General features: G+C 40.7%; 86 protein-coding genes and 1 pseudogene (1 of these 87 only partly in view). 47 read left to right on the forward strand and 40 right to left on the reverse strand.

The window, feature by feature from the left end; translation table 11 throughout:
* Positions 1 to 1,436, forward strand: the 3' portion of a protein-coding gene (locus J8Z24_RS20865; RefSeq protein WP_252095778.1) for an ATP-binding protein. Its footprint begins 616 nt before the window's first position; only the last 1,436 of its 2,052 coding nucleotides appear in the window; its start codon lies off the left edge, out of view; it ends in the stop codon at positions 1,434 to 1,436.
* 46 nt (positions 1,437 to 1,482) lie between these two features.
* Here the strand turns inward: J8Z24_RS20865 and J8Z24_RS20870 are convergent, their stop codons facing one another.
* A complete protein-coding gene (locus J8Z24_RS20870) occupies positions 1,483 to 4,026 on the reverse strand; it encodes a TonB-dependent receptor plug domain-containing protein (RefSeq protein WP_176032603.1) in 2,544 nt (847 codons plus the stop codon).
* Between the two features lie 326 nt (positions 4,027 to 4,352).
* Between J8Z24_RS20870 and J8Z24_RS20875 the strand changes: the two genes are divergently transcribed.
* Entirely contained in the window at positions 4,353 to 4,838 is a 486-nt protein-coding gene (locus J8Z24_RS20875; RefSeq protein ID WP_128730445.1) for a hypothetical protein, read from the forward strand.
* A gap of 72 nt (positions 4,839 to 4,910) precedes the next feature.
* Here the strand turns inward: J8Z24_RS20875 and J8Z24_RS20880 are convergent, their stop codons facing one another.
* The 6 genes from J8Z24_RS20880 to J8Z24_RS20905 all read right to left on the reverse strand — a co-directional run bounded on the left by J8Z24_RS20880 (position 4,911) and on the right by J8Z24_RS20905 (position 13,057).
* A complete protein-coding gene (locus J8Z24_RS20880) occupies positions 4,911 to 6,389 on the reverse strand; it encodes a DNA recombination protein RmuC (RefSeq protein ID WP_252095779.1) in 1,479 nt (492 codons plus the stop codon).
* 62 nt (positions 6,390 to 6,451) lie between these two features.
* Complete coding sequence (locus J8Z24_RS20885; RefSeq protein WP_147389151.1) at positions 6,452 to 7,138, reverse strand: response regulator; 687 nt, start codon at positions 7,136 to 7,138, stop codon at positions 6,452 to 6,454.
* Between the two features lie 5 nt (positions 7,139 to 7,143).
* The gene (locus J8Z24_RS20890; RefSeq protein WP_125251280.1) at positions 7,144 to 7,347 is read right to left on the reverse strand and encodes a hypothetical protein; all 204 of its coding nucleotides are present in this window, start codon (positions 7,345 to 7,347) and stop codon (positions 7,144 to 7,146) included.
* A 239-nt stretch (positions 7,348 to 7,586) separates the two neighbouring features.
* Complete coding sequence (locus J8Z24_RS20895; protein ID WP_252095780.1) at positions 7,587 to 10,679, reverse strand: DEAD/DEAH box helicase; 3,093 nt, start codon at positions 10,677 to 10,679, stop codon at positions 7,587 to 7,589.
* A 164-nt stretch (positions 10,680 to 10,843) separates the two neighbouring features.
* Complete coding sequence (locus J8Z24_RS20900) at positions 10,844 to 11,809, reverse strand: ParB N-terminal domain-containing protein (RefSeq protein ID WP_128730448.1); 966 nt, start codon at positions 11,807 to 11,809, stop codon at positions 10,844 to 10,846.
* Between the two features lie 15 nt (positions 11,810 to 11,824).
* Complete coding sequence (locus tag J8Z24_RS20905; protein ID WP_128730449.1) at positions 11,825 to 13,057, reverse strand: AAA family ATPase; 1,233 nt, start codon at positions 13,055 to 13,057, stop codon at positions 11,825 to 11,827.
* A 702-nt stretch (positions 13,058 to 13,759) separates the two neighbouring features.
* On the opposite strand from J8Z24_RS20905, the gene J8Z24_RS20910 reads away from it, so the two are divergent.
* On the forward strand, positions 13,760 to 14,974 hold the full coding sequence (locus J8Z24_RS20910) for a replication protein A (protein ID WP_125251284.1): 1,215 nt from the start codon (positions 13,760 to 13,762) through the stop codon (positions 14,972 to 14,974).
* 833 nt (positions 14,975 to 15,807) lie between these two features.
* Here the strand turns inward: J8Z24_RS20910 and J8Z24_RS20915 are convergent.
* On the reverse strand, positions 15,808 to 16,674 hold the full coding sequence (locus tag J8Z24_RS20915) for a DNA replication terminus site-binding protein (RefSeq protein WP_252095781.1): 867 nt from the start codon (positions 16,672 to 16,674) through the stop codon (positions 15,808 to 15,810).
* A gap of 1,672 nt (positions 16,675 to 18,346) precedes the next feature.
* On the opposite strand from J8Z24_RS20915, the gene J8Z24_RS20920 reads away from it, so the two are divergent.
* Positions 18,347 to 19,702, forward strand: coding sequence for a class II 3-deoxy-7-phosphoheptulonate synthase (locus J8Z24_RS20920; protein ID WP_125251286.1), 1,356 nt, complete (start codon positions 18,347 to 18,349; stop codon positions 19,700 to 19,702).
* Between the two features lie 38 nt (positions 19,703 to 19,740).
* On the opposite strand, the gene ppsR is transcribed toward J8Z24_RS20920, so the two are convergent.
* Complete coding sequence (ppsR, locus tag J8Z24_RS20925) at positions 19,741 to 20,550, reverse strand: posphoenolpyruvate synthetase regulatory kinase/phosphorylase PpsR (protein WP_128732017.1); 810 nt, start codon at positions 20,548 to 20,550, stop codon at positions 19,741 to 19,743.
* A gap of 143 nt (positions 20,551 to 20,693) precedes the next feature.
* On the opposite strand from ppsR, the gene ppsA reads away from it, so the two are divergent.
* Together ppsA and ydiJ are read left to right on the forward strand one after the other, a co-directional pair.
* Positions 20,694 to 23,069 (forward strand): phosphoenolpyruvate synthase, encoded by a 2,376-nt coding sequence (ppsA, locus tag J8Z24_RS20930; protein WP_252095782.1) that lies wholly within the window; start codon positions 20,694 to 20,696, stop codon positions 23,067 to 23,069.
* A gap of 332 nt (positions 23,070 to 23,401) precedes the next feature.
* The gene (gene ydiJ / locus J8Z24_RS20935) at positions 23,402 to 26,440 is read left to right on the forward strand and encodes a D-2-hydroxyglutarate dehydrogenase YdiJ (protein WP_252095783.1); all 3,039 of its coding nucleotides are present in this window, start codon (positions 23,402 to 23,404) and stop codon (positions 26,438 to 26,440) included.
* Positions 26,441 to 27,102: 662 nt separating this feature from the next.
* On the opposite strand, the gene nosR is transcribed toward ydiJ, so the two are convergent.
* The gene (gene nosR / locus J8Z24_RS20940) at positions 27,103 to 28,428 is read right to left on the reverse strand and encodes a response regulator c-di-GMP phosphodiesterase, NosR family (RefSeq protein WP_147389566.1); all 1,326 of its coding nucleotides are present in this window, start codon (positions 28,426 to 28,428) and stop codon (positions 27,103 to 27,105) included.
* Between the two features lie 407 nt (positions 28,429 to 28,835).
* Here nosR and J8Z24_RS20945 point away from each other — a divergent pair, with 407 nt between their 5' ends.
* The 6 genes from J8Z24_RS20945 to J8Z24_RS20970 all read left to right on the forward strand — a co-directional run bounded on the left by J8Z24_RS20945 (position 28,836) and on the right by J8Z24_RS20970 (position 39,959).
* Positions 28,836 to 31,952, forward strand: a complete 3,117-nt coding sequence (locus J8Z24_RS20945) for a glycosyl hydrolase family 18 protein (protein ID WP_252095784.1) — start codon at positions 28,836 to 28,838, stop codon at positions 31,950 to 31,952.
* Between the two features lie 49 nt (positions 31,953 to 32,001).
* Positions 32,002 to 33,429, forward strand: coding sequence for a lytic polysaccharide monooxygenase (locus J8Z24_RS20950; RefSeq protein WP_252095785.1), 1,428 nt, complete (start codon positions 32,002 to 32,004; stop codon positions 33,427 to 33,429).
* 46 nt (positions 33,430 to 33,475) lie between these two features.
* On the forward strand, positions 33,476 to 35,938 hold the full coding sequence (locus J8Z24_RS20955) for a glycosyl hydrolase family 18 protein (RefSeq protein WP_252095786.1): 2,463 nt from the start codon (positions 33,476 to 33,478) through the stop codon (positions 35,936 to 35,938).
* Positions 35,939 to 36,141: 203 nt separating this feature from the next.
* Complete coding sequence (locus J8Z24_RS20960) at positions 36,142 to 36,867, forward strand: substrate-binding periplasmic protein (RefSeq protein ID WP_128731029.1); 726 nt, start codon at positions 36,142 to 36,144, stop codon at positions 36,865 to 36,867.
* Positions 36,864 to 38,795 carry a RecQ family ATP-dependent DNA helicase gene (locus J8Z24_RS20965; protein WP_252095787.1) on the forward strand — a complete coding sequence of 644 codons (1,932 nt, stop codon included), beginning with the start codon at positions 36,864 to 36,866 and terminating at the stop codon, positions 38,793 to 38,795. Before J8Z24_RS20960 ends, J8Z24_RS20965 begins: the two co-directional genes overlap by 4 nt.
* Positions 38,796 to 39,959 (forward strand): anhydro-N-acetylmuramic acid kinase, encoded by a 1,164-nt coding sequence (locus J8Z24_RS20970; protein WP_252095788.1) that lies wholly within the window; start codon positions 38,796 to 38,798, stop codon positions 39,957 to 39,959. It begins immediately after the preceding gene.
* 109 nt (positions 39,960 to 40,068) lie between these two features.
* On the opposite strand, the gene J8Z24_RS20975 is transcribed toward J8Z24_RS20970, so the two are convergent.
* Positions 40,069 to 40,551 (reverse strand): hypothetical protein, encoded by a 483-nt coding sequence (locus J8Z24_RS20975; RefSeq protein ID WP_147389560.1) that lies wholly within the window; start codon positions 40,549 to 40,551, stop codon positions 40,069 to 40,071.
* A gap of 226 nt (positions 40,552 to 40,777) precedes the next feature.
* Complete coding sequence (locus tag J8Z24_RS20980) at positions 40,778 to 41,917, reverse strand: Na/Pi symporter (protein ID WP_147389559.1); 1,140 nt, start codon at positions 41,915 to 41,917, stop codon at positions 40,778 to 40,780.
* Positions 41,918 to 42,206: 289 nt separating this feature from the next.
* Between J8Z24_RS20980 and J8Z24_RS20985 the strand changes: the two genes are divergently transcribed.
* The 23 genes and pseudogenes from J8Z24_RS20985 (at position 42,207) to J8Z24_RS21085 (ending at position 69,946) form a co-directional block, all read left to right on the forward strand.
* Positions 42,207 to 44,153 (forward strand): sensor histidine kinase, encoded by a 1,947-nt coding sequence (locus J8Z24_RS20985; protein ID WP_252095789.1) that lies wholly within the window; start codon positions 42,207 to 42,209, stop codon positions 44,151 to 44,153.
* Positions 44,154 to 44,713: 560 nt separating this feature from the next.
* The gene (locus J8Z24_RS20990; protein ID WP_252095790.1) at positions 44,714 to 45,211 is read left to right on the forward strand and encodes a YcgN family cysteine cluster protein; all 498 of its coding nucleotides are present in this window, start codon (positions 44,714 to 44,716) and stop codon (positions 45,209 to 45,211) included.
* 687 nt (positions 45,212 to 45,898) lie between these two features.
* Positions 45,899 to 46,129: a hypothetical protein gene (locus J8Z24_RS20995; protein WP_252094775.1), complete on the forward strand. Its 231-nt coding sequence runs from the start codon at positions 45,899 to 45,901 to the stop codon at positions 46,127 to 46,129.
* 143 nt (positions 46,130 to 46,272) lie between these two features.
* Entirely contained in the window at positions 46,273 to 46,677 is a 405-nt protein-coding gene (locus J8Z24_RS21000) for a leucine-rich repeat domain-containing protein (RefSeq protein WP_176032305.1), read from the forward strand.
* 264 nt (positions 46,678 to 46,941) lie between these two features.
* On the forward strand, positions 46,942 to 47,913 hold the full coding sequence (locus tag J8Z24_RS21005) for a transposase (protein WP_252095791.1): 972 nt from the start codon (positions 46,942 to 46,944) through the stop codon (positions 47,911 to 47,913).
* 680 nt (positions 47,914 to 48,593) lie between these two features.
* Positions 48,594 to 48,812, forward strand: a pseudogene (locus tag J8Z24_RS21965) (IS91 family transposase); the annotation flags it as partial.
* Positions 48,813 to 49,148: 336 nt separating this feature from the next.
* Complete coding sequence (locus J8Z24_RS21010) at positions 49,149 to 49,880, forward strand: aspartate/glutamate racemase family protein (protein WP_176032303.1); 732 nt, start codon at positions 49,149 to 49,151, stop codon at positions 49,878 to 49,880.
* 112 nt (positions 49,881 to 49,992) lie between these two features.
* Positions 49,993 to 50,457 carry a nuclear transport factor 2 family protein gene (locus J8Z24_RS21015; protein WP_128731023.1) on the forward strand — a complete coding sequence of 155 codons (465 nt, stop codon included), beginning with the start codon at positions 49,993 to 49,995 and terminating at the stop codon, positions 50,455 to 50,457.
* 113 nt (positions 50,458 to 50,570) lie between these two features.
* A complete protein-coding gene (locus J8Z24_RS21020) occupies positions 50,571 to 50,858 on the forward strand; it encodes a hypothetical protein (RefSeq protein ID WP_128730763.1) in 288 nt (95 codons plus the stop codon).
* Positions 50,859 to 50,903: 45 nt separating this feature from the next.
* Positions 50,904 to 52,031 carry a serine hydrolase domain-containing protein gene (locus J8Z24_RS21025; RefSeq protein WP_176032302.1) on the forward strand — a complete coding sequence of 376 codons (1,128 nt, stop codon included), beginning with the start codon at positions 50,904 to 50,906 and terminating at the stop codon, positions 52,029 to 52,031.
* 332 nt (positions 52,032 to 52,363) lie between these two features.
* Positions 52,364 to 52,486 (forward strand): hypothetical protein, encoded by a 123-nt coding sequence (locus J8Z24_RS21890; protein ID WP_286037151.1) that lies wholly within the window; start codon positions 52,364 to 52,366, stop codon positions 52,484 to 52,486.
* Positions 52,487 to 52,666: 180 nt separating this feature from the next.
* A complete protein-coding gene (locus J8Z24_RS21030; protein WP_176032301.1) occupies positions 52,667 to 53,941 on the forward strand; it encodes a sugar MFS transporter in 1,275 nt (424 codons plus the stop codon).
* A gap of 352 nt (positions 53,942 to 54,293) precedes the next feature.
* Positions 54,294 to 56,183: a methyl-accepting chemotaxis protein gene (locus J8Z24_RS21035; RefSeq protein ID WP_252095792.1), complete on the forward strand. Its 1,890-nt coding sequence runs from the start codon at positions 54,294 to 54,296 to the stop codon at positions 56,181 to 56,183.
* 248 nt (positions 56,184 to 56,431) lie between these two features.
* A complete protein-coding gene (locus J8Z24_RS21040; protein ID WP_125252894.1) occupies positions 56,432 to 57,181 on the forward strand; it encodes a DUF3450 domain-containing protein in 750 nt (249 codons plus the stop codon).
* A 14-nt stretch (positions 57,182 to 57,195) separates the two neighbouring features.
* Entirely contained in the window at positions 57,196 to 58,563 is a 1,368-nt protein-coding gene (locus tag J8Z24_RS21045; RefSeq protein ID WP_252095793.1) for a MotA/TolQ/ExbB proton channel family protein, read from the forward strand.
* Between the two features lie 2 nt (positions 58,564 to 58,565).
* Complete coding sequence (locus J8Z24_RS21050; protein WP_125252896.1) at positions 58,566 to 59,093, forward strand: MotA/TolQ/ExbB proton channel family protein; 528 nt, start codon at positions 58,566 to 58,568, stop codon at positions 59,091 to 59,093.
* Positions 59,094 to 59,115: 22 nt separating this feature from the next.
* Positions 59,116 to 59,526, forward strand: coding sequence for an ExbD/TolR family protein (locus J8Z24_RS21055; RefSeq protein WP_010378708.1), 411 nt, complete (start codon positions 59,116 to 59,118; stop codon positions 59,524 to 59,526).
* A gap of 9 nt (positions 59,527 to 59,535) precedes the next feature.
* Positions 59,536 to 60,141, forward strand: coding sequence for an energy transducer TonB (locus tag J8Z24_RS21060; protein ID WP_125252897.1), 606 nt, complete (start codon positions 59,536 to 59,538; stop codon positions 60,139 to 60,141).
* Between the two features lie 21 nt (positions 60,142 to 60,162).
* Positions 60,163 to 61,473 carry a tetratricopeptide repeat protein gene (locus J8Z24_RS21065; RefSeq protein WP_252095794.1) on the forward strand — a complete coding sequence of 437 codons (1,311 nt, stop codon included), beginning with the start codon at positions 60,163 to 60,165 and terminating at the stop codon, positions 61,471 to 61,473.
* A gap of 190 nt (positions 61,474 to 61,663) precedes the next feature.
* A complete protein-coding gene (locus J8Z24_RS21070; protein ID WP_252095795.1) occupies positions 61,664 to 63,322 on the forward strand; it encodes a beta-helix domain-containing protein in 1,659 nt (552 codons plus the stop codon).
* A 77-nt stretch (positions 63,323 to 63,399) separates the two neighbouring features.
* Positions 63,400 to 66,087 carry a TonB-dependent receptor domain-containing protein gene (locus tag J8Z24_RS21075; RefSeq protein WP_125252900.1) on the forward strand — a complete coding sequence of 896 codons (2,688 nt, stop codon included), beginning with the start codon at positions 63,400 to 63,402 and terminating at the stop codon, positions 66,085 to 66,087.
* A 448-nt stretch (positions 66,088 to 66,535) separates the two neighbouring features.
* Positions 66,536 to 67,651 (forward strand): aspartate-semialdehyde dehydrogenase, encoded by a 1,116-nt coding sequence (gene asd / locus J8Z24_RS21080; RefSeq protein WP_147389544.1) that lies wholly within the window; start codon positions 66,536 to 66,538, stop codon positions 67,649 to 67,651.
* 306 nt (positions 67,652 to 67,957) lie between these two features.
* On the forward strand, positions 67,958 to 69,946 hold the full coding sequence (locus tag J8Z24_RS21085; protein WP_252095796.1) for a methyl-accepting chemotaxis protein: 1,989 nt from the start codon (positions 67,958 to 67,960) through the stop codon (positions 69,944 to 69,946).
* Between the two features lie 22 nt (positions 69,947 to 69,968).
* Here J8Z24_RS21085 and J8Z24_RS21090 read toward each other — a convergent pair whose 3' ends face one another.
* The 3 genes from J8Z24_RS21090 to J8Z24_RS21100 all read right to left on the reverse strand — a co-directional run bounded on the left by J8Z24_RS21090 (position 69,969) and on the right by J8Z24_RS21100 (position 72,799).
* Positions 69,969 to 70,469: a DUF4240 domain-containing protein gene (locus tag J8Z24_RS21090; protein WP_252095797.1), complete on the reverse strand. Its 501-nt coding sequence runs from the start codon at positions 70,467 to 70,469 to the stop codon at positions 69,969 to 69,971.
* Positions 70,470 to 70,580: 111 nt separating this feature from the next.
* Positions 70,581 to 71,078 (reverse strand): acetolactate synthase small subunit, encoded by a 498-nt coding sequence (ilvN, locus tag J8Z24_RS21095; protein ID WP_252095798.1) that lies wholly within the window; start codon positions 71,076 to 71,078, stop codon positions 70,581 to 70,583.
* On the reverse strand, positions 71,078 to 72,799 hold the full coding sequence (locus J8Z24_RS21100; RefSeq protein ID WP_147389821.1) for an acetolactate synthase 3 large subunit: 1,722 nt from the start codon (positions 72,797 to 72,799) through the stop codon (positions 71,078 to 71,080). Before J8Z24_RS21100 ends, ilvN begins: the two co-directional genes overlap by 1 nt.
* Before the next feature lie 368 nt (positions 72,800 to 73,167).
* On the opposite strand from J8Z24_RS21100, the gene J8Z24_RS21105 reads away from it, so the two are divergent.
* Complete coding sequence (locus tag J8Z24_RS21105) at positions 73,168 to 76,149, forward strand: immune inhibitor A domain-containing protein (protein WP_147389823.1); 2,982 nt, start codon at positions 73,168 to 73,170, stop codon at positions 76,147 to 76,149.
* A 121-nt stretch (positions 76,150 to 76,270) separates the two neighbouring features.
* Here J8Z24_RS21105 and J8Z24_RS21110 read toward each other — a convergent pair whose 3' ends face one another.
* The 6 genes from J8Z24_RS21110 to J8Z24_RS21135 all read right to left on the reverse strand — a co-directional run bounded on the left by J8Z24_RS21110 (position 76,271) and on the right by J8Z24_RS21135 (position 83,892).
* The gene (locus tag J8Z24_RS21110) at positions 76,271 to 77,278 is read right to left on the reverse strand and encodes an isocitrate dehydrogenase (protein ID WP_128731546.1); all 1,008 of its coding nucleotides are present in this window, start codon (positions 77,276 to 77,278) and stop codon (positions 76,271 to 76,273) included.
* Between the two features lie 196 nt (positions 77,279 to 77,474).
* Entirely contained in the window at positions 77,475 to 79,166 is a 1,692-nt protein-coding gene (locus J8Z24_RS21115; RefSeq protein WP_252095799.1) for a hypothetical protein, read from the reverse strand.
* Between the two features lie 5 nt (positions 79,167 to 79,171).
* On the reverse strand, positions 79,172 to 79,555 hold the full coding sequence (locus tag J8Z24_RS21120) for a DUF3192 domain-containing protein (protein ID WP_125252909.1): 384 nt from the start codon (positions 79,553 to 79,555) through the stop codon (positions 79,172 to 79,174).
* A gap of 580 nt (positions 79,556 to 80,135) precedes the next feature.
* Positions 80,136 to 80,906 carry a flap endonuclease Xni gene (gene xni / locus J8Z24_RS21125; RefSeq protein ID WP_128731544.1) on the reverse strand — a complete coding sequence of 257 codons (771 nt, stop codon included), beginning with the start codon at positions 80,904 to 80,906 and terminating at the stop codon, positions 80,136 to 80,138.
* 5 nt (positions 80,907 to 80,911) lie between these two features.
* Positions 80,912 to 82,255 (reverse strand): nucleotide 5'-monophosphate nucleosidase PpnN, encoded by a 1,344-nt coding sequence (gene ppnN / locus J8Z24_RS21130; protein ID WP_147389828.1) that lies wholly within the window; start codon positions 82,253 to 82,255, stop codon positions 80,912 to 80,914.
* A 104-nt stretch (positions 82,256 to 82,359) separates the two neighbouring features.
* Positions 82,360 to 83,892 carry a GGDEF domain-containing protein gene (locus J8Z24_RS21135; protein WP_125252912.1) on the reverse strand — a complete coding sequence of 511 codons (1,533 nt, stop codon included), beginning with the start codon at positions 83,890 to 83,892 and terminating at the stop codon, positions 82,360 to 82,362.
* A gap of 176 nt (positions 83,893 to 84,068) precedes the next feature.
* Between J8Z24_RS21135 and J8Z24_RS21140 the strand changes: the two genes are divergently transcribed.
* Entirely contained in the window at positions 84,069 to 85,847 is a 1,779-nt protein-coding gene (locus J8Z24_RS21140) for a M61 family metallopeptidase (RefSeq protein ID WP_176032293.1), read from the forward strand.
* 72 nt (positions 85,848 to 85,919) lie between these two features.
* Here the strand turns inward: J8Z24_RS21140 and J8Z24_RS21145 are convergent, their stop codons facing one another.
* The 12 genes from J8Z24_RS21145 to hisG all read right to left on the reverse strand — a co-directional run bounded on the left by J8Z24_RS21145 (position 85,920) and on the right by hisG (position 95,658).
* Positions 85,920 to 86,468, reverse strand: a complete 549-nt coding sequence (locus tag J8Z24_RS21145) for a YkvA family protein (RefSeq protein ID WP_147389832.1) — start codon at positions 86,466 to 86,468, stop codon at positions 85,920 to 85,922.
* A 184-nt stretch (positions 86,469 to 86,652) separates the two neighbouring features.
* A complete protein-coding gene (locus J8Z24_RS21150; protein WP_176032292.1) occupies positions 86,653 to 87,414 on the reverse strand; it encodes a glycosyltransferase family 25 protein in 762 nt (253 codons plus the stop codon).
* Between the two features lie 182 nt (positions 87,415 to 87,596).
* Positions 87,597 to 88,097: a hypothetical protein gene (locus J8Z24_RS21155; protein WP_176032291.1), complete on the reverse strand. Its 501-nt coding sequence runs from the start codon at positions 88,095 to 88,097 to the stop codon at positions 87,597 to 87,599.
* An 88-nt stretch (positions 88,098 to 88,185) separates the two neighbouring features.
* Complete coding sequence (locus J8Z24_RS21160) at positions 88,186 to 88,461, reverse strand: hypothetical protein (protein ID WP_176032290.1); 276 nt, start codon at positions 88,459 to 88,461, stop codon at positions 88,186 to 88,188.
* A gap of 183 nt (positions 88,462 to 88,644) precedes the next feature.
* Positions 88,645 to 89,256 (reverse strand): bifunctional phosphoribosyl-AMP cyclohydrolase/phosphoribosyl-ATP diphosphatase HisIE, encoded by a 612-nt coding sequence (hisIE, locus tag J8Z24_RS21165; protein ID WP_147389840.1) that lies wholly within the window; start codon positions 89,254 to 89,256, stop codon positions 88,645 to 88,647.
* Positions 89,253 to 90,026: an imidazole glycerol phosphate synthase subunit HisF gene (gene hisF / locus J8Z24_RS21170; RefSeq protein ID WP_147389842.1), complete on the reverse strand. Its 774-nt coding sequence runs from the start codon at positions 90,024 to 90,026 to the stop codon at positions 89,253 to 89,255. The genes hisIE and hisF overlap by 4 nt, the downstream gene beginning before the upstream one ends.
* Positions 90,008 to 90,742, reverse strand: a complete 735-nt coding sequence (locus tag J8Z24_RS21175; protein WP_176032289.1) for a 1-(5-phosphoribosyl)-5-[(5-phosphoribosylamino)methylideneamino] imidazole-4-carboxamide isomerase — start codon at positions 90,740 to 90,742, stop codon at positions 90,008 to 90,010. The genes hisF and J8Z24_RS21175 overlap by 19 nt, the downstream gene beginning before the upstream one ends.
* A gap of 11 nt (positions 90,743 to 90,753) precedes the next feature.
* A complete protein-coding gene (gene hisH, locus J8Z24_RS21180) occupies positions 90,754 to 91,344 on the reverse strand; it encodes an imidazole glycerol phosphate synthase subunit HisH (protein WP_176032288.1) in 591 nt (196 codons plus the stop codon).
* On the reverse strand, positions 91,341 to 92,402 hold the full coding sequence (gene hisB / locus J8Z24_RS21185) for a bifunctional histidinol-phosphatase/imidazoleglycerol-phosphate dehydratase HisB (protein ID WP_176032287.1): 1,062 nt from the start codon (positions 92,400 to 92,402) through the stop codon (positions 91,341 to 91,343). The genes hisH and hisB overlap by 4 nt, the downstream gene beginning before the upstream one ends.
* On the reverse strand, positions 92,399 to 93,466 hold the full coding sequence (hisC, locus tag J8Z24_RS21190) for a histidinol-phosphate transaminase (protein ID WP_252095800.1): 1,068 nt from the start codon (positions 93,464 to 93,466) through the stop codon (positions 92,399 to 92,401). Before hisC ends, hisB begins: the two co-directional genes overlap by 4 nt.
* Positions 93,459 to 94,754: a histidinol dehydrogenase gene (gene hisD / locus J8Z24_RS21195; RefSeq protein ID WP_252095801.1), complete on the reverse strand. Its 1,296-nt coding sequence runs from the start codon at positions 94,752 to 94,754 to the stop codon at positions 93,459 to 93,461. Before hisD ends, hisC begins: the two co-directional genes overlap by 8 nt.
* Positions 94,755 to 94,758: 4 nt before the next feature.
* Positions 94,759 to 95,658: an ATP phosphoribosyltransferase gene (gene hisG / locus J8Z24_RS21200; RefSeq protein ID WP_252095802.1), complete on the reverse strand. Its 900-nt coding sequence runs from the start codon at positions 95,656 to 95,658 to the stop codon at positions 94,759 to 94,761.
* A 336-nt stretch (positions 95,659 to 95,994) separates the two neighbouring features.
* Here hisG and J8Z24_RS21205 point away from each other — a divergent pair, with 336 nt between their 5' ends.
* The 5 genes from J8Z24_RS21205 to J8Z24_RS21225 all read left to right on the forward strand — a co-directional run bounded on the left by J8Z24_RS21205 (position 95,995) and on the right by J8Z24_RS21225 (position 100,828).
* Complete coding sequence (locus J8Z24_RS21205; RefSeq protein WP_252095803.1) at positions 95,995 to 96,240, forward strand: hypothetical protein; 246 nt, start codon at positions 95,995 to 95,997, stop codon at positions 96,238 to 96,240.
* A gap of 388 nt (positions 96,241 to 96,628) precedes the next feature.
* Complete coding sequence (locus J8Z24_RS21210; protein ID WP_102058090.1) at positions 96,629 to 97,180, forward strand: inclusion body family protein; 552 nt, start codon at positions 96,629 to 96,631, stop codon at positions 97,178 to 97,180.
* A 709-nt stretch (positions 97,181 to 97,889) separates the two neighbouring features.
* A complete protein-coding gene (gene yoaA / locus J8Z24_RS21215) occupies positions 97,890 to 99,812 on the forward strand; it encodes a DNA repair helicase YoaA (RefSeq protein WP_176032282.1) in 1,923 nt (640 codons plus the stop codon).
* On the forward strand, positions 99,802 to 100,488 hold the full coding sequence (gene tsaB / locus J8Z24_RS21220) for a tRNA (adenosine(37)-N6)-threonylcarbamoyltransferase complex dimerization subunit type 1 TsaB (RefSeq protein ID WP_176032281.1): 687 nt from the start codon (positions 99,802 to 99,804) through the stop codon (positions 100,486 to 100,488). The genes yoaA and tsaB overlap by 11 nt, the downstream gene beginning before the upstream one ends.
* A gap of 43 nt (positions 100,489 to 100,531) precedes the next feature.
* Complete coding sequence (locus J8Z24_RS21225) at positions 100,532 to 100,828, forward strand: hypothetical protein (protein ID WP_176032280.1); 297 nt, start codon at positions 100,532 to 100,534, stop codon at positions 100,826 to 100,828.
* Between the two features lie 142 nt (positions 100,829 to 100,970).
* Here the strand turns inward: J8Z24_RS21225 and J8Z24_RS21230 are convergent, their stop codons facing one another.
* Positions 100,971 to 102,263: an alkaline phosphatase gene (locus J8Z24_RS21230; RefSeq protein ID WP_176032279.1), complete on the reverse strand. Its 1,293-nt coding sequence runs from the start codon at positions 102,261 to 102,263 to the stop codon at positions 100,971 to 100,973.
* A 174-nt stretch (positions 102,264 to 102,437) separates the two neighbouring features.
* On the opposite strand from J8Z24_RS21230, the gene J8Z24_RS21235 reads away from it, so the two are divergent.
* The 3 genes from J8Z24_RS21235 to rnd all read left to right on the forward strand — a co-directional run bounded on the left by J8Z24_RS21235 (position 102,438) and on the right by rnd (position 106,396).
* Positions 102,438 to 103,292: an alpha/beta fold hydrolase gene (locus J8Z24_RS21235; RefSeq protein WP_176032278.1), complete on the forward strand. Its 855-nt coding sequence runs from the start codon at positions 102,438 to 102,440 to the stop codon at positions 103,290 to 103,292.
* A 245-nt stretch (positions 103,293 to 103,537) separates the two neighbouring features.
* Positions 103,538 to 105,190 (forward strand): long-chain-fatty-acid--CoA ligase FadD, encoded by a 1,653-nt coding sequence (fadD, locus tag J8Z24_RS21240; protein ID WP_176032277.1) that lies wholly within the window; start codon positions 103,538 to 103,540, stop codon positions 105,188 to 105,190.
* A gap of 78 nt (positions 105,191 to 105,268) precedes the next feature.
* Positions 105,269 to 106,396: a ribonuclease D gene (gene rnd, locus J8Z24_RS21245; RefSeq protein WP_252095804.1), complete on the forward strand. Its 1,128-nt coding sequence runs from the start codon at positions 105,269 to 105,271 to the stop codon at positions 106,394 to 106,396.
* A 195-nt stretch (positions 106,397 to 106,591) separates the two neighbouring features.
* Here the strand turns inward: rnd and minE are convergent, their stop codons facing one another.
* From minE to minC, 3 genes are read right to left on the reverse strand one after another with little or no spacing between them, the layout of a single operon-like run.
* A complete protein-coding gene (minE, locus tag J8Z24_RS21250) occupies positions 106,592 to 106,852 on the reverse strand; it encodes a cell division topological specificity factor MinE (protein WP_128731523.1) in 261 nt (86 codons plus the stop codon).
* 1 nt (position 106,853) lies between these two features.
* Positions 106,854 to 107,663 (reverse strand): septum site-determining protein MinD, encoded by an 810-nt coding sequence (gene minD / locus J8Z24_RS21255; RefSeq protein WP_128731522.1) that lies wholly within the window; start codon positions 107,661 to 107,663, stop codon positions 106,854 to 106,856.
* Positions 107,664 to 107,668: 5 nt separating this feature from the next.
* Positions 107,669 to 108,373, reverse strand: a complete 705-nt coding sequence (minC, locus tag J8Z24_RS21260; protein WP_252095805.1) for a septum site-determining protein MinC — start codon at positions 108,371 to 108,373, stop codon at positions 107,669 to 107,671.
* Between the two features lie 135 nt (positions 108,374 to 108,508).
* On the opposite strand from minC, the gene J8Z24_RS21265 reads away from it, so the two are divergent.
* Positions 108,509 to 108,790, forward strand: a complete 282-nt coding sequence (locus J8Z24_RS21265) for a YcgL domain-containing protein (protein WP_125252937.1) — start codon at positions 108,509 to 108,511, stop codon at positions 108,788 to 108,790.
* Complete coding sequence (locus J8Z24_RS21270) at positions 108,787 to 109,803, forward strand: lytic murein transglycosylase (protein ID WP_176032275.1); 1,017 nt, start codon at positions 108,787 to 108,789, stop codon at positions 109,801 to 109,803. Before J8Z24_RS21265 ends, J8Z24_RS21270 begins: the two co-directional genes overlap by 4 nt.
* A gap of 77 nt (positions 109,804 to 109,880) precedes the next feature.
* On the opposite strand, the gene J8Z24_RS21275 is transcribed toward J8Z24_RS21270, so the two are convergent.
* The 3 genes from J8Z24_RS21275 to J8Z24_RS21285 are packed head-to-tail and all read right to left on the reverse strand — an operon-like array spanning position 109,881 to position 112,780.
* Positions 109,881 to 110,879 (reverse strand): cytochrome d ubiquinol oxidase subunit II, encoded by a 999-nt coding sequence (locus J8Z24_RS21275; RefSeq protein ID WP_176032274.1) that lies wholly within the window; start codon positions 110,877 to 110,879, stop codon positions 109,881 to 109,883.
* Entirely contained in the window at positions 110,872 to 112,218 is a 1,347-nt protein-coding gene (locus J8Z24_RS21280; protein ID WP_125252940.1) for a cytochrome ubiquinol oxidase subunit I, read from the reverse strand. The genes J8Z24_RS21275 and J8Z24_RS21280 overlap by 8 nt, the downstream gene beginning before the upstream one ends.
* A 16-nt stretch (positions 112,219 to 112,234) precedes the next feature.
* Positions 112,235 to 112,780 (reverse strand): GbsR/MarR family transcriptional regulator, encoded by a 546-nt coding sequence (locus J8Z24_RS21285; protein WP_125252941.1) that lies wholly within the window; start codon positions 112,778 to 112,780, stop codon positions 112,235 to 112,237.
* Positions 112,781 to 112,906: the final 126 nt, after the last annotated feature.

The raw sequence follows: 112,906 nt of genomic DNA on the forward strand, positions 1-112,906 counted from the left end.
ATAAAGCATCCAAGGAGCTACGTAATGTTGCTGGTACAGCACTGCGGTTAGGGGAATTAAAATTCAAAAACAGTAAAGCTGATGAGGCACTACTTCAAATTAACGAGGCCATCGAACTTTTACGCCAATTAGATGCTCGGGTGTCGCTCAGTCGCGCACATCGAACCGCGGCATTGATTTATATTACTAAATCTGAGCTAGACAGTGCATTAACAGAGGCACTATCTGCGATTGAATATGCAACACAAACGAGTTCCACGTTACAACAATTTTATGCCTTTCTTACAGAGCTTGAAGTCAGACTTGCAAGAGCTGAACTGAAAGAAGCAAAAACATTACTGCCCACACTCGATAAATTAATAAAAATTGAAGCAACTGAAGTACTGCAAGAAAAATATCACCATTTAAAAGCACAAGCCTTAGCACTTGACGGCAACTTTGCGGATGCGTACCAATTTATGTATTCAGCTGCAGAGCTGCAATCGAACATCCATGCTGACTACTTACAAAAACAGGTAAGTACTTACAAAGCTAGTATTGATGCCTTAATCCAATCTCAGGAACTTGAAAAAGCTCAGGCCAAGCAGGCTATAACAGAAATTAACCTTAAAAATGCTAAGCTTTCTACACAAATGTGGTTAGTCACTGCTATCGCCGTTTTTTTAATGGGGACTTTCTTTATCGGCTTTTTTATAGCAAAACATAGAAGTGCAACTTTGAAAGCCAAAATGTATCAATCAAACATTGCACAAAAAGACAAAATGCTGGCTGATATTTCTCATGAGCTTCGTACGCCTTTAAGTGTACTAAAACTTCACATTGAAGCCATGGAGCATAACCTGATAGATGACAGCACCATCGCTTATGCAAAAATAAACAATAAGATAAATCAACTTAACGACCTGATATCTAATGTCTACCAGCTTTCCCAAGCAGATCATAATGCTTTAGTGATCCACCCTCAGCTTTACGATGCCAAAACTGTAATACAAAGCTATGTGTATGATGTTGAGAGGTTAGTAACTAGTAATAAGTTGCAATTTATTGCTGACATTCACGTTGACGATATGGATATTCATATCGATAAGCCAAAGCTAGACCGAGTGATTGATAACCTAGCAAAAAATGCCTGTTTATATACAGATGTCCCTGGCAAAGTGCGCTTTAAAGCTGTGGTTAATAAATTTGGATTCTTCTTACAAGTTGATGATAGCTCACCTGGGGTACTGGAGCGCGAGCAAAACAAATTATTTGAACGCCTGTACCGTGTTGAAGCTTCAAGAAGCCGGGCAACAGGGGGATCAGGGCTAGGTCTTTCTATTTGTAAAAGCATAGTAGAGGCAATGAATGGAACAATTAGGCTTAAGTCAGGAAAGTTCGGTGGTCTGTGTATCCAAATAAACCTTCCCCATGCGGTAGATAGCAATTATAAATAAAAAAAGGCCAAGCGTTTGCTTGGCCATTGATTACTTCAAATCATATTTAAAAGCGATAGCTAATATTGCCATATACGAAACGGCCATCAGTGTTGTATGCCGAGAACGCTGAGTAAGGGAAGATTTGGTTAAATGTTGTAAAACCAATATTACTCACCGTATCTTGAGGATACTGGTCAAACAGGTTGTTCGCGCCGACGGCGAATTTCCAGTTGTCACCTAAATTATAGGCCACTTCCAAATCTGTAATCCATTTGGCATCTAATACTTCATCACCTGTAACCGAGCTTGAAGAATCAGTTGTTTCACCATAACGTGTTGCGCGTAGGGTTGTTTGCCAATCACCAAACTGCCAAATTGCTGCTAAGTTCCATTTATCTTTTGGTGTACCATCTTCAAATCGAGCTATTTCACGACGAGCAAAATATTCATAGCTGTCACCTAAGGCTTCTAGCTCTGCTGGGTTCGCTTTGACATCCGTTACTTCGGTATCGTTAATATTGACCGCAGCACTTAATCTCAAATCACCAAAGTCAGAGAGGTCAAAGCTGTACGTCGCAACGATATCAACACCTTGAGTGCGAGAGTCGATGGCATTTGTGAAGTACCTGACACTTTGTGTGTTAAGCTCGCCTGCTTGGCGTAAAATATCAATAACCTCAGGACCATTTAGATTCTCAGAGAGTACAATGCGGTCATCAATATCAATTCGATACGCATCTACCGTGAATGAGAACGCATCAAGTGTGTACACAAAACCCACCGTAGCATTCACTGACTCTTCAGCTTCTAGCTCGCGAGCACCTAGTGCTTTAGCAGCAGGCGTATCAACCGGAAAATGTCCAACTTCACTCGGTACGCCATTTTCAAATACGGTTGCTACTGATTTATATGATGTTTGAGCTAATGAAGGTGCTCTGAAACCGGTACTTATCGCACCACGTAACGATAGGTTGTCTGAAACCACATAGCGCGATGCAAGTTTGCTAGTAAAGGTGCTGCCAAAGTCGCTATAATCCTCGAAACGACCAGCCAAGACGATATTCCAGTCTTGTGTTAGATACGTATCGAACTCTGCAAATAAAGCGATATTGTGGCGAGATTCATCTACCGCACTTGCCGGTGAAAACCCGGCCAGTACTTGCGCACCACCAGCGGCCACAGGATTACCTTCGGCATCAAGCACCGTTAGATAAGACGCCTCGTCACCAACTTCAATTTCGTAATTTTCACGGCGATATTCAGCACCAACGGTGAAAAAAACATCGTCTGGTAAACCCAAATCCAATGCTGTTTTCGCGTCCGCATTCACTAACCACTGTGAATAAATCAACGCGCCATTATTAAATTCAGTTGGACTGGTTACGCCCATTGAGGTGTTTAGGCTGTTTACAACTCCCAAACCAAAGTCATTCACGCCATAGTTGCTGCTAATATCATAGTCCCAATCACCGCGAGTTCCTTTTACGCCAATAGCGAATGAGTAATCATCAACATCACTGACAATTTGTGGTAAGAAACCGTCTGGATAAACCGCAGTTAGATTACGGCTGTCTTTTGCACGGCGATAAAACCCACCAGAGTTACCTTCTCGTGTTGAGTAACTACCAAATGAATAAAGCTCTGTATCAGTATCTAAGTTGTAGCCAGCATTGAAAAAGAGCGCAAAGTCTTCCACTTCAGCTTTACCAAAACGATGATTGTAGCGGTCAAAAGTAAACTCTCGAGCGTCCAATTGACCGTTGTCGTCACGAGCATATTGTTCTCTTGGATCAAAGCCCGAACGATTCGTTGGCTTTTTGTCTCTATATTCGGCTGAAAGATTAATAAAGCCATCATTGCCTAGCGCAAAACCAATATTAGCACCAATGGTTGTGGTGCCGCCGTCATTGCGTTTGCGGTCATCACCTAATACAAAATCTAAATCGCCCGAAGCATCTGTACGGGTGGCTAATAAGTCAGGAACACCTGCCATCTGGGTATCGTGTTCACCATAGGTAACGCTTATACTACCGCCTTCTTCTGCATCTTTAAGTACGATGTTAATCACTCCCGCAATTGCATCTGAGCCGTACTGTGCAGCAGCACCATCACGTAAGACCTCAACACGTTTGATTGCGGCAGCAGGAATGGTATTCAAATCCACAGCTGTTGAGCCACGACCAACTGTACCATTTAAATTCAATAATGCACCTGCGTGGCGGCGTTTACCATTTACAAGTACTAAAGTATGGTCTGGTGCTAACCCGCGAAGCACAGCAGGACGTGCGTGATCAGTACCATCCGCGAGTGTTGAATTAGGAAAGTTAAAACTTGGCACCAGCGTCGTGAGTACCTGGCTTAGCTCCAGCTGACCTGTACTTTGCATATCATCTAGCGAAATGACATCGACCGGAACGGTACTTTCAGCCACACTGCGCAGACTTCTTCTGGTACCTGTGATCTCTATAACTTCAACACTGTCTTTAGCTTCAGTGTTATTACTTTCTGCCTGTGCGTGAATTGAAATAGTTGAAAGAAGCGCGGCACCGACAGCCAACGAGATTGGCTTGCGAACAGCGCTGTCTAGCTTGTTATTAATAAATTGCATAGTTTGTCCCGTGAATATGTTGAACGCAGAGTCAGTGAAAGACCGACTAGTACTTAATTTAGTCAATAGTGGAGTAAATCAAGACTGAATACGAATACCATCCGATTTACGATTAAAATGTTGGCACTTACTTATTCGATACCAACCTAAAATTAAGTAACTCTCGTAAGAAAAGACGCGAATTTTAAAATTATTCTTTCACCCACAATAAAGAATTTTTCGATCTATCTTATACCCTCAATTGGCACTGGTCTGATGTTTATTCACTCCATCTTTACTCCATATTACAACGCTTAAATATCAGCATATGAAAACGGAGAGAAACGATGACACAACGGACGCTTAAACATGCTGACTGGCTGAAAATTGTCGAGTCTAGAGCTAAACAGCAGCAACAACAGAGTAAGCCAAAGACCAAGCTGTCGCCTATGGTGATTTTGACTTTTTTGCTCGCGATGACAATTTCATTGCTGAGTGCGTGGGCACTTTTGAAAGATACAGCTACTCCCGCTAACTTAGTGCTGAGTGAAGAATCAGAAAAACGCCTCAATCGCTACTTTACTAAGCAATACATGGTAGGCAGTTGGCAATTTTCGCATATGAAAATAAGTAAAGACGATATAAACGTGTTCATTCGCATTCCCTCAGAATTGGCATTAACGGGGCAGGCGCTAAAAGGCTACATAGAACAATCTCTGTGCCCACCAGCGACGAATAATATCTGGCGTGATGTAAATCAGTTTACGCTATACATGCACTTATACTCAGGCTCACCGCGTCATAGTGATTACGCAAAGTGCAGCGCCCCGTAACTTAGTCCGATTAAAACAAAAGGCCCAGTATGTGGCCTTTTTTTGGAGTTTATACTCATTGGTATTAGATCATTACGAGCTTTTAGAAGAGAGAGAAGGGGATTTAGGCTCGAGCTCCAGTTTCGCTTTTTCCTCTAGATCTGCTGGCAGCTCTTTAACTACCGCAACACCAAGCTCTTTAAACTCAGCGGCCTGTTTGATTAAGTTTCCTTTGCCCATATACAACTGGGAAAATGCCCTTTCATAGCTTTCTTTCGCTTTATCAAGTTGCTTGCCCACATTCTCCATACTATGCAAGAAGTTATTTAACTTGTTATAAAACTTCTCTGCTCGTAGTGCCAGCTCTCTCGTATGCTTACTTTGATCTTCAAAACGCCATAGTTGCTTCACGATATTGAGACTCGTCAATAAAGTCGTTGGCGTCGCAACCAAAACATTATGTTGTAGCGCGTCTTGATAAAGGGTTGGTTTATGCTTTACCGCTTCAACAAATGCCGATTCAATCGGAATAAACATAATAACCACTTCCGGAGAATTGAGACCAGGGAGGCGCTCATAGGATTTACTTCCAAGTTCTTTTATACGCGCTGTAATAGCTTCGCTATGCGCTACGATAGCCTGATTGGCCTCACTGTCAGTTGTTGAATTAATATAACGCGTATAGGCGTTTAACGATGTCTTCGCATCGATGACTAAATGTCGAGATTGCGGCAGATAAACCACCACATCAGGGCGAAACTTTCCTTCATCTGTATTAAAATTAACTTCTCGCTGATAGTCATAACCGGGTCTTAAACCAGCACTATCGAGCACATTTTCAAGCATCAATTCGCCCCAATTACCTTGTGCTTTTTTCTGTCCCTGTAGCGCAGTAGTTAAGCGTTCAGCCTGCTCTGTCATCACTCGATTATTAGCTTGTAGATGGAGTAATTCAGTTTTCAAAGAAGCCCGCTGTTTCAGCTCTTCGCTATGGATTGCCTCCATCTTATCCCTAAAGCCTTTTAACTCCCCTTGGACAGGTTGCAGCAATTGTTGGATTTTTTCTTTACTTTGATGGCTAAAGCGCGCTGTCTTTTCATCAAAGATCTGGTTGGCAAGGTTATGAAACTCTTCTTTTAACTGTACTTTGGCTTGTTCAAGTTGCGCTAGTTGCTGCTCAAAATGGTGTTGCTTTTGCTCTAATAAGGTTTGTAAATTCGCCATTTCAATTTCAAGCCCATGAGCATGGGCTTGAATTTCTTCTTTGGCGTCGAGCTCACGCTGCCAAAGCTGTTGATACTCAGTAGCTTGACGTTGACGTTCGTTAAGGCGGGCTTGCATTTGCTGTACTTGGCCATGACTTTGTAGCTGCTGTTCACGGAGCTCCTGAACTACCTGTTCAGCTTGAACGATTTGAGTACGCAAGGCATGTTCTGTTGCTTGTTGAGTATGCAGCTGACTTTTTAATGTACTGCGGATCACCCATACAATAGGAAGGAGGGTAGCTGCACCGCCTGCAAACAGTGCCAAACTATACCATGCAGGCGTTGTTGAAAGCATTGACCAAAGCATATTGAAATCTCATCAGTTGTTCTGCTTTGATAATACCTTAGATATAAATTTCAATCACTTAGTCATTCAGTGATCTGTTGGCCATTATAACGGTACCCGGCGCCATAAACCGATTCAACAATTTTAGGGGAATGCTCTAATTCTTTGATTTTTTTTCTAATATTTTTAATATGACTGTCAATAACTCTATCTGAAATATCAAAATTATCTGGCTGAATATGGTCAAGAATTTGTTGTCTTGAGAAGACACGATTAGGCGCATCGTACAACAAAGCAAATACATCAAACTCAACTTTAGTGAGCCCCAAAGTACAACCGCTCAACTTTACACTCAATTCATCACGGTTAACTTCTATCGGCTTTTGGTAGGAATGCGTGTTCACGCAACGACGTAAGATAGCTTTTATTCTCATCACTAATTCAGCTGCGCTAAATGGTTTACAAACATAATCGTCTGCACCAACCTCTAGTCCTTGTAAACGATCAGCTTCTGTGACTTTTGCTGTTAACATAACAATAGGAACTTCGGAGAATGTCCTAATTTGCCGCATACATTCCACACCATCTTGGTTTGGTAGCATGATATCCATTAAAATCGCATCCGGTTGATTTTCGCGTACCCAAGATACCACTTCTGCGCCATCAGCAATATGGAACATCTTAAATCCTGACGCTCTAAAGAACAGTAATACTTGTTCTGCAATATCTTGATCGTCTTCAACGAGTAAGATGTTTGGAGGTGTAGACATAGGGTTTATTTACTCTTTGCTTTTAAACTTTTCAATTGCTGTCGGACTTGACGCTTCAAAGTATCCGACAGTGTGTCATCGAATAACAACATTGTCAGTATACTAGACAAATCCTCTGAACTCGCCACTTCATTTAACAGATCATAATCCGTTTGTGATTGTGTCTCAATAAAGTTTAAGTGTGTAATCGTCGCATCGTAGCAAAGCATAGCATTATCCTAATTGGTCTATGGCGTTTCTCCGTTATGAATATTAAAGCGCGACATTATGGAACAAAAATGGAGTGTGATGATGTTTTTTTCATCAGAAAAAGAAAAGCCAGCTTAGTTAAGCTGGCTTATTACAATCAGTAACAAAGGGGGAAATCAACATACGCCTATTACACCAACATGTTCGCAATAAGCATAATCATAGACCTACGAGGTTTTCATTTAGTTCAATTTTATTTTTAACTTTTTATCAATGCGAGCATTTGTGACTCATCAAATTGGCTCAGGTTAACTCCAGAGTCTGCAAACAAAGCGTCAACTAGCGCCTGTTTGTCTCTTTGCATCTTAAATACCTTTTCTTCGATGGAATTAGCCATAATTAATTTGTAAACAAAGACCGGCTTGTCTTGGCCAATACGATACGCGCGATCAGTAGCTTGATTTTCAACAGCTGGATTCCACCAAGGATCAAAGTGGATCACGGTATCAGCTTGAGTAAGATTCAAGCCTGTCCCACCGGCTTTAAGGCTTATTAAAAAGATGCTGCACTTACCTGAAGTAAATGCTTCTATTGCCTTATCTCTTTGTCTGGTTTGACCGGTTAACATTGTATACTTCAGCTGTTGTTGTTGGCACAGCTCCGCAATGAGATCAAGCACACTGGTGAACTGACTAAAGATGATGATCTTACGACCTTCACTTAATAGTGTCGGCAGGTGCTGTGCAAGCCATTCAAACTTTGCACTGCTATGCTCTGCCAAATCCTTATCCACGAGTTGAGGGTGACAGCAGATCTGACGCAGCTTAAGCAGTGCATCAAGAAACGCCAACTTACTCCTTTCAACGCCATGCTCTTGGAATAAGTTCTGTAATTTACTCTCTACTTGATGCTGCACACCTTGATACAGCCTATGCTGCGACTCTGAGAACTCTAACTCTTTAATAAGTTCTGTTTTATTAGGTAGCTCTTTTACTACTTCTGACTTTGTTCTTCTTAGAATGAACGGTGCAATTAAAGATCTCAGTTCGCTCGCACGAGCACGATCTTGCTCTTTCTCGATAGGGATCTGAAAGTGTTGTTTAAACTGTTGTTTGGTCCCCAATACATCCGGCATTACAAAGTCCAGTAACGACTTTAGCTCAAGTAAATTGTTTTCAATCGGTGTGCCACTCAAACAGAGTTTGAAACGCGCAGAAAGTCCCTTCACGCATTTGGAAATTTGTGCAGTTTCATTTTTGATATACTGCGCTTCATCTAACACGATAGAGTCGAAATCCAACACTTTGTAATAAGCAACATCTCGTTTTAACAATGGATAAGTGGTCAGTATAAAACGAGCACCCGATAAGTTAGTTAGTGCTTCCTCTCTGTTAGCACCATGAATAATCGTCAAGGGTAGGTGAGGAGCAAAGCGCTTAAATTCATCTCTCCAATTTCCAACTAAGCTAGTAGGGCAGACAATTAAACTTGGTTGTGTCACGAGGGTGTTATGTTGCGCAATAAAGTATGCTATTACTTGTAACGTCTTACCAAGACCCATATCGTCAGCGAGAATACCACCTAGTTGATGACGATTTAGGAACTTAAGCCAATTAACTCCCTGAGCCTGATAATCGCGTAAAGTAAAGCACTGTCCTTCACTAGCCGGAATAACTTCATTTTGTTCAATCGGCTTTTCTAATTCCGCTAAATATTCAAGTAGCTTTTGATCGCTTGACTTGGTTTCAATATGCGCCAGCTCAAATAGCTTTTTAGCGTACGAAAGTGGGAACTTAAACTGAGAGCTGGATAGGTAATAACTAAAGCGAGATTTTAATGTCAGCAATTCATCAAATACGCTGCGACTGATTGCATAAAACTGCTCTCCGATCTCCACATAACGATACTCATGGGCTAAATTGTTTAGCTCGTGAACCGGGTGTTTATCCCAGTTTAAAGTAATAGGTTTATCATCCAGCATCACTTTACCCAAAACATGGTGTTGTTTGTCACGTTTAAGAGATAAGATCACTTTCGGAGTAACAACATGACCATTGCCTGGCAGCTCATCCACAACCCAACGTTTACCTTGCAGGTAAGGTCTAACTTCTTTGTTGAACCAATGTATTTCGATACCGTCATCTGTAGGCAGCAAAAAGTCTTCGCCTTCGTGTACAAAGCCCAGTCCTGTAAGCACTTGTTCAAGACGCGATAATTGTTTTTTCGACCCACCTTTTCCTAGTGGCTCAATGGTAAACCTAATTTTGTTTGCACGCTCTGATTTGATCAGTTTGGCGACTGTTGATTGCGGGTTTACGAGTTGAGAAAAACCAGATGGCGGTGCAATAATATCGTCAGTAAAAATATCTTGAAAGCGCGACATCACTTGCTCAAGTTTTTCACCTGTGATCGGTGGCATCGTATGGAGATGGGCAATTTCAGATGCGGTTAATTCAGATTCAATCCTACCAATGAGTAGATTTTCAGTATCCAAATAAACTGGTGGCTCGGTTTTAACTAATCGCCAATGCTCAACACCAGCTAAACGGCTCTTTAGCTGATATTCGTCATTCTCTTGATGCCAATAAAAGTCTAATGTTTGCTTGTGACCCAACTCCAATGGCTGACGATGATTACGATAAAAACAGCGATGTGTATGTATAAGCTGAGTCAGAGCATTAAAGCCCCACGCACCAAACAACTCAAAGTGGCCAGGCGTATTTTGGGAGCGGATCCAACTGAATAAGCGAAAATCACTTTCTAATAATCCGGCGGGAGCAACTTGGCTGTTGAGTTGTTGCTCTGTCAGTGCACGGCCAAGAGGATACAGACCATCTGGACGGTTTGGTGATACTTTAGGGCTTACTAATACTTCATTTGCCCGAGGCTCTAATACAAACAACAACACATTATCAGCGTCAGCTTTATCTGTTTGCTGTAGCTGCGCTAATTCATTAAACCAATCGTTAACTAAAAAAGCTTCGCCAAATCCACCGGAGTGTTCGATTTTTAGTTTCAGCAATACAGCTGCGATATGTCGACACTTAGGATTATTAGAACAAGAGCAATTTGCTTCGACAGAGACAGCACCCTGCTCCTGATTGATTTTGATATGCTGGGTAAACGTATTACCGTAATTGCCCAATACTTGCGCATCAATCTGAGCGAAGTTATCACTATGCTGCAAAAAGCAAACCTGTTCATCTTTAAGATATTCCTTTGCTTTTGCTAACAAGCCGGAATTAAAATATTGACGAAGAAATCGCTCAGATAGCGGAAACTGACTCGCTTGCTCCTGCTTGATTTCTTCAAATAAGGCGAAAAGTTGCTCTTTAGATAACTGCGAAGACATTAAATGCACGTCAAAATCAAAGTAAAAAGCCAGTATATGAAATTAGTGATATGAGCTAAAGAGCCAAATGCGAGAAAATAGGTAAAAAACGACTGGTTGGAGGTCAAGTGACCATAAAAAGCACCGAGTTGAAGTAAATTTGTCCAACTCGGTATCGGTAACGTTTAATTGTAGCTACTCAGTAGTTTTTGTAATTGTTCCAAACGTTTATCGGTAAGAACACGATTATCAATTTTTACGGTAACATCGCCGCTTTTTAAGTTACGCTGGATCCTAATATAATCGCTTTCGAGCATAGATTCGACTCTAGCCGAATCGCTATTGCCAAATGTTGTCAAAAATTTAGTTATCTGTAGTGCTCTTTTTTCATCTGACATTTCATCGGTCATAAACTCTTGGTTTGATAATCCTGCCAATTGTTCAGCGAAAAACTGAGGCTGTTCTTGCTTCGCTGCAATCAATTTTTTTGCCGCCTCTCTGCCTAAATGGTTTGCGGTTGGATAATACTTTAGTACTTCTACTGGAATGCTTTCAAATGCCTTTAGTGCGTCAGCTACAGCGGTATGAGAAACTCCCTCAATTGCTGCTATTTCTCGATAAGATCCTTTTTTACCTTGTTGGATCAAAGCATGCTTAGTATCGCTATATGCTTTACCCAACTCCCATAAACTAGGCGCAATATACTGATCAGAAGAAACCGCCAGTGTTTTAGCATCTTCCTCGTTAAAATCTTTGGAACTCAGAACAACGTAATCAGCTTCAGCTAATAAACAGGCCTTGCGGCGTCTTGACCCTGATAATACGTGTAACTTGCCATCGTGCCTCCAGCATAGAGCTGGATGCAAATTACGCTTGTCTTTTTTGATTGCAGGTAAGATATCAGCAACTGCTTTTTCGCTTAACAAAGATTGCTCGCGGCGATTTTGTCCAAATACTGTTGTTTTATTCTCAATATCTGAAAATGGAATGATCTCACAGGTCAATACAATCGTGCGATTAGGATCGCTTGGAGCTGGCATTGTAACCACATCACCTACTTTTGCCTGATCCAATAGATCGTCCAAACTACTACCCTCAACAGCGGTTGCAAAAGGGTCTATTCTTGTGTCATTTTTGCGTTTTCTAGCCATTTGTAGATACCTTTTTTATTCTGCTAGCGAAGATTGTGTTGAAGGCCAATTTGAGCGAATAAGCATTTCAAGTTCATCGACTACGTCTTTGATATTTTCTTGTGCTTTAAGTAAAGACTCTCTACTTGCAAGGCTATCAGAAGTCTTTTGATCGAATATCGTATTAAACGACGAGGAGCTTGCGGTGATAGCGGAACTATGGTTGATCGGGTAACTCATTACTTGCCTACCAAATGCACTACGCACATCCTTAACAATATCCCGCTGTGAATGGTTTCCTTTTACGTAATTCGTTACCAAAAATTGCATAAAATCCCACCCCTCGTGACCTAATGCTGCAACAGTGTGATAAATTTCACCGAGGCGTTTTAGATATTTATTGTTTGCATCGAAGTCAACCGCTTCTGGATGAACAGGGATCAACATTGAAGTAGAAGCCATCAGTGCATTGTAGAACATGAAATTAAGTGATGGTGCAGTATCTACAAGAATTATGTCAAACTCGTCTTGTACAGGCTCTATAACCTTTTCTTTGAGCTTATGATAGTGTCTTGTTGATTCATAGCTTGAGCTTTCTTTCAATTCAGTAGCGGTTTCATGTTCAAAGTAAAAGTCATCCATACCTGATGGTAGTACTCTAATATTTGGTATGTGGGTTGTCTGAAATGCACTTGAAACTAGATCTTCCCATGTTTCACCTTCATCTAAATCAATACAATCTCTCATTAAATCACCGACTGTGATCGGCTCATGATCGTTTGATGGAAAAAAGCTGGACGAAGATCCTTGAGGATCGAGATCGATGATCCCTATGCGATAGCGTTTAATATTTGTAGTGGCTAAGGCTGCTGCAATATTTACCAAACTCGTTGTTTTTCCACATCCACCCTTTAAGCTATTAATCACGATAACTTGAAGTTTGTCTTTTTCTTTACGTTGGTCTGCACTTACACCTAATACTTCGGCCATAGCGAAGATATTTGATAATGTATAAGCATAATGACCGTTAGCACCTTTCTTAATGTTTATATTGTCAAAGTCACCTTGGTCATGACGTCGTTTGAGTGTTCTGTTATTGACACCTAAAAGATCAGCAGCTGCTTTTTGCGTATAAGTTCGAAGTTCTTTTTCTTCGGTTTTTAAATGAGCGCGATAGTGTTGTATCCGACCAGCAAGAGATTGTTCGGCGACTTCAGCTGTTGCTTTTAACAGTCTGTACGTTGAGAGCGCATTGTTATTTATAGACATACACATTATCCTTCATTTGATGCTAATAATTATAATGTCCATTCAATTTGCTGTAAACACAAAAAAACAAAGACATTTGTAATTTATGTTTACATCTAAGAATAAATAAGAAAGGTTAGATATGGCTAAATATATAGGTATTAAAGGCTAATGTTTAAATTTTAGTATGTATCTATATGTTTTATATGAATTTTATTGTTTTTTTTAGATCACAATATTACTTGGTTAAGATCAGATCTCTTACAACTAACAGATCTGATTTTTACTAACTAGTATTTTATTTTTATAGTTACTCACATCTTACCCACAGGTATATGCTATTTTTTTATTAATGAGATCAATTTTTTACTAAGAAAAATCAGTTGGTTATTCACAGTAGCGGTAAGATCCGATCGTAAAATGTAAGTATAGATCTGATCTCTTCTAAGTAGAGATCAGATCTATACTAATTTAGGTTGTAGTTTTCCACAGGGGCGTGGTGTAGTGGGTCAAAATCAGCAAAAAACTAGATTATTGAGAGGGTTTTTATGGGCTTTTAAGTGCTAGCTTAGTAAAATGTTGATCTGAAAATTGAACCAGTTAGTAAAAAAATGATCCAAACAAAAAAAATGACCTCAGATCACTTTTATACTAACTTTAATCATTAACTTTTCCTGCTGAATATGTTGTTATTAGACGTCATGAAAATTTGGAAGTAAAACAATGAGCCGGAAGGTGAACATCTCTGTTGACAATTTGCCCGATTCACTTCGTGGACAGATCCATGGTGTAGAAAGTGCTATCGATAATGAAAGTTTGGCATTGTTCACTGATAATAAAGATGTTCGGGTATCAATAGAGCATGCAGCTCATGGTTTGAGAGCCTACTCAAATACCTTTAATCATTATGACTTATGGGGTCGTTTTGTTCGCTCTGGTCATAAAAAACTACCATTAGAAGAAGCGCCAAAAAAAACGATCGTTACTAGAAAAATTTCAGAGAAAGTTGATGGGATTTTGTATGAGGGTGAGATAAAAATTACGCCTGCTGTTGTGAGTACGAAAAAAGATGGCGATGACGAGGAGTTTTTGGTCTGGCCTTCTGATCGTGAAGAAAAAGTTGAGCGTGCACTTATTCGTCTTGCTTCAAAAGGGAAAATAGTAAAGATTAATTTTAAGTCCGGTATTCAATATGCTGTTATCTTTTCTATGAATGAACTAGCCCAAGAACTCAAGGCTGTTGGACAGTCGATGCCGTACCCTCAAATTAAGGAGTCACTAGAAGCACTTCAAGGTTCAAAACTTTCTTTTAAATACACCGCAACAGATACTAAGAATCCAAGTATTGATGATTCTTTCTACGAATCGAACATGAACTTTTTGTCTTCACTTCATTTTAGTGGCAAAAAAGGACAGGGTGGAAACATAAAATGTGTAGCTTGTCTTAATGCTTTTGTACACAACATGATTGATAATCTGGAGTATAAAGGTTATTACTTTAATAGTGCGCAAGAGTTAAAACGCGGTTTATCGCGTTGGATGATGTTGCGTCTCTATCACCTTTGGCGATATGCAGCTCCTGGTAAAACATATCATTTTCGTTTGATTTCAATCATGGAAAAGTATGGCTCTATCTATTCTGATGATGAAATTACAGAAAATAAACTAAAAGCCCTACGTCGTGATATGACTACAACAATGAAGGATTTGATCGAAAAAGGGGCTATATCTGAGTACAACATTTCAAATGTTAAAGATGAAAAGTCTGGAAAAATCATCGATTATGTTTATGAAATGCACCCTTCAGCACAATTTTGTGATGAAATTTTAGCGCTTAACAAACACCACAAGCGCATTGAGATTCAGGGTGGTAAGCGTATCGTTGAAAATGCAGAAGTAATAGATGAAGATACATTAGAAGAAATAGTGAAAAAGTAATGTCATACAAAGTGGTATTTGTTCGAAGAATGCCATATAAACATTTAATAAACGCCTCTGCTGATCTCTGTTTTCCAACGGCTACACGATAGAAAACTTTTAACTAATCATATTTAATTAACAGGAATCTGCTTCAAAATAATAGTATTTGGAACAAATAAAAAATCTGAAGAATAGTAGATTCGTTATTCTTCAGATTTTCCCTGAATTTAGTTTTTAAAACTTAAAGTGCGGTTAGCTGTATCCACTATTATTGTTCAGATACAAGTGCTAGTTGGGACGATGTTAATAAATTGCCATCTAAAAAATAACAAACTAGCTTCTCTTATATTTTATCTGCTGTTACGCATTTCGAGCATAAATATTGAAATAAAATTTGCTTCAAGCGCTATAAATTGGTTGCTCACTCATCAAACTTCTTTTTTACTACTAATGCCAATTAGACTTAATACTTACACAATTTGAAAGAATAAATCTGACGCTAACAGCGTTAAAAATTTCTTATTTAGAACAACTAAATAAGAAATTTTGCCTTGCCTATATGGATGTAGGTGCCTTAGCGATAGCAGGAGGCGATAGCGGAGTTATCGACAAGATTATCTCGCCTAAAAATAGACCACTTAATTAAGAAAATTGATCTAAACTTTCATCAACTTGATGTCTAACGCGATTATTATTTTAGTAGATTCAACTTATACTTTGATGATACAAATCTAGGCTGTTAAAGAACACATCATACTAAATGGAGTTATTGCCGCATTCCTGTTATGTTAAATTAGCTGAAAGTTTTGATCATGAAACTTATTCCGCGCATAATCACACATAAATACTGATTAATCACAGCGTTCTAGGTAGATTCTATCAACAAGAAAATTATACTCTCGCTTTCTAGGGTGGTCATCTTTTTCAATAAAATTGGAGAGTTCTCCAATTTTAGTATCAGGGTGTGGGTTTAATAAAATAAAAGGCAGTGCAGCACTGACATGATAACGGTTCGATGCGGTATAACGGACATTTACTTCAGGTGTTACTCGAGTAGGTCTTCTTATTCTTAGCTTTGCACTTTCAGAAAGGCTCGATACACGGTATTTTTCTTGTTCAACTAATTGTTTCCACTTTTCTTGATCTATCATTCTCGGATTAGAATAAATAGAGGAGCGATTAAGCATTTCCAAAGCGGCATCTTTTGTTAGCACTCTAGTCGCATGCTTTTTCATCCAGGTAAAGCGAACAGAAAAAGGCGGCTCTGATTCACAATGAATCTTTCGATAGGCTGCAAGAGTTATTAAATCAGGTACGGCATTATGCACAGCCTCGAACCGCGCATCGTTGTTAGAAATTTCCAAAATCGTATTTTTAAAATTTTCTTTTGCTAAATTAACTTCTGCGACTCTTGATTTTATTGTGTCTCTCGGATCGTTGACAAGTAAAAGACCGGGAAAGCGTTGTAGTAACTTGCCACTCTCACGACCACTTAAAAAAATATCACGGAACGAGTTTATACATTTCTTTTTCGCATCTTCACCGTCTAACTTTAAAATAGGAATCTGCTTAGGTGCGATTTCCTCATCTTGTTTTTTTACTGCTGGTAATTCATAAAAATTAGCTTTGATAATTTCGCTATGCTGTAATTCATGACATAACTGATCAATATGACGTATTAATACATCGAATGTAGAACGGATATTAAATTTATTCATGTATGATGTGTTCTTTTTGAAGTTAGCATTATTATATCAGATCATCAACTATGTAGTATAGCTGTTTGACTATAAGGGTAATTTTGGACTGTACTAGTGATGTATGAAAGATGATTTTCTCATATGATGTGTTCTTGCGTTTACCTTTGGTTGTCGTTTCGCAGCTCTGGAGAATATTGACTCTAAATAAAGTATGATGTGTTCCTTTCATTCCTCGCGATAATATCTCTTTTTACGAAGTAAAGTCAATTCTAATGTAACAACGCTAAATGTATGTTACCGAAAGACCTAGATTGATATTCTTTATGATAATAAGGACAGTAAGGGAATTGTCTTTTAGCGACTAAATGAATTTTTCACAGAAAAGAAGTAGGGTAGCGATCGCTATTGTTTATTTGATAACTCTGAGAAGGTAGAATTATACATTGTCATCAATAAAATATGCTAAACCTGAACGCAAGCAGGTTATGAATAAATCGGGTTATTAATAATTTTTCCTACGTTTTTAGGCCCAAAGTGCTAGAAGATGCAGAATATGTTGTATGATAACAAGATTCGATTTTTCAATGGCGAATGTGAGATTGGTTTTAACTTTTGACTTACTGGAAGATCGAGAAGTAATCCTTGATGGCATTATTGCTATGATTCTTTTTTCTCAAAAAAGTTTTACCAGCTCCAATATCATGTCTTTTACTTATAAGTGACCTAAGAAAGCTTATCAATTCTATGCGATAGGTATAGAAGCCTCAAAAATTAAACGTAATCTGTCTTACATTTCAACTGGGTTGACAATTGACTCAAGTTGATGATTGTAAATCTGTCTGAATAGATGATTGCTTTAGTTAGTGGATCTGACATTTAACCGTTTTACTTATCGGTACTGGTATGTCTAGTGTTTATTGGTAAAACCATGCTGCTGTAGAGATTAGACTAAAAAACCTATCATTCAAAATAATCCCGAAAGAACGTTATAAGATAAAAAATAGAGTTAATACTGCTGTGGCACATTTTAAAATGTTGCTTTCATCTTAATAATTGAATTTTTAAGCTGCGTAGGTAAAGGTGCGCTTTGAAAGGTATCAATCAAGTGGTAACTTTGTTTGCTTGTTTTAAGATTTGCTTAGAGACTTTTTCATAACTAGGCTCAAGCTAAGATTTGATAATTTAGATTATGCTTAGTTATAGCTAGAAATTATACAAACTCAATCTTTCAATAATATTGTAAAAGTAGGTGGAGAAAACTTTTAGAAGTTATCGTATCTAATTTATCAATCAAAAATACCTAAAACGAACTAAAAGCATATTTCATAGTTTGATCTAGTGCGAACAGAATTAAGTTAAATACTTTATCGTCAATCTTAGATTAAAAGTCTTATTTAACATAATAACCCCTTCGTTTGAGAAGACGTATCACTCTAAACTTTAATCAAATGAACAATTGATAGACTCTGCTCAAAGAGACGGTGTCTGTAAATAAACACAATATTAAAAAGGTTTATCTTTTGTGCTTGGATAATTTTTATAAATTTTGCGACAGGTGTTGATTATAGCAAAACGTTATTAAGTATGATGTGTTCTTTGTTTTATTAAAATCTATATTTCCCTTGATGAAAATTAGCCGTTAGGGTACTGTTCTAGTGTGTTTACACATATTGGAATGAGGAATTTTAAAATGGCCAATTGGAGCCCAAATAGCTGGAGAGATAAGCCCATCTTACAGCAACCAGAATACCCGGATTCAACCAAATTGAGTGCGGTCGAGAGTGAACTCAATTCAGCACCGCCGTTAGTCTTCGCTGAAGAAACACGTAGTCTATACAAAAGCCTAGCGGATGTATGTGAAGGAAAAGCTTTCATATTACAGGGTGGAGATTGTGCTGAATCTTTTTCTGACTTTAGTGCTGCAAATATTCGCGATACATTCAAAACCCTACTTCAGATGGCTGTGGTTTTAACGTATGGTGGTAAGTGTCCTGTTGTCAAAATAGCAAGAATGGCTGGCCAATACGCAAAGCCACGTTCGGCTGATTTTGAGACTATAGATGGTGTTTCTTTACCTTCTTACCGTGGTGATATCGTAAATAGCTTCGAGTTTACAGAAGATGCTCGTATCCCTGATCCAGATAGGTTGATGAAAGCATATCATCAATCAGCGGCGACACTCAATTTGCTCAGAGCCTTTGCACAGGGTGGTCTTGCCGACCTGCATCAAGTAAACCGCTGGAACATGAGTTTTGTCGCTGCGAATCCTCTAAAAGATAAATTTCAACAACTAGCAGAGCGTATTCAAGAGGCGCTCGAATTTATGGAAGTCTGTGGTATCGATTCCACTGTAGCGCCGAGCCTTAAAGAAACGCCGCTTTATACTTCACATGAAGCGCTATTACTAGGTTATGAAGAAGCGTTAACTAGACGTGACCATCTTTCAGGCGACTGGTATGACTGTTCAGCTCATTTCGTTTGGATTGGAGAGCGAACGCGACAATTGGATCATGCTCATATCGAGTTTTTCCGGGGCATCAAAAATCCAATAGGTGTTAAGGTTGGCCCAGGAATGCAAGAAGATGAATTAATTCAGCTTGTAGACGCCCTCAACCCAGACAACATACCGGGTCGTTTAACGCTGATCACTCGTATGGGAGCAGATGTACTTCCGGAAAAATTACCTAAACTGGTACGTCGAATTCAACAAGAAGGTCGCAAAGTTATTTGGACATCCGATCCCATGCATGGAAACACTGAAAAATCGACGACAGGATATAAAACACGTAGTTTTAATAATATCCTTAGAGAAATCAGTCAGTTTTTTGCGGTTCACAAATCTGAAGGCAGTTACCCTGGTGGTGTGCACTTAGAAATGACAGGACAGCACGTGACTGAGTGTGTTGGTGGTGCGTACGGTCTTTCGGATGAAGACTTGTCACAGCGATACAGAACTCAATGTGACCCACGCTTAAATGCAGATCAAGTCTTAGAACTTGGATTTTTAGTCGCAGACTTACTTAAAGACGCAAGAAAAGCAAGATAAGAATTTGTGTTTCAAAAGGCCGCACACGCGGCCTTCTTTTAGTATTTTCTGCGTTTCAAGCCTGTTTCAGAAATTATCTTGGCTGATATTTCTTCAACGGAATATCGCGTGCTATTCAAATAGGGGGTTTTATTGCGCTTAAATAACATCTCAACTTCCTTCACCTCAATACGACATTGCCTTATAGACGCATACTTTGAGTTTGCCATCCTCTCCTGTCTGATAGCAGCTAATCTCTCAGGCTCAATAGTTAAGCCAAAAAGTTTCTTTTTATAATTATCTAAACATTTTGGTAGCTTACCGCTCTCCAGATCTTCTTCTGTCATCGGATAATTCGCAGCTTTAATTCCATACTGTAGTGCTAAATATAAGCTGGTTGGCGTTTTACCACTACGACTAACACCGACTAAAATAATGTCAGCTTCATCGTAATTTTTAATATTTGCACCGTCATCATTTGCTAAAGCGTAGTTAACAGCATCAATTCTAAAGTCATAAGTAGACTCGTGAATACTATGCGTACGGTGTATTCTCGGCACAGGGCAAACTTTTAGTTCTTCACCTACAAGTTCACCCGAATACGATAAAAAGTCATAACAAACACCCTTAGATGAAAGAATAACTTCAGATAGCTCAGGGTTAACAAAAGTAAAGAACACTAATGGTTTTTCTCCTGAAGCTTCAGCTACAGAGTCGATCAAGCTTCTAATTTCATTAGCTTTTTCTATTGTTTCGACGAAAGGAATTGTCTGGTGATTAAACTCAACAGGAAACATAGAAAGCGTAGCATGACCGAACACTTCAGAAGTTATCGCTGTGCCATCGGAAATATAAAATGCAGTTCTCATTTTGATATTATTCATTTAGAAATTGTTTAAAATAAGCCAACGCGGTTTACGAAGGCAGCCATACCGTTGTAGAATGCCTGTGACCTAGTGGAAAGGTCAATTAATCTCTCACATTTAATACAATTTGTTTTGGAGACAGTTCCGTGCAAGACTACGTTCTCTGGTATCAAGAGTTAGGTATGCAGGATGTACCTCGAGTTGGTGGTAAAAACGCTTCTCTAGGTGAAATGATATCTAACCTTGCTAACGCTGGTGTACAAGTACCTGGTGGATTCGCAACAACTGCTGATGCGTTCAATGAATTTCTTGAGCAATCTGGGCTCAATGAAAAAATCCACTCAATCCTAGATACTCTCGATGTTGATGATGTCAACGAATTAGCCAAAGTCGGCGCCCAAATAAGACAATGGGTTATCGATACACCATTCCAACCAGAATTAGATAAAGCAATCCGTGAGGCTTACAGCCAATTACACGGTGATGCAAGCCAAGATGTCTCCTTTGCTGTTCGTTCTTCAGCAACAGCAGAAGATATGCCAGACGCTTCTTTCGCTGGCCAACAAGAAACTTTCCTAAACGTTCGCGGCATTGACGCCGTGATGATCGCTATAAAACACGTATTTGCTTCGCTATTTAATGACCGTGCCATTTCTTATCGTGTACACCAAGGCTATGACCACAGAGGCGTCGCGCTTTCAGCCGGCATTCAACGCATGGTACGTTCTGACAAAGCCTCTTCTGGTGTAATGTTCTCAATCGATACTGAATCAGGTTTTGAAGACGTTGTTTTCGTTACTTCTAGTTATGGTTTAGGAGAGATGGTAGTTCAGGGCGCAGTAAACCCTGATGAATTTTATGTTCATAAGCAAACGCTTGCTAAAGCAAAACCAGCTGTTCTTAAGAGAAATATTGGCTCGAAAGCAATCCAAATGATTTATTCAAGTGATGAATCTCATGGTAAGCAAGTTGAGATTGTTGATGTAGACTCAGCACTATCTAACCAATTCTCGATTACCGACGCAGAAGTAGAAGAACTTGCCAAGCAAGCTGTTATCATCGAAAAACACTATGGTCGTCCAATGGATATCGAGTGGGCAAAAGATGGTAACGACGGTAAGCTATACATCGTACAGGCCCGTCCAGAAACCGTTCGTTCAAACGAAGATGCGAACGTAATGGAACGCTTCCAGTTAAAATCAAAATCAGAAATTATTGTTGAAGGTCGAGCAATCGGTCATAAGATTGGCTCGGGCGTCGTTAAAGTTTTGACTTCTATTGACGAAATGGATTCAGTAAAGCAAGGTGACGTACTTGTAACTGACATGACAGATCCTGACTGGGAACCTATCATGAAGCGCGCCTCTGCTATCGTAACAAATCGTGGTGGTCGAACTTGCCATGCAGCAATTATCGCTCGAGAGCTTGGGATCCCAGCTGTAGTCGGATGTGGTAATGCAACTGATTTGATTACTAATGGCGACACCGTAACTGTCTCATGTGCCGAAGGTGACACAGGTTATATCTACAAAGGCGAGCTTGAGTTTGATGTTATTTCTTCTCGCATCGATTCAATGCCTGACATCCCAATGAAGATTATGATGAATGTGGGTAATCCAGATCGCGCATTCGATTTTGCTAAGTTACCGCACGCAGGTATCGGCCTTGCTCGTCTTGAGTTTATTATCAACCGTATGATCGGTATTCATCCTAAAGCACTACTTCATTTTGACAAGCAAGATGCAGAGCTACAGGCTGAAATTAAAGAGCTTATCGCAGGTTATGAGTCACCAGTAGAGTTTTATATCAGCAAGTTAGTTGAAGGTATAGCAACACTTGGCGCTTCATTTGCACCTGAACGAGTTATTGTTCGTATGTCTGACTTCAAGTCAAACGAATATGCAAACCTAGTTGGCGGTCAACAGTATGAGCCGGAAGAAGAAAACCCAATGATCGGTTTCCGCGGTGCATCTCGATATATTTCTGAAGACTTTAGGGAATGTTTCGCTCTTGAGTGTGAAGCGATTAAACGTGTTCGTAACGACATGGATCTAACCAACGTCGAAATCATGATCCCGTTCGTTCGTACTCTAGAAGAAGCAGCCCAAGTGATTGAAATTCTTGAAGCTCATGGCTTAAAACGTGGCGAGAACGGGCTAAAAGTCATCATGATGTGTGAACTTCCATCAAACTGCCTGCTAGCAGAAGAGTTTTTAGAATACTTTGATGGTTTCTCTATAGGTTCAAATGATTTAACTCAGTTAACTCTCGGTCTTGACCGTGACTCTGGTCTTATCGCACACCTTTTTGATGAGCGAAATCCAGCGATCAAGAAACTGCTTTCAATGGCTATTCAAACCGCTAAGGCAAAAGGCAAGTATGTAGGTATTTGTGGTCAAGGCCCATCGGATCATGAAGATTTTGCTGCTTGGCTGGTTGAAGAAGGAATTGATTCTGTTTCACTAAACCCAGATACAGTGCTTGAGACTTGGTTATATTTAGCTGAAAAGTTCACTAAATAACATACCATTAGCCCCAGTTTATTGAACTGGGGCTTTATGCTTAAGCAACTTTTTGCTGCATTTTAACGACCACTTCGCTATCTGTTATTCTCAGCAAATTACTATATTAGCCACTTTTCCAATCAAGTCTTATCGATGTAGATACGAGTAAAAATCATAAAAGTGAACAAACTAATTTATTAATAACTTTCATGTTACTTTCTCCCTATCAACAAAACTGTACAATAGTATCTAAAATAAACTATTTTCATTTTTAGCAAACCCAAAAATTCTCAAGTTGTTCATGGAACCTTCGTGATACAATCAATGCAAAGCAAGTAAAATATACCGTCATGATCGAAAATATTAGTCAGCAGGATTCTGCAAGTGAGCTCATAAGCCAGTACCACAAAAAACTCAGTGAATCAGGGTTTTCTGGGGACATAGATAATAGCTATGCCACACGCTTAGTAACGTCAACTGATAATAGTATTTATCAGCAAGTACCTCAGGCCGTCATTTTTCCAAAGTCAAATAGAGATGTACAAGTTGCTTTAGAACTTGCGCAACAGGATCCTTTTCTTTCTCTTACTTTTGGTCCCCGCGGAGGTGGTACAGGTACTAATGGTCAATCATTAACTCCAGGTATAGTAATTGATCTCTCAAGGTATATGAGAGAAATATTAGAAATTAACGAAAAAGAAGGGTGGGTCAGAGTCCAGGCAGGGGTTATCAAAGATCAACTCAATGATTTTCTGAAACCTTATGGCTTCTTCTTTTCACCCGACCTATCAACAAGTAATAGGGCAACTATTGGTGGTATGATCAATACCGATGCGTCAGGTCAAGGCTCTCTCGTTTACGGTAAAACCAGCGATCATATTTTAGGCTTAAAGACTTATCTCATTGACGGTACTGAGCTCAACACTTCAAAGCTTCCAATTGAAAAAGCGGAACTTTTAGCTCAGCAAAATTCAAGAACATCTGATATTTATGCTCATGTAATTGAAGCATGCCGCTCCAATCGCACTCTCATACTTGAAAAGTTTCCAAGGTTAAATCGATTCTTGACAGGTTATGATCTTGAAAATGTCTTTGACGAATCTTTATCTACGTTTGATTTATCAAGAATCGTTGCAGGTTCAGAAGGATCCTTGGCGATAGTAACAGAAGCTAAACTAAATCTAACCAAGATCCAGCCATACAAAACATTAATAAATATAAAATATGATTCTTTTGAATCCGCACTTAGAAATAGCCCATTTTTAGTATCAGCAAATGCCACTTCAGTTGAAACTGTGGATAGTAAAGTACTAGGGTTAGCAAGAGAAGATATTATTTGGCATTCAGTATCGGACTTAATTACAGATGTACCTGGCTATGATATGCAAGGTTTGAACATGGTTGAGTTCAATGGTGAGTCAACACAAGAGATCAATTCGAAGGTAGAGAATCTTTGCAATAGGTTAGATACATTAATTGCAAACAAAGAAGCTGGAGTCATTGGATATCAGTTAATAGATAGCAAAGAAGATATTCTAAAGATCTACGCAATGCGTAAAAAGTCTGTTGGTTTATTAGGTAATGTTAAAGGAAAGCGTAAACCAATCGCGTTTGCTGAAGATACCGCGGTTCCGCCTGAAAATCTTGCTGATTTCATAATGGAATTCCGAGATTTGCTAGATAGCTATAAATTAGATTACGGCATGTTTGGTCATGTAGACGCGGGGGTTCTTCACGTTCGTCCAGCACTTGATATGTTTGACCCAGAGCAAGAACAGCTACTTAGGTCAATTTCTGACAAAGTTGTTGCACTTACTGCAAAATATCGCGGCTTAATGTGGGGTGAACATGGTAAAGGTTATCGTAGTGAGTATGGCCCAGAGTTTTTTGGTGAGCAGCTTTTTAGCGAGCTTAGAAAAATAAAATCTTTATTCGATAAAAACAATCGCCTGAACCCAGGAAAAATATGTACACCTATTGATTCGAACGACCAATTGGTATCGGTTGACGGGCAGAAAAGAACATGGCTTGATCGAGAGATACCAGTACAAGTACAAACAAGTTATGAGCCCCCACTCAGTTGTAATGGTAACGGCCTTTGCTTCAACTATGATGAAAACTCCCCCATGTGTCCATCATATAAGGTGACTAAAGATAGACGTCATTCACCAAAAGGAAGAGCTGGTCTTTTTAAAGAATGGTTACGATTACAAAGTAACAAGGGTGTCGATTTAGTATCAGTAGAAAAGCGACTCATTAATGGTGAGAATACAGTCACATGGTGGGAGCGATTTTTAAATAATCGAAATAAAGACGAGTATGATTTCTCCCATGAAGTAAAAGCATCCATGGATGAGTGCTTGGCTTGTAAAGCCTGTACGACCGCTTGTCCAATAAAGGTTGATGTACCTACTTTTCGCGCTAAATTTTTGAATTTTTATTACAGTCGTTACAATCGCCCAATAAAAGATTATTTAGTTGCCAATATTGAGCGCTTGTTACCAGTAATATCAAAATTCCCAAATTTGAGTAATTTAGTTCAAAATAACCGTATATCGAGTTATCTACTTGAAAAGCTTATTGGCTATGTGGATTCACCATTACTAAGTAAAGTTCAACTACATAAATTAGTACCTAAGGAATACCACTATTCTGACGAAGTATTTAACAGGCTTAGTGCTGAGGAAAAGCTACGTGCAATATTTATAGTCCAAGATCCTTTCACCAGTTTTTATGAAGCTGAATTAGTATCGGACTTTATTCAACTCATAAGAAAGCTAGGATATTATCCACTTCTTTTACCCTTCAAACCCAATGGGAAGCCTCAACACGTAAAGGGTCTTTTAAAACAGTTTAAGTCAACAGCGGCAAATGCTTCTGAATTTTTAAATAAGATAAGTGAAAACGGCAGACCTTTAGTGGGATTAGACGCCTCGTTAGTTATGTGTTATCGAGATGAATATAAAGATATACTTCAAGAAAGTAGGGGAGAATTTAATGTACTGTTGGCCCATGAGTGGCTTGCAACTATTGATATTCCAAGTATAGACACGCTAAGTCCATCAAAGTTCAAGCTGTTAAGTCACTGTACCGAAACCACCTCGATGCCCGAATCGAAAAGAGTATGGAAAAGTATTTTCACAAAATTCAATTCTAACTTAGATACACCAAGTACTGGATGTTGTGGCATGGCTGGTACCTACGGTCATGAGTTACAGAACCAAGAAAATACGAGGGCTCTTTATGATGCTTCATGGCGATCGCATATTGAGGAAACTAAAGATGAAGCGATTCTCGCCACCGGCTTTTCCTGCCGCTGTCAGGTGAAGCGTTTTTCAGGTAACAAGCCCAGACACCCAATACAAATACTGAATAGTCTATTGGATTAAGTGTAGAATGTGAGCATTTAACTATTTAATGTTAGGTGCTCACTCTGTCTATATTTTGAAGTGTAAAAATCAATTCACTCCATATTATATTAACTGGAAAGAATCTTTTTAAAATAAACTATAATCTAACATCCTTATTAAACGCTTTATTTTTATCTTAGAACGTTTTCCAAAACCCTCAAAATCACATCCAATTTTTGTCACGATAACAATATTTTCATAAACCAGTTCTAATAAAATTTAAAATATGTCAGGTGAAAATGAATGCTTTGATAAAAATTTCAAAATTCAACTCGGTTTATTAATTTGTAATTCCACCCACAACAGTACGATGTGTTCCTTTCAAAAAGAAATACTCACACATTTTAAATGTATGAAGAAAACTTGACGCTGTAACCTATTTTTAATAGTTCTTGCTCGCAGCTTATAACCAGTAAAGTGTTTAATAAAAATTATACCTATTTTCCTAATTCAGTGGTCTATTCTGAGGCGAGAAAATCTTGGCGATAACCCCGCTACCGTGTCCTGCTATCACCAAGGTACCTACATCCGTGTCGGCAAAGCAAAATTTTTACTATTTATTTGTTCTAAATAAGAAATTTTTAATCCTGTTAGCGTCAGATTTACTCCTTCAAATTGAGCAAGTATCAAGTCAATTGGTATTAGTTACTTTTTACCATTATCCTAAAAGGGATAGGGCGCTGAGTTTGTAGTTGCTTAAGCTTATCAATAGATTTATCTGTAAATACATGGCCTTTGGGTAGTAGCAAGATCCCTTGATTGCTATGTAGAGCAAGACCTAAGGTCATCCCTGCTTGTAGCTTATCAGTTGTAATTATATCAACTGTTCCCACACTATCTTCAGCCAGATCGTTATTACTTACGGCTTTTTGCAAGGCATCAACAACTTCGGGGGCATAAAAATTTCCTCTATACGCTTTTATAAGCTCAAGAGAAGTTTGCGTTTTTTCCTCATCTGTACCGTTAGCTTGATAAAAATGATCATAATAGTCTCTCGCCACAGCCAATATTAACGAGCCAAGAGGGATCTCTTTTCCCTTGAGTCCCTTGGGAATACCTTGTCCATTGTACCTTTCAAATTGGTGATAAATTGCTTCGGCAACATCAGATAAATGTTGTGCAGGCATTAACATAAGCTGTGCGATTGAGGGGTGTGTATAATATGTCTTTTTTTGCGCTTCGCTCAGCGTTCTCGGTGGTTTTTTGTAGATTTCAGGATCCATCGCAAGTAAGCCTACCTCAGCAAGATAACCTGACATCATTGTTGTTTCAGCAAGCTCTTTACTTAAATTAAGGCCAGAAGCCATTATTTTACATAATCTAGCAATATTCTTCGCTTTTTTCCCATCAATAAAGGGGTTGGCATTAATAAAGTTATACAGCAACTCAACTGTAGCACGGTGCTCTTTAACTTCTTTTTTATTCGCTTGCTCGAGCTGATTCAATACTTTTCTAATTTGTGTGGTACGTTTTTGTACCAATTCCTCTAGGCTTTCGTTTAGCTCCACTAGCTCCTTATTTTTTGTACTAATTTCTTTAGTAAGCTTTATATTTTGGTTCTTTAAACGAAATTTCTCGGCACACTGTTTAACTGTATGAATTAGAATTTCATTGTCCCACGGTTTTTGAATATATGCGTGGATCCCACTTTCATTTATGGCTTTAATTGTTGATGCCATGTCAGCGTATCCAGTAAGTAAAATACGTTGAGTTTCGGGCTGAATTTGCTTTACTTGTTTTAAAAAAGTAGCTCCGTCCATATCTGGCATTCTCATATCGCTAACAATGACATCATAAGTATTTTTTTTAATCGTCAACAACGCTTGCTCTGGTTCAGTAAACAATTCCGCTTCGATCCCATTTTGTCGAAACAGCCTGTTTAATGATCGCAGTACATTCTCTTCGTCATCGAGGCATAGAATACGAATGACTTTGTCTGAAGTAGTTGATTGTTCGCTAAAATCCAATGCAATACCTCCAAATTACCTTACTTTTAAACTTAGTAGAAAAACCAAGTAACAACAAGCATGATGAAAAATTCGAATTAATTCCTATATTCCTCTTAGAAATTGTTTATACCATTAAGATATATCATTATAAAACATAGAGTTAAAGTAAAGATTTTGCATTCTCGCTCAATCAACTATCTATAAATCTCAAATAATCATGACATCGATTATTTCATTATCTGAGAAAGAACTAAGCATTATTTTCAATAGCTTAGTATTACATTTTTAAGTCTAAAACACATAAAATTACGTTTACGTAAACGTCAAGCGGAGTGGTAAATTTCTTGTTGCCATATCCTTTTTATGTGTTAGGTTTATGTTGTTATTGTTAACCGAATACAATAAATGGTTGGAGAACCACACCTATGAAACAACATGTAAAGACCTTTAATTTATCCTATATGGCTTCGCTAATTGGTGCTGCTTTTTGCGCTAATTCATATGCTTACAATTGTGACTCACTAGCACAATGGTCACAAGGCACAGCATATAGCGGCGGTGAACAAGTACAAAAAGCACAACATGCCTATGAAGCAAAGTGGTGGACTCAAGCAGATCCCTCTACTAACTCTGGACCTTGGGATGACTGGAAAAAATTGGGACGGTGTGACAGCGTTGTCACCAACGAACCACCTCAAGTTCAATCATTACAGCCAATTGACGGAGCTTCTTTTTCAGAAAATGACAGCGTTGCCATTTCAGTTGATGCAACAGACGCTGATGGTTCGGTTAGTCAAGTCGAGTTCTTTGTTGACGGTACCTCTGTAGGTATTGATACAACAGCAGTTGGTAACAACTACTCTGTTGATTGGTTGGCAACTGCAGGTAACCATACCATTTCTGTTGTTGCTACAGATAATGAACAAGCACGCTCTTCATCATTAATCAGCAATATCATCGTAAACTCAACGAGTAACCAACTACCGACCGCAAATTTAAGTCTTGAAGGTGGGATAACTGATGTCACTGTAAATCAATCAGTCATCATTACTTTGGATGGCTCAGATCCTGATGGTACAGTACAAAAATTAACGTTGCTTGTAGACGGTCAAGTCGTCTCTGAGAGTACTTCAGCACCGGCACAATACACTTGGCTACCGGCGCAACTCGGCAGCGCGCAACTTAAACTAGTCGTAGAAGATAACAGCGGTGCAACAGCACAAAGTACATTAACTGTGAATGTTGTTGAAGTTCCTCCAGTTAGTAATAACTGTGTTCCAGCAGGGCTGTACGAAACTCCAAATGCTTCGCCAAATTACTGCAAAATCTATGATGAAAATGGCAGAGAGAAAATGGGTGCCGATCATCCAAGACGAGTCATTGGTTACTTTACAAGCTGGAGAACAGGTAAAAACGGTCAACCAAGTTATTTGGTTAATGACATACCGTGGGACAAGATCACGCATATTAATTACGCATTTGCACATGTAGATGCTAACAACAAGGTTTCAATAGGCAACCCAAATGCCGCTGAAAACCCAGCAACGAATATGACCTGGCCGGGAGTTGCAGGGGCAGAAATGGATCCAACTTTGCCCTATACAGGTCATTTTAACTTACTTAACAAATTTAAAAAGCAGCATCCAGACGTAAAAACGTTGATTTCAGTTGGTGGTTGGGCTGAAACTGGAGGCTACTTTGACGAAACAGGCAAAAGGGTCGCGAGTGGTGGTTTCTACACCATGACAACCAATGCTGATGGTAGTGTGAACCACGCTGGAATTGATGCTTTTGTTGCAAGCTCTATCGATTTTATACGTAAATATGGCTTCGATGGTGTCGATATTGACTATGAGTACCCCTCTTCGATGAACGATTCGGGTCACCCAGATGACTTTGCCATATCAAACCCCCGACGCGCAGCATTGAATCGCTCTTACCAAGTATTGATGAAGAAATTACGTGAGGCACTAGACCAAGCAGGTCAGCAAGATAATACCCACTACTTGCTCACTATCGCGTCTCCTTCCTCTGGTTATTTGTTGCGTGGTATGGAGACCTTCCAAGTCACCAAATACTTAGATTATGTGAATATCATGTCTTATGATCTTCACGGTGCATGGAACCAACATGTTGGCCACAATGCTTCATTATTTGATACTGGTGAAGACTCTGAATTAAAACAATGGAATGTTTATGGCACGAAAGAGTTTGAAGGTATTGGCTACCTGAATACTGATTGGGCTGTTAAATATTTCAGAGGATCAGTTTCTGCTGGGCGAATTAATATAGGTATTCCTTATTACACTCGCGGGTTTAGAGATGTGACTGGCGGTACCAATGGCTTATGGGGTCAAGCTGCATTACCAAACCAAGCGGATTGCCCTCCTGGTACTGGTAGTGGCGACAAGAATAAATGTGGTAATGGTGCAGTTGGTATAGACAACTTATGGCATGACAAAAATGATGTTGGTTTAGAGGTACCAGCGGGTTCGAACCCATTATGGCATGTTAAAAACTTACAAAATGGAGTACTGGGTAGCTACCTTTCAGATTACGGTTTAGACCCTATCAATAACCCAGCGCACCAAATTACCGGCAGTTATACACGCCACTATGATGCGGTTGCAGTTGCACCTTGGCTTTGGAATTCAACTAAAAACGTATTCTTGTCCATCGAAGATGAAGAATCCATGGCTGCAAAAGTTGATTATGTCATCAACCAAGAACTGGGCGGGATCATGTTTTGGGAGCTTGCCGGTGACTTTGACTATGACACCAGCAAAAATGAATATTTTATGGGTTCATCGCTTACCAGCTTGGCGTACAACAAGTTTAACCAAAGTGGTACGCCTTATTCGGTCAAACAGGGTAACAAAACGTTTGTTAAACCAGCTTCTGCTGTCAACGTGTCTTTTGAAGCAAAAGACTTCCCAGCAGGTGATGCAAACTACCCAATTGCTCCAACCTTCGCATTTACCAATAACTCAGGGATTGACTTAACCGGTGCAAAGATTTCCTTCGATGTACCTGTTGCAACATCAGCTATCTTCAAATCGAACTGGAATGCCCAAGAAAAACTTAAGATGGCGGTGGATGTAAATGGCTCTAACGCTGCTGGCAACAACATAGGTGGTTTTGAAAATGAATTCCATCGTTTTTCTATCACGTTAGTCAATGAGTGGGGGAGCACACCTAAGTCATTTGGCCCTGGAGAAACGGTGAACGCCCAGGTTATGTACTATATGCCGATTTCAGGTCCTGTTAATTTTGTCGTTGAGAAGGATGGTAAACGATACGCATTTGCCAGTGAATACAAAGATCTTCCAATAGCAAAGCCAGGAGATGGTTCAACGGATCCGGTGACTTCATGTAAAGGAACCCCTGTAGACCAAATTGTCACCTATCCTACTTTTCCTAAAGGCACCCATGCGGCTCAGGGCGACCTTATTAAAGATGGTAACGCAGTATACGAAGCCAAGTGGTGGAGTAATAAACAACCTTCAACGAGCAGTGATTATACCAAAGTTTGTAACTTATAAATAATGGATGGGGAGGACAGGCTCCCCACTTATTAGAAGGAAATTTAACATGAATAAATTCCAATCTAAGTTTGCATTTATAATGGTTGGCACCGTTTCAACGCTACTGTCCAACAACGCGCTATCTCATGGCTATATGGATTTTCCAAAGGCCAGACAAGCAATATGCCAGTCTCAAGGTGGTTACTGGTGGCCTGATGACGGCTCCAACATACCCAACCTAGCATGTAGGGCAGCTTTTCTAGAGTCAGGACACTTCCAGTTTGTACAAGAGCATGAGTTTTCAGCAAATACCGCCGATTATAACAACCTTGAAGCCGTTAAGACTGTAGTTCCAGATGGTACATTGTGTTCAGCCGGAGACACAAATAAAAAGGGAATGAGTGTTGTGTCGTCCCATTGGCAGAGAACTACGATTGAGCCAAATGCTCAAAACACAGTGGCCATTAGCTTTAGAGCAACCACACCACATAATCCCAGCTTCTGGCAGATTTTCTTAACTAAGCCCAGTTACGACGGAAATACAATGCCACTCAAATGGAGTGATTTAGAGCTCATCAATGAGTTCGACAATATCGACTTTGTTGTAGATCCAGAAGGCAAACGCTTTTACAAAATGGAAATTAATATTCCCGCAGGTCGTGAAGGAGAAGCAGTGTTGTACACCCGCTGGCAACGTAATGATGCCGGTGGCGAAGGATTTTATAACTGTTCAGATATTACCATCAAGTCCACAGGCGCGCCTGCGGATTGGGTTAGTAGTGGTTACTATTTAAAACAAGGACAAAATGCTAACGTTGGCGACAGTATCTGGTTTAGAACATTTGATCAAGCGGGTAACGAGCTAGTAAGCCATCAACTTTCCATCAATTCAACGAATGTCTCGCGCTGGCAAACTGAGCTTGCCTCATACTTAAATAGTAACTTTAGTAACCAACTAAAAATTGGTGTTATGCAGCAAGATGGCGCAATTGTTTTTGACGAAACAACGTTGTTGGCCAATCAAGTATTTTTACCAAACGCACAATTTACAAGTAACCTGAGTATTGTAAAGGGGGATACCAATACACCTCCAACGATTAACCCGATAGCAAATATCGTGATTAACGAAAACACGCAGGCAACCGTTCACGCTCATGTTTTCGACGATCAAAACGATCCGTTGAGTTTTACTTGGTCAATTCCTTCACCTTTAACTTATACAGGAGATGGCGACACGATAGTTGTCACCGCCCCAGCCGTTAACACCGACCAATCAATTGAAGGTTCACTTACAGTCTCGGATGGTAAAGCCAGTACCGCAGCGAGTTTTACTGTCACCATCAAGAATGTAAACGCAGGTGAATACCCACAATGGCAAGCAACTCAAACCTATGTTGCAGGGGACAAAGTAACTTATCAACAACAGAGCTATGAAGCGAAATGGTGGAATCGTAATGAGAAGCCAGGCAGCTCCGCCGTTTGGAAACCAATTTAATTAACCCACACTGGGTACAACATGTAACTACAAAAAGGTTGAAAATATGAAACTTAATAAAATAACTACATATATAGGACTGGCGTTATTAAGTGGGGGAGCACTAGCTGCACCATCTACGCCATCACTTGATTGGAAGCCGCAACAATACTCTTTTGTTGAAGTAAATGTTGATGGCAACGGCTCATACAAGCAGCTAGTTAAAGCCAAAGATGTGGTTAATATTAACATCAAATGGAATGCTTGGAGTGGCTCCGGTGGAGATAACTATAAAGTTTACTTTGACAATATGTTAGTCAATCAAGGAACTTTAACACCGGGAACCAAAAGTGGGGTTGTCGAATTTCCTTATACAAAATCAGGCAGACACCAACTTTATCTAGAGCTATGTGAAGGTACGGTATGTGCCAGAAGTGCAGGCAAAGAAGTCGTTATCGCCGACACAGACGGTGCACATTTGGACCCACTACCAATGAATGTTGATCCGAACAACAGAAATAACGGAACAATTCCCGGACGTGTTACCGGTGCTTACTTTGTAGAGTGGGGGATCTACGGTCGCAACTACGATGTAACTCAAATCCCAGCCCACAATCTGTCACACATTTTATACGGTTTTATTCCAATTTGTGGACCGAATGAATCGTTGAAATCTATTGAAAACGGCAACAGTTGGCGTGCACTACAAACTGCCTGTGCGGATTCACAAGACTATGAAGTTGTTATCCATGATCCATGGGCAGCCGTACAGAAATCGATGCCAGGTGTAGACGCGAAAGATCCTATTCGTGGTGTATATTCTCAATTAATGGCGTTGAAGCAGCGTTACCCTGAATTAAAAATCTTACCTTCAATTGGAGGGTGGACACTTTCAGATCCATTCCATGGTTTTACAACTAAAGCAAACCGCGACACCTTTGTCGCTTCTGTTAAGCAGTTCTTGAAAACATGGAAGTTCTATGACGGTGTAGATATAGACTGGGAGTTCCCTGGTGGCGACGGCCCAAATCCAGATCTTGGCGATCCAGTTAACGACGGTCCGGCTTATGTAGCACTTATGCAAGAGCTACGAGCAATGTTAGACCAGTTGGAAGCAGAAACAGGCAGAAAATATGAACTCACATCCGCTATCGGAGCGGGTTACGATAAAATTGAGGACGTAGATTACCAAGCAGCGCAGCAGTATATGGACTACATTTTTGCCATGACCTACGATTTCCATGGGGCGTGGAATAATGATACTGGGCACCAAACTGGGATTTATTGCGGTTCACATCTAAGCACTGATGAATGTAATGGTACAGGTGTTGATGGCAATGGTAATCCTAGGAAAGGTCCTGCATACACTGGTGACCATGCAATACAGTTGTTGCTACAACAAGGAGTACAACCGTCAAAACTGGTTATGGGCGTAGCGATGTATGGCCGTGGCTGGGAAGGTGTAAGTGATGCTAACACGACTATTTCAGGAAATCCGATGACAGCACCTGGTAATGGTCCTTTAAAAGGCTCAACCAGTGAAGGGGTATGGGAACCTGGGATAATGGATTATAAAGCGATAGCGGCTAACGCTGTAGGTCAAAGTGGTAATGGTGTTAATGGCTTCGAAGTAGGCTACGACGAACAGGCTCAAGCCGCTTACGTCTGGAACAGAAGCAATGGTAAACTGATCACTTATGATAGCCCAAGAAGTGTCATCGCCAAGGGTCAATATGCAAATACTCACCAACTTGCTGGTTTGTTCGGCTGGGAAATTGACGCTGACAATGGCGACATATTAAATGCGATGTACGATGGTCTTACCGCTGGTGATATTCCAAACCGTGCGCCCACTATTGGCCTTTCAGGTCCAATTAACGTAACAGCGGGGCAATCGGTGAATGTAAGTGCGCTAGCAGCTGATGCTGACAATGATCCGTTAACATACTCATGGACTGCTCCCGCAGCATTAGTCTTGTCTGCAACCAACACAGCGTCAGTCTCTATCACTGCTCCATCAGTAACTCAGCAAACTAGCTATGATTTGTCATTAACAGTAAACGATGGCACTGTTAGCACCAGTAAGACGGTCACTGTAGTTGTCAATCCTGAGGGGGCAAATGAGGCTCCAGCAGTTACGCCGATCGCAAATGTGACGATCAATGAAGGTGATTCGACTACAATTACAGTCAACGCTACTGATCCAGAGGGCGCTGCATTGAGCTATGATTGGTCAGTACCAGCCGAGCTAAGCGTTGTTAGCAATAATAATACGGCAACCCTTACCGCTTCTAGTGTTTCTGCTGATACTACGGTGACGGTAACTGTTACAGTCTCTGACGGTGTCAACAGTGTTATTTCAAGCTTTGATGTAACAGTGAAAGACACGGCAGCACAATATCCTGCATGGGATAGTTCAGCCGTATATGTTGGCGGAGATCGCGTTAGCCATAACGGCGCCCAGTTTGAAGCCAAATGGTGGACTCGTGGAGAAGAGCCTGGAACCGCTGGCGTTTGGAAACGTCTGTAAACTGATTAACTTTAACTTAAACCCTAAATGAGCTTGTTTGCACAAGCTCATTTTATTGTTCACTTACACATTACTCTGCCCAATATTACCGATTTATCACTTTATTTTTTTCGTGAGTCTTTCATAATAACGATATGAGCTTCACAAACGAGTAACGCCTCCTGATAGTAATTTTTCGTATCACCGTATTTATATGTTGCCTGATGATGTTCACGACTCACTCGCAGGCTTGCGCCAACCGGCCTGTGTATAAAGTTGGAATAGGCTCACAGTGGCCACCTTTTGTCATGTATAATCCAACACCATACGGTATTGATATTGAAGTAACAAAGTCAGTTTTTGCTAACGCAAACCTCTGTATCGAATTTATTCAACTTCCTTCATCAGCAAGAGGGATCACCGAGCTAGAAAAAGGACTAATAGATATTCTTCCTTCAGCTAGCTTTAGCGTTGAGCGAGCAAAAGTTGCTTATTTTTCGGCTCCTTATAGAAGAGAGAGAATGAGGCTATTCTCAAATAGAGAAATCGGCCCAAACAGTAGTCTAATAGAGCTTTTTTCGTCCGGGCATACGTTTACATCAAATCCTGGGGCTTATTATGGCGAAGAGCTAAAACAAATAAAAAAAATAGAATGGTATGACAAAAGGTTATTTGAAATTTCAAGCCTAGAGCGCAGAGTAGAAATGGTTGCAAAGGGTCGTGTTGATTTTCTGATAGAAGATGAAGATGCTGGATATTATTATATTAACCAGCTTGGCTATCACAGCCTCGTATTACATCCCTATGTTGTCAATGACAATGCGATACATTTTATGCTAGGTCGACATGCCTTTAACCGCTCTGAAATTGATAGGATCAACACAGCTATTAAAAGCCTAAGCGAGACGATAAGCGACATCTCAAAAAAATACAGAAAAGACTCGGAATGAATCAAAAACAGATTTTCACAACGCTGCAGCAGACATTTGGCCATTCGACATTACGCCATGGCCAAGCAGAAGTTATAGACCTTATACTAAAAGAACAAAGCACCATTGGTATTTTTGCAACTGGAGCAGGAAAATCATTGTGTTACCAGCTCCCCGCAGTCTTAAAATCGGGTATGTGTGTTGTCGTATCACCATTACTTGCGTTAATGCATGAGCAGCGAGATTATCTATTAAAGATAGGAGTGAAATCCGCCTGCTTGGATAGTACTCAAACTCGTGCCGAAACAACCCAGGTTGAAAATGAGATCATCAGTAACACTCTGAAAGTACTCTTTATTTCAGTAGAAAGATTAAACAGTCAAAAAGCCCGTTTATTACTAAGCCGAGCTCACATTTCTTTTTTAGTCATCGATGAGGCACACTGTATCTCCGAATGGGGACACAACTTTCGCCCTGATTACCTTAAAATTGCCAAATATCGTGAAGAGCTTGGGATCAAGCAAGTGTTATTACTTACCGCCACTGCAACCAACAAAGTCGCCAATGATATGGCATGTAAGTTTAATATTCAGCAGCAGTCGATTGTTCGCACCGGCTTCTATAGAAAGAACTTACATCTGAGTGCGGTGTATATAAGAGAAAAGCAAAAAGATGAATACTTACTTGCGTTTCTTAAAAGGGCAAAAGGAGCCGGGATAGTATATGTAACGCAACAAAAACAAGCAGAAGAAGTTGCTAAAATGATTGTTGCATGTGGCTTTAAAGCAGCTGCATTTCATGCTTCGCTTAAAGCTGAAGATAAAGCACAGATCCAAGCGAACTTTCTGACTGAACCAGATTTAATCGTTGTCGCCACAATTGCTTTTGGTATGGGAGTCGATAAACCGGATGTTAGATGGGTACTACATTATGATATGCCAAAGTCCATCGATGGTTATAGCCAGGAAGTCGGCAGAGCGGGTAGGGACTCAAAGCAGGCGTACTGTGTTGCGCTAATAAATAACGAGAAAATATCGACACTTGAGAACTTTGTCCATGCAAGCGCATTGGAGTATGCGTCTCTCAAACACCTCTTTACTGAATTATTTTCAGCGCCAGATCAAGACTATCATTTAAATGAGTATGACCTTGCAAACAAAACGAATATAAACCAATTGGTCTTAAAAACCTTGTTAGTACAATTAGAGCTACAAGGCTTATTACAAATTAACTATAGCTATTTTGCAGAGCTACACATTGCGTTTACCCAAACGAAAGAGAAGTTACTTGCTCACTTTTCTGAACAGCGGCAAGTTTTCTTGGATAAGCTATTGAGCTGCTTTGAGTTTAAGAAAAAGTGGGGAGTATTATCGTTAGCTGCATTGGAAAATAATGGGATCTCCTTGTCAAAAGCGCAAGATGCTATTGACTATTTATCGAACCGACAGCTGATCGAGGTGAAAACATCAAAGTATACTTCTGTCTACTCTAAAACGAGTGAATCAATCGACATCGATAAATTAACGGATGAGTTTTATCAACAAGCACAAATTAAAGCGCAAGGTGAACAAGCCAGACTTAAACATTTACTCCAATTTTTTCAACTAACTACCTGCTATCATTACGCTTTGGCAAGCTATTTTGGAGATAGCATGGCTCCGAAACATTGCGGGCATTGTAGCGCATGCGAAGGAAAAGCCATGTTAATGCAGGTGGAGGAAGAACCTGCCATCGATATTGAGTTGGTCCGAGAAACGTTGAGAAATGCGTCGCAATTTGCCACACAGAACAGTGTCGACTTTTCAACTCATTTAAAAACACTATTTTTACTTGGCTTAAGTTGCCCGTATTTTACGAGGTTTAAGTTTAGACAATTAACTGGGTTCGGGATCTTGAAAGGCGTAAAATACGATAAAGTGGCAGCCATCATTACAGAACGAAAGCTATAAATGAAAAGCGATATTATAAAATTAGCCAACATTGCAAATAAACCCACCAAGAGAATTTTAGGCCTGATGAGTGGGACTTCTCTTGACGGACTTGACATCGCATTATGTAAAATTACGCATCATGGAAAACGGACAAAGCTTGAAGTAGAAAAATTCAAAACCGTTGCCTATAGCCAATCACAAAGGGCGTTATTGAGCCAACACGCATCAGTCCCAAAAGTCGATCTGCGTTCTCTTTGCCAGTTACATACTTGGCTTGGAAGGTTATATGCAGATATGATTAGTGAGACACTACAGTTATGGCAAGAGGAGCATCAGTCCATAGATCTGATCGCAAGTCACGGACAAACTATATATCATTGTCCGGGTCAACCGTTTTATACCGCTTCAAATTTACATAGTACCTTGCAGATTGTAGATGCCGATGTCATTGCCAAAAAAACAGGTATAATTACTATTTCTGATTTCCGACAAAAACATATCGCCAATGAACTAGAAGGAGCGCCCTTGGTACAGTATGGTGATCACTTACTCTACTCAGATAAAAAAGTCGACCGCATTTTATTAAATATCGGCGGTATATCTAATCTAACTTATTTACCAAAAGCTAAGGCGATAAACGATACCATTAGTAGCGATGTAGGCCCAGGAAACACGTTAATTGATCAATATTGTCAATACACTCTTGGTATTGCCTATGACGAAAATGGCAAGGTAGCATCACGTGGAAATGTTAACAATAAACTGCTAATCAAATTAAGCCAACATGCTTTTTTTGATTTGCCACTGCCAAAGTCTACGGGACAAGAGCTATTTAACCGCGCGTATATACAACGTGCGCTGAGTGAATGTGATCTATGTCATGAGGATATCATAGCAACTCTTACTGAATTTACCGCTCGTACTATTGCAGAGGCAATAAACCAGCTCGCAACAGAACACACTGAACTTTATGTCAGTGGAGGCGGGGTGCATAATGCGTTTTTGATGCAGCGCCTTGGTGGACTTCTCAAAGGCACCATAGTGATTAAAGACTTTGCCAACTTGAACATTGACCCTGATGCCAAAGAGGCAGCTTTATTTGCATTGCTTGCAAATGAAACGTTATCAGGAGAGAAGCAAGCGTTACCCTTTTCAATGGGGAAAATATCTTTACCCAATTAAGCTAATATATTTACGGCTTAACCATAGTACTAACTCGCTTAATGTGTTGGCAGCGCGTTTTACAAATGTGCTCCATAAGTTTATAGCTTGTGCTTTGGTTATTTTGTGATTAAAAAACAGACAACACTGCACTCATCGCAGCATTAAACAGCCGTTTAGCGCCATTGACTTCATCGCCGTTTACATCAATTTCAGGATGGCTTGGCGCAATCAAGGCTTCGGCTAGCGTGATAGTAAACTCAGCAGTATTCTTCAAATAATCATGCAATCCAACCAAATTAATTTGCATAGCATACCTATCGGCTTCTAGTGGCTGTTGGATTTTAACGTCTACTATTTTGGTTAGATAAGTGTCAGCGTCAACAGTTAATACTGATTCAGACTTAGCAACACGTTCACCAAGTTTGGTTAAAATCACTTCGACCTTATCACCAATGCGCGCGTCCTTGGGGAGCTCGATTGTCAACGATAGTCCATTATCATCTGGTCGCAAAACTGGCTTCTCATAGGGCTGAACCGATCGATATTTTCCTCTTATCGAACTTTCAATTTGTGCCGCGTTAAAGCTAAAAATACCAAGGTTGCTACTCATTTATTTGCTTCTTCATTAATAAAGACAGGAGTAATTTTCTCAAAATATGATGACAGAATTATGACTTTATACCGTTTTCGTCAATGACACTCTCGGCTTTGAGCTGTTTAAAGGTTTTGCCCAATCGATATCAACGGTAATAAAAATAATTGAAACATGTGATGATGTGTTAAAAGACATAAAGCCCGATAATTCGAGCCTTATGTCACAGGGTGCCAGGTTGCTATTAACGCACTGCCAACATAATAAGTCCCGGGAAGACAAAAAATGAACCTAGCACATAAGCAAGTGCTGCCGGTTTGTTACGAGATCCAATATCAGCGATCTTTTCGGCTAGTTGCAGTGGTATCTCGCGTAATAACGGCATGCCGTAAATAAGCGTTACCGCAAAAACGTTAAACATTACGTGTACAAGTGCGATGGTAAGGGCAACTTCTGCCGCAGCACCTGTTATCGAGGTCGCTGCCAAAAGTGCGGTAATAGTAGTGCCAATATTTGCGCCTAATGTGAATGGGTAGATTTGACGGGTCGTAAACACACCACTTCCAGCAAGTGGGATCATAAGGCTAGTTGTTGTTGAAGAAGACTGAACCATAACGGTCACCACTGCACCAGAGCCAATTCCCACCAAAGGCCCACGACCGATAGCGCTATGTAACAATTCTTTAGCTTTACCTACTAGCGCTTTTTTCAGTAGTTTGCCTAAGTAAGTAACGGCGAACAAAATCATCATTATACCGATCACCACCATAGAAACCCCAGCGGCAGTAGAATCTAAAAAGCTTACGGCATCTTTGACCACATTAACCGCTGGCTTAACTAGTGGTTTGATAAAGTTATAGCTCTTTAAAGATAAATCAGCATCGCCTACAAAAACATGTGCAAGACTAGACGCAAACTTTTCTAAGATACCAAACATAATTTCTAACGGCAGGAAAATCACAACCGCCAATAGATTGAAAAAATCATGAACCGTAGAAGCTGCAAAAGCACGTTTAAACTCTTCTTTGCTGCGAATGTGACCTATTGAGACTAACGTATTGGTGATAGTGGTACCAATATTCGCGCCCATTACCATTGGAATGGCGATACTAATAGGTAATCCACCTGCTACTAATCCAACGATGACAGAGGTCACTGTTGATGAGGATTGAACCAAAGCAGTTGCTAATGCACCAAGTAATAAAGCCACTACAGGATTAGTTGCAAATGCAAATATTTCCTTAGCACCTTCGCTACCACCAGAGGCAAGTTTAAAACCGCCACTTACAGTACCTACTGCAACTAAGACTAAGTAAACAAGTAGAATGATAGACAGCCAGTTAAAAAGTTTTGCTGAAGCTGAAGTCTGAGATTGATTAACCATAGTTTCGCTCTTAGAGTAATACGTGTTCTTTCGTTACACTTTTATTTCAGTGGCGCATTAGAACATTCAATTGTTACAGTTATATTTCAGTTTTATGTAACTCAGATTATCTGACTATTTTGCGACCATGTTTCACAAATCTCAGTAAACAGGAGTCTGTAGTTGTTTGTTTTTAATACGTATATTTGATGCTTTTTATTTACAATCTTTTACTTACACACGTTTTATCCATATTTGCTTCATTATTTCAACGTAGCATTGTCAAACAAACATTGTGTATTACTTTATTATGTCCAAACTGCTTACATTAATTTTATTGCTCGTTTCGACACTGGCTAGCGCTAGTATCTCGGCTCCTAAGCAAAACGGGCGTGATACACAAGTTGAGGTCCAATTTAGCGAGATGACCCCCGCACAGTTAAGTCAACAGCTAAATGTAAGCCAACAGGAAGCGTCGATAATCATCAGCCAGCTTTCTAAATATCAACCGTCATTAACAGAGCAGCCATACCAATGGGCTATAATTGATGCAAGCGCACTCGAAACTGGTTACAAACACTATCTTTCTTTCGGATTTCCAAGACTACCCTGGCTAAGTATTTCCTACGTCAATGAGACTCAGGTATCAGCTATCGCTCAATATACCCTTGACGCTGAGTTTTCAGCCAGAGCAATATCGACTCCCCAGATATACCAGCCATTGACACAGCAAGAACAGGGTAGCGGACACTTCATCGTTCGCTACCAAACTTTTGCAAATGCCGCAGCAGATCTTAAATTACTCGACGATAGAACATTACAAAGTAGCATGCTTAGTAGTACCGTAATCAATGCAACGCTTAGTGGTATTATTGCCGCTGTCTTTGTCATCGTATTAGTAAACTTTTACTTCAATGCAAATGCCGCAAATGCTTATTACTGCGTTTGGACGTTATTATTTCTTTTAATAGTACTGGATATGTCAGGGTTCACTTTTCAGTATTTCTGGCCATCTTATGGCATATTTGCATCACTATTTTCAGCAGGGTTGATGACACTAGTTCCAGTCTTCCACCTCCTGTTTATCCGTGAGTTTTTACAACTCGGTCGGTTCAACCCCACACTAAATCACTTTTATAAGGCATTTTTGCTGGGCTACTTGTTATTAATCCCAGTAGCAATCATATCGGAGTCTGTATTTTATAATTTGATTCTGACTCTAAGTATCATCCCGCTGTTTATCTTTACCGCTTTTTGGTCGTTTCAGCAACGTGCACCTGGGTCGATTACCTTTGCTTTAAGCCTTTTGAACCATGTTGTTTTTGTTAATATCATCGCTATAGGGGGCACGATGTTTTCAGGCTTTATCAATGTCTATCACATTTCCAGTGCGATTAAGTTAGGCTACTTGATAGAGGTTATCCTATTTACTTTTGCTCTAGCCCAACAAAATAAGTCGGCACAAAACAACTTACTCTCGACATTACAAACGCAAGTAAATGCGTTGGCAAACACGGTAAAAACTGAAAAGCAATCTAGTCAACGAAATAAACAAGAACTACAAGAAAAGGAACAACAACTATTTACGGATCTGTCTCATGAACTACGCACCCCTCTGACCGTAATGAAAGTACAAGTTGAATCTTTACAATACAATATTGTCGAGAATGTACAGGAAAGTTACAGTAAGTTGATGGATAAAATCGATGAGTTGAATCAGTTCATCAATCAACTTATGCTTGTTACAGATAACGAGAAACTTGCAACTATGCTAAACCTTAGGGACTTTACTATCTGTAAGCTAGTGCATAACGTCCATACTGAAGCTGCAAGTTTATTTGCAAGTAACACGGGGCAACTGGAGGTGAACTATCAGATTTCAGTAGCAGAGAAAGTAACAATAGATCTAGATGCTATCACAAATTGTATACTCGAAATTTTAGGTAATGCAAAAAAACATGGCGGTGAAAATGTAGCCGTCAAAATGAGCTTTTTTTGTTTGGATAACAACTTAATCATCCGCATTGAAGACTCAGGCACACCACTTTCATATGAAGCACACCAGAAACTGTTTGATCCCTTATATAAATCTCAGTCTTCGCGAACAAATTCGGGGAAATCAAAAGGCATGGGTCTTGCGATGTGTAAAAAGGTGTTAGAGGCCCATAGCGGGGAAATAGAGTCTTTCAATAGCTTGTTGGGCGGCCTCAACATCGAGATCAGAATACCGTTAAAATCAGAGCCAGCGTTTGCATAGTACGCTAAATAGCACAAAGCCAATTCTTTATTGTTTACCTCGTGTAACCTATCGCCCTATTTAGTCGGTTTAGACCAACTCAATGTCTATCCGTACACCAAGCCTCTTCAAACAAAAGCAATCCTAAAAAACTCAGCTAAACTTGTTTCTTCTGTGACTTGTGATTTTTACTTGGAGACAAACGCAGCCAAAAAAAGATTTCAAGTAATAGTCCAATCACAACAAAAATAAACAGGCCCGACTTATTTCCATAACTGTATGATGCTATAGCACCTACAACTACACCAAACAGAATTAACGTCCGAACTAACAAGTGCATCGTATTTCCTTAACTTATGCCGTACAACTTATGGTCGCTATATATCACCACAATATTGATAAAGAGTAAATAAAGCATTGTCTACAACGGACGTTGCTTTAATCATTTTTGAATTACTATCGACCTTCCTATAAAATGTGCTGTTTGCTTGCCTCTTTCAAGAGCCGCTTAATTAATAGGGGTTAAGGGCAAGTTAGCATTACAATACGATTGTACATAATGATTTAAAGGGGCTTTCACTATGGGCTTTTGGCAAGAAAAAACACTTGAAGAAATGACAACTGAAGAGTGGGAATCAATCTGTGATGGTTGTGGTAAATGCTGCTTACATTCATTTATTGATAGTGATGAGGAAGATGATTCGGAATTTGAAAGCACCGACTTCTTGCGCGAAGGTGAAGAGTTACTTTACACCAATATTGTTTGTCAATATAACGACGCTACAACATGTGGGTGCAGTCGCTACAGTGAACGCCAAATCTTAGTGCCGTCATGTGTACAATTAACTAAAGAAAATCTAAAAGATATATTCTTTATGCCAACGAGTTGTAGCTACAGGCGACTGTACGAAGGCAGAGGTCTCGCTAGTTGGCATCCGCTCAAACATAAAGGCTCCAAACAAGCCATGATAGATGCGGGGATAAGCATATTTGGAAGAGCAATATCAGAATTAGAAGTAGATTTAGAGTCAGATTTTGAGTCCCATTTTGTTGACTGGCCTACAAAAGACGTCAACTAAACACTAGACGACAATTGATACACGCTGCGTTTGCAACAGGTGAACGCACAAAATACATATTTTCACGTCCGTTATCGCTTAGCACCATTAAATGCAGTAGTGCTTACAGTGTCAAAAAACAAATGTAGACTTCGCCTCAAAGGCGACTTTGAACTTTCATATGGTAATCGCGATATGGCTATCTTGCTGAGCGAGTAAATATTACGCACATACTTTTTTACTTCATTTTCTCAGCTTGACTGTTAGTTCAGGTGGGTGTCATTGATTTTTTAATTCAATATAGGTAGTTTTTTCTGTTCTAATGCTGTAACCACGCATACGCATTTCTTCCTGAAGACCTTTCAGAAATGGGCTTTTTCGATTCATGATAACTCCTCACCTCACGCCGCTGTATGTATACACAACATTATCTGAAATTCTCGGATATCAAGGGAAATATTGAAAAAATTTTTGCGCGTTTACGCATTAATAAATTAAAAATATTATTGTCTATCATAAGGTTGTGTATCCACGATCTGAGATAATAAGTTTGGGAAACGCGCATGCGCACTTTTCCAGATGGTATATTTAGCAGAATGCTGATAAGTTCTTTGCATACTGATAGTTAACTGTGCACGTTTTCACTGGTCCAACGAGGTAAACGCGCATGCGCACGAATAAAATGTTATATTTCCTTTGGAGTCTGTCGTGATTCTTAACAATGAGTATGAGGTCACGATTGCAAGTGATGTCAGTAACGGTCGAGACGGAATAGGAGTTGAGATTTACTTCAAGGGTAAGTTGATACTTGAGATATTTCGTGATGACACAAAAAAGTCGCGTGAAGTGACAAGTTATAACAAAGATATACCACTAGAGGTTGTTGAAGCTTCTATAGAATTATTTAAAAAAGAAATACCTTGGGATTTCCAAGGTTAGTTCATTGGAAATATAACAAGTTAATTAAACAATGGACGCAAAACAACAGGCTTGCGCTCATTCTTCGCTTAGTTTAGCCTGCTATTTTCCGCCGTTTATTAAGGCGTTATGTGCCACCATAGATTCAAGGACTGAGTATCAAAATGAGCGATGTTTTAGTATTTAAACTCAGAGAAGAAGATGGCTACTTTGATGCAACACAATTAGAAGATTGCGATTTATCCAAAGTTCCAAGTGATGTCGTCTCACTCTCTCTGGAAAATGCTCCCATTACAGACGATGGTATTTCAAATTTACCTTTTTTGTTCAAAGTAAGATGTATAGATCTCGACTCTACATTAATTACAGATAAATCATTGGAAATCATTAGTCAGTTTAAAACTCTCGAAGAACTATGGATTGAAGACTTAAAAATAACTGACAAAGGCTTTAAGTTATTAGCATTGTTACCAAATTTGAAATATGTATCATTTTGGGATACTGAAGTTTCAGATGATGCCTATAACTATGTAAAAGCGAACCTGCCTAACTTAAAATCAGAAGGTTAGGCACATAACAAGAAAATCAACGAATGGACTAAAAAAGCTTGGCTTAGTTCGTTCCTCACTAAGTATAGCCACGCTCTTTTAGCCCGTTATGTGTACTTCAGAATGGATATTTAATGAAGCATTTCTTTTTATTAACTCTTTTATTTTTCTCTGTTTCTTGTACTAAAATGTAAGTTTAAACCTGACACCCATCACTAATTTGCACCTTCCTAAGATACCGCCTAAGATTTAGGTCTGTACTCAATGGATTGAGGAAACCAAACGATGGCGACTGCCCGTAAAAGACAAATCAGTTTAACCGACACCAAATATTATCACTGTATCTCCCGTTGCGTCAGACGCGCCTTTCTGTGTGGCGAAGATAAACTTACCGGAAAATCATATGAGCACCGCCGGGACTGGGTTGAAGAAAAGCTATTGATGTTGGCTTCCATATTTTGTATTGATGTTTGTGCTTATGCCGTGATGAGCAATCATACCCACATTGTTTTATATGTTGATGACAACAAGGCAAAACGTCTGTCCGATGAAGCGATAGTGATACGATGGCACAAGTTGTTTAAAGGTAATTGGATAAGCCAAAAATTTATTGAAGGAGAGCCTCTCAGCGAGTCGGAGCAGTTGATACTAGATGAACTGGTTGATAAGTACAGGAAAAGGCTGGCCGATATTAGCTGGTTTATGCGAGTGCTTAACGAAGACATCGCCCGCCGAGCAAATAAAGAAGATAATTGCACAGGTCGGTTTTGGGAGGGACGATTTAAGTCTCAAGCATTACTGGACGAGGCTGCATTGGCCGCTTGCCTCGCTTACGTAGACTTAAACCCCATTAGAGCCAACATCGCCACAACGCCTGAAACCTCAGACTACACCAGCATCAAAAAACGCATCGACCACGCTAAGCTGGGAAAGCAACCAAAAAACCTACTACGCTTTGTGGGCAGCCCACGAAAACATATTCCAAAAGGCCTGCCTTTTGAACTCAAATCCTATATTGAATTGGTTGAACTCACAGGCCGTTGTATTCGAGACGACAAGCGAGGCTATATCTTTGAATCTCAGCCCATACTCACTCGACTCAATATAGAACCGGAGAACTGGATAAAACTCACAACACAGTTTTCACGTGTATTCCACGGTGCAGTGGGCCGAGAGCGAACAATAACCACTTACTGTGAAACACTGCAAAAACGACGACGAACAAACCTAACAAACTGTGAGCGCTTGTTGGCTTAGTAAAACTCACATTCTCAATTCTCGAATTTCTTAAAGCTGCATTTACAGCGCGTTGTCGTGCGTGATAATCCTGTTTTAGTGTAGAGATACGCTCAAGTGCTAAAAAATAACCTATCGATACACGCTTTTGACCAAAGTGATGGAAGTGCTTTCATACATTTTTACTTGACGTCCTCAGTTTGGATATTAATAGTAATGGGTGTCGCTTATTTTTGCTATCAACTCGAAAATCTATAACTGTTGTATTTCCAACTCTTTGTTGTGCGCGATAAACCAGTTTTAGTGTAGAGGCACGCTCAAGTGCTAAAAAATAACCTATCGATACACACTTTTGACCAAATTGATGGAAGTGCTTTCATACATTTTTACTTGACGTCCTCAGTTTGGATATTAATAGTAATGGGTGTCGCTTATTTTTAGTCTGTAGCTCAAACCCATGCTTACCGTTTAAAAAAACAGATCTAGACTTCGCCTCAAAGGCGACTTTGAACTTTCATATGGTAATCACGATATAGCTACCTTGCTGAGCGAGTAAATATTACACACATACTTTTTACTCATTTCCTCAGCTTGAATGTTAGTTCAGGTGGGTGTCATTGATTTTCGCATTTGAATGTTAGTTCAGGTGGGTGTCATTGATTTTCGCAATTGATTTTCGCATTGATTTTCGCATTGATTTTCGCTATTACGGTTTTTTAGCCAATGTATGTAGCAAGCGAAAGTTAGCGCTGATAAGGTCACAGGCGTCATGCACATGCAGAGTAAAGAGGCCAAAGACAGGAGAAAACGTGACATTGATACCGAATTGGGCTTGTCAGCATTGTAAGGTAGGTATCTTGCGGCTAATTGGCGTATTCAAGTTAGATGCAACACCGACCAAAGTAGACCGAACGAGTTAGCAGCTTGATAGCTGCTCAAAATCAATTAGTTAACCTGCTTAATTGCTCAGGCTAGCGGCCTCTGTACGCTAAAAAAATATAATTGCTTATTAAGGTAAATTTAGGTGTAATGAATACATAATGAGCGCTGAGCAATGCAGGGAAAGCTTACATAACACTAGCTAAACTGAATACACTAGCTAGGAAAGTGAGAGCCTCCAAAAAGCAAATTCCCTTAGCATAAATAACACCAACTCTGAGACATCGAGCGGGTAGCAGCTCAGTTCAACAAGCGATTATGCAACACAAACTGCGTGTCGCTTATTTTTAAAATTGCAATCAAGTATCGGAGAAATAATGAAAACTATAGGAATGCTTGGTGGCATGAGTTGGGAATCAACAGCTAGCTACTACAAAGCGATAAATGAGGGAGTAAAATCAGAATTAGGCGGTTTGCACTCAGCGAAAATTTGCCTTTATAGTGTCAACTTTGATGAAATCGAAAAGCTACAGCATCAAGGAAATTGGCAAGAAACAGCGTCAATTTTATCTGCTTCAGCAAGAGCTGTAGAAGCGGGTGGTGCTGACTTCTTAATCATCTGTACTAATACAATGCACAAAGTCGCAAATGAAATAGAAGCGAATATTTCTATCCCAATTTTGCACATCGCAGATGCAACTGCTCAAAAATTAGTATCTGATGGCATAAAGACAGTGGGCTTGCTCGGTACTCGTTTTACTATGGAGCAAGACTTCTATAAACAGCGATTAATTGAAAAATTTGGTATCAATGTCATTGTGCCAGACAGCAGTAGGCGCGATGTGGTTCACAACATTATTTACACTGAATTATGTCGTGGTGTTATCGACTCAAGCTCAAGAGCGCAATACTTAGAAATCGTAGAAAACCTGCACAAACAGGGCGCAGAAGCGGTCATTCTGGGTTGTACTGAGATTGCTTTACTAATTCAGCAAGAGCATACGACAGTGCCACTATATGACACAACAGAAATTCATGCAGCGGCAGCCGTGCAATTATCAATTTCTGAGCATCAGCAATATAACAAACAATTTAAGAGTGATTCCTAACGCTTGGGGTTTTTGACTCTAAACTTGAGTTCAATGTTTTCGGTGGCATGGTTGAGTTACGTGGTAGCGTTACTCACACCTAATTGGGCGTTAGGCATACAAGGAGAATTCGGTGATAAAATTAACTTTAGCATTCATATTCCTTATTTTTTCTTTCTCAATTTCTGCAAATGACAAGTTCACGGCAGAACAATTAATTGAAAAAGCAAAGGCATTTGTATCAGCCAAAAATTCACGTCAACAACCAAATACAACCACTAAAGAAATCGACCATTATATATCTTTATTGTCAGATAACTTTATCGATGAACATGTTAAATTTAAGTTTACGTATACTGATAAAACGAAACTCCGTTCAGACATGGTTGGTAAACTAAAAGATGAAGTTATAAACAGTAATATTGAAATAAAGGAAATCATGGTAGGTGCTAATGTTGTATTTATCAAAATGACTGAAATGGGTAAAGTTAAGCCTGCACATTTAGATAAAACTATTGAATATAGTAAAACTAATATTGTTTCATTAGAATTTAACGAAGCAGGTTTAATAAAGCATATCCGTCGACACCACGGTTAATGTACGCCTAACAAACGCTTTAACCAACAGGACACAAAACAGCAGGCTTGTGCTCCTTCGTCGCAAATTTTAGCCTGCTATTTTGTGCCGTTTACGGCAAGCGTTAGGTGCACTTGGAAATACGGAGTTTAGTTTTAATTTTTGTACTTTTATCAGGTTGCGCAACAAAACCAAATGGCTGCAGTTTCGATCTGAAAGCTTGGGAAAAACCACTTGAGTTACCAGCTTCGTTAAACACAGATTTTAAAGCAGACATTAAAAATTGGCATAAAGCTGATAATGGTGATTTATTCTACTGCAAAAGTTATATCGCAGAAGATATTTGTGGTGCTGAGTTTGAAATTCATTTCAAACAGCAAAACGGTACATATAAGTCCGAGGAAATAATGTGTATGCAATAGCACACCTAACAAACAGTTCAAAAGCGGACAAACTTAGGAGTATTTGTGAATAGATCAATAACCCGAGCCATATCATTGATATTTACAGTTTCATTAATGACAGTTTTAGCTTCCTGTAAAAATTATGATGCCACTAATTTTGAGTCAAATACGAAAGCTGAGATCATTGAATTTATTGATGGAAATGTTGGGCAAGTGGTTTCAATTTCTATTGTAGATTCAGAAAATACTTACCAATATCATTTAGGGGTATTAAGTAATGGGGATACTCCCAATAACCAAACAGTATACGAAATTGGCTCTTTAACCAAAACTTATACAGGCTTAGTTGCTGCTAAAGCTATTCTCGACGGAAAAGTTGAGCTTGATAATGATATCCGTCATTACCTCAAAAGTAATGAATACAAAAATTTGGAGCTGTCCAACCAATATATAACTTTACGACATCTTATGACTCATACTAGTGGGCTTCCACAGGGTTTTGCTTACAGTCGCGAAGATATTGAGCAAGGCACATATTTTGAAAAAATATCAAAATATTCCAGAGACAACTTTTTTGATGATCTCAAAAAAGTGAAACTTCACTCTATTCCTGGTGAGGAATATCAATATTCAAACTCCGGTACTGATTTAGTTGCATATATTTTGGAGTCTGTTTACCAAAAGCCTTTTGAATTGCTCGTTTCTGAAATAATTACAACTAAGTCTGGAGAGCTGGACACGAAATTTAGAGGTACTAACTTTAAGCCGGGTGAAATTACTGTAGGAACGGATGAGAATGGTGATCAAATGCCTTTGGCCAGTGGATATTGGTTTGCTAGTGGCGGGTTAACTTCAAACGTTGAGTCAATCACTCGTTATATGCAACATCAACTATCCTCAGAACCCGAAGTGGCTACTTCTCATCAACTTCTCGATGAGAGTTGGACGGGGCATGGTAAAGCATTTTATTGGTACACAAATAAGTATGATTCGAATGAACAAATGTTATACCAAAGCGGTGGCTCAATGGGCACGTCTAGTTGGCTTACCATTTACCCGAAGAAAAACATCGGTATCTTCATCGTAACAAACTTCGCAGGTAGCAATACTCAACCAGAATTAGAAGCCATTTCAGATAAGATTTTTGACCATTTAACAGCATATAACAAAGCCTTAAAGTCGGATTCGTAACAGTTGGCTCGGTTCCGCTTCACTACACATTTTAGCCAACGATTACTCACCGCTTAAGGCGGCGAAATTGCAACGGGAAAAAGATATTAAGTTGCTATTGAATGGACGAAATTGGCTTATGCGACTATCAGATTTGATTAAGCTCTAACAATCAAGTCTAGCTTACTACAAGTCAAGACTTATTCACATTACACCAAAAACAAGGTCGTAAACTTTATCTTCATATAAATTTATGCTGCCATACTGCTTTTTTAATTAAGCAGTGCAATTGCGTCTGTACATACATTGTTTTTACACTTTTCCTCATTGATGACGCACGCCAGTAAAGCAACGTGCAACTTCTGTTGTTTTATATCCAGTTTCCAACAACCAGTGCCGAAATCGCAGCTCGCCATGATGATGAAAATATTGAAGGCTTTCCCCATAACCCACCAACTTGGTTACGTAAGTTATAGTATTAGATAAAGGTATACCACCGCATAATGCAATTGTTCTGCTAATAAGCCACCTCTCTTCTATGACCCAGTAAACTGGAATCAAAAGCCAAACAAAAATCGGAACGTTCCAACAAATCACTTGTGACTTTCTTGTAACACTGTGTAGAATCAAAGTGAAAATAAACTGGAGTATCACTTGTGAGCGAATTAAATACAAAGCAAACCTTCGTCACAAGCGCGAACGCCGAGAATAACAATTATCGACTTCCGCTTATTGCAATGACAACACTATTCTTCTTATGGGGATTTATCACCGTATTAAATGATGTGCTTATTCCCAGATTGAAGGGAGTTTTTGACCTTAGTTATACTGAAGCCATGCTTATTCAATTTTGTTTTTTTAGTGCCTATTTTATAATCTCGTTACCAGCAGGGCATTTGGTAAAACGGTTCGGATATAAAAATGGAGTGATGACAGGGTTAATCGTCGCATCGCTCGGGTGCATGATGTTCTACCCCGCAGTGGTGGTCCATGAATATTGGATTTTCCTATCTGCATTATTTGTACTTGCATCAGGGATCACTATTTTGCAAGTGTCTGCAAACCCCTATGTGGCAGCTTTAGGCGATCCTAAGACAGCATCAAGTAGATTAAATCTTGCACAAGCACTTAATGCGTTAGGTACAACTGTTGGACCCATTGTTGGTGGCTTTTTATTATTTGGAACCGCAGGAACATTAACAGTGGAAGCCGCTGCAAACGCAGATTCTGTGAAGATCCCTTATTTAATTTTGGCCGCAGCGTTACTAAGCATTGCCATCGTATTTGCATTCCTAAAGCTGCCAATTATTGCAGAGCACACTGAAGCCGTAGATTGTAAAGCAAAAAACCACAAACTTATCCAAGCGCCACATCTTGTCATGGGCGTGTTTGCTATTTTTAGTTATGTAGGTGCTGAAGTTGCGATAGGTAGCTTTTTAGTGAATTATTTCGCACAGCCTGAAATAGCAGGGTTAAAGGAACATGCAGCAGCTAAGCTCATTGGTTATTACTGGGGCGGTGCAATGGTTGGACGTTTTATTGGTTCAGCGGTATTAAAAACAGTTGCCCCATCTAAAGCCGTAGCCTTTAATGCGGTGGTCATTATTTTGTTGCTTGCACTGACAATGAGCACACAAGGCAATATCGCAATGATTGCTGTATTAGCGATTGGTCTATTTAACTCAATTATGTTCCCAACGATTTTTTCTATGGCCATCGAGGGGCTTGGCTCATTGACCAGTAAAGGCTCAGGTTGGCTGTGTTTAGCGATAGTAGGGGGGGCAATTGTGCCTTTATTACAGGGCGTTATCGCTGATAATTTCCATATCCAAATTAGCTTTATCGTACCTTTGGTATTTTATGTCTACATCGCCTGGTATGGTCTAAATGTTATCAAGCTCTCTCAGAAATGGCAGACAAGACTAAATTAATACAGCCTAGCCTAATTTTTTAAGACCCCTTAACAATAAGGTAAAGGTGAGCAGCGCTATGCTCACCTTTTTATTTTCCCCTCCAATCATCATAGTGACTGAATACGTATTCATAGCCGCAATTCTCGGTAACCCGCAGGAACGTTCCAAAAAATCATAATCGTTTTATGAATAGGCTAGATATCTGTTCTTAAATCTAAACTTAGCGAATTTACTGCCGATAAACAAAGACAAGTCTTAGGATTTTTGATAAAAATGGTGCTATCGGAATTAACTTTCCAATACCATAATAAACAACTAATTAGCTGCGCATACGCCTAATTACTAAAAGAACAAGTTCAACAGGATCATCATGTTTAAAGCGCTAAAGTTCACCACCAAAGTAACCGTAGCAGCCTCTCTTGTACTCGTAATTGTACTTGGCTTGTTTACTATCAACAATTTTTTGGTCATGCGAGATCAAACGCAAACTCGACTCACTCTGGTTTTGCAAGAGATCTCCAGTTCTGTTTCGCAGAATATCGCTAATTGGCTCAATAACAGGCTTGAAATCGTGGTGTCCATCGCCCAAGGGCATAAAGCTGATGACTCAATAGAACAAATAAGAAGAAGATTAAAAACTGCTGATGTCGCTGGGAACTTTAAAAACGTGTTTATCGGAACACCTGATGGTACGTTTGTGTTGGACGATCCAAGCATTCAACTTCCCGCTGATTTTGATGCCACCAGCCGCCCTTGGTATAAGCTCGCAGAACAAAAACAAGACACCGCTTTTACTGCCCCGTATATTGATGTAACAACAAATGAATTTACAATTTCAGCCGTGGTACCGGTTAAATTTCAAGGCCGCTTTGCTGGAGTCGCTGGCGGTGACATTGACATGTCAACTATCACAAAAATTATCAATGAAATTGACTTTTTAGGATTCGGCTACGGCTTTCTACTTGATAAAAGCGGAAAGATACTTAGTCACCCCAATGCCGAGCTGAATGACAAGCCGATGTCCGACTTGTTCGGCCAGAATTTACCGTTGAGTAGGGAGTTTACGGAGCTTGAAATAGACGGTACAGAAAAGATAGTGTCATTTGTAAAGATGAATGGCATTAAAAACGTTGACTGGTACCTTGGTGTTGTTATCAACAAAGAAATTGCTTATTCATCAGTGTCCTCTTTTAGAAATATGGCAGCTATCTATATGCTACTTGGTGTAATTGCTATTGTTGTGATGCTGCAACTATTGCTCAAGTATCTTATGCGCCCTATGTATAACCTAAACGCTGCCATCAAAGATATCGCTCAAGGTGAAGGCGACCTTACCCGCAGGTTGGTGATAGAAAATCAAGATGAGTTTGGCGAGCTATCTGATTATTTCAACCAATTTATCGATAAGATCCATGCTTCAATCACACAAGTTAAAAATACGACTGTGACACTTGAGAATGTAGTAAATAGTCTGGTAGCACAAACACAAGACACGTTATCTATGTATACTGATCAATCTAAACGAACTGACAGTGTTGCTACAGCAATAAACCAGCTTTCTTCAAGTGCACAAGAGATCTCAAGCAGCGCCACTCACGCATCTGAACTTGCGAGTAATGCCAACAAGCTTTCCGTGGAAAGCCAGCATTCGCTTACTGAAAATATCGAAGAAATAGCCGCACTGACGCAAAAAATGTCACAAGCCCAAGAAACCTTAGATGGGTTAGACAAGCTATCAGGTAGCATAGGCCAAGTACTAGAAGTCATAAAAGGCGTAAGTGAGCAAACGAATTTACTTGCTCTTAATGCTGCTATTGAAGCTGCTAGGGCTGGAGAGGCAGGGCGTGGTTTTGCTGTAGTTGCTGATGAAGTAAGACAATTAGCGCAGCGTACCCAAGAATCAACACAAGAAATTGAAAGCACCATCGCGCAGTTACAACAGGGCTCATCATCCGCAGTTGCAGTAATGAAAGCAAGCCTCGAAGACTCCGCTCGAAGTGCCGAAAGGGCGAACGCTTCTGGTACGAAAATGCAAGAAGTAAGCAACTCGATTGATGCTATTGATGGTGTCAATCATGCGGTTGCTAGCGCGACCAATGAACAAAATACCGTGATCCAATCACTTGATAGTGATATTCATCACATAAGCGACTTAAGTATTCAAGGTAGTAACAACCTCACCGCTACACTCGACGAGTGTAAGTCATTGAAAGCACAGTTTGATGAATTAGAACAAATGGTGCTCAAATTTAAGGTTTAAACAAGTTTACCCTAAGATGAAAAGCCGCTTAACATAAGCGGCTTTTTTATGATGTTTTTATTACAAACATAGCTATAAACATTCCATTAACAACACAAAGATTAAAAAAATCAGTAACTTGCACCTAAAGCGTCGAAATCATGACAGTTGTAATAATTATGTATTAGTTGCGCAACATGGTTGTCATTTTCACTATTTAGACTGCCCGCAGTTTTTAAGTAACTAGCAATAATTATAAGGTGTATGCGATGAAGTGCGTTAACCACTTGCTTATAGCAGGTATGCTAGCGACGGCCTCTGCCGGCGCAACAGAATTAGACCAAGCCATGAATAAAAGCATGGCAATTAATGGATCCGCATTAAAGTCACAGGAAAAGATCGATAATATTGCAGATGACATGCAATCTCGACTGCAAAAATTTAAAACTCTGAACAAAGAGATTGATGGGTTATCTGTTTATAACGCTCAGTTAGAAAAACAAATAACAAACCAACTTGAAGAAATGTCAGCGATTAATACGTCGATGGATCAAGTTTCGGTGATTGAGCGCCAGATCACGCCATTAATGATGCGCATGATCACAGGCTTGCAACAGTTCGTCGAATTAGACGTACCATTCCTTCCCAAAGAGCGTGCTGAACGTATCACTCAACTTAATAACCTGATGGATCGTGCAGATATTTCATCTAGTGAAAAGTTTCGTCGTGTATTAGAGGCTTATCAAGTTGAAGTCGATTACGGCCGAACAATCGAAGCATATACCGCACTATTAGACGTGAATGGACAGGAGCGTGAGGTAGAGTTTCTGAGAATTGGTCGACTTGAACTACTTTACGTCACTAAAGATGGTAGCCAAGCGGGTTTCTGGAACAAAGACAGCCAAGCTTTTGAAACACTTCCAGATACCAACATTAGCCAAATTAATAAAGGCATTCGCATCGCACGCAAACAATTAGCACCAGACATGCTAACGCTTCCAGTTCAAGCTGCTGAGTAACAGGTGAGGCTATCATGAAATTCCTACAACAATTCACTAAACACGCTATTTTCGCAACAACACTTGCGTTGACCGCATCTGCGCATGCTGAGCAGGCATTAGATTTGGATTCACTGCTAAAAACCTTAGAGCAGGGTCAAACGGCACAAACAGCGCAAAACAAGCAACGTGAAGCTGACTTCAAAGCACAGCAAAACAACCAGATCCAAATGTTGAACACATTAACTGCAGAGCGCAACCAAGCGCTCGCAAAATCAGAGCGTCTAGAAACTAATTTTGAAGAAAACGAGATTAAACTGGCGAATTTAAGTGACACCCTTAGTAAGCGTATGGGAACGCTAAAAGAGCTATTTGGTGTACTTCAGCAAGTTGCTGGTGATAGTTCGAACAAGTTCGCAACATCTGTGGTATCAGCGGAAATTAAAGGTCGTGATGACTACATGACTGAGCTTGCTAAAAAAATGGGTTCAACGTCGCGCCTTGCATCAATCGAAGACATAGAAAAAGTCTGGTTTGAAATGCAACGAGAAATGACTGAACAAGGTAAAGTATCACGCTTTAATACCGAAGTGATTGTAGCCGGTGGTGCAAAACAGAATAAAGAAGTACTTCGTGTTGGTGCGTTTAACTTAATCGCTGACGGGAAATACCTAACTTACAACAATGATACACAAACCATTTCAGAACTGACTCGTCAGCCAGCGTCTCGCTTCACCTCAACAGCGGGTGAATTACAAAATGCGAAGACCGGTTCTGTCGATTTTGCCCTTGACCCAACAGGAGGTTCAATTCTCGGTCTACTAGTACAAGCGCCAAATACCGAAGAACAAGTACACCAAGGTGGCGCGGTAGGTTACGTTATTTTAGGTGTTGGTTTGTTAGCACTTCTTATTGCAATTGAGCGTTTTATATCCCTAATGTTAATGGGCTCAAAAATCAATCGTCAGCTTAAAGATAGCGTTGCCCGTGACGACAACCCGTTAGGACGCGTGATGAAAGTAAAAGAACAATACCCAGATGTTGCTTATGACACGCTAGAGCTAAAGCTTAGCGAAGCAATCCTTCGTGAAATGCCAAAGATCACACGTAACCTGACATTAATCAAAATTATTTCCGTCGTCGCGCCGCTACTTGGTCTACTAGGTACAGTGACAGGTATGATTAACACCTTCCAAGCAATTACCCTGTTTGGTACGGGCGACCCTAAACTCATGGCTGGTGGTATTTCTCAGGCACTCGTGACCACCGTACTTGGTCTGGTTGTCGCTATCCCAACGGTATTCCTTTATACCTTATTAAACACTCGTTCTCGTAACTTGCTGCTTATTCTGCAAGAGCAAAGTGCAGGGATCATTGCTGAGCGTAGCGAGAAAGGAGCGTAATCGTGGTTGTATTGCTTGATGCAATTAACGCTTTACGTGAATTCCTTGATACGGGTGGCCAGGTTCTCCTGGTCATCGGCTTCGTAACCTTCGCTATGTGGCTACTTATTCTAGAACGTTTTATGTTTGTGTTCGGAAAATACAGAAGCTACAAAAACGACGTCCTACAAGCTTGGAACTCTCGAGATGAGCGTAACAGTTGGAACGCAGAGCAGATAAGGCAAGCCACTATCTCTCGCGTAGGGATCAAACTCAATGCCAACTTACCTTACATTAATGTCATGGTTGCGCTTTGTCCGTTATTAGGACTTCTTGGTACGGTAACCGGCATGATTGAAGTGTTTGATGTGATGGCTATTACAGGCTCAGGGAGCGCACGCTCGATGGCATCTGGGGTATCAAAAGCGACTATACCAACAATGGCGGGCATGGTTGGCGCACTTTCAGGTGTATTTGCATCAACCTATTTACAACGTAAAGCCAAACGTGAAGTTGAATTGTTAGAAGACAAACTGCTACTAGACCATTAGTTGGCAGTGTGAGGAAAGAATTATGAGAGCACCACTTGCAAAAGTATTCCAAGAAGAAGAAGCAGAAGAAATCAACATGACACCTATGCTGGACGTTGTATTTATCATGCTTATCTTCTTCATTGTTACAGCTTCTTTCGTCAAAGAGGCGGGTATTGATGTTAACCGCCCAGAAGCGGCTACCGCAGTGAAAAAGCAAAGAGCCAATATCCTAGTTGCAATTTCAGATACTGGTGAAATTTGGATTAACAAACGCCAAGTAGATATCCGCGCAGTTCAAGCAAACATTGAGCGTCTTAAAGCGGAAAATCCGCAGGGGAGTGTAGTTATTCAAGCTGATAAAAAGGCAACTACTGACACGCTAATTAAAGTAATGGATGCATCACGCGCAGCTGGCGCATTTGATGTTTCAATTGCGGCACAGGAGTCATAGGAATATACCATGCGTTACTTAATTGCTTTAGTAATTGCGGGCATAGTTACCTTCTTTCTCTTCTTGGGTATGCAAGCGCTAATCCAAGGAGGGGAAGGCGCAATGACCGATCCTGTAAAAGGACAAGTGTTAGACTTTGTTCGCCTTAAAAAAGAAGAAACTGTCGAGAAGAAAGAGCGCAAACCACAAAAGCCGCCAACGCCAAAAGAGCCTCCACCGCCAATGGAAGCACCACAAACACAGAGTAACAATCTGGATACCAACGCAGGAAGCTTTGACTTTACTGCTAACGTCGATGCTGACGTAGATTTGGCAGGTGGTTTGGCGCTTGAGTCCAGTGATGGTGAATATCTGCCAATCGTGAAAGTTGCGCCGGTATATCCAAGACGGGCGTTATCACGCGGAATTGAGGGGTATGTGATTGTTGAGTTCATTGTAACTAAACAAGGCACTGTGAGAAACCCTGTTGTAGTAAGCGCTGAACCGGAATCAATCTTCGACCAAGCAGCGCTTGATGCGGCATTGAAATTTAAATACAAACCTCGCGTAGTTAACGGTGAACCGGTTGAAGTTGCGGGTGTTCAAAATAAGATTTCATTTCAAATTAATGGCTAACCGTCATTAAGGATTGCGATTATGAAAATGTTTAAAAAAATTACTTTATTAAGTGCATTATTTAGCACAGGGTTAATAATGCCAAGTCTCATTTCAGTCTTACCAAATGTTAATTTGGCAACGGCTTATGCAGACTCAGAAACGAAAACCAAACGAGTGCCTGCATTACGCGAAAAAGTGTATAGCCAACTAGCTCGTGCGCAAAAACTCGCAGACGACGGTCAAGTAACTGAAGGCTTAGCAGCTCTTGATTCAGTCAAAGAGCGTGCATCCAGTATGAATAGTTATGAAGTTGCTATGATGCACAACTTTTATGGTTTTATTTACTACAACGAAAACCAGCTTGATAAAGCGATTGAGTCATTCCAAGCAGTCATTAAGCAAGAAGCTATTCCTGAGTCATTACGCCTTTCGACCACATTTAGTTTGGCTCAATTGGCAATGGCCAACAATGACTTCAATCTGACTCTAAGGTTTCTTGACGAGTGGAGCGCAGCAACACCTCAAGCCCCTAAAAGCAACTTTTATATTTTAAAAGCACAAGCGCAATATCAGCTAAAAATGTATAATGATGCAATTAATAATATTAACTCGGCTATTAATATAGTTGAGTCAGAAGGTGATTTACCAAAAGAGAACTGGCTAGTTCTACAACGTGCTATTTATTATTCACTTGGACAGCCTAAAAACGTTGTTAAGGTGCTAGAAAAAATGGTTAACCTTTATGACAAACCTCAATATTGGATCCAATTGGGTGGAATGTATGGGGAAGTAGGTGCAGATAAAAAACAGCTGGCTACATTTGAAACTGCGAAGCAACGAGGTTTCATTAAATCAAAATCTGACTATATGCAGCTTGCACAGGTATATTTAATGAACTCACTGCCTTATAAAGCCGCTGAAATATTAGATCAAGGAATAAAAGCAAAGGTTGTTGAGGATAATGCCAAAAATCTTACCTTTATCGCCGAAGCATTCGTACAAGCTAGGGAAGATAAAAAATCGCTTCCATATTTTATTGCTGCCACTGAGAAAGTTGAACATGGCAATTTAGATCAACGGCTTGCTGAGATCTATCTAAACCTTGAAAAATATGAAGAAGCGGCTGATTACGCACGTATGGCACTAAATAAGGGCGAACTAAACTTTGAATCAAATGCTTACGTTGCACTTGGTATGGCACAATTTAATCTGCAAAATTTTGACGCATCCATATTAGCATTTGAACAAGCTGAAAAGCATAAAAAATCAGCAAATTTAGCCAAGCAATGGATTAAATATGTTAAAAGAGAAAAAGTTAATGCTGAGACATTAAAACAAGCATTATTATAATATTTTATAATCGCAACACCAAAGCCGCCTTCGGGCGGTTTTTTTATTTATAAAGTTCCATTTTTATTTATGAAGATTTAATTACAAGCACTTGGTGTAATCTTCATGTAATAAAACACCATTAATTTAGTCACATCATTTAAAAACAGTAAAAAAATAATTTTTTAAAGTCTACTACTTGGAGTTAGCAATGGAACTAAAAAACCTCTTCAGAGTCTCTGCAATCGTCGCTGCTATGGCATTAACTGGTTGTGGTGGTGACATCGAAGTTACGCCTACGGTAAACGATAACAGCGTTAATAATTCAAATAACACCAGCAACAATGGCGGCGAAACACCTCCTCCGGTAGCAGAAAACCCATGTACAGCACGTACTGTGGGCAGTACTGAAGTTCAAGGTCAATTCCAAGCACCTCACTGTGTATACGGTACCGACTTTGCATCTAAATCGTTAGAAATAGAATCTGATATTTCATTTGCAAAACTTGAAAATGGTGGTGCACATGTATTTAAAGGTGCACTACTAATTGGTAAAGATTGTAATACCGCAACAAGCTGTACTATTTCAGAAACTGGTCCAACACTTGAAATAAAGCCGGGCGCGGTAATGGCATTCACATCAGGTGAATCTGTCGTGCGTATTGCTCGTGGTGCAAAAATTAACGCCGTTGGCACAGCAGCGGATCCTATTCGCTTTACTTCAGCCGCTGAATTTGAAGCGTTTGACTTGGCAGGAATTGGTCCACAGTTCGCTGACTGGGGTGGGATCATGGTAAATGGTTTTGGTATTACTAACGAATGTACAGATGCAGAGCGCAACGCTAATTTATGTAACGCTGACTCTGAAGGTGTAACCAGCTACTACGGTGGTAACAATAATGCAGATAGTAGTGGTCAAATCAAATATGCCCACATTTGGTATGCAGGTTCAGGCCCTCGTGATGGTGGCCCTGGGGACGACTTGAACTCGCTAACGCTAAACGCTGTAGGCTCAGGTTCTAGCTTTGAATTTTTGCATATTCACCAAGGCTTTGACGATGGTATCGAATTCTTCGGTGGTGCTGCAAGCATCAAAAACATCGTCGTAACTGATACGCAAGACGACGCGATAGACGTAGACGCTGGTTGGCAGGGTAAAGGCCAGTTTATCTTAGTGAAGCACGGTACTATCGAAACTAAACGTGATGTTACTTATGCAGATGACGATGGTAATCCAGTACTTCTACCAGCTGGTACGGTAGGTTTCATGGGTAACAACGGCTTTGAAACTGACGGTGAGAAGGCATCAGGTGCCGATTATAGTCAGGCACCAGCCTCAACACTAAACTTTGCAAATGTAACTGTAATTACTACAGATGGTAACTCTATTCGAGATGATGATGAGTCTCAAGGCATGAAGTTTGACGACGCTATCCGTGGCATGTATTACAACGCACTAATTGTTAAAGCAGAAGCATCGAACGGGACTGAATGTTTAGAGTTTAAAGATGGTGACGCAGCTGCAAATGCTGAAGCTGATACGCTAAATTATGACAGCTCGGTACTTGCTTGTGCAGCAAACTTTAAAAACGGCTCCGATCCACTTCCTGCAGGTGAAGGTAAGGAAGATTGGTTTGTAAATGGTGGTGTAAATCAAATTCTTAATGGTGCGCAAGATGTGTTGGCTGCTGATGGTTTCTCAACAAATTCGAGCTCAACAGCAATCACCGTTGATGCGAATAACCTAAGTGGATTAAATGACGCTTTCTTCACAACAGTCGATTACATTGGTGCAGTATCAGATACAGACACTTCATCTGAATGGTATCAATGGGCTAAGAAAGCAATTGAGGCTTCAAACGCAGACTAATTATCAGTAATGACCTTAGTTATTACAATTAAGGCGCAGTCATTGCGCCTTTTTTATGATTTTTGGCAGGATTGCATATGGATACTCAAATGAAATTTAAAAAAGTTGCTTTAGCCATAAGTGCGGCAGTTACTGTTGCAACTTCTCTACCGAGTGTGGCGGAAGAAGAACAGGCAATTGAAGAAGTTGTTGCTGTAGGTACTCGTTTGCAAGGCAGTGCTGCAGCAGTAATCGAAGAGCGTAAAAACCAAGCGTTCGTTGCAGATATTTTAGGTGCAGAGCAGCTTTCTCGCACCGGCGACAGTGATGCGGCATCAGCACTTCGTCGTGTAACAGGTCTGACACTCGTTGACGGCAAATTTATTTATGTTCGTGGTCTAGGCGAACGTTATTCTAGTGCACGATTAAATGGTGCCGCTGTACCAAGCCCGGATCTAACTAGAAACGTTATTCCGTTGGATATATTTCCCGCTAGCATTATTGAAAGCCTAGCGGTGCAAAAAGCGTATTCACCTTCAATGCCAGCTGCATTTGGTGGCGGTAACATAGATATTCGTACCAAGTCGGTTCCGTCGGAGTTCACAGCTGGAATAGAATTGGGAATTGGACAAAATATTAATTCCGATAAGGGCTACACCTTTAGTGGAACCGCTGAGGGAATACCACAAGTACTGCAAGATGCTGTAGTAAGGTATCGTGGTAACTTTGACATCGGAGAAGTCGTAGACAAAAACGGCTTTAAGGATCAAGACGGACTCACTCGCGCAGACCAAGCAATAGACATCATAAAAGGCTTTGTTACGTCTCTTCCTCGCGATATTGAAGTGAAAAATGAGTCACTTGATCCCAACTTTGATGTAAAAGCAAACATTGGTAATAGCTTCCAAGAAGATTGGTTTGGTGGCACCGTAGGCTTTATGCTAGCCGGCTCTTACGATAATGACTGGAATTATAGCGACCGAACTACCGGTGTAATTGACGATAGCCTATCCGAAAACTGTACTTCAAAACTTGAAACCGCAGAAGATACTACAAACTCTTGTTATGTCACCCTCAAGGCGTCTGAAGTGACGACTGAGACTGAGCGTATGAATGGTGTACTTAATCTGGGTTATCGCCTCGATCAGCATAACATTTCATATTCTAAGATATATTTAGAAGATAATGAGCGTGAATCTGACCTCTCGGTTTTACAAAGCCCAAATGGTAGTACTGTAAGAACCATTGCAGGGACTGGTGCTGCGCAGCGCTCCCACCAGTTTAATTACGAAGAACGCACGTTAGACATTGATCAAGTGGTTGGCCAACACACCTTCTTGGACTACTGGGGACTAGGTGTAGACTGGCAATACACCGAATCAAAAGCACAGACAGATATTCCAACAGATATCGATTTTAAATTTATCGATAACTACAACGATGATGGAAGCTATAAAAATTCTATTGTAACTGGTGATGATAACCGCGTAACTTACGCGTTTACTGACATGGAAGACAATGTCAAATCGTACAGCGGAAACGTAACTTTACCATTAACCTTTGACGGTATAGAGATAACCCTTAAAGGTGGATATGACTTTATGGATCGTGCTCGTGTTTATAACACCAGCAATTTCGTTGTAAATAACAAAAGCGGGATTTCTATTCCGGTTAATTTTGACAGCTCAGAAATTAACTCGATTACTAGTTACCTAGATAGTGAGTTTATAGACAACAACACCTTCTTATTAACGTTTAACGAACCTCAAGCACCTGCTGCTGACGATTATATTGCAGCTCAAAAAATAGATGCAGGTTACGGCGAATTTGATATTTTCTTTGATAACACTTGGCGGATCAGTGGTGGTATTCGTTATGAAGACTTTAAGCAGGTGTCACTTGCGACATCAAGTTTAATCTTCGATAGAGTCACCATGGAAACCATTTACGACGAAGAGCGTATTCTGGCAGGAACAGTAAACGAAGATAATTTCTTTAATGCTTTATCACTTACTTACCTGTCGGATGGTAACTATCAGATACGTTTTGGTTATGGTGAGACTACCGTTCGTCCTGATTTACGTGAGCTTGTACCTGTTGCTTACTATGATCCATTAACTGACATCCGTACTTTTGGTGTTGCGGGTCTTAAAAGTAGTGATTTAAAGAACTATGATGCCCGTTTTGAATATTATATGGATAATGGCGACAACTTCTCTGTGGCGGCATTCTATAAAGATATTACCGCACCAATCGAGACCATCCTACGCGTCGGTGATGAAGATTACACCGCCACCTTCGTAAACGGTGAGGAAGGCGAAGTATATGGTATCGAAGCGGAGTGGCTATATGACTTATCAGGTGTCGCCAGTGGCTTTTTCACTTCAGGTAACATCACTTTAAGTGACTCAGAAGTATCCATCGATCCGGCGCGAGCAGGAAACTTGACCAACCCAACCAAACGTATGACTGGGCACTCAGAGTACGTAGTCAATATGCAGCTAAACTATGACTCTGCAGATGGCCAGCATAGTGGTTCATTGGTATACAATGTGTTTGGCGAGCGTATTTTGGCTTCAGGTATTGGTGGTCGTGATGATGCGTATGAGCAACCATTCCATTCACTAGACCTTGTTTACACTTGGTATCCCGACTTTAACTCAAAGGTTAAGTTTAAGGTGAAAAACCTATTGAACGAAGACCAAGAAGTCACTCAGTCTGATGTTGTCGTTCGACAAAAAGACGTTGGAACTTCAATTAGCTTGAGTTATAGCTACGAATTCTAGAAGAAAACTAAACTTACCAATCTAGCCAAGGTTTTTCCTTGGCTTTTTTTGATCTTTATCAAGATTTCTAAATTTTTTCTATTCTTCATCGTTATTTCATAGACTTGATTCTGTAACTTTGTGTATAGTTGGTCTATATACTATAAATATATCCAAATACTTCAGTAAGTTACTATGCTGTTAATATAGTTGTAACAGATAATTAGTAAAATTACTTAAGCGCTTTAAAAACAAAACTATAACTTATTTTGTACCGAGTTCTCATTAACGCTGATGCGTTTAATTAGGACAACCTTTACATGTTGTATCCAAACCCCGCTTTGCGGGGTTTTTTATTCTTAAATATTCACCATTTGTAGCTAGTCCAACTTAAATTCTTTTGCTATGGTAGCCATCTAGACATACGACTCACGCAATAAACCGTATAAACATTATAAAGGTATATAACATGAAAAAAGTAGGACTCGTCGGCTGGCGTGGAATGGTTGGCTCCGTGCTTATGGAGCGTATGCAGCAAGAAAATGACTTCGACAACATAGAAGCGCACTTTTTTACTACCTCTCAAGCAGGTCAACTGGGACCAGTGGTCAATGGGGCTGGCGATCCAAAGCCCCTCAAAGATGCAAGTGATATAGACGCACTCGCGCAGATGGATGTAATCATCTCCTGTCAGGGAGGGGACTATACCAAATCAGTTTACTACACATTGCGTGAGCAAGGCTGGGATGGGTATTGGATAGATGCAGCGTCAGCGCTGAGAATGGAACAAGACAGTATCATTGTACTTGATCCAGTTAACAAAGATGTTATCCAACAGGGGTTAGAACAAGGTGTTAAAACCTTTGTTGGCGGTAACTGTACAGTGTCACTTATGCTATTAGCGTTAGGTGGACTGTTTGAGCAAGATCTCATTGAATGGGTAAGCCCGATGACCTACCAAGCTGCATCCGGAGCTGGCGCGAGGAACATGCGTGAATTAATCACGCAAATGGGAGAGATACACAGTAGCGTTAAGACACAGCTTGACGACCCAAGCTCTGCCATTTTGGAAATCGATAAGATTGTTGCGGATAAAATTAAAGACGACTCATTACCAAAAGATCAATTTGGAGTACCGCTTGCTGGTAGCTTAATTCCTTGGATAGACGTTCCAATGGAGTCTGGTCAAAGTAAGGAAGAGTGGAAGGCACAAGTTGAGGCAAACAAGATCCTGGGCTCATCTAAGCAACCAATTCCTATCGATGGCTTGTGCGTTCGGATAGGCGCGATGCGCTGTCACTCACAAGCACTGACGATTAAACTGCGAGAAAATCGCACCGTCGATGAAATTGAAGCTATCTTGGCTGAACATAATGAGTGGGTTAGGGTAATTCCTAACGAACGCGATATCACAGCCAAAGAACTGACACCTGTAAATGTTACCGGTACGCTAGATATTCCAATAGGAAGAATAAGAAAGCTAAGCATGGGTGAAAAATATATCAGCGCATTCACAGTAGGTGACCAATTGCTGTGGGGCGCAGCTGAGCCACTACGCAGAATGTTAAGAATAATTACCGGATAACGTTTTCGTCACTGAAAACGCTTTGACCAGATTATTACCCTTTGTCTTGATACTTACTCAACTTGAGTAAGTATCAAGACGCTAGTTACTGCCTGCACAACTTTTATATCGTTATCCGTCCCCACTTACTATTCTTAGTGATTATCCACAGCACAGCTTTAAACTGCATTCCTTACCTAAATCGAGCTCTGAAGCAATAATTCCTTTACGATGTTGGTCACAAAATGTCTCACCCTTGTAATGATGGTCTATAGTTACCCTGAATAAACAGTAATCTGCGCTCACAACACGGAGAAATGAAAGGGTATGTTAAACAGATTCTCAATTATGCAGCTCACCTTGATAAGCTCTGTATCTCTACTCAGTTTGCTTGTGCTTTTAGTCGGGAAAAATGTATTTAACAATTTTACTCAGTATGCCAGTGCCGAAAGAGATATTAAATATGTCACCCTTTTAGATGCTATGGAAAAGGTAGCTCATCAGCATGCCGTTGAGCGGGGCCTTAGCGCAGGTTACCTTGGTAATCCGAGCGCCCAAAATAAGAAAAAAGTTGATGAGCAACGGGTCATTGCTGACCAATCAATCGAGACACTAAAGTCGGTGAGTAACACATTACTGAAAAATGACAAGAGTGTTCACAAATGGCTTCCATATATCTTCGAAGTAGAAAAGAACAAACGGCAAATACGCTCGGAAATAGATCGTCAAAATGGGACAAATGCGTTTGACTACTACAGCAAATTGAATCAAGTAGCACTTAACACAGCTGGCCGGATCCAGTCTTATGTTTCGGATAGAACATTGTCTTCAGATTTATCCATTGCATTTTTGATTGCTCAAAGTAAAGAAAGGCTTGGGCAAATAAGAGGAAAAGTAAATGGTGTTTTAGCAAAAAAGGCGATGTCAAACACAGTTAAGGACGACATCGGCTATTTTCGTACGCAGTTAAAAATGTCATTACATCAACTTGAAACGGCACTCGAAGGAACCCAGCTAGACAATATTCAAGATTTTTTAACAGATCCAGCTGCGATTGAGTTCAACAGAATACTAGATCAACTTGAAAATCAACAACCGCTTGATTTCCAAACTTTACCTTCCAGCGCTCAGTGGTTTAGCAGTGCAACACAGAGAATTACTCAGCTAAAAAGTAAATTAGACAACATATGGGCAGAAACGATTCACGATAGCCAACAAAATAAAGCTGATATTGCGTTTGATAGCATCATAATTTTCAGCCTGTTCATTGTTGTACTCACCGTCATTGCGCTCATTAATTTGCATTTAATCCGTTCACTTCGCTCAGAACTTTCGAAGTTAACCACAATACTTAAACGTGTTGCGGAAGAGGGCGATCTCACTTTGGACATGCGATTGAACACCCGAGATGAGTTAGGTCAGATTTCAGAGTCCATTTTTAACACTATTTTTGCGTTCAAAGATCTTATGGTTGGATTGGCAAAGTCCGTTGAGGTTGGCACACATCTTGGGGAAAAAATGCACACAGCGGCATCGAATGTTAACGACGACGCGAAAAGAACGCAGGAAATGGCCTCTAGCATTGCTGTAGCGATTGAAGAGATGGCGACTACTAGCCAAGAGATTGCTAAGTTAGCTCAGGAAACACTCGATGCCAGCGACCAATTAAATAGTGAGTCTGCGCAATTATTATCGGACAACCAAAAGAATTTAGAGACGATGCAAACTTTATCAAACAGCATGAATGATGTTGATGTAATGGCTGCAAGCATGGAAAAGCAAGTATCTGAAATTAATACCATTCTTGACTCTATTCGTAGTGTCGCGGAGCAAACCAATTTGCTTGCATTAAACGCCGCAATTGAAGCTGCTAGAGCTGGAGAACACGGAAGAGGATTTGCAGTGGTTGCAGATGAGGTTAGGGGGCTTGCTAACAACAGTAAGCAATCATCAGAGCAAATATCAACATTACTGATCAGCTTATCTGAAATTAGTCAAAACGTCGTAAAGTCAATTAGAGACAATACTCGCCTTACACAAAATACCATGACCGAAGTGGAAGAGACCCGACAAGTATCACTGCGAGTAAATGAGCACAGTTCTCATGTTGAAAAACTTACCATGTCCGTTGCAACAGCAGCTTCACAGCAGTCTGAAGTGGCAAATGATATTTCGCAAAATACGGCAGCCGTGCTTGAAGCTGCTAACCATGAATTAGATACCTCAAGAGCATTAAACACACTCTTTAAAGACATGAAGCTCAATAGTGATACATTACAACGAACAATGGATGTATTTAAAATCGATAAAAATTAATCAAACACGGTTTCTTAGCTGTTTAACCGAGCCAATATCGGTTAAACAGCTGAGGAAGTTCAGCTTTAAGTAATTTGGGCTTATTCTTAAACTTTTTGCCCTGCGGGGGAAAGTTCACCACACTATGATAAGGCAGTTCTTCTTGGCTTTTCTCTTCATATAGTAGTCCAGCCACGAGATCTAACTCATCGATAAATGGGTAAGGTAAGTCATCCTTAGTTGCAATAGCAAATTTATTAGCAAGCTCATCAGGCTCTGTTATAAGAATACTTATCGCTTCAGACCCGCGACTAATGGTCCAGTTACAAAAATCTAAAAAATCGTATTCGCTATTACAGCCAGCAATTACATAGGCAACTTTCCAATTATCCCAATGCCACAAAGCCCTGAGTTCTTTTGTATATATACCATCAAACTGCGCAAGTTCCTCGCAGCTAAGCGCTGATAAACGTGTTTTTAAATAGTCACAATCTTGTGTATTATTAGGGGCGGTAACTAGCTCCCAGAAGCGGTCAAGTTCCATGTGTTTCATCTAAAGCATACAAAGCGGCGATTATAGCCAGTAACCTGCGCTGAGTAAACGAACGCAGGCGTCGAGTTTTCATATACACCAGCCTACGTCACTTGAATATGGCTAGCTTTTCAGTGCCTTATCACCGCGACCAATACCAACGGCACCTGAACGTACCAATTCGATAATATCGCTTTCGTGGCGCAGTAAATCTAGGAAGGATTCAAGACGCTCAGCAGAGCTTACCATCTGCAATAAGTAACTCTGCTTGCCCATGTCTATAATACTGGCTTGAAAAACCTCAGCAACGCGGTTGATAGCAGCCCGAGTTACCTCATCTCTGGCGTATACTTTTACTAATAATAACTCTCTTTCGATATGCTGCATATCCGTTAGGTCAATCACCTTGAGCACATCCACCAGTTTATTAACTTGTTTTGTAATTTGCTCAACAATACGGTCATCACCTTGAGTAGTGATAGTAATACGTGACAACGTTTTATCTGCGGTGGTGCCTACAGTCAAGCTATCTATGTTGTATGCACGCTGAGAAAATAATCCCACAATACGAGAAAGCGCGCCAGGCTCGTTCTCTAATAAAATCGATAGTATTCTTCTCATTATGCTTTTACTCCTTTTTTTAACCACATCTCGTCTATTGCACCTTGCTTGATTTGCATCGGATATACATGCTCAGACTCATCGACCAAAATATCTAAAAATACGAGCCTATCTTTAATTGACATAGCTTTTTCTAGCGCAGAATCAAGCTGCTCAGGTGTGTCTACTCTAATGCCAATATGCCCATAACTCTCGGCGAGCGCGACAAAATCTGGAAGCGATTCCATATACGAGCTCGCATGACGCCCTTCATACATCATGTCTTGCCACTGACGCACCATGCCAAGCGATCGATTGTTGAGCGAAATGACTTTAACTGCCAGACCATACTGCAAGCAGGTAGATAGCTCTTGAATATTCATTTGGATGGAACCGTCTCCGGTCACGCACAACACTTCACTGTTCGGAAATGCCATTTTAACGCCCATTGCAGCAGGTAGTCCGAACCCCATTGTGCCCAAGCCCCCTGAGTTAATCCATTGCCGTGGTGCTTTAAAAGGATAGTACTGAGCTGCAAACATTTGGTGCTGACCTACATCAGAGCAAACATAAGCCTCTCCGTGCGTTAATTGATAAAGTTTTTCGATAACGGTTTGCGGTTTTATTTTGTCTACACCAGGAGTGAAAGCCAAACAATTTTGCGAGCGCCAGTTGGTGATACATTGCCACCAGTCTTCTTGAGCAGCTCTATCTATTCGTTTTTCGCATTTTTCAATACCCCTTAAAAGTTGATCCATAACTGTGTCCAAGCAGCCTACAACCGGTATATGTGCCACAATAGTCTTGGAAATAGACGTTGGATCAACATCAACATGGACAATCTTTGCATTGGGGCAGAATTTTTTGACGTTATTGGTCACTCTATCGTCAAATCGCGCACCAAGTGCCAAAATAACGTCTGCGTTCGCCATCGCTTTATTTGCTTCTAAACTACCGTGCATACCCAACATACCAATAAAATTTGGGTGTTCGCCGCTTATCCCGCCAAGACCCATTAAAGTATTTGTGATTGGTGCATTGAGTTTTTCAACCAGCTCGGTCAGTTTTTCAGAAGTATTAGAAAGTATAATACCGCCACCAGAATATATAACTAGGCGTTTTGCTTCTATGATTGCTTCTACGGCTTTTCGGATCTGTTTGGAATGCCCCTTTACACTCGGATTATATGTGCGCATATCAATATCTTGAGGCATAACAAAATCAAAACTCAAAGCAGGATTCAAAATGTCCTTTGGAAGCTCAACAACTACTGGCCCGGGTCTTCCTGAACTTGCTAAATAGAATGCTTTTGCCAACACTTCTGGAATATCAATGGCATTCCGACAGTTGAAACTATGTTTAACGATAGGGCGTGAACAACCAACAATGTCTGTTTCCTGAAAGGCATCGTCGCCAATGAGATTTGATGGAACTTGCCCTGACAATACCACCATTGGGATTGAGTCCATATAAGCTGTGGCAATACCGGTAATGCAGTTTGTTGCCCCAGGACCACTAGTGGCTAACACTACGCCAACTTCACCTGTGGCTCTTGCATAGCCATCTGCCATATGTGTAGCAGCCTGCTCATGTCTCACTAGTATATGTTCAATTTCAGATTGCTGAAAAAGTGCATCGTAAAGATCCAATACTGAACCGCCAGGGTAACCAAATATGTATTTAACCTTTAATGCGCTCAACGCTTTAACTACCAACTCTGAGCCGTTATATTGCTCTGCCATTACCTCATTCCTCGTCGATTGTGCTACCTGATACTAATTCTTTTAAACAAAAAAAGCCCCGCTGATTGCGGGGCTTGTATATTTCTTTCAACTAATAGCTCCCCGCTGAACTCTAAGAAGAGACCAGTACCACCACGAGAACGATTACTTGAAAAAAGTGTGTCATTGAATAAGCCTTAATTAATAAATTAACTTCAGCCTACACATGATTAGATATAAATTCTACCTTTCCACCTTTCAATTGTTGAAATATTACATTTCAATTTAAAATTTATCTTCATTTGAATTTTTTATTTATATGGCTCTTTCTCTGAACAAATTCGTACAACTGCTAAACTTAACACTCTAACTCGCTTTGGAGTATTGGAATGAATATTTTCAATTTAGGCATGCTGTGCGCAATGCTACTGGTATCCACAGCCGCACCTGCGCAAGTTTTGTATCGAGATCAAGTGATTTACTGGCAGGAAAAGAAACTTGGACGAGCACTTAGTGACTATGAGCGTGGCGTGGTTTTATCCGAGTACATCAAAGGCAAGCCTATCACTCAAGATATAAAGACTCCCTATGCTATAAAAAGTGCATTGGGAGGCATAAGCAAACTTAGCAAGCAATATAATACACCTGCGACGACACAGGTGCTCAATGAAGCTAAAGTGCTCGCTATTTTGGTTGACTTCCCTGACTTACCTTATAATCAAAACCGACTAAATCCGAACGACACAGACATGTACTACGCAAGTTACCCCGTGTCGCACTACCAAGGGCTTTTATATTCAAATAATGGCTACTCAGGCCCCAATGGTGAAGCTCTGCAATCTGCAACACAATACTATCAAGCGGTATCAGGAGGTAGCTTTAAGATAGTGGGTAATGCTTTTGGTTGGGTCAGCGCAGATCAGAATGCCGCCTATTATGGTAGGCAAGAGGGCAATACTCGCGATTTAAGACCCGAAGAACTTGTCTTTGAAGCTGTAACAAAAGCAGTATCTGAATTTAATATTGATTTATCTGAATACGACAAAACCGATCTCAATGATATTGATGGTGACGGCAACAGACTGGAACCTGACGGGGTAGTAGACCATGTGATGTTATTCCACTCAAGCATTGGTCAAGAAGCGGGCGGAGGGGTACTAGATGGTGATGCAATTTGGTCTCACCGCTTTTTCGTCTTCGATGAAAACAATCAACCTAAATCAATCCCTAACACAAGCTATAAGATTTATAACTACACAATCAATCCAATAGACGCAGCCATCGGTGTAGTTGTTCATGAGTTTGGTCATGATTTAGGATTACCAGACGAGTATGACTTAAACTCCAACGACATCGGCGAGCCTGTCGCACTATGGTCGGTCATGTCTTCAGGTAGCTACTTAGGGCAATTAAGTGGTTCACAGCCAACCCAGTTTTCCCCCAAAAGTTTGGAGTTTTTACAACAAAATTACGCAGGTAATTGGATTGCGCAATCAGAATATACACTTGATGATATAAATACTGAGCAAACAATCTCACTGACGGATATTGGTGTAAATGAAAGCACCACAAACCAAATTAAGATCACTTTACCTGCTGAGTTAGAGCCATTTATTGCACCACTTGATGGCAATTATCACTACTATTCAGGTCAAGGTGATAAGTTGAATAATAGTGCCAGCTTCGCCCTTACATTACCAAATGCGGCTGACATTTCGTTAACCATGTTGGCAGACTATAGCATTGAACTAAATTATGATGTTTTCCAAGTTACTATAAACGGACAACCAATCTCAGGTAACACGACCAAAGCAACACATCCAAATTATGCAGGGATCACTAATTACATGGATGGTGAATCATCTGCATTTGGGTCAAATCCCATCACCTTATCTTTCGATCTCTCGTCATATAAAGGCCAAACCGTCACTATTGGGTTATTATACCGGACTGACGCATTTGAAACCCTCAAAGGTGTATTGATAGACAACATCCAAATTATCGCGGACGGTGCACAGGTATACCTTAACACAGCAGAGTCAACAAACGAGCTGCAATACAGTGGCTTTCGAAAAATATCGAGATATAGAGCAACACAAAGTAACGCATACTACGCTCACCTGCGCTCATTTAGGGGAATTGATTCGGGACTTTCGTTGACCGGTTACAACTCTGGGGTATTGTTATGGTATAGCAATAATAACGAAAGCAACAACTCCACATCATTACATCCAGGCTCTGGTGATATGTTAGTGGTTGATCAGGATCAAAACCCAATATACAAAAGCGACGGTGCTTCACTTGCCACCAGTGTCATACAAGTTAAAGATGCAACGCTTAGGTTAGATGAACAAAAGCCTGGGCTTGGCGATCAAAATCTCGCAGCTATCAGCATATTTAATGATACTCAAGATTACTCGTTTACCCAACAGAAAGAGTCTGGTGTTGTTTTACCAGCATTTGGAGTTCAAGTACTGCTAAAATCGATATCAGAGGACGCCAGTAGCGCAGAAGTAAGTCTGGTTTATACTAACGACCCTCAAATTGCGCAAGCACAATCACAAAACACCGTAACTTTTAGTGTAAAAGGGCTTGCGCTAAATGAGTCAGACACTTTTAGTTGGAACTTTGGCGATGGCCAAACAAGTAATGCGCTCTCGCCAACCCATAGCTATCAAAATACCGGGAGCTACTCTGTTTTATTCACAAGAACAAAGATTGACGGTTCAAGCTCTTCATTAAATACAATCGCTAACGTTGGTAATGTCGTCGTATTACCACTTAGTATCAACCAAATTGCCGCTACAGCTAATGGAGAGAGGATCCTCTTTAATGCTGACATCAATGGCGGAAAGCCTCCTTATCAACTTCAATGGAATTTTGGAGATAATCAAACCGCAGCTGTAAATCCGATTGAACACAGCTTTGAGTTCAGTGGCAACTACACTGTCACACTCAATGTAACAGATGCCGATGGAGCCACTGTTAGTAGTACAAAAAGTGTAGATGTTATTGTGCCTTTACAAGTAGATGCAACAGCAACAATCTCTAATTTACAAGCTAACTTTAACGCTAGCGCTAGTGGGGGGGACGGCAACTACCAAGCACAGTGGCAATTTGGTGATGGTATGCAAGGCGTGGGGTTATCAACAACGCATAGTTATGACCAAGCAGGGACATATAGTGTGTTGTTAACGTTATCGGATGGTTTAGGCCAAAGCGTCAATGCAAACGTTGACGTCGTAGTCACAGCACCAATAACACAACCTGACACGATAGACAACACTAATGAAAGTTCATCTGGTGGTGCTATGGGATGGTTGCTCTTGCTAATTGCAATAGTAATGGGACTAAAAAGAAAGCAAAGTTAAGGTAGCATTATAGCTAACATAGATTATTGATAGGGAGATATTCTCCCTATCAATGGCAGCGCTTAAATAATCCGAAGTCAGCTCTAGATTTTTAAACTTCGTCTATATAAGCTAATTTATACTACAGGCGCTCAATAACAGCTTGAGTAAAGTCAGTTGTACCGTGGCTACCGCCTAAGTCACGAGTAGTACGATCGCCGCTCTTAATCACATCAGCAACTGCACTGCGGATTCTTTCCGCTTTTTCTGCTTCACCAAGATATTCAAGCATTTGAATTGACGCCAAAATAACTGAAGTTGGGTTAGCTAAGTTTTTACCTGCGATATCTGGTGCGCTACCATGTACTGCTTCAAAAATAGCGGCATCGCTACCAATATTCGCACCAGGAGCCATACCAAGGCCACCAACAAGACCCGCACAAAGGTCAGATAAAATGTCACCAAATAGGTTTGTCGTCACAATTACATCAAACTCTTCTGGTGTCATCACCAACTTCATACATGTTGCGTCAACAATCATTTCTGCTGACTCAATTTCAGGGTAACGCTCACCAACTTCACGAGCCACTTTAAGGAAAAGGCCTGATGTAGACTTTAGGATATTCGCTTTGTGAACTGCAGTTACTTTTTTACGACCTTCACGCTTTGCTAGCTCGTAAGCAAAAGTCACTATCTTTTCAGCGCCTTCACGCGTGATTTTAGACATTGCTTCTGCTTCGCTACCATCTTCTGATACTACTTGGCCAAGACCAGAGTACATACCTTGTGTATTTTCACGAACAGTAATGATGTCAATATCATCGTAGCGCGCTTTAGTCCCTTCAAAAGACTTAACTGGGCGAACGTTTGCGTAAAGACCAAACTGCTTACGTAATGTTACGTTGATAGAAGTAAAACCTTCGCCAACAGGTGTTGTAAGTGGACCCTTTAGCGTAATTTTATTACGCTCGATTGCCTCTAACGTTGCAGCAGGAAGTAATTCACCTGTTTTTTCTAAAGCAGCCAAACCTGCGTCTACGTATTCGTATTCATAGTCGCAACCTACGGCTTTTAAGATCTCGATAGCTGAATCGATGATGCTAGGGCCAATGCCGTCGCCACGGATAACTGTGATGGTTTGCTGTGCCATGTTTTTTCCTTTATCAAAAGTTGTGATACACCTGAAAAGAATTACAGACTAAGTCTAGTAGAAATTAACAACGGTGTACGTTCGCTTGTTTAAGCCGCGTTTTATAGCAATTAATTAGGTCTTATTCCAGTATGGAATGTAAAAACCACATACATAAGATTTATGCTTGTTATTGATATTATTTATAGAATAAATATCACTCAATAGCTGAGTAAAAACCAACCTCAAGTAGTGCTGCATTAAAATTCTGTGCATTTGCAAAGTGGCTATCGGACAGTATTTGATCAATCAATTGTTTTTGCCACGCCGTAGGAACAAAATTAGGAGAGATAACACTTAACACTGCTAGTTTGATAAAAGTAAAAAGCTTGCATTGCGTATTTGCTTGGGATTTCTTGAGTGTTTCACTGTCTAGCATCGCCTTATGTAGGATGCTTTTATCAAAATAATAATGATTAAATTCAACAAATTTGTCTTGTGCCAACGCTCTAACGCCAAATAAATTGGCCACTGATATCTGCGCTTCTGAGAAATCCCGGGTATGTAATGCTGTGGTATGTTGGATCTCGACGCCTTGCTTCAGCACCAAAAATGCAATGACTGCGGCAAAAGGAGAGAGTAACCGCTCAAATTCTTCACCATAACTATCACCTACGTACAAAGCGATAACTTGACTTATCACTCCATACTTATGAAGTACATCATCGGTGAACGGCGTTTTGTGACGGGCAATGATTTGTTCTAACAATACTCGCTGTGCTAATAAACCGGCAGCATCTAGACCCACCATCGCCAGTGAATGTCGTACCGAAGCGGCTTTTAGATTTTCTCGATTATACTGTTTTGCCGCAACTTGTAACGCTAGAGAAACTGACTCGAATTCACATACCAGCTTTTCTAATGACCGAATGCTTTGAAATTGACTAAAAGAAAGAGCCTTTACCGCCTCTAGCAAATGCGTGTTATCAACACCAAAAGAGGTGGGCTCTGGTGCTTGTGCTCTGTCCCAAACATTGTATAGCAGTTTAGCATCTGAGCTAAACGTAACCCCACAGCGAAAATCAAACGCTCGGCTGGCTTTGGCAAGCTTTTTAGCTTGTCCATTATCAATAATAGCGATGACTTTCTCTTTGTTACATTGAACGACTAAAAGTCCTAGCTCTTTGTTTATGTCACATAATAATCCTGCTGGATGTTTTATCATTGCGTCGGACATTGCGGATAGTACTTTAAGTGCGTAGTGATAGGAAAGCCGAGAATAAAGTAGCTTTATCGCCTTATCGAGTGGAAAGGCTGGCTGTTGCTTTGTTGGCGTGATTAAACTAGCTAGTCGATGCGCTAATGCCACTATCAAAGAAGCATGATCATTAAAACGCTGTGGCGCTTTTGAGATGAGCTTGCTGTCATAGCTTGAAAGTCGCGATAAGACACGAAGACACTGTAGGTCTGGTGTTTTCCCATCACTGAGGATCTGGACTGCCACTTGGTGCCTAACTTTCCAGAGCTTATCTTGCTGAGGATTCAATGGTTTCCCACAAGCTAATTGATCACTTTCTCGCGCCACACATAAATAATCGGCAAAACTGGCAAGTAATAGTTCCTCAGTGATTGCTCTTGAATAGCGCAAACTGTGACAAGCCATACAAATTAGCACATTTTGATTAATTACAAGGTTAGTGTTGTAGCCTAAGTTTTGAGAATATAATCCAAGCTGAGCGTGCATGCTACTAGGTGAATGTTCATAGCAGTCCATATATAGTTGTGCCAGCTTTACCAGAGTAGGGTATATCGACGACCAACGCTCCTTTTGGTAGTAAAGCCGTAATACTTTATGAGTTCCTTGTGTCAAAGCAAATAGCGTTTTACTTGTTACGATCCTAGATTCCATTAACTCTACACTTTATCAAAGGTCACTCTGGCACCTGGGCCCCAAAGCGTCAAAACACCATTTTCAAACAGTAAACCGGTACATTCATCTTCGGTGGTGATACCATCAGGTTTAACCAGCTGAGTCCGATAAAAAACAATTTGCACGACAGTGTTATCTGCTCTTTTCTTCACATAGGTTAAATCAGGACTACCGAGTGTATCCAACACAACATCAATATTCACGGGTTGTTCTAGACTTAAATTCCCGATAAAGCGATTATTAAAAGCCTCTCTGTCTTGCCATATCATTGCCTGAGGATCATCTTTGTAGTAGTTAATAACAAGAAAGACCACAGAAACGTATACCGCAAGGCCTAGAAATATGTACTGTAAAATCTTTCTAATCATCTAACTGCTCAACAAAAATGTATAATCACCAACATACGCTACGTACAGAGATTAAGATATTAACATGCCGTTTCGTCTTAACAGATAATCTGCTCAGTACAGACTAACTAAACAACATGATGTTCGGATAATTTATGCCTTTCTAGCAGCCAGTTTTCACGCTAACTGCGTTGAATTCATTTCCAATAGCCAGCTACTGGCGCTTAAATTCTTCTTACCTACAACATGTAGGAGCCTTAGCGAGAGCAGGACGCGGAAGCGATGTTTCGCAAAAACTCTCTCACTAGACAAGTGAAAAAACAAAACTGTGCTTTAGCAACAATGAGTTAGAATATTCTTTATCCAAATTTCAGGTTAAACAATAATAAATGCAAGGTTTTCTTTAAAAACAATAATTTATAAAGAAAAACATCTTAATCTTTAGCTAATATATCAAAGGTCTTAAGAAATACCTAACGCTTGAGAAAGAATGCAAAACGACACAGTGATGTAGCAATATTTTGCACGCTGGCCTTTGCTCAAAATGGCTCCTTTACGCCACCTAGCTGCACAATTCATATTTCTATTTATATTTATATTACTATCCAACTCTAATATCTTTAAGACTAAACCCTATCTCGATATCTTTTCTTAACGTGACCAATGCCAGACTAGTAATATAGTTTTCAACACCTGCTTCAAGCTTGGCTTTAACAGCGGGCTTTATCTCATCATCTATAAGCATATCATCAAGACGACTGTGCTTTGCTAATAGCTCCTGCGCTGTTTTCACTCCAACCCCAGTCACTCCAGGAATATTATTGGTTTTGTCACCACTCAACGCCCAGAAGATTTCAAGCTTGTTTTGTGTAACTGAAAATCGGCTTTTAATGTCTTCAAGAGAGATTGTTGACTTTTTAAAGTAATCATAAATAGCAATTTCCTCACTAATTAAGGGGAGGAAGCCTTTATCTGTGGAAACAATAATCGCGGAGACATTTGCTTTTGCCGCCTTCGTTGCTAATGTAGCGATAATGTCGTCGGCTTCATCATGTACCGGATTGAAACACTTAATACCTGTATTAGTAAATGCAGTGGCGAATCTGTCGAGATTGCTGCTTAGCGACTCGGGCATGGGCTGTCGGTTTTCTTTATATTTTGAGTAAAAGTGATAGCGCCAGCTTTTGTCGCCATCAAATACAGCCACGGCATGGGTCGCGGCTGATTTCTTAAGCAAGCTTCTTGCGGCTTGCTCTACCCTTTGACAACAGGCTGTAATGTGCGCCTGTTGATGTTCGCTGTGCTTTGGTTCGTTAACAGCATAAATGCGCCTAATCAAGTTAAGCGCATCAATTAACAACAAATTTTTCATTCAATTTAAGCTTTAATTTTATAACAAGGTATATACTTGCTTCCCGGCAATTTCATTCGCCCTTGAACAACAAACGCCCCCAGCAGTTTATCCATATCGGCCATAAGAGACTTATCTCCAGTTAACTCATAAGGTCCATGTTGCTTGATTGCAGTTATCCCTTCATCTTTAACATTACCCGCAACAATACCAGAAAATGCACGCCGCAAATTAGCGGCAAGCTGCTGTTTTGGCTGTGCTAGATGCAGGTCTAGCGCGGACATATTTTCATGTGTTGGCGCAAAAGGGTGCTGAAAGTCATTCTCAATTTTAAGCGTCCAGTTGAAATAGTACGCATCACCTTGTGATTTACGATATTCGCGAACGGTTACCATCGATGCTTTAAGCTTTTTAGCCACTAGCTCCGGATCATCTACAATAATCTCAAACTTAGACAATGCTTCCTTACCCAAGGTTTTTTCAACAAACGTGCTAAGTTCCTCAAAGTAGGCAGCTGACTCTTTTGGACCTGTTAATATAACCGGAAGACACTGCTTCTCATTATCAGGGTGCAGTAAGATCCCAAGCAGGTACAGTAGCTCCTCTGCGGTTCCAGCACCACCAGGAAAAATGATAATGCCATGTGCAACGCGGACAAAAGCTTCAAGGCGTTTCTCGATATCCGGCAAAATAACTAATTCATTCACTATCGGGTTAGGAGGCTCTGCTGCAATGATGCTCGGCTCTGTTAGGCCAAGATAACGATTACTTGAGACACGCTGTTTAGCATGACCAATCGTTGCACCTTTCATTGGTCCTTTCATCGCACCAGGCCCACAACCGGTACAAATATTTAACCCGCGAAGCCCCAACTGATAGCCGACCTCTTTGGTGTATTTATACTCAACTTCATTGATGGAATGGCCTCCCCAGCACACAATCAAATTAGGATCTTTGTTCACCTCTAACGCATCTGCGTTTCTGAGCATATCGAACACCATGTGTGTGATTTCAACCGGGGTTTTATTTTCACCATGATATTTTTGACAGATGAACAGAATGTCCCTGATTACTGAAAAGATATGTTCATGAATGCCAGTAATAATCTTGCCATCAACAAAAGCTGACTCTGGAGGGTTATTCAGCGCAATTTTGATACCACGTTCTCGAGCAAGCAGTTGAATATCAAAATCTTCATATTTATCATAAATTTCAGAGCTAGAGTCAGTATGACTGCCAACGTTAAGTACAGCTAATGCACAGTTTCTAAAAAGCCTATATCTTTCACTGGTGGTAGACTGCTGTAGCAAGTCAACTTCTAATTTTGATAATAAGTTAAGAACCCCTGTTGGGTTTAGCTCTATTTGCATAGGCTTACTCCTTTTTGTTGTGCGAATAGGGTAGTGCCAACTTCTTACAAATTATCCATATTTAATCGCACCACCATTTCCTTTCAACAGCCCAAAGATTTGTGTTATTTGAAGCACAATCTATCACGGCCACTATTTTTCGCGTCATATAGTGCAGCATCAGCTCTATCGAAGGCACTCAAAGTCGTGTCTCCTTTTTTAAACTGTGTTGCACCGAGAGAAATTGTAATTTCAACTTGCTTTTCTTTGAATTTAAACGGAATAGATTTTACAACTTGCCTTACCTTTTCTAGCGGTTTTTGTGCCTGGCTAACGGGCATTCCAGGCATCAATAAGACAAATTCCTCACCACCATAACGAGCAATAAAATCGCTTTTACGGATCGATTTTTTCAAGGCTCTGGCTATCACTTGCAAGGTTTTATCGCCAGCACTATGTCCATATTTGTCATTGATAGATTTAAAATGATCAACATCAATCACAACGAGCGTAACTTCGGTGTCATTGACTTCAAACAAGTGCATTTCATGGGTCAAACGCTCATCAAATGCAGCGCGGTTCGGCAACTTAGTAAGGCTATCGAGTAAACTTTTAAATTTTTGCTCACTCAGCCGCTTTTGATAACTCGACACTTTCGCTTCGAGCATATTAATACGATTATTAATTGCATCGAATGAATCAAGAAGTGCATCTCGCTCATTTTTTTCCAGCTTTTCTCTAGCTATTAAATCTGCGCTTAATAACTTGAGCTCATTATCAACTAGCGCCTTTAGTGCAGTAATAGAACTTGCATTTTGAGTTTGCTCATTGAGATTTTGAATTTTTAGCTCAATCTTACTGTTCAAAGACTTTAATTCTTGTGATGCTGATTTAGACCGAGCTGTTGTTTCAACAATAGAACGGTGCAACTCTTCTAAAGTCTGATTTAATGAAACTAAAAAGCCCTGCGCAGATTGCCGCTCTCGAGCAATGGTCTGAGCAATAATTCTAATTATTTCGGTTGCTGCGCTGTATAGGTTGTCTAAGGTGTCATCCTGAGCGACTCCCTCTCTGATCTCTTTTACTTTGTCGACAGCATCGTCTTCAAAAATAAGTTCGTTGATTAGCGCTTGCAACTCTGCCGCGAGTTGAGGCTGACTGCTCCCTGCGGCAACATCATTGACTTCTGTTTTTGCCTGTAACACAGTTTGATAAATTGAGACCAAGGTCTCTAGTGCTGGAAGATATGCGTTCGTAGAACTGATGTCCTGTAATTCAACGTCTAATAAGTGCCTCAGTTTTCGGCGTGACTCATTTGGTACACCTTTGAGCTTTTGCAAGAGTTTACCACTGTGGCGGATTGAAGCTTGTAACGCCTTTTGATTCGTAGAGTTTATGGCTTCCTGCGCTTTTAATGGTTCCGATATACCGTCAATAAAGGGAGCAAGCTGTTCAAAGTCAACACCTTTATTGAGTGCGATACGAAACTTAGCTAGCTGATTGTCCAGAGAAACATCCTGCCCCTTACAGGCAAGAGAAAGCTTTGCAGCAAACTGAGTTAATAGCTCTACTTGTTGTTTTCTTGCGTCCTCAAGCGTCTTTCTTGCTTCAATGGCTTGTTTTAACTTTTGCTCGAGCATTACGGCGTTATCAGTCACAGATTTCCAGTTATGATTTGATCTCTTAGATACTTAGTCTACAACAAATTTAGCCAATATGCGCATAAATTTATGGCTGTAACATGTCCGACTTTGCTGTTCACTCGTCGATATTACTTCGCCTAGAAGGTCTTGATTTGATAGATTAATCGTATTCATAACTGACATTTAATACGATGAAAAAAAGCCTAATAGTACTTGCTTGTATTACCGCATTACACGCTCACGCCGACGTCAACTATCAAGTCACCATCACGCAGCCGCAGCATCACTTAGCTGATGTCGAAGTGACATTCCCGCATTCAACACAAACCAGTATAGATGTGCAGCTTCCGGACTGGCGCACCGGGCGCTATGAGATATTGAATTTGGCTAACGGCATTCGTTTCTTTGCCGCAGAAGGACACGATGGAAAGGCTCTAAAGTGGGAGAAAACGGATAAAAACACGTGGCGAGTACATCTATCTGAGCCGACAGAACTGAAAGTACAATACCAAGTATATGCCAATGAACTTGGTCTCCGGGCGAGGCATATTGATGACACCCATGCGTTTATTGATGCCTCCGGGTTCCTTATGTTCAGCGAGTCTTTTAGAGCAGAACCCATAAAAATAGACTTAGACGTACCAACGGACTGGCGTTCAGTCTCTGGCATGAACTTTGCCGATTCCAAACACAGCTTTAAAGCTGATAATTATGACATTTTACTTGATTCTCCGATTGAAACCGGCATTAACCAACTACATAAATTTCAAGTAGATGGTCGTCAGTACGAATTGGTGATTTGGGGGGAGGGGAATTACGACGTTGATCTGATGCTGACAGATCTGAAAAAACTGGTCAAAACCGGCACTCTTATATGGCATGACTACCCTTATGAGCGCTACGTATTTATGGTTCATGCAACGAGTGGCGCTCGTGGTGCCACGGAGCACCTAAATTCGACCATTATACAAAGGCACAGAGATAGCTTTAAAGACCGTGATGATTATATCGGCTTTATTTCAACCGCAGCGCACGAATTTATTCACACTTGGAATGTTAAAAATTACCGTCCTGCAGGTATGGTTCCGTATGATTATGTTGCTCCAAATTATACTGATCTGTTGTGGTTAGCTGAAGGTTCGACAAGCTATTTTGAAGACTATTTGTTACTTAGCGCAGGAATAACCACTAATGATGAATATCTCAACATGCTTACCAAGCGCGTTAACCGTCATCTTGACACCCCGGGGCGTCAGGTGCAATCTGTTGCCGCAAGCAGCTTTGATAAATGGATAAATCAAGGTGGCGATCATGGTAGTAACTATAGCACCAACATCTATTCAGAGGGGGCATTAGTCTCGATGGCGCTGGACATCGACCTACTTGAGAAATCAAATGGAAAAATAAGTTACCGTGACGTACACAGCCAGCTATATAAACAACATAAATTACCTAATAGCTTTACAAGTGAAGACGTCAAACGCATTTTAAAACAATTGACTGGACGAGATTATCACGCTTGGTGGGCAAACCATGTGGATAAACCAGCGAACATGGACTTTAATGCGTTATTCGACAAAGTGGGATTAGAATATAAGCATCCCAAATCAGCCAGTGTGATAGCTAACTTTGAAGGAAAAGCAAAACAACAAGGTGAACTTCTGAAGCTACTTCATGTAGCTCGAGATGGTAACGCTTGGCGAGCCGGACTTACTGCTGGAGATCTAATCGTTGCCTTTGATAAGCACCATGTGAGGGATAGTTTGTCGGCAAGCTTAGCGCATTTTGTACCTGAACAAACGGTGAAAGTTGATTTTATTCGTAGGGATAAATTAATGACTACAGAGTTGACACTAAACCGTGGTTACGACAAGCCTAAAAAAATCACCTTCACTGAAACGCCATCAGCACAACAAGCCATGCTATACAAAGCTTGGATGGGCGTCGCACACCCTAATGAGAAAAAATAGCTAACAGCAAAAAGGGCTGATAGTTATCAGCCCTTTATAATTTCTACCTCAGTAAAAAATACTAGGCTTCTACTACATGATGCGAGAGAAGAATCGAGAGCGATTCTTTGAACGACCTCTACGCATAGAAGAACGGATCTGAGAACGAGTGCCAGCTAACCAACTTTCACGGTCAACCTTTGCAGCATCGCCCCGTCTTGCTTCCTCCGTTGCACGGAATCCACAAAACTCACGATACGCTTTTAAATCAAGAGATAATTCTTGTAGCACAAGTTCAATCATAATTGCATCGTCAACATAACCTAATACCGGAATATGGTCTGGCACCATATCTTCAGGTTCGCTGAAGTAGGCTAGCGACGCCATAATCTCACGTTTTTCATCTTCAGGCATTTGCCATTCTTCATCCAATACAGCGTCAATTAACGTCTGTAATGAAATAAGACGAGTACTCACAAACTCGGGAAGGTTAGATTTTTCCATCGTTGCGACTAAATCGCGTGCTTTTGAAATAATTTCAGCATCACTTACATCACCACTTTTTTCAATTGCGGCTTTCATCATTCCACGGAAGTGTTCAAGATCTGAATCAGAGAGTTCAAAGTTGATTTCTATAGACACGTCTGTGCTCCCTCAACGTTGTTATTATTAACGGTTTAAGCAAAAAGTTAAACTTATTGCAATAATCTTAGATACTAGCACATCTCACTCAGATGTCTTCTCAAAAGTTACACTTTTAATACTTATTTTTTCCATATTATGACCTTTGTATAAAAGCTATACCGTGAGTTTTGGAGTCAATAAATTAAAAATACGGTTGATACTGTTTTTGTATTAACTTTCGGTTGGACTTATTGTTAAAAAACTTATTAATTTGAAGTCGCTGTTTTAGCCAAAAGTTACCTTTTTCGTTACGACTTAAAAACTCACGGCCTACTGTACTGTCAAATATTTCGCCATGGTTAACGGGGCAAGGAAAGGCTAATAAAACACTCACTTGCTTTTCCCAAAAGTGTTGATAGTCAATATCAATTGGTCTGCCAAATGGGCGTGCATGCGCAAGTATTTTTTTAGCCCCCTCAAAACTAATAAGTTGTGCTACGGTTCCAGCGGGGACTTTATTGGGGATCACCAAAGAAAGATCGCCGTCTATTCGGTGGGTGGCAATGGCGGTTCGACGATTTTTTTGCGACTGATACAGCTTGATCATATCCCAATCAAAAGGCAAAGCTGATACTTTGCTATCGATTTCTCTTAAGTCAGCCTGTAATTGAAAGTCATCCTCAAACACAAAAGCATAAGGAAGCTGCCTAGCGACAATTTCTTCCAGCACTTTAAGGTGGCTCATGTAACAACCTATTTCACCTACGGTAAGCGCACGGTAATACTGGCGAGCATTTTTTTCCCTACTGTAATGAGTTTCCAGCTCTTGATTGCTTATTGAAGCACCATCTACGGCGCTGATCCGCTCAAAAGAGAGGTTAAATTTATCAAATTGACGAGCGGACTCTTTTAAACGGTCTTTACTAGAATCTAAATTGATGAGAAAGATATTCAAGTCTGTCATGTGTAAGCTGATAGTGTTTGATTGACTTACACAAAGTGTGCTGCGCTTGTATGACAACACAATGACAGACTGGCTTAAACTAGCGAGCGATAAGGCCTATATCACATCAAAATATCAACGTATTAGGTACAATGAAAGCCCCAACCAGGTATCAACATAAAAAATGGGGGTTATTACAGAAATTATTTGTCGCTTATTTCTAAACTCACAACCCATGGGGACTGCTTATCTAGACCTTTACCCAAAGCAATACTTATCGCACTTGTTGTTGATGCTGAGGTGATGTCGGTATGTAAAACTTCACCATTCTCTTGAGAAGATACCATCCAATTGCTACCCAAGCACTGTGTCACCATGCTTTGCGCATATTGATGAATTTTAACTGCACTTTGGTAGTCCTCAAACTGTTCTTGGCAAGTATATATTGTCTTTCCTTTACTGCTTTCGATTATCTGACAAGAGTTACCAACGAGATGTGCCTTGGCTTGCCATGTCTTAATTAGTTTTGCGCCTACCTGTACGCCTTTTAACACTGAAAACCCACTTGAAGAAGCGTCAACTAGCGTCGTGAGTTTTTCACAGCTCGACATATCGTTAACTTTTGCCTGTTGATCTGGTGAAAGCGTTGAACAACCCGTTGTTAGCACACCAAGTAACAATAAAGCCAATGTTTTTATTTTCATCTTTAAATCCATGCTTTTTACCATAACAGTTTTAACCGTAGACGATTAAAATACTACCGTATAATTGTAAAGTCACGAAAAGTGTAGTTCAGTTAAACTGAGTGGGTGTTGATCTATATTCGATTATCTTACATGAATTACCAACGAGGTGTGACTTAACATCCCCATTCCATGCCTTAACTAGTTCTGCGCCCACTTGCAAACCTTTTAATACTGAAAGCCTGCCTGAAGAGAGGTCAACTAGCGAAGTGTACTTTTCACAGATCGACATTCCGTTCACTGTAGCCTGTTGATCTGCCGAAAGTGTTGAACAACCAGTAGTTAGCACACCTAATAACAATAAAGCCAATGTTATTTTTTTCATCTTCAAATCCATGCTTTTTACCGTAGCAGCTTTAACCCTAAACGATTAAAATACCAGCGCATAATTGTAAAGTCACAAAAAGTGTAGGGCAGTTAAACTGAGCTGGTATTGCTCTATATTACAATTATCAGTTTGCAGGTTACAGATGGTTATCTGCAACCTGCAAACAACTCGGTTCAACCGTTACTTGTGTCTAAGTTCGAGGGTATTAACCACCTCACTCAGAGTTAAGCCTTGTCGCTGCAACAGCACAATAAGGTGATAAAGAAGATCAGCAGACTCATTAAGCAGCTCTTCATTGTCATTTTTCATCGCAGCCAGCGCAACCTCAACTCCTTCTTCTCCAACTTTTTGGCAGCTGCGGCTCAAATCTTTTGCAAATAAAGAGGCGGTGTAACTGCTCTCCGGTGAGGCATTTTTTCTTTGTGCAATTACACGCTCAAGCTTTCCTAAAAATGCAAGCTGTGGCATGGTGTCTGCGAAGCAGCTTTCGCTACCTAAATGGCAAGTTGGACCTTGCGCGGTGGCGTAGATCAGTAAACTGTCTTTATCACAATCTGTGTGTACTTCTACCAACTCTAAAACATTGTTTGACGTTTCACCTTTTGTCCACAGGCGTGATTTGGAGCGCGAATAAAAAGTAACAAGCCGTTTGTCTAATGTAACCTCAAGGGCATCTCTATTCATAAAGCCCTGCATTAATACTACGCCTGTCAACGCATCTTGCACTATTGCTGGTATAAGTTCGGATTTTTCGAAATCCACTTCTGCCATGTTTTGTTTATTAATTATCATTGTCGTGCTGCCACATCATTATTTATTAAAAACTGCTTGAGCTTAGGAATTTCGATTACACCTTTGTGAAATACACTTGCCGCCAAAGCTCCATCAACATTCGTTTGTGTAAACACATCAACAAAGTCCTGCATGCTGCCTGCACCGCCAGAGGCGATAAGCGGCACTTTGCACAATTCTCTGATTGCGCTGAGCTGCTCTATATCATAACCATTACGCACACCATCTTGGTTCATACAGTTGAGTACAATTTCTCCCGCTCCGAGCGCTTGTACTTGTTTCACCCATTCTTGGGTTTTGTATCGAGTCCGACTTGCGGCGTTCGGATCGCCTGTTAACTGGTACACTAAATACTCTTGGGTTTGCTTATCATAGAAACTGTCTATACCAACGACTACACATTGTTTGCCAAATTCGTCATGTAACTCTTTAATAAGTTCAGGACGCGCAATCGCAGGGCTGTTAATAGAAATTTTATCTGCTCCTTGCTCAAGCACCCGAGCGGCGTCCGCCACCGACTTAATTCCACCAGCAACACAAAATGGAATCTCGATATGCCTGGCAATCTCAGCGACCCAATTTACGTCTAATAAACGCTTTTCCACACTGGCGCTGATTTCGTAAAACACCAATTCATCAGCACCTGCGGCGCTATAACGCTCCGCAAGTTCAAGAATATCCCCAACTACTTCGTGACCTTGAAATTTTACGCCCTTAACAACTTGGCCGTCTTTTACATCTAAACAAGGAATTATGCGTTTTGATAACATGCCAGTGCCTCCTCAACGCTAAATACACCCTCAAGCAGTGATTTCCCAAGTATCACTCCACCCACTTGTTGTTTGGCAAGACGGGCAATATCACCCAGTGAGCTTACGCCTCCAGAAGCCTGAACTTTAATTATGCTATTGTGCTTGGTAATATCGTCATATAAAGAAAAAGAAGGGCCTGCCATAGTGCCGTCCTTACTGATGTCCGTACATAAAAAACCTACTACCCCTTGCTCAACATAAAAATCTAATAATGCAAACAAGTCAGTTTTTGCATCGTTAAGCCAGCCGTGAGTAGCAGGAGACCAACCACTTTCAGTTCTATTAACATCCAGTGCAATAACAAATCTATCAGCACCAAACTCTTTTATCCAAGTAGCAACTTCCTGCTGCTTTTCTACCGCCATCGAACCAATTACGACCTGAGCGGCACCAGCTTCAAGCCACTGCTTTACATCATCAATACTGCGAATACCGCCCCCTATTTGAAACGGAACAGACAACGCTCGAGTCGCGGCTTGGATGGTACGCCATTGCTTTTTGTTCGGATCACGCGCCCCTTCCAGATCCACTAAATGTAGCTTGGTTGCGCCAGCATTTTGATACTCAAGCAGACGTTCTGCTAAATCAAATGGATAAAACTGTGCGGTTTCATATTTGCCTTGATACAAACGAACAATATTGTTCTCTAATACATCTAAAGCGGGAATAATCATTGTTCGTCCTTTTAAATTTGCCAATTAATAAAGTTTTGTAAAAGCTGTGCACCGACTCTGCCACTGCGCTCTGGGTGAAACTGCATGCCGGCATAATTGTCGTTTGCAACAATCGCAGAAAACGCTTGACCGTACTCACCCGAAACCAATGTCGATTGATTGATGGTATGCGCAAAACTGTGCACAAAGTACACTTGGTCTTGTTCGCTGAGTCCTGCAGTGAGCGCGTGAGACTTCACCACACGAAGATTATTCCAACCCATATGCGGCGCTGTTAAATCATTGGTCTCCAATAACTCAACCTTACCCGGAATGCGACCTAGGCAAGCTACGTTGCCTTCTTCAGTCGATTCACAAAGCAGCTGCATCCCTAAGCAAATACCCATCAAAGGCCTCTGATAGTCAGCTATTGCCTTCGTCCAGCCTTGTTCATTTAACCGCTTCATTGCCACATTGGCGTGGCCTACACCGGGTAGAATAGCGCGTTCAAACTCAGATAATTTCTCCGGTGTGGTGATCACTTCCGGTGTGACACCAAGGCGTTCAAATGCAAAGCGCACAGAGTTAATGTTGGCACAACCGGTATTAATAATTGCAATCATAAACACCCCTTCGAACTTGCCGTTTGCTGCGACGCATCCGTTGTAATTGCCATACGTATAGCTCGTGAGAATGCCTTAAATAAGCCCTCAACCTGGTGGTGTGCGTTGCCTTCACTTACACTCAAGATTAAGCTTACCGCCGCATTATCTGCAAAAGACTTGAAAAAGTGTTCAACCATTTGAACATCCAAATCACCGACTTTATCTCTGGTGAAGTTGGCATTCAGTAAAAAAGAAGCGCGTCCAGACAAATCCAGTTGGCATTCTGCCTTACACTCATCCATAGGCAATGCAAAGCCATAGCGAGCGATTTGTGACTTGGTGCCAAGCGCAGTTCTGAATGCTTGACCAAGGGCAATACCTATATCTTCTACTAAGTGGTGCTCATCTATGTGCAAATCCCCTTTGGCTTGAATATATAGGCCCAGATTAGCGTGAGTTCTTATTTGATCTAACATATGGTCAAAGAATCCAAGACCCGTTGAAATCTCGCCATTGGCTTGTTGATCTAAATTTATCGCTACCGAGATCTGAGTTTCTTTGGTATTTCTGACAATTTGTGCACTGCGATTTAATGTGGTTAATTGCGTTACAATCGCAGGCCAGTTATTGTCATAGAGAATACCTTCGATACACAGATTTTCAGCTAGCTGAATATCGGTTTGTCTATCACCAATAACAAATGACTTGCTCAAATCCACTTTACCAGAGCGCATTAACTCCGTGAGTAACCCAGTTTTAGGTTTACGACATTGACAGTTATCCTCATCAAAGTGAGGGCATATCAACACCTCTTCAAAACGGATCCCTTGACTAGTTAGAATTTGCATCATTTTATCTTGAGGCGCATCAAAATCTGCTGTGGGGAAGCTCTCAGTCCCAAGGCCATCTTGATTAGATACCATCACCAGTTTGTAGCCAAAAGCTTGCAGCGATAGCAGCGCTGGGATCACGTTCGGCAACAATGCTAGCTTTTCAAGGCTGTCGACTTGTTTGTCAATCATTGGCTCTTCAATAATGGTGCCGTCACGGTCTATGAATAAATATGGGGCGCTCATGATACTTCCTCAGTGACTTGGCATTGTTTCAGCCAGGTTTCTACTTGTTTTAGTTCTTGTTCGTTGCCGATGGAGATCCGCAACCAATTGTCCTCGCCAAACAGCACAAATGGACGCATTATTAAGCCTTGGCGCATCGCTTGCTGTACAAATTGCTTGTCGGTTAGCTGCAAAGTAACAAAGTTGCCTTCGCCGCATAGTATTGCGTTTACGAACTCGCTGTTTTGTAGCCATTGTATAAGCTTCTTTTTTGCTAGGTTCAAAATAGAGACTTGACGGCGCATCTGCGTTAGCGCATCAGACGTTAGTGCAGTTGCTGCAATTTGCGCTACTACCGTTGAAACAGGGTAGGGTGCGATAACTTTTCTGATCGGCGCTAATAGCGTTTCACTTGCTAACATAAAACCCACACGAAGCCCTGCTAGTGCGAACGCTTTAGATAACGTGCGTAGTACAACGACATTAGGAAATGTTTTGATAAGCTCTAAGCAACTCTTATCTTCACAAAACTCAATATACGCTTCATCAACGACGACAATCGCACGGCCTTTAAGCTTATCAGCAAGAGCCGCAACTTTGCGTATTGGTTGTAATGCTCCTGTAGGGTTGTTTGGATTACACACAAATACGAGTTTAGCTTCACCAATTGCAGGGAGTAGTGCATCCGTGTCCTCATTGGCAAGCTGCTCTTGACTTAATTCGTTAATGGCGATGTTATGTGTATCCGCCGTGACTTTGTACATACCGTATGTTGGCGTAAAAATCGCAATACTGTCTTTACTTGGCTCACAGTAAGTTCTTACCAAAAGCTCGATCCCTTCATCGGCACCACGAGTCATCAATACATTACTTTGTTCAACTTGTGCGTAGCGTGCATAACCCTCGATCACAGCTTCTGGCTGTGGATCAGGGTAACGATTTAAGTTATCAAAACGCATTTCAAGTAAACGAGTGTAAGGACTTTCGTTGGCGTTTAGCCATGTGTTCCCTGTCAGTTTTTCACTTTTTGCAGAGCTGTAGGCTTTCAACTTTTCTATATTTTCGGGTAGTGCAATATTAGTCATTATTATTCTCCAGCCTTACTTTAACGGCATTTGCGTGTGCGTCTAACCCTTCAGCTTGAGCTAAAGGTAGAATGGCGGAACTCAAACCACGCAGACCTTCCTTGGTTATGGTTTGTACAGTGTAAGCCTTGTAAAAATCCATCAAATTTAAACTTGAGTAGGTTTTTGAATAACCATAGGTTGGCAATACGTGATTGGTACCAGACGCATAATCACCCGCAGACTCTGGCGTATAGTCTCCGACAAACACTGAACCTGCATTTTTCACAAGTGGTAAGAAGCGCTCAGCCTCCCTAATCTGTAAGATAAGGTGTTCAGGCCCATACTCTGCCGATATTTCAAACGCTTGCTCAACACTCTCGACTAAAATCAGCGTGCTATTTTTAAGTGCGGCTCTGGCGATATCAGCGCGACTAAGGACTCTTAATTGGCGTTCGATCGCAACTTCGGTGTCCTTAATTAACTGAGCCTCAGTCGCTAACAAAATAACTTGAGAGTCCTCACCATGTTCTGCTTGAGAAAGCAGATCTGCGGCAATAAATTCAGGGTTCGCGCCCTTATCAGCAATCACTAACACCTCGGACGGACCCGCAGGCATATCAATTGCCAATCCAGGTACTGATTGACAAAGCAGCTGTTTTGCCATGGTGACAAAACTATTACCTGGGCCAAATATCTTGTTCACTTTGGGCACACTATCTATGCCTAAGGCCATCGCGGCAATTGCACCAGCACCACCACATTCAATAATATCAGTAACGCCACAGAGTTTAGCCGCGTATAAAATCGCAGGGTTTATCTGACTATCACCTTTGACTGGGGTTGCTAATACAATTGTTTTCGCGCCGCTTAGCTGCGCACAAACACCTTGCATTAATACAGAAGAAGGCAGCGGCGCGCTTCCACCTGGCACATATAACCCAACCGCTTCGATCGCTTGAAATCTAAGTTCACAAATAACACCCGGTTGAGTCTCAATCTGCTTACTTTGAGGAGTTTGCAACTGGTGAAACCTTTTGATATTGCTGTATGCCTGATCAATGGCGTTTTTCAGATCAGGTTCCAAAGCAAACTCACTTTGTATGATTTCTGAATCTGATACTCTTATTCTTGGGCTGATACGAGCATCAAACTGCTCAGCGTAGCCAAGCAGTGCTTTATCACCATTTTTCGCAACATTATCGATGATATTCTCAACCGCCGCCTTTACTTTATCACCTACTTTCACCGCTGGGCGACTTAAGCATTCGGCTCGCTGAACACTCGTAGCTGACTGCCAATCAAACATGCTATTACTCCATCATCTTCTCTATTGGCATAACTAGAATAGAGTTTGCACCAAGCGCCTTTAACTCTTCCATGGTCTCCCAAAATAGCGTCTCAGAGCTAACCATGTGAAGTGCGACATATTCGTCGCTTCCGGCTAGTGCAAGCAAAGTAGGTTGACCCGTACCAGGTAACAGTGCGCAAACTTCATCTAGCTTATTCTTTGGTGCATGCATCATGATGTATTTGCTTTCTTTTGCCTGTTTTACCCCCTTTAGGCGCGGCATGAGTTTATCGATAAGTGCAAGTTTGCTTTGATCAGTAAGCACTGCATTTTGGATAAGACAGGCGTTAGATTCTAAGATGGTATCGCCTTGCATCAGTCCGTTGGCTTCAAGGGTTGCACCGGTTGATACTAAATCGCAGATAGCGTCAGCAAGTCCTGCGCGCGGTGCCACCTCTACAGAGCCTGTTAACATTACGACACTCGCGTCGATATTTTCACGCTTAAGGTACTGTTTTAATATTTCAGGGTAGGTGGTTGCAATACGCTTACCGTTAAACCAAGCTTTATCTTGTTGCCCAAGTTCTTGCGGCCAAGCTAACGCTAAACGACAAAACCCAAAGTCTAACTTAGCCAGCTTGTTTACCTCAGCACACTGCTCGTTACGAAGGCGCTCAGCTTGCGCCTCTTCTAGAACATTTTCACCTACAATACCGAGGTCACAAACCCCGTCCATCACTAAACCAGGAATATCGTCATCACGTACTCTCAGTACGTCAATAGGCATGTTAGTCGAGTGTGCAATTAAGCGCTGTTCACGCAGGTTTAGCTTTACGCCAAGTTGCTTGAGTAAAGCTTGGCAATCTTTTGAAAGGCGGCCTGATTTTTGGATTGCAATTCTTAAACGGTTACTGTTGCTCATTATTTATTTCCTAATTCTATAAACGAAAAACCCCGAGGCGGAACCTCGGGGCGAAATAAACTTTGACTATACTTTATGTTTCGCCGGAGGTTCCTTTAAGGAATAACCCACCAGCGAAATAACTGACAGGTTATCCCGTGTGATGATGATGGTGATGAAGTGCTGTCAGTGTGTTTAGCATAATGTTACCTTTGTAATATATCTGCTGTTTAAAAAGTTCATTTATAGATAAACATAATAATCTTCTCTTTGGCAACCATTTTTTAATGCAAATTAAAGAATAGCATATAACGGTCGATAATAAGTAAGTTCACCAGTAGGTTAGAGGAGGGATGTATGGACGCATTTAAACCTTTTTTAGGTCCAATTGTAAGACTCGATGTCGCACATAAATCAGCATTTCACGTTGCTGGTGTACAGCATTATAAAATTGAAAAGGTTAAAAAAGATCAAAAAACCGATGTCGAGCTTAGACATCAGACTGCTGAACATAAAAAAATTAAAGAGGACGATGATGAGAAAGACGAAGAAGAAAAATCGCACGAAGAACATAAAGGTGAGAATCTAGATACATGGGCGTGATCGTAAAATGTTTTGTTGCGTCTGTTAGTTTAAACTCACTTCACCTCGGTGCCAATACATTTCCAGAACTGGTAAAGATATTTTTCGTCTTCGCAATACTTAGACCAGAAAAACTACCGCCTTTCAAAAAGTTAGTAACCGCCACCTCCAACCACATTAAAAAAATAAGCCATTTTGTTTATAAAAGTGTAATGCCGTGTAATTCAAATCTAGCATTATCACGCCTATGTTTATAAGCGAAATGGTGGCTAGGATAAAAATTCTAGCCGGTAAATCCATTTTGACTTAAATGAACGAAAGTGATTCGATCATATGGTGAATGTGCAGGACGCCACAAGAGAGGGATCACTAATTTCTTGTAAATTTCATCCGATAGGAGAGGAATGTCATGTCAACATTAGAAGCATCTTCAGAAAGCATTAATGTGCTCATTGTTATTGATACAGAGTACGTGAAAGCGCATTATCCCCACCCAAGCCAAGACCAAAATAATCCCACACCTATAGATCATAACAGTGAGTTTATGATTGCTTCAGATCCCAGAGGTATTGTTAGTGGACAAGGTACCGCGGTACTAAACTTTAGAGCAAACGCTGGGGACAATGTTTCCTTTAGCGGCACGTCGATTTACGGCAACGCCGATGATGCAGTGATTATCTACGGGATCAAACAATTTGGTGGTACTCAGGTATTTAACACGTTTGTGACTAACAGCGTAAATCGCACTGAAGCAGCAGTTCCAAATGTTAATTCCGGCAACAATAATGGTTTACCAGCGGCGCATGTAAGCACAAACTTTATGACGCTGGATTCTAAGGTGCGAAACTCAGGCACTGAAAACTTTCAAGTTCAGTTTGCGTTATATACGCTTAGTTCAGATGGTCAAAGCCAGTCGCTTTTAGGATATTATCAATGGGATCCAACCATCACTGTTAGCTGAGCAAAGTAACTGTTGACCAAAATAGACTTATTTTGTACATATTTAAGCCGTGTAGCTAACTAACCTGAGGTTTGGATAAGGAATGTTCCAACTCATTGTTGCTAAAGCACAACTTAGTTTTCTCCTTATCTAGCCAGAGAGTTTTAGGGAAACACCGCTTCCGCGTCCTGCTCTCGCTAAGGTACCTACATCCTGTAGGCAAGGCGAATTTACGCACCAATAGCTGGCTATTGGAAGTGAATTCAACGCAGTTAGCGCTAAAACTGGCTGCTAGAAAGGCATTAATTATCCGCAGCTCAGGTTAACTAGCACGGCTTTTCCCTCAATCTTTATGCTCAACAAATTTCACTAGGGCCAGTAGCCACCACGTCAAGCCAAAGCTAATTTAACCTGACCGTTCACCATTTTACACTGGAGAAATAACATGCCGTATAAATCAGTAAAGAACCTTATAGCTTGATTCGTTGTAGGTCTGTCTGTGCTCGCGTTAGCCCCTGTGTTTTCCTGATAGTATAGCTGCTTTAGCATTTTATTTAAGCACTGCGCTTCTCCTCATTTGCTTGTTTACCATTTCTTCAGCTAATCACCGCAACTTTTAATTGAAGGCAATCATTGTCGGTGTCGGTATGCTGGTTTTGAATGATTACTTGCGATTTGGTGCTTAGCCACATACAATTTCGCGACCTGTCTGTTTGTAAACTACATTACTTTGGCTGTATCTACGACTTTCTCTTCTACGGGGCCTTTAGCCCAGCACTTCCCAGGCTATCAACCAAGGCAGCCACAAATTGATATGGCCGTAGCAGTGGAAGAAACCTTACAAAGTGGCGGCCAATGCGTCGCGGAAGCTGGTACCGGCACAGGTAAAACATTCGCATATTTGATACCAGCTTTTGAGAGCAAAGGTAAAATCATCGTCTCTACCGGTTCCAAAGCGTTGCAAGAGCAATTATTTCATCGGGATGTACCCACACTAAAAAAGGTACTCACCAGTGGTAAAAATGTAACTTTGTTGAAAGGTAGAAGTAACTACCTCTGTCCATATCGCTTAGCACAGCATGTAAGCCATGTACCAACCGATGATCCAGATGTCATGCACCAGCTTGCTATGGTGGCAAAATTTGCTTCTGAAACACAAAGCGGCGACTTGGCAGATTGTGTCGGTATCGAAGAAGACGCAAAAGTTTTACCTTACGTCACTTCAACGTCAGACAATTGCTTAGGTAAAGAGTGCCCTGACTACGAAGATTGCTATATCCGAAAAGCCAGACTAAAAGCCGCCGACGCTGATGTTGTGGTCATTAACCACCATCTATTTTTTGCTGATATGGCTGTCAAAGACTCCGGCTTTGCCGAGCTGATGCCAACCGCTGATTGTTATATTTTCGATGAAGCTCACCAATTACCAGAGATCGCCAGTGACTATTTTGGTGAAACCATCAGCACCAAAGCACTGCAGGCACTAATCAATGATATCAGAGTTATTTACCGCTCAGACATTCCCGATATGTTACAACTTGGTAAAACACTCAATAAACTCGAAACCAGTGTCGCAGATTTGCGCTTGGTTTTTGGCTCCGATGGTGCTCGAGGTGACTGGCGAGAGGCGCTGGCAAATAAACCAATTTGCGATGCAATGCACCGAGTGATCGGTAATTTAGACTTTCTCTATAAAGTGCTAAAGCTCTGCCTTGATAGAAGTGACAAGATAGAACACCCCTTTGAAAAGGTGATGAGCTTTAAAAATCAGTTTGAACGTGCATTTGACACTAGCCAAACCGGGTTTAGTTATTGGTTTGAAACCACAAGGCGGTTTTTATCTATCCACGTGACACCTCTTGATGTCTCAAGCAAATTTGCCGACATTATAAAAACTACAGAGGCAAGTTTTGTCTTCACTTCAGCAACTTTATCTGTTGATAATTCATTAGAGCATTTTAGTCGTAGCTTAGGGCTAAGTCCGACTTCACAGTTTATTGTGGAAAGTCCTTTTAACTACAAGCACCAAGCATTACTTTGTCTGCCGCGCTATCTCCCAGAAACCCGTGATGACTTAATGCCACATGCCCTGGTAAAGCTTGCCAAGCAAGTGATCAACGCAGCAAAAGGGCGCACATTTTTACTCTTTACTAGCTATCGAGCTATGCACTTAGTCTATGAAGGGCTAAACACCGCATTGCAATACCCGATATTTATGCAAGGACAAGCTTCCAAGCGCATCATATTAGAACAGTTTATTCGCCATGGTAATGCGGTACTGCTGGGCACAGCTTCCTTTTGGGAGGGCGTTGATGTACGTGGTGATACCCTAAGTTGCGTTATGATTGACAAATTACCTTTCGCATCACCAGATGATCCATTACTGCAAGCTCGAATGAGAGACGCTGAGATGCGTGGCTTAGAGCCTTTTGATGCAATACAATTACCTCAAGCTGTTATCGCTTTAAAACAGGGAGTTGGGCGTTTAATTAGAGATGCCAACGATAAAGGTGTACTGATTATTTGCGATAATCGCTTAGTTACGAGAAAATACGGCCAAACGTTTTTAAGTAGTTTGCCTAACATGTCTCGAACTAGAGACTTGAGCAAGGCAATTCGATTTTTAGAGAATATAGACAAAAATGAAAAATAACCTATTGGCCATAGACGCCTCCACTGAAGCACTCAGTATCGCCCTGCATTACGAAGGCAAGTTTATTCGCCATTTTGAGGTTTGCCCACAGCAGCACAGCCAAAAAATATTGCCGCTGGTGGAGAGGATTTTACGCGAAGCCGACATAACCCTTAACGAGCTTAATGGTATTGTGTTTGGCCGCGGCCCTGGAAGTTTTACCGGAGTGAGAATAAGTACCGCAGTGGCACAAGGACTGGCATACTCATCAGGGTTAAAATTAGTTGGTGTTTCTACCTTACACGCCATGGCACAACAGGTATGGATGGAAACCGGTAAAGATAGCGTAGTCTCAGCAATAGATGCGCGTATGGGGGAGATTTACCTTTGCCAGTACAATGGCCTAAACGGTAGAGTTATCCAAGCGACATCAGAAGAAACTGTAATAAAACCCGAAAACATAGACTTTAGTGTAGGCGGTGCGGTAGGTGTTGGAACAGGATGGCAAGCATTTCCTGAGCTTGCTTCGCAGCTTGCCTGTGAGGAGCTCGATAGCATTACACTACCAGACGCCTATTACATGCTATTTATAGCAGATGATGCCTTCACTAATGGATTATCAGTTGATGCTGCCGAAGCACAACCACAATATGTTCGAGACACGGTGACATGGAAAAAGTTGCCAGGCCGAGAATAAAGGCGTATTTTTAAACAAGCACAGTGTATTTAAGAGTTAAGCCGTGAAATTAAATTCAATAGTACAACAAGCTGGTACTTACCAAGTAAAACCACAGCCTAAACAGGCGGTGAGTCCTGCTATTGAAGAGGGAAATACTGCCAAGCTCAACACCGCCCAAATCAAAACCAGCGAAAAGGGCATTGCACTCGTTGAGCAATTTCAAGCGCAGCAACGCTCTACTATTTATGATCGTCCGAATTTTCGCACTGGGCAAGCCATTAGTGAATACAAAGCAATCGCCACGGAAGCAAGGCGAGATGAAATTAAAAATATGATTGGGGTGTCGGTTTACGCGTAATACCTCTAAAGCGTTTGAAGTAAATAAGGTCAGCACATGCTGACCTTATTTGTTTTTAAGCTTATACCAATTATTTTAATTAAGTGGTCTATTTTGAGGCGAGAAAATCTTGTCAGTCACTCCGCAACCGACAGAGGTGTCGTTACTTTTTAATAAACTCAATTAATTTATCGGCGATCGCAGTGTTATTTTGCGAACCAATAAACCTTTCTTTGCCCATACCGTGAGCAAAAACAGGCACATCGATTGCAGTATGACCGCTCGTTGTCCAACCAGTGAACGACGCATCGCTAATTGATTCTTTAACGACCGTACTCAACGCTTTTGGCCCTTGTGACAATGCTTCTTTTACTTTCAGTTCAGTCGCACTATCATACTCAAGCCCCGTCAGAGCTTTCCATGTAGCCTTTACATCTTTTGCATCCACGAGTGCTTTGGCTATCTCACCAGCAGAGCCCTTTACGTTGGCTATCACATCACGCTCCCAGCGATATTGACCATTTGCACCAAGAGTTAAGCCGCCTGTGGAGTGATCAGCTGTCACAACAAGAATAGTATCAGGGTTGCTGTCAACAAACGCTTTTGCAAGTTTGATTGACTCTGCAAAATCATCCATTTCACGCATCGCGCAAGCGATGTCATTTGCATGCCCACACCAATCAATCTGACTACCTTCTACCATTAAGAAAAACCCTTTGTCATTTTGGTTTTCCAATAACGATAGTGCCGTTTGGGTCATTTTCGTTAAGCGCTGTGGCTGTTCATCAATAGCAAACGCTAGACCGACCTCGGCAAATAAACCAATTGCTGGGACTTTATTTAACGTGTCAAGTTTGGATAAATCGTCTACGTATTGATAACCCGCTTCTTTGAACTCGTTAACCAAATTTCTGTCTTCGCGAATAAAGTATTTGGTACCACCACCGAGCATAAGATCGACAGGTAATTTACCTGCTATCTTGTTATCTACATAGTCATTGGCAATTTCGTCGTAGTTGCGACGAGATTCGTTATGAGAAGCAAAGCTTGCTGGAGTTGCATGATTAATTTGCGATGTCGCAACTAGTGCGGTTGTTTTACCTTTCTTCTTAGCAACTTCCAGCATGGTTTCTAAATGCGCTTTGTGAGTATCTACCGCAATAGCGCCGTTGTAGCTTTTTGTTCCTGTGCTCAATGCCGTTGCACCAGCGGCGCTGTCAGTTACAATCGTGTCGTCATCAGGGTAGGTATGCGCCATGCCGACTAAAATGGAGTCAAAAACGGTTGGTTCAACAACTTTTGTTGCAGCATCATCTTTAAAATATCGATATGCGGTTGTGTATGTTGGTCCCATACCATCACCTATCATGTAAATGATGTTTTTTGGAGCTGCAACAGTTGGAGCAGCAACAAGCATTCCTATCACTGATCCTAAAAGGCGAGTCTTAAAATTCATTGTTATTCCCGTGTACATTCATAAAGAAAATGTTTTATCTAAACTTTACTATTACTAAATTAATAACCAATTGTATTGAGCAAAATTTTCTACAAATCAAAGTAGTAAGTTCAAATATGTCACGGTAAGATAATAAATCAATGATGCAACGATGAACACAAAAAGAATTCTTTGATGTCTTTATATGCGATAAAAGAACAAAAAATCGGGCCATTTGCCTACCAAACATGGGGCAGTGGCAAGCAAACTATCATTTACCTCCATGGATGGCAGGATAACAGTAACAGCTTTTTACCGTTTCAACCGTTTTCTGAAGAGTTGTATACTCACATTGCGATTGACTTACCGGGGCATGGCCGCTCAGACTGGAAAAGTGAGGACGCTTTCTATTACTTTATAGACTACGTTTATGATCTAAAAAGTTTTTTAGATCTTACACAGCTAGCCCAGTGTCATTTCGTCGGACACTCGATGGGAGCGATGATAGCGAATCTATTTGCCGCTTGTTATCCAGAACGGTGCCTATCACTTGCCCTTATTGAAGGTGTTGGCATAGTGAATACGCCTGAGCCTGAAACGAAGAAACAACTCATCAACGCTTTTAATTCCCGAGATAAGCTAAAACAATCTACACCCAGAGTGTATCCTGATATAAATACTTTAGCACAGCTACGTTGTAAGGTCAGCGATGTATCCATAGACATTGCGACTTTACTCATGAATAGAAACACCAAACAACATAAGCAGGGCGTCCAACTTACTCTTGACCCTAGACTGAAGCAACACTCCGGTTTTCGCTTTTCAGTGACGCAAGCAAGGTCAGCACTTGAGGGGATTCCTGTACCTACTTTATTAATTTTGGCTGAGCAGGGTTTTGCAATGATTGATAAACAGTACCAACTATTTAAATCATGTTTTGATTCGCTAACAATAGAAAAAGTTTCAGGAGGTCATCATTGCCATATGGAAAACCCCGAAATATGCTGTAAGCTAATTGCACGACACCAAAGGTCGGTGTCAGTTTCTTAAAGCTGTAGATACCGACAGCGCAATACTTGGCTATTGATAAAAAAGGGAGTTCAAAGAATAAACTAATGAAGGAAAGAAATACCATTATGAGCGTTAAAGGCCACGTTTCAACAGCATCTTGATTGTAAATCCTCAAATATTGTGGGAACATGGCGGTTTTAGAGTATTTGCTCAATTGTTAAAGTGCCTTACATCGTTTATGGTTTAGGGTGAATATAAAAATAACGAGAACACAGGAGCTAAGAGTGGAAAAAATCTGGCTGAAGCGCTACCCAGAGGGTATGCCTGAAACTATCGACCCAGAGCATTACAACTCATTGCTTGAATTATTTGAAAAAAGTTTTGCCGATTATGCACAGTACCCAGCCTATTCGAATATGGGTAAAACACTGACTTATCAGCAAGTTGATGAAAAAACAAAAGCAGTTGCTAGTTATATACAAAATGAATTAAAACTTGGTCGCGGCGACAAAGTTGCTGTAATGATGCCGAATTTACTACAAACCCCAATTACGATTTTGGGTGTGCTGCGTGCTGGCTGTACGGTTGTAAATGTCAACCCACTATATACAGTGCGAGAGCTTGAGCATCAGTTGAATGACTCTGAATCAAAGGCCATTTTTATTCTTGCGAACTTTGCTCACACTTTAGAGCAAGCCTTGCCTAAAACGCAGGTTAAACATGTTGTGCTAACTGAAATTGGCGATATGCTGGGCGGATTGAAAAAGCACCTAGTAAACTTTGTTGTGAAGCACTTCAAAAAAATGGTTCCAGATTTTAGCTTGGCGAACACAATCCCTTTCAAGCATGTAATTGCAGCAGATCCTGCAAAATACAACAAACCAGATATTTCGCTTAGCGACCTTGCTTTTTTACAATACACAGGCGGAACAACTGGAGTTTCAAAAGGGGCGATGTTAACGCATGGCAATATGGTTGCTAACCTAGAACAAGTCTCTGGTTGTCTGGACAAAGTGTTAGACAAAGGCAAAGAGGTCGTTATCACGGCTTTACCGCTTTACCATATCTTCGCTTTAACGGCGAATTGCTTAACGTTTATGAAGTACGGCGGTCATAATATTTTGATCACCAACCCTCGTGATATGCCTGCTTTTGTTAAAGAACTTGCAAAATATCCATTTACAGCAATTACCGGCGTAAATACGCTATTTAATGGTTTATTGAACACACCAGGATTTGCTGATCTCGACTTTTCGACCTTGAAAATGTCCTTGGGTGGCGGCATGGCCGTACAACGACCTGTAGCAGAGCGTTGGCAGAAAGTAACCAAATCGAAACTGATGGAAGGCTACGGATTAACCGAATGTGCGCCATTAGTTACTATATGCCCGCACGATTTAGATGCGTATAACGGCTCAATAGGTTTACCAGCGCCAAGTACTGACATTAAGATAATCGACGAAAATGGTCATGAAACCCCTAAAGGTGAGCCCGGTGAGTTGTGCGTAAAAGGCCCACAAGTAATGGCTGGTTACTATAACCGACCGGATGCGACAGCTGAATGTTTAAAAGATGGCTGGTTTGCGACTGGTGATATTGCAACTTACGATGACGATGGTTTCTTCTATATTGTGGATCGTAAAAAAGATATGATTTTGGTATCTGGCTTTAACGTATTTCCTAATGAAATTGAAGAAGTTGTTGCGATGCACGAAGGTGTGCTTGAAGTTGCAGCTGTCGGCGTGCCACATGAAGTAAGTGGCGAGCAAGTAAAAGTTTTTATCGTTAAAAAAGACCCTTCTTTAACAGAAAAAGATATAATTGCGCATTGCCGAGATAATCTAACGAACTATAAGGTACCAAAGTTGGTGGAGTTTAGAGATGAACTACCGAAAACCAATGTAGGTAAAATACTGCGTAGAGCGTTAAAAGAATAACAAAAAAGCCGGCATCTGCCGGCTTTTTTATCGCTAACGATTTACACCGGTTAGCCACATAATTGCATGGGAGTAAAAGTGCAGTATCAAATCATTGAAAGCCAACAAGCGCTAGATGAGTTTGTAGCTAAAATTTCAACCGCAAAAGTACTTGCTGTTGATACCGAGTTTATGCGTCGTCGCACTTTATATCCCGAAATCGCGCTACTACAAATATTTGATGGAACTCATCTTGCTCTGATAGATCCATTAATTGAAATGGACTTTCAGTCGCTTTGGGCTTTATTTGCCAATACCGATATATTAAAGGTGCTTCACTCTCCTTCAGAGGATATTGAGGTCTTTTTGAAATTCGCAGGGTTTATCCCATCGCCAATTTTTGATACTCAGTTTGCACTACAATTATTAGGAGAGGGCAACTGCATTGGCTTTGCAAATATGGTGAAACAGCTAAGCAATGTCGATATTGATAAGAGCGAATCACGAACAGATTGGCTGCGCCGTCCATTAACGCAAAAGCAATTAGATTACGCTGCATCAGATGTTTTTCATTTACTACCATGCTTTCAGCAAATCCTTAGCCAAATCGAAGAAAAACAGCTATTTAACATAGTATTGAAAGAAAGTGAGCTGCTTGCACAAAAACGTAGCTTCCGTCAACCAGATCCACTACTTTATTTAGATATTAAAAATGTATGGCAATTAAAGCCAAGAGATCTCGCAATTTTAAAGGAGCTGGCAGCTTGGCGACGTGCAAAAGCTGAGAAAAAAAACTTGGCGCTTAATTTTGTACTAAAAGAACATAATATGGTTGAGATAGCCAAACGCCGTCCAAGTACACTCGGTAGTTTGCGTAATGTGCCTGGGGTTGAGCCTATGGAAGTAAATCGATCGGGTAAGGAAATTCTTGCTTGCATTGAAAAGGGCAAGCAAATTGTCGAGCAAGATTGTCCACAACGCGTAAAGCGGCTCATTGATTTCAAAGGTTATAAAGCCGCATGTAAAGAAATAAAGCTTATCATCACTGAGGTCGCAAAAGAAAACCAGATCCCTGCTGATGTTTTCGCCTCTAAAAAGCAAATCAATCAAGTGATTAGCTGGTCGTGGAAAAAATCCGAGGCAGAAAAAAAGCTACTTATGAAACCTGATCTAGCATTAGGCTGGCGTGCTGAGCTACTTGAAGACAGGCTAAAGAACTGGTGGTAATAAAAAAGGGCTATAAAAGCCCTTTTTTCTATTTATACCAATTTCACTTAATACCTGTTTAATTTGGCGGAGCAAATATGACGCTAACGGCGTTAAAAACTTCTCATTTAGAACAAACAAATAGCAAAATTTTTATCTGGTTATCGACTATATTTTCTCGCCTCAAAATAGAACACTTAATTAAGCAAATTGGTATTACTTTTCATCTTCAGGTAGTGTGACATTTAATTCAAGCACAGCTAAATCGTCTTCATTTTGCTCAAACTGAACATTTACCGCATCTGAGTCTACCTTCACGTATTTTCGGATAACATCCAAAATATCCTGCTTGAGCTGCGGCAGGTAGTCAGGCGTTCCTCGTTTGGAACGCTCATGTGCGACAATTATTTGCAGTCGCTCTTTTGCCAACGACGCACTGTTTTTCTTTTCTGAACGAAAATAATCTAGTAAAGACACATTACCCTCCAAAGATCCGTTTGAAGATACCTTTCTTCTCGACCTGTAAAAAACGAAAATCGACGATTTCACCTAACAAACGGCTGATTGCATCGCTATAAGCTTGGCCTGCGTCTGATTCTTGGTCAAGGATCACAGGTTGCCCTGAGTTTGAAGCATTCAATACAGACTTTGACTCAGGGATAACGCCAAGCAAATCAATCGCTAAGATTTCTTTTACATCATCAACTGAGAGCATTTCACCGCTATCAACACGCTCTGGATTATATCGAGTTAGCAGCAAATGTTCTTTTACTGGATCTAAACCTAGCTCAGCTCGGCGAGATTTACTTTGTAAGATACCTAAAATTCTGTCGGAATCTCGTACAGAAGATACTTCCGGGTTCGTCGTGACAACAGCTTCATCTGCAAAGTAAAGTGCCATCATTGCCCCAGCTTCAATACCTGCAGGTGAGTCACAAATAATGAAATCAAAGTCTTCTTTCATTTCATTTAAAACTCGCTCAACACCTTCACGTGTCAACGCATCTTTATCACGGGTTTGAGAGGCCGGAAGAATATATAGCTTTTCAACCCGTTTGTCTTTGATGAGTGCTTGGTTGAGGTTTGCTTCACCATTAATGACATTAACAAAGTCATAGACCACACGGCGTTCACAACCCATAATTAAGTCAAGATTTCTTAGACCAATATCAAAATCGACTATGGCTGTTTTATAACCCTTTAGCGCTAAGCCTGTACCAATTGCTGCACTCGACGTTGTCTTACCAACACCGCCTTTACCCGAAGTTACGACAATAATTTTTGCCATCTGATTTATCCTTTGACCAAAGCTGTAATTTTTAATGATTCGTCTTGTTGTGTTATTTGAGCAGCTTGACCCCAGTGTTCGCCTTGTAACGAATCACTGATCCAATAACTCCCATTAATCGACACTAGCTCAGCTTCTAAGCGCTGACAAAATATACTGGTGTCTGGTTGGCCCTGTGCACCAGCGATTGCTCGACCACGCAAAGTACCGTATATATGTACGTTACCATCTGCGATAACTTCCGCTCCATGGCTTACCGCACCTAGTACGATCAGGTCACGGTCTTTTGCATAAATCTGCTGACCACTGCGTACCGTTCCGTTCACAATTTGCGCTGGCAGATACACTTGTTTTTCTACTACTTCAGCCGCTTGAGATTGTGAAGGGATACTCGGTTGCACATCCCTTGAATAGTTTAGTACAGAAAACCCCGCCTCTTTAGCTGAGTCGTGTTGACTTTGAGTACCGTTACATACACCTACCGGATTGAGCTGTAAATCAATTAGTGTCTGCTTTAACTCTTTGAATTCTACATTTTGTTCCTGAACTTCAGCTAAATTAACCACAATTGGAGCACCCAAAAAGAACTTTGGTGCCTGCGATATTTTGCTATCTAGCTCTTGTCGTAATTTTGTTAAATCTAAAGAAAACAACTGTAGCACAGAGAGTGTAAATAGATTTCCTTTTAGTTCGAATGTTTGTTTTGACATATGCACTCAAATTTCTGTTACAACCGCCGCTAGCGCCTTATTTACTTGACTTTAGCGGGTAGTAAAACTTTCCACAACTTACTAATAGCATGGTATAGTGACCGCCAATGATTAGCAAGAATTTATAGGCTTATAATGCTCACTGCCATATACAAAAGTCCAAAAAAAGCGGATACCTACCTGTTTGTTTCTAAAAGAGATGATTTTTCCAGCGTACCTGCACCTTTAATGGAAACTTTCGGTACACCAATCTATGTCATGATTGTGGATCTTGCTAGAAGAGAAAAACTAGGAATTGCGGATCTAGACACAGTTAAGCAAAAGTTAACAGATGATGGGTTTTACTTGCAGCTTCCACCACACACTGAAAGTTTGTTAGATGAATTTAGAAAGCAAAATGGAGTAACAGACACGTGATAAAAAAAATTTCCTTATTAGTAGCCTCAGTTTGCCTGTCTACCTCAGTCTTTGCCAATACTCAGGCTAAGTTTGATGAATATCTCAATAATTTAAAGCAAGAGGCGATTGATAAAGGCTATTCTCAACAATTAGTTGATGACGCTTTTGCTACCGCTACTTTCAAAGAGAAAGTGATAAAGGCAGACAAAACACAGCCAGAAATTGTTGAAACACTCGAGACATATTTACCTAAACGTGTTCCTGAATGGAAAATCCAACGAGCGCGGAAGCTATATAAAGAACACCAGAGCACGCTAGAAAAAGTTGCAAAAGAATATGGTGTGCAAGCTCGTTTTATTGTCGCACTTTGGGGTCTAGAAAGTAACTTTGGTCGTATTCAAGGTGGCTACCCTGTAATTAGCGCACTTGTGACGCTTGCTTTTGACGGTCGAAGAGAAGCCTTATACAAACGTCAATTATGGGCTGCATTAGATATTTTAAAAGATGGCCATATTGATCTAAACAACTTCAAAGGTTCTTGGGCAGGTGCGATGGGTCAAACGCAATTCATGCCAACCTCTTTTACCTCTTATGCTGTAGATTACAATCAAGATGGTCGAAAAGACATCTGGACAACCCAAGAAGACGCATTTGCATCAATAGCAAATTATCTTAAAAGTGTTGGCTGGAATGACAATCTAACTTGGGGTCGCCAAGTGAAATTACCTGAAGGCTTTGACACAAGTTATATTTTAAAACGCGGTACTAAGTCACATAAAGAGTGGCTAGGAGAGTGGCGTAAATCAGAACGTTCTTTACAAGAATGGCAAGCCCTTGGACTGCGCAGAATGGATGGTAGTGATCTACCGAATGTTAATATTAGTGCTGCATTAGTAATGCCTGACGATGCAAATGGCCGTATGTATCTTGCCTATGATAACTACAAAGCATTGATGAACTGGAATCGCTCTTACTATTTTGCGACCAGTGTTGGCTTTTTGTCTGATCGGATCGGTTATCCAAAAATATAAATCGCGCGCTACTCTAGCATTATAAAAAAGGCAGCTTCCAACAAGCTGCCTTTTGGTTGGGCTAATGTATGCAAGTGTCAATAATAAGACAAAGGCTGAACCTTGCCCCAAAAGACTCGGTACGAAAATAATGTGTAGGCAATTAACGTCGGTACGACGACAACCACGCCATATAATAAGAAAGTGAGTGCGGAGGGATCTGCTACGGCATCAAATATAGTCAGCTTTCCTGGCACCACGTATGGATAAAAGCTGTAAACCAGACCAAAGAAGCACAGTAAAAAGATAAAAGCTGAAATAAAGAATGGAAGCCAAGCTCCTGCTTCTGTCGCTTTGGGTAATTTGTGCAATACGCTTTCCAAGACCACAAAAAGTAGCAAACAGATTATAGGTGCAGGTAGCACAATGAGTGCCATCGGTAAACTAAACCAGCGCTCATATATCCATTCATTTATGAGCGGGTTGATGATAGAAACTAAGATCACCCCAACGAAAGCGACACGAGAAAAGTGCTTACACCACTTTATAGCGGCTAGCTGTAGTTGACCTTCACATTTCATAATGAGCCATGCTGAGCCAATTAATCCATATGCGCAAACCACACCAATTCCACTAAAAGCCGCGAATGCGTGGGCTAGCAACGAATCGTCAAAACCTACGACATAGAGCCCTAACATATAACCTTGTGCAAATGCTGTCAGTAACGAGCCAAACTTAAATACTTTATCCCAGCGCCTTTGCCGTTTAACTCGGGCTTTTGCTCTAAAGTCAAAAGCAACACCACGCATGATTAAACCGAACAACAAAAATACAACAGGTATATACAAGGCCTGTAAAATCATACTATGCGCTTGAGGAAACGCGATAAATGCAAGGCCTACTGCCAAGACTAACCATGTTTCATTAGCATCCCAAAATGGACCTATAGATGCGATCATGGTATCGGCTGTTTCTTTGTCATCTAGCGGGATCAACATACCAACCCCAAGATCATAGCCATCTAAAATAGCGTAAACCACAATAGCTAGTGCCATTAACCCTGCATAGATTAGTGATAAATATTCGGGATTAAACACGTGATACCTCCGCTGCAAACTCTTTCATATCATACTCTTCAACTTCAACGGACTTATTCGCAGTGTGAAATAATGTCCTGATATAGGCATAAAGCAATATGGCATATATCGTTAGGTATCCTATGAGCGTGAACAAGACATTTTCTGAAGCGATGTTGGTCACTGCATCTTCTACCCGTAAAATGCCACTAACAATGTATGGTTGACGTCCAATTTCCGTGACGTACCATCCTGCAAGAGTCGCTACCCAGCCCGAAAAGGTCATCGCTACAAGCGCTTTTAGCTGCCACTTGGGTAGCTCGCCCTTTTTCCAAAGCGTAAATCGGGTGACAAACGCGACTAAAATCATCAGCATCCCCATTCCAACCATAATTCTAAAGCCGAAAAAGACGGGCTTAACTGGTGGGTGTTCACCTTTAAATTCGTTAAGCCCTTTAATTTCACCATTAACGTCGTGGGTAAGAATAAAGCTCGCCATATTAGGAATGCCTATTGCAAATTCATTGCGCCTTTCTTCCTCGTTGGGAATTGCAAAGAGTAAGAGCGGTGCACCTTTTTCTGTCTCCCATACGCCTTCCATTGCTGCAATTTTTTGTGGTTGATGTTTGAGCGTATTTAGGCCGTGTAAATCGCCGACAAAAGCTTGTATCGGAGTGAGAAGGGCTGCGACTGTTAAAGCTACAGTCAATGCTTTTTTTGGAGCATGCTTGTCGTCATTTTTAAGTAAGCGATAAGCACTTACTCCTGCTATTAAAAATGACGCAGTTAATGCGCTTGCAAGCAACATATGAAAAAAGCGGTAACCAAAAGACGGATTAAATATAATCGCGAACCAGTCTGTAGGGTATGCTACACCGTCCCTAAGCTCAAAACCTGTAGGTGTTTGCATCCAGCTATTTAAAGACAAGATCCAAAATGCCGAGAGTGTAGTGCCTATTGCAACAATAAAAGTGGACAGTGTGTGGATTTTAGGAGGGACACGCTTCATGCCAAACAGCATTATCCCTAAAAAGGTCGCTTCCATGAAAAAGGCGGTGAGTACCTCATAACCCAAAAGTGGCCCCGCGATATTTCCAACTTTCTCCATAAACCCTGGCCAATTAGTACCAAACTGAAACGACATGGTAATACCACTAACCACACCCAGCGCAAAGGTAAGCGCGAAGATTTTAACCCAGAAGCGATAGGCTCTTAACCAAACCGGATGCTCAGTTAAGTCATACTTGATTTTAAAGAAAGCGAGAAACCATGCTAATGCAATGGTGATCGTAGGAAAAAGTATATGGAAACTAATATTTGCCGCGAACTGTATTCGCGACAACAGTAATGTATCAAGCATGACGCACCTCGCACTTTTAAGACTTACGTAATAATTTATCCTTTAAATCTATTACCTTACTAACTGACGACCCGAGCTTCATTAGTGACTGTAATTGCTCTGGAGATAGCCTTTGTAGCTCAGCAGACCACTTAGTAACGGTTTCAAGTAGGTCGTGAATCGTTTGCATTTGTTGTTGTGCATACACTTCTTCTGGTGAGTTTGCACTATCTAGAATTTGATCTCTCAGTAGAGTAAGGGTAGGGTCTATTTCTCTTTTTCTTCTTTCTTCAAAGACTCGGTTTGCAAGATCCCAAATAGACCCATTTGGAGAGTAGTATTCTTTGCGATCACCAGGAATGTGATGAACTCTAACGAGTTGCCAAGATTGTAATTCTTTGATCCCCATACTAACGTTACCACGAGATATTTTTAACGCATCTGCAATCTCATTCGCTGTCAATGGTTGCTCATTAATAACCAACAAGCCAACCATTTGCCCAATTGTTCTATTAAAACCCCAACGGCTGCCCATTTCACCGCAGTGGAGTACAAAATTTTCTATTTTTGGTGACAAGTTCATACTTTTAAACTTTCAGTAATTATTGAAACTTTAATATATAGTTCACTTTGACTTAGATCAAGCATTAATTATGCTCAATTAGAACAGAGCAAAAGTGAACCTTCTCCTAATATCCACTTTTGTGAT

Origin of the sequence: Pseudoalteromonas sp. SCSIO 43201, from assembly GCF_023716725.1 — a bacterium.
Taxonomy (GTDB): domain Bacteria; phylum Pseudomonadota; class Gammaproteobacteria; order Enterobacterales; family Alteromonadaceae; genus Pseudoalteromonas; species Pseudoalteromonas peptidolytica.

Coding starts and splice junctions, on each gene's coding strand:
- J8Z24_RS20870 (WP_176032603.1), bottom strand. CDS start 4,026: ATGCAATTTATTAATAACAAGCTAGACAGCGCTGTTCGCAAGCCAATC.
- J8Z24_RS20875 (WP_128730445.1), top strand. CDS start 4,353: ATGACACAACGGACGCTTAAACATGCTGACTGGCTGAAAATTGTCGAG.
- J8Z24_RS20880 (WP_252095779.1), bottom strand. CDS start 6,389: ATGCTTTGGTCAATGCTTTCAACAACGCCTGCATGGTATAGTTTGGCA.
- J8Z24_RS20885 (WP_147389151.1), bottom strand. CDS start 7,138: ATGTCTACACCTCCAAACATCTTACTCGTTGAAGACGATCAAGATATT.
- J8Z24_RS20890 (WP_125251280.1), bottom strand. CDS start 7,347: ATGCTTTGCTACGATGCGACGATTACACACTTAAACTTTATTGAGACA.
- J8Z24_RS20895 (WP_252095780.1), bottom strand. CDS start 10,679: ATGTCTTCGCAGTTATCTAAAGAGCAACTTTTCGCCTTATTTGAAGAA.
- J8Z24_RS20900 (WP_128730448.1), bottom strand. CDS start 11,809: ATGGCTAGAAAACGCAAAAATGACACAAGAATAGACCCTTTTGCAACC.
- J8Z24_RS20905 (WP_128730449.1), bottom strand. CDS start 13,057: ATGTCTATAAATAACAATGCGCTCTCAACGTACAGACTGTTAAAAGCA.
- J8Z24_RS20910 (WP_125251284.1), top strand. CDS start 13,760: ATGAGCCGGAAGGTGAACATCTCTGTTGACAATTTGCCCGATTCACTT.
- J8Z24_RS20915 (WP_252095781.1), bottom strand. CDS start 16,674: ATGAATAAATTTAATATCCGTTCTACATTCGATGTATTAATACGTCAT.
- J8Z24_RS20920 (WP_125251286.1), top strand. CDS start 18,347: ATGGCCAATTGGAGCCCAAATAGCTGGAGAGATAAGCCCATCTTACAG.
- ppsR (WP_128732017.1), bottom strand. CDS start 20,550: ATGAGAACTGCATTTTATATTTCCGATGGCACAGCGATAACTTCTGAA.
- ydiJ (WP_252095783.1), top strand. CDS start 23,402: ATGATCGAAAATATTAGTCAGCAGGATTCTGCAAGTGAGCTCATAAGC.
- J8Z24_RS20945 (WP_252095784.1), top strand. CDS start 28,836: ATGAAACAACATGTAAAGACCTTTAATTTATCCTATATGGCTTCGCTA.
- J8Z24_RS20950 (WP_252095785.1), top strand. CDS start 32,002: ATGAATAAATTCCAATCTAAGTTTGCATTTATAATGGTTGGCACCGTT.
- J8Z24_RS20955 (WP_252095786.1), top strand. CDS start 33,476: ATGAAACTTAATAAAATAACTACATATATAGGACTGGCGTTATTAAGT.
- J8Z24_RS20960 (WP_128731029.1), top strand. CDS start 36,142: ATGATGTTCACGACTCACTCGCAGGCTTGCGCCAACCGGCCTGTGTAT.
- J8Z24_RS20965 (WP_252095787.1), top strand. CDS start 36,864: ATGAATCAAAAACAGATTTTCACAACGCTGCAGCAGACATTTGGCCAT.
- J8Z24_RS20970 (WP_252095788.1), top strand. CDS start 38,796: ATGAAAAGCGATATTATAAAATTAGCCAACATTGCAAATAAACCCACC.
- J8Z24_RS20975 (WP_147389560.1), bottom strand. CDS start 40,551: ATGAGTAGCAACCTTGGTATTTTTAGCTTTAACGCGGCACAAATTGAA.
- J8Z24_RS20980 (WP_147389559.1), bottom strand. CDS start 41,917: ATGGTTAATCAATCTCAGACTTCAGCTTCAGCAAAACTTTTTAACTGG.
- J8Z24_RS20985 (WP_252095789.1), top strand. CDS start 42,207: ATGTCCAAACTGCTTACATTAATTTTATTGCTCGTTTCGACACTGGCT.
- J8Z24_RS20990 (WP_252095790.1), top strand. CDS start 44,714: ATGGGCTTTTGGCAAGAAAAAACACTTGAAGAAATGACAACTGAAGAG.
- J8Z24_RS21000 (WP_176032305.1), top strand. CDS start 46,273: ATGAGCGATGTTTTAGTATTTAAACTCAGAGAAGAAGATGGCTACTTT.
- J8Z24_RS21005 (WP_252095791.1), top strand. CDS start 46,942: ATGGCGACTGCCCGTAAAAGACAAATCAGTTTAACCGACACCAAATAT.
- J8Z24_RS21010 (WP_176032303.1), top strand. CDS start 49,149: ATGAAAACTATAGGAATGCTTGGTGGCATGAGTTGGGAATCAACAGCT.
- J8Z24_RS21035 (WP_252095792.1), top strand. CDS start 54,294: ATGTTTAAAGCGCTAAAGTTCACCACCAAAGTAACCGTAGCAGCCTCT.
- J8Z24_RS21040 (WP_125252894.1), top strand. CDS start 56,432: ATGAAGTGCGTTAACCACTTGCTTATAGCAGGTATGCTAGCGACGGCC.
- J8Z24_RS21045 (WP_252095793.1), top strand. CDS start 57,196: ATGAAATTCCTACAACAATTCACTAAACACGCTATTTTCGCAACAACA.
- J8Z24_RS21055 (WP_010378708.1), top strand. CDS start 59,116: ATGAGAGCACCACTTGCAAAAGTATTCCAAGAAGAAGAAGCAGAAGAA.
- J8Z24_RS21060 (WP_125252897.1), top strand. CDS start 59,536: ATGCGTTACTTAATTGCTTTAGTAATTGCGGGCATAGTTACCTTCTTT.
- J8Z24_RS21065 (WP_252095794.1), top strand. CDS start 60,163: ATGAAAATGTTTAAAAAAATTACTTTATTAAGTGCATTATTTAGCACA.
- J8Z24_RS21070 (WP_252095795.1), top strand. CDS start 61,664: ATGGAACTAAAAAACCTCTTCAGAGTCTCTGCAATCGTCGCTGCTATG.
- J8Z24_RS21075 (WP_125252900.1), top strand. CDS start 63,400: ATGGATACTCAAATGAAATTTAAAAAAGTTGCTTTAGCCATAAGTGCG.
- asd (WP_147389544.1), top strand. CDS start 66,536: ATGAAAAAAGTAGGACTCGTCGGCTGGCGTGGAATGGTTGGCTCCGTG.
- J8Z24_RS21085 (WP_252095796.1), top strand. CDS start 67,958: ATGTTAAACAGATTCTCAATTATGCAGCTCACCTTGATAAGCTCTGTA.
- J8Z24_RS21090 (WP_252095797.1), bottom strand. CDS start 70,469: ATGGAACTTGACCGCTTCTGGGAGCTAGTTACCGCCCCTAATAATACA.
- ilvN (WP_252095798.1), bottom strand. CDS start 71,078: ATGAGAAGAATACTATCGATTTTATTAGAGAACGAGCCTGGCGCGCTT.
- J8Z24_RS21100 (WP_147389821.1), bottom strand. CDS start 72,799: ATGGCAGAGCAATATAACGGCTCAGAGTTGGTAGTTAAAGCGTTGAGC.
- J8Z24_RS21105 (WP_147389823.1), top strand. CDS start 73,168: ATGAATATTTTCAATTTAGGCATGCTGTGCGCAATGCTACTGGTATCC.
- J8Z24_RS21110 (WP_128731546.1), bottom strand. CDS start 77,278: ATGGCACAGCAAACCATCACAGTTATCCGTGGCGACGGCATTGGCCCT.
- J8Z24_RS21115 (WP_252095799.1), bottom strand. CDS start 79,166: ATGGAATCTAGGATCGTAACAAGTAAAACGCTATTTGCTTTGACACAA.
- J8Z24_RS21120 (WP_125252909.1), bottom strand. CDS start 79,555: ATGATTAGAAAGATTTTACAGTACATATTTCTAGGCCTTGCGGTATAC.
- xni (WP_128731544.1), bottom strand. CDS start 80,906: ATGAAAAATTTGTTGTTAATTGATGCGCTTAACTTGATTAGGCGCATT.
- ppnN (WP_147389828.1), bottom strand. CDS start 82,255: ATGCAAATAGAGCTAAACCCAACAGGGGTTCTTAACTTATTATCAAAA.
- J8Z24_RS21140 (WP_176032293.1), top strand. CDS start 84,069: ATGAAAAAAAGCCTAATAGTACTTGCTTGTATTACCGCATTACACGCT.
- J8Z24_RS21150 (WP_176032292.1), bottom strand. CDS start 87,414: ATGACAGACTTGAATATCTTTCTCATCAATTTAGATTCTAGTAAAGAC.
- J8Z24_RS21155 (WP_176032291.1), bottom strand. CDS start 88,097: ATGAAAATAAAAACATTGGCTTTATTGTTACTTGGTGTGCTAACAACG.
- J8Z24_RS21160 (WP_176032290.1), bottom strand. CDS start 88,461: ATGAAAAAAATAACATTGGCTTTATTGTTATTAGGTGTGCTAACTACT.
- hisIE (WP_147389840.1), bottom strand. CDS start 89,256: ATGATAATTAATAAACAAAACATGGCAGAAGTGGATTTCGAAAAATCC.
- hisF (WP_147389842.1), bottom strand. CDS start 90,026: ATGTTATCAAAACGCATAATTCCTTGTTTAGATGTAAAAGACGGCCAA.
- J8Z24_RS21175 (WP_176032289.1), bottom strand. CDS start 90,742: ATGATTATTCCCGCTTTAGATGTATTAGAGAACAATATTGTTCGTTTG.
- hisH (WP_176032288.1), bottom strand. CDS start 91,344: ATGATTGCAATTATTAATACCGGTTGTGCCAACATTAACTCTGTGCGC.
- hisB (WP_176032287.1), bottom strand. CDS start 92,402: ATGAGCGCCCCATATTTATTCATAGACCGTGACGGCACCATTATTGAA.
- hisC (WP_252095800.1), bottom strand. CDS start 93,466: ATGACTAATATTGCACTACCCGAAAATATAGAAAAGTTGAAAGCCTAC.
- hisD (WP_252095801.1), bottom strand. CDS start 94,754: ATGTTTGATTGGCAGTCAGCTACGAGTGTTCAGCGAGCCGAATGCTTA.
- hisG (WP_252095802.1), bottom strand. CDS start 95,658: ATGAGCAACAGTAACCGTTTAAGAATTGCAATCCAAAAATCAGGCCGC.
- J8Z24_RS21205 (WP_252095803.1), top strand. CDS start 95,995: ATGGACGCATTTAAACCTTTTTTAGGTCCAATTGTAAGACTCGATGTC.
- J8Z24_RS21210 (WP_102058090.1), top strand. CDS start 96,629: ATGTCAACATTAGAAGCATCTTCAGAAAGCATTAATGTGCTCATTGTT.
- tsaB (WP_176032281.1), top strand. CDS start 99,802: ATGAAAAATAACCTATTGGCCATAGACGCCTCCACTGAAGCACTCAGT.
- J8Z24_RS21230 (WP_176032279.1), bottom strand. CDS start 102,263: ATGAATTTTAAGACTCGCCTTTTAGGATCAGTGATAGGAATGCTTGTT.
- J8Z24_RS21235 (WP_176032278.1), top strand. CDS start 102,438: ATGTCTTTATATGCGATAAAAGAACAAAAAATCGGGCCATTTGCCTAC.
- minD (WP_128731522.1), bottom strand. CDS start 107,663: ATGGCAAAAATTATTGTCGTAACTTCGGGTAAAGGCGGTGTTGGTAAG.
- minC (WP_252095805.1), bottom strand. CDS start 108,373: ATGTCAAAACAAACATTCGAACTAAAAGGAAATCTATTTACACTCTCT.
- J8Z24_RS21265 (WP_125252937.1), top strand. CDS start 108,509: ATGCTCACTGCCATATACAAAAGTCCAAAAAAAGCGGATACCTACCTG.
- J8Z24_RS21280 (WP_125252940.1), bottom strand. CDS start 112,218: ATGCTTGATACATTACTGTTGTCGCGAATACAGTTCGCGGCAAATATT.
- J8Z24_RS21285 (WP_125252941.1), bottom strand. CDS start 112,780: ATGAACTTGTCACCAAAAATAGAAAATTTTGTACTCCACTGCGGTGAA.